We start from the raw sequence: 113,306 nt of genomic DNA, 5'->3' as shown, positions 1-113,306 counted from the left end.
AACTCGGAGCCGACGGTGCCTACTTCCGGGTCCACCACTTCGCCCGGCAGCTGGCCTCGCCCTTCCCGCTGCTCTCCGCGATCGGTGCCAGGACCTCGCGCATCGAGATCGGCACCGGCGTGATCGACATGCGCTACGAGAACCCCCTGTACATGGCCGAGGACGCCGGTGCCGCCGACCTCATCTCCGGCGGCAGGCTCCAGCTCGGCATCAGCCGCGGCTCACCGGAGCAGACCATCGACGGGTGGCGGTACTTCGGGTACGGGCCGAGCGAGGGCGACAGCGACGCCGACATGGCCCGCAAGCACACCGACGTCCTGCTGACGGTGCTCCAGGGCAAGGGCTTCGCCGAGCCCAACCCGCGTCCGATGTTCCCCAACCCGCCCGGGCTGCTGCGCGTCGAGCCGTACTCCGAGGGGCTGCGGGAGCGGATCTGGTGGGGCGCCGGTTCCAACGCCACCGCGACCTGGGCGGCCGAGCTCGGCATGAACTTGATGAGCTCGACCCTCAAGGACGACGAGGGCGGGGCGCCGTTCCATGTGCAGCAGGCGGCGCAGATCCGGGCGTTCCGCGAGGCCTGGGCCGAGGCCGGCTGGGAGCGCGAGCCGCGGGTCTCCGTGTCGCGCAGCATCTTCGCGCTCACGGACGACCGGGACCGCGCCTACTTCGGCCGCGAGGGTGACAGCAGCGACCACGTCGGGTACATCGACGCCACCACGCGGGCGATCTTCGGCCGCAGCTACGCCGCCGAGCCCGACGTCCTGGTCAAGCAGCTGGCCGAGGACGAGGCGATCGCCGAGGCCGACACGCTGCTGCTGACCGTGCCCAACCAGCTCGGCGTGGACTACAACACCCACGTACTGGAGAGCATCCTCACCCACGTCGCGCCCGCACTCGCCTGGCGCTGACCGGCACCCGCGGGGAGTCGCCGTGAGCGGGGTCCCGGTCATCGGCGGGACCGGTCGCACCGGCGCGCGCACGCCGCGGAGGTCGTCGCGCGGGGCCGAGACGTGACGTCGAATGCACGCTCGGCCCCCGCGGCGCCGGTCACCGGGGTCGCCACTGCACACGGTGCGGCCGTGAACACCGCGAATCCGACCGCCGGGCAGGAGGTGGTGGTCGCGGGCGCTGTCACCGCGCGGTGATCTGGTGCGCCGGCTGCCCGGGCGCTACCGGGACGTCGCCGCCGTGGCCACCGCGGGGGTGCGGCTGATCGTGATCGGCGGGTTCTCCCTGCTGCGTATCGCGCCGTACGGGCTCGACCGGATGCCGATCTCGCCCGCGGCCGGTCACGGCTCCCACGCCACCGGTGAGCGGACCGGGACATACCGGTTGGGCGGGGAGGTCCCCGTGTCCGACGAGCAGGGCAGGCCGGAGAGCTCTGCCGCCGAGTTCGCGCCGGTGATCTTGGCCGAGACCGGGAACCGTGCGCATCCCCGCGCGCACCCCTGGCCCCTCCCTCGTGGAGGGGCATTTTCATGTCCGCGGAGCCGGTGTGCGGGGCCCCCGGACGGCGAAGTCTCTCGTTCATCAGCCATCCGTTCGGCCTTCACTCAAATGTGGATACAGCTCGCACACAGGTCGGCGACTCTCAGTGCGCTTTGGGCGATTCTCCGCCGCGGCGGCGAAAAAACGGCTGATGGCCTGAGAAGGAGAAGGGGGTGGTCTCCATGGTTCCTTCACGATTCCTGTATGTGGTGCGAGGAGCGGGACAGAGACCAGGGCGGGGCGAACAGGCGGTCGGCTGGCGGCTCGTGGGATCCAACCATCGTGAACTGGGCCGCAGTGCCGAGTCGTTCGACGGCTACGCGGAGTGCCGGGCCGCGGTGCTGCGGCTGCGGGAGCGGATAGCGGACGCCAAGGTGCTGCTCAGCACGACGGACCTGGCCGGCGGCTGGACCTGGCGGCTGGTGATAGACGGCCGCGCGGCCGCGGTCACCGGGCGGTCCTACCAGCGCCAGCGGGACTGCCAGTACAACCTCGGGCAGTTCCTGAACGCGGTTCCGGTGGCCGAGCTGACCGAGCCCGCGCCGGCGCACAGGCTGCGCGACGCGGGGAGCGGAACGCGCGAATCGACCGGCGGACGACCGGCACTCCGCCCCGCCGCCGCTTCCCCCGCAAAGCCCACGCCGAACGGCACCGACGCCACCCCCGCACCCGGCGGCACCCCCGCGAAGCGTGCCGAGTCCGGTCCCGGTGCGGCGTCGGAGCCTGGTGAGGGCACGGGGCGTGTGCGGGATCATGCCGGGACCGGTGTGCGATGAGCGTGGTTGCGCCCGGGCTCGGGCAGTCCTCCGGGCCTGAGCCGGAGGCCCGCCCCGATGACGGGGCGAAGCGTGCGCCGCGCGGCCGGATCGAGCCCGTCGACCGTGTCTTCCGCGCGGCGCTCGGCGGCAGCGGCGCCATCGTGCTGGCGATCATGCTGCTGGTCGGTGTCTTCCTCACCTACCGCGCGGCCCAGGCGCTCGGCGTGGCGAAGTTCTCGTTCCTCACCACCTCCGCCTGGGAGCCGGACTCCCGCCACTTCGGCATCGCGGCCGTCCTCACCGGCACCGTGCTCATCGGCGTGACGGCGATCGTCCTCGCCGTACCGCTGGCGCTCGGCACCGCGCTGTACATCTCGGAGTACGCGCCGCGCAGGCTGCGGCGGACCCTGATCAGCCTGGTCGACCTGATGGCCGCCGTACCGAGCGTGGTGTTCGGACTGTGGGGCGCCTTCTTCCTCCAGGGACACGTCGTCGGGCTCTCCCGCTGGATCTCCACGTACTTCGGCTGGATCCCGGTCTTCCAGGTCGACGGTGCCGACCCGCACGACCCGCTCCAGGCCAACACCGTCTACACGTCGTCCACCTTCATCGCCGGCATCGTCGTCGCGCTCATGGTCACGCCCATCGCCTGCTCGGTGATGCGGGAGACCTTCTCGCAGGCGCCCGCCGGTGAGCGCGAGGGCGCCCTGGCGCTGGGCTCGACCCGCTGGGGCATGATCCGCGCGGTGGTCCTGCCGTACGGCCGGGGCGGTGTGATCGGCGGCACCATGCTGGGCCTCGGCCGCGCCTTCGGCGAGACGATCGCCGTCTACATGATCATCTCGCCGGTCTTCGAGGTGCAGCCGCACATCCTCCAGAACGGGGCCAACTCGGTCTCCGCGCTGATCGCGCTGCGCTACGGCTCCGCGAGCGACTTCGGCATGTCGGCCCTGATGGCCGCCGGCCTCGCGCTCTTCCTTCTGACCCTCGTCGTGAACTTCATCGCGTCCTCGATCGCCGCCCGTGGCCGGTCGGGCGCCGGAACGGAGGCCTGAGCATGACCACCGACCTCCTGAACAAGCAGGCCGGAGGGACCACCGTGCGGCCCGACCGCGACGGCCGGGACGAGACGCCCGAGGTGCGCCGCCATACGTCCTCCCTGCACACCTCCGACGTGCTCGGCCTGCTGGGCGCGGCCGTCGGCTCGCTTGCGCTGAGCGCGCTGCTGTTCGTCTGGATCGCGCCGTTCGACTCGATCCTGGGCTTCGTCGTCGTGGCGTACCTGCTGTTCGTCGGCCTGTACGCCGTGCTGGTCTCCTTCGACGAGAACGGCGTGGCGGTGCGGGACAAGGTCGCCGCCGTCCTGTGGCAGAGCCTTGCCGTGCTGCTGCTTGCCGTGCTCGTGATGGTGGTGGTGTACACGCTGTGGCGCGGCAGGTCCGCGCTGGTGCACCTCAACTTCTTCACCGAGGACATGTCGCGCACCGGCCCGCTCCAGCCGCTCGGCGAGGGCGGCGTGGTGCACGCGATCGTCGGCACCCTGGAGCAGATCTCCATCTCCCTGGCGGTCACCGTGCCGCTCGGGCTGTCGTGCGCGGTGTTCCTCAACGAAGTGCCCGGACGCTACGCGCGTTTCGTCCGGACCATCGTCGAGGCGATGACGGCGCTGCCGTCGATCGTCACAGGCCTGTTCATCTACGCCACCGTGATCCTCATCCTGGGCATCGACAAGTCCGGCTTCGCCGCCGCGCTGGCGCTCGGCGTGATGATGCTGCCCATCATCATCCGCGCCGCCGACGTGGTCATCCGCCTGGTACCGGGTTCGCTGCGCGAGGCGTCGTACGCCCTCGGCGCGAGCCGCTGGCGGACGGTGTGGACGGTGATCCTGCCCACCGCGCGCTCCGGCCTGACCACCGCCGTGATCCTGGGCACCGCACGCGGCATCGGCGAGACCTCGCCCGTGCTGCTCACCTCCGGGATCAACGCCGGGCTGAACGCCGACCCGGGCAGCGGTCCGCAGATCTCGCTGCCGCTGGCCACCTTCGATCTGGTGCGCTCGCCCCAACCGGCCTACATCGCCCGGGGATTCGGCTCCGCCGCCCTGCTGATGGCGCTCGTCCTGCTGCTGTTCGTGCTGGCGCGGGTGATCGGCGGCCGCGGACCGGGCGAGCTGACCCGCAACCAGCGGCACCGGCGCGTACAGGCATCGCGGCGCGACGTCGCACGCATGACCCGGCGCGCCCGGCTCAGGTCCGCCCCGACCGCCCCAGGTTCCGATTAACCGTCCTCGACCACCCCGGCCCGTTCCCACCACACCGACCAGGAGTCACCTGTCATGCCCGGACCGCCTCCGGCACCCCTCGCACGCCCGAGAGTGCTCACCGCTCTCCTCCTCTTGGCCGCCCTCCTGTTCGGTGCCGAGCCCGCCAGGGCCGCGACGTACGTGCCGATCTCGGGTGCCGGGTCCACCTGGAGCCAGAACGCGCTCGACCAGTGGCGGGCCAACGTCAAGCAGTACGGCATGACCGTGAACTACAACGGCACGGGCTCGTCGGACGGCCGCAACCAGTTCCGCAACGGCACCGTCGACTACGCCGTCTCCGAGATCCCGTACGGCATCAAGGACTCGGGCGTCGTCGACTCGCCGCCGTCCCGCAAGTACGCCTACATGCCGATCGTGGCCGGCGGTACGTCGTTCATGTACAACCTCACCATCGGCGGCAAGCGGGTGACCAACCTGCGGCTGTCCGGCGAGGTCATCGCCAAGATCTTCACCGGGCAGATCAAGACCTGGAACGACCCCGCCATCAAGGCCGACAACCCCGCGCTCGCCTCCGCGCTGCCCGCCCGCCGGGTCGTCCCCGTGGTGCGCTCCGACGGCTCCGGCACCACCGCGCAGTTCTCCACCTGGCTGGCCGATCAGTACCCCGCGCTGTGGGACGCCTACTGCCGCAGGGCCGGACGCAGCACCACCCCCTGTGGGACGACCTCCAACTTCCCGGTCGCCTCCGGCAGCGGCTTCGTCTCCCAGGCAGGCTCGAACGGCGTCTCCGGATACGTCGCCCAGGGCGGCAACGTCGGCACCATCACCTACGTCGAGTACTCGTACGCCGTCTACACGACCGGATTCCCGGTGGCCAAGGTGCTCAACAGGAACGGGTACTACGTCGAGCCCACCGCGAGGAACGTGGCGGTGTCGCTCACCCAGGCGGAGATCGAGGAGGACCCCTCGTCGCCGAAGTACCTGACGCAGAAGCTCCAGAAGGTCTACACGTACAACGACCCGCGCGCCTACCCGCTGTCGAGCTACAGCTACATGATCGTCCCGACCGCGCTGGAGTCGAACTTCAACGCCCAGAAGGGCAAGACCCTCGGTGCCTTCGCGTACTACTTCCTCTGCGAGGGGCAGCAGCGGGTGGACAACCTCGGCTATTCACCGCTGCCGATCAACCTGGTGCAGGCCGGACTCAAGCAGGTCCGCAGGATTCCCGGCGTGAACGTCGAGTCGATCGACATAAAGAACTGCCACAACCCGACCTTCTCCTCGGACGGCACCAACACCCTGGCCAAGACGGCCCCTTACCCGCCCGCCTGTGACAAGAAGGGCGCGACCCAGTGCGCGACCGGCACGGGCGGGGCCAAGGCCCCGACCAACGTCGGCGGTGGCAGCGGCGGCACCGGTGGCGGCGGCTCGTCCGGCGGCGGTACCGGCTCGGGCGGCGGCTCCGGCGGCGGGTCCGGTTCCGGCGGGTCCGGGGGCGGTGCCGGTTCCGGCGGCGCGGGACCGGGCAAGGCCGGCGGTTCCGGCGGTGCCTCCGGCGGCTCCGCGGCCTCCGGCGGCGCCACGATCGACCCGGAGACCGGGCAGGTCATCGGGGCGGGCGGCGCCTCGTCCGGCGGCACCGGCGACGGATCCGGCGTGGACGCCTTCGCCGTACCCGTCAACACCTCCCGGAGCATCAGCGGCGGCTCGCGGATCGCGCTGATGACCGTGGCCGGCGTGCTGCTGCTGGCGCTCACGGTCGGGCCCCCGCTGCTCACCCGCCGGCTGAAGCGGGGCACGTCGTGATCGCCGCGCTGCGCCGCTTCCTGACGACGTCCGTCGCCGTCGCCGTGGTCCTGCTGTCGGTGATCGGCACCGTGGTGCTCGTCTCGGCGCCCCGCCCCGCCGAGGCGGCCACCGGCGGATCCGCGACCACCGTCTCCGGCCAAGGCCCGTTCAAGGGCCTGAAGGTGACGGTCAGTCAGACGAGGGACCTGGTCAACCAGGTCATCAAGATCTCCTGGAAGGGCGCCGCCCCCACCGTCTCCGACACCACCTACGCCGCCGACTACCTCCAGATCATGCAGTGCTGGGGCGACGGCGCCGACGGACCGGACCCCGACCAGTGCCAGTTCGGCGGTTCCTCCGCACTGGGCGCGGGCGCCGGCAGCCAGGCCGCGGGCGCGTACACCAACACCCGGCAGCTCACCTACGGCAGCCTCAAGGACCCGGCACAGCAGCTGCCGCCGGCCTCCGACACGGGGATCTCGTACGTCCCGTTCCGCTCCGTGTCCGGTGACCGGATCACGAAGGGGAACTGGAACGAGTTCTACGACGTGAACACCACCAACGAGGTCCCCTACGCCCGCACCGGACCCGACGGCACCGGCGAGGTCTACTTCGAGACCCAGACGGGTCTTGAGGCACCCGGCCTCGGCTGCGGCGAGGTACCCGAGGGGGACTCCGGGGCGACGGCCGGGCGCAAGTGCTGGCTGGTCGTCGTGCCGCGCGGCGAGAGCGAGGTGGACGGCACTTCGTACACCGCCCAGGCCAGCGGCATGCTCCAGTCGTCGCCGCTCAGCGCGAGCAACTGGCAGCACCGGCTCGTCGTACCGCTGGGCTTCGAACCGATGGGCAGTTTCTGCCCGATCGGCTCCGCCGAGCGCAGCACCCTCGGCAACGAGATGGTCGCCGAGGCCATCACCCGCTGGCAGCCCACCCTGTGCCAGTCCGCGAACAAGACGATCTACGGGTACGCGCAGGTCACCGACGACACGGCCCGCGCCAAGCTGATCTCCGGCCAGCCCGGCCTGGTCTTCCTCGGCCGCCCGGCCACCGGCGACCAGGTTCCGTCCGGCAAACGGCCCGTCTACGCGCCCGTCGCCCTGTCCGGCCTGACCATCGGCTTCTTCATCGAGAGCCAGTCCGGCTTCAGCGCGCCCGACGCCGTCAGGGCCCGTGACGGCGTCCGGCTGACCTCGCTCAACCTCACCCCGCGACTGGTCGCCAAGCTGCTCACCGAGTCGTACCAGGACGGGAACTCGCGCTTCGCCAAGAGCACCGAGGGCAACCCCTTCAACCTGGCCCGCGACCCCGAGTTCCTCAAGTACAACCCCGACTACCAGGACCTCGACTTCGGCGGCGCCCTCGGCGACGTGCTCGTGCCCGAGGCGCTGTCCGACTCGGCGTGGCAGCTGTGGAACTGGGTCAAGAGCGACCCCGCGGCCCGCGAGTTCCTCAGCGGCACCCCCGACAACCAGGGCAGCTACGGCGATTCCGCCTTCGCGGGGATGAAGGTCAACCCGAACTACCGTGCCATGGAGCTGCCGCGGGCGGAGTTCCCGAAGAGCGACCCCTACTGTCAGCAGTTCACGGACCACCCCGACAGCCCGCTGTGCATCCAGGACAAGCACCCCTACGCCACCGACCTGCACGCCGCCGCCCGCTCCGCGGCACGCGGCGACACGCTGGCCCGCAGCACCTGGGACGCCACCACGATTCCCCCCGGCTACAAGAAGAACCCGCCGCAGGCCGCCGGCAAGCGGGCCGTCCTCGCCCTCACCGACACCGCGACCGCGGCGCGCTACGGCCTGGTGACGGCACGGCTGCAGAACGCCGCCGGCCGCTTCGTGGCCCCCGGCACGGCCGGGCTGCTCGCCGCACAGGCGGCGATGAAGCCGAGCGGGGCCGGGGGAGTGGACGAGCCCGACCCGACCACGAAGTCCGCCGCCGCCTACCCGCTCACCCTCCTCACCTACGCGGCGACCGTCCCCGAGGACCTCACCAAGCAGGAGGGCCGGGACTACGCGGCCCTGCTGCGGTACGCGGTGGGCGCGGGACAGCGGCCCGGCGTCGCCGCCGGCACCCTGCCCGAGGGCTACGCCGCGCTGCCCGGCTCGGTCCGCGCCGAGACCCGCGCCGCCGCCGACGCCATCGCCGCCCGCGCCGGCACCTCGGCCGCCGGCTCCGGCTCCGGCGGCGGAGACTCGGCGGGCGGTACGGGAACGGGATCGGGCTCCGGCAGCACCGGCGGCGGCGCGGGCGGGACCGGTGCAGGCGGCGCCGGAACAGCCGGCGGCCCCGCCGGGACGGGCCACGGGGACAACGGGTCCGGCGCCACCGGCGCCAAGGGCGCCTCCCCGGCCGCGTCCGCGAACCCGTCCGGCAGCCCGTCCACCGCGCCCGCGGCCTCGGGCGCCGCCCTGCCGGACACACCCGAGTGGGCGCTCGGCGCCGTGCGCTACGCCCTGCTGATCGCCCTGGTCACCGGCCTCGCCGCCGCGGTCTGCGGCCCCGTCCTGCCGACGGTGGTACCGCGTCTCGCGGCCGGCGTCGCGGCCTGGCGCGCCAGGGACAAGACGTCCGGCGATCCCGGGAGGTGATGCCCGACTCCGCCTCATCGACAGGTCCGCGCCAACGAACTGTCCGAAACACCGCGCCGGGCATCACCCGGCGAAAGCCTAACCCGAGAGGTATCGCACGTGAACAAGAGAATGGCAGCCGTCGCCGCCGTCGGCCTGGCCGGACTGCTGACGGGCACCATGGCCGTCACGCAGGCGTCGGCCGACCCGTCCGGCACGCCGACCTACCGTCAGCTGTCCGGCGTCGGCTCCGACACGACGCAGGACGTGATGAACGGCCTTGCCAACGCCATCACCATCAACGGCACCAAGGTGATCGGCTCCTACGACGCCACCGGTTCGGCCAACGTCACCACCAAGGACCCCGCCACCAAGCCGGGTTGCACCATGGCCCGCCCGAACGGCTCCGGCGCCGGCCGCACCGCCCTGCAGAACTCGCTGCAGGCCAACGGGGGCGCCGGTGACGGCTGCCTGGACTTCTCCCGTTCCTCCAGCCTCAACCTGGCCGCCTCCAACCCGGGCCTGACCTACGTCCCGTTCGCCGTGGACGCCGTCACCTACGCGATCACGCCCACCGGCACGGTGCCGCGCAAGCTCTCGCTGAACGACCTCAAGGCGATCTACCACTGCGACGCCAACTACGTGGGCACCGGCCCGAACTACAGCCTCTCGGTGCTCCTGCCGCAGGCCGGTTCCGGCACCCGCCAGTTCTGGGAGGCCCAGATGGGCATCACGGACGCCGACGTGGTCGCCGGTGTCTACCCCTGCATCAAGGACACCAAGAACGGCAAGTCGGTCCAGGAGCACGACGGCCGCGTCCTCGACGACAAGTCGATCGTCCCGTTCTCCATCGCCCAGTACAACTCGCAGGCCTCGCAGACCATTGCCGACCTGCGCGGACGGGCGATCCTCGGCACCATCGACGGGCTCGCGCCGACGGTCCTCAACTCCAGCTTCGGTGTGAAGCGCGACGTCTACAACGTCATCCCGACCAGCAAGATCGGTACGGCGCCGTACAGCCAGGTCTTCGTCGGCTCCAACTCCCTGATCTGCCAGCAGGCGTCTGTCATCAACACCTACGGCTTCGCGGCCAACCCGAACTGCGGCGACACCAGCAAGCAGACCCCCTGACACTGCACAGATCTCCGTAGATCCGCGCAGAGATCCTCGTAGAAGGAGAGCACGACAGTGCTGAAGAAGACATTCTCGCGAGCCCTGGCGGGCGGTCTCGCGAGCCTGGTCGCCGTGCCGGCGGGTGGCCTGATCATGGCGCCCTCCGCGGCGGCCGCCGAGATCGGCACGGCCGAGGTCACCCCGGCCACCGGCTTCGACGACTCCGGCGTCAGCCTGACCACCTCGGGCGCCTGCCCGGACACCGCCACCAACGTCATCGTGTCGGTGACCGGTCAGGGCTTCCCGGCCGAGGGGCAGGGCGTGGTCGGCAACTCGCCGATCAGCACCTACCCGACGGCGTCGAACGGCGGCATGGTCATTCCGCTGACGCAGACCATGCGCGACTACGCCAACACGGCGGGCTTCGCCACGCTGACCGGCAAGTACACCTTCACGATCACCTGCCGTACGGCGTTCAACGGCACCAGCCAGGGCGACTTCACGTCGTCGGTCTGGTTCACGTCCAACACCGAGTACCAGAACACCGACCCGGCGTCGAAGATCGACACCACCACCTCCCTCGCGGTGTCCCCGAACGCCCCGGTCGCCGCGGGCACCCCGGTGACGCTGACCGCGGCCGTCGGCCCCGCGGGTGCCGCCGGCCAGGTCCAGTTCCGTGACAACGGCCAGGCCCTGGGCAGCGCGGTCACCGTCTCCGGTGGCGAGGCCAAGCTCACCACGAGCGCCCTGGGCGCGGGCAACCACTCGCTGACCGCCGTGTTCACCCCGTCGAGCACCGCCTACAACGGCTCGACGTCCAGCGCGGTCGCCTACACCGTCGAGGCCGCCCCGGCGACCCAGACAACCACCGCCCTGGCGGTCTCCCCGTCCGGTACGGCCGAGAAGTTCAGCCCGGTGTCCATGACGGCCTCCGTGTCGCCGACCGCCGCGGCCGGTTCCGTGAAGTTCCAGGACACCGTGGGCGGCACCACCACCACGCTGGGCACCGTGCCGGTCGCCGCCGGCCAGGCGTCCTTCACCACCAGCAGCCTGCCCGAGGGCGATCACTCCTTCACGGCGGTCTTCGTCCCGGCGAACTCCGACGCGTACACCGGCTCCACCTCCGGCGCCGTCCCGTACGTCATCGGTGCGTTCAGCGGCGTCACCGCCTCCGAGGACATCACCACCACGGTCGAGTCGGGTGCGCTCGTCATCAGCGTCGACGACCCGCACGTCACGCTGCCGTCCCCGCAGCTGACCACCAACGGCGACCTGCTCACCACCGCGGGCGCGATCAACCCGGTCACGCTCACCGACACCCGTGCGGGCAACCCCGGCTGGTCCGTCAGCGGCCAGGTCACCGACTTCTCCGACGGTGGTTCGCACCAGATCAACGGCCAGAACCTCGGCTGGACCCCGAAGGTGATCGACAAGGGCGCGTCCCAGACGGTCACCGCGGGTGGCGCGGTCGCCGCTGCCAACGGTGTCGCTCCCGCCGACGGGGGCTCGGCCGGCCTCAAGCCGTCCCGCTCCCTGGCCAACGGCACCGGTCTGGGCACCGCCCACCTCGGCGCCGACCTCGCGTTCAACGTGCCGACCTCGACCGTGGCCGGCACCTACACCGCGACGCTCACCCTGACGGCCATCTGACCCGTGCGGATGACCGAGGGGGCGGCTCCTCATTTTTGAGGACCGCCCCGGGCCGGGACGGGCACCCCACCTGTCCCGGCCACCCCCGCACTCCCCAACGTCCCGCCCCGTCCCCGCTCCACCCCGCACCGGTCTCGCTCGCGCTCGAACGGACGACGTCTCATGATCACGACCTCAGCCCGCCGCATTGCCGCCGTCCTGGCCGCCTGCCTCCTCGCCGTCCTCCCGGCCACGCATGCGTCGGCCGCGGCACCCGGTGCCGGCGGAACGGGGCGTACCACGTTCGGCGTTCAGCCCTCGGCCGCCAAGAAGCCGGACACGCGGCCCAACTTCTCCTACGGCGCCACCCCCGGCGCCCGCGTCACGGATCACCTCGCTGTCTTCAACTACGGCAAGAAGCCCCTGACGTTGAGGGTGTACGCGCAGGACGCGTTCACCACCGAGGACAGTGGCTTCGACCTGTTCGCGGCCAAGCACCGGCCCACCGACGTCGGCTCCTGGATCGAGGTCGGCAAGAGCCGGGTGAAGGTACCGGCCCGCTCCCGCGTCATCGTGCCGTTCACCCTGAGCATCCCGCCGAAGGCGACCCCCGGCGACCACGTCGGCGGCATCGTCGCCTCGCTCGCGGCCACCACCACCGACAGGAAGGGCGACCGGGTCGCCGTCGACCAGCGCGTCGGCGCGCGCGTCTACCTCCGCGTGGCCGGTGAACTCACCCCCCGGCTCGCCGTCGAGGACCTGCGCACCGTCTACCACGGCACCGCCAACCCGTTCGGCACCGGCTCCGCGACCGTGACGTACACCCTGCGCAACACCGGAAACGTACGGCTCGCCGCCCACCAGACGGTCCGGGTGCGCGACGGTCTCGGCGGCACCGCGAAGACCGCGAAGCTCCGCGATGTGCCCGAACTGCTGCCGGGCGACGCGATCCATGTGAGCACGTCCGCCACCGGCGTCCGCCCCGCGTTCCGCGACACGACCACGGTCACGGTGGACCCCGAGCCGGTGCGCGGCGACATCAAGCACCGCATCCTGCCCCGCGTCACCCGCACCGCCGCCTTCACCGCCGTACCGTGGGCGCTGCTGGCCCTGGTTCTCGTGCTCGCCGCGATCGTCGCCATCGTGGTGATACGCCGCAGGCGGGGCCGTAACTCCCAGGCCGTGTCCGTCCGTTCACCACGCGCGACGTCCGGCGCCAAGCAGGCGGTCGGCCTCACGGCGGTGCTGCTGGCCACCGGCGCGCTCCTCGCGGGCACGCCGACCGACGCGCGCGCCGCCACCGGCGGCATGCTCGCCGTCACCCCCGCGAAGGGCACCGACACCGAGCCCATCACCCTCACCGCCGAGGCGCCCTGCCCCACGAAGACCGCCAACGTCATCGCCCGCGTCAAGGGGGCCGGTTTCCCGCGCGACGGACAGATCGTCGTCGGCAACGCGCCCCTCTCCACCTACGCGAAGGCGTCGGGCGGCGGCCTTGCGATCCCGCTGATCTACACGATGAAGGACTACGCGAACATCGCCGGGTTCACCGACCTGCGCGGCACCTACACCTTCACCGTCAGCTGCCTCAAGGGCGCCTTCGACCCGACGAGCCTGAAGGACTTCACGGGCTCGTTGGACTTCGAGCGGAAGAACGCGTACCGGGACGGCACCAAGGTCGCGCTGCCCAAGGCGGCGGAGGGCACCTCCGGCGGGGCCCCGGCCACCGGCGCTCCGGCCACGGGAGGCACGGCCGCCCCGGCTCCCGGACAGCAGGGACAGCCCAACGGCCTGCCCGTGCCCGCCGAGACGCCCAGCGGCTCCGCCCCGGCCGGATCCGCCCCCCTCGACGCGGCGCGCGCCGGTGCCGCCGAGGACTCGACCGGGTCCTCGCTCAACGCCTGGGCCGTGAGCGGCTTCGGCGTCTGTCTGCTGGCGCTCGTGGCCGGCGTCGCCCTCTGGGTGCGCGGCCGCCGAGCCGGGGCCGAACGGCCCGACACCGGCGAGTGAACCCCCTCGCCAGCCCGTCCTGAAACACCTTCAAGGGAGAAACACCGTGTCCTTCACACCTCACCGACCCCGGCTGTCCAGGGCGGCCACCGTCCGGGCGGGCGCGCTGATCGCGGCCTGCGGCGCGGCGGGGCTGTTCGTCTCCGCGGTGACCGTCGCCCAAGCGTCGGCCGCCGAGTCCGCCGGCGCCATGGAAGTGGCCCCCACGACCGGCGCGGACAGCGACGGGATGCATCTGACCACCTCGGGCCCCTGCCCGGACACCGCGACCAACATCATCGTCTCGGTGAAGGGCAAGGGCTTCCCGGCCGAGGGCCAGTACGTGGTGGGCAACTCGCCGATCTCCGCGTATCAGACCGCGCAGAACGGCGGCCTCCTCGTGCCGCTGTCGGAGACGATGCGGGACTACGCCAACACGGCGGGCTTCAGCACGCTCCAGGGCCGCTACGACTTCACGCTCACCTGCCGTACGGCGTTCAACGGCACCAGCCTCGCCGACTTCACGGCGCCGATCTGGTTCACCTCCAACACCGAGTACACGGCCACGGACCCGTCCGGTCCGAGCACCTCGCCGACCGCTTCGCACACCACGTCCGCGACCCCCTCGGACACCGCCGAGCCGTCGGACACCGCCATCCCCAGCGACAGTTCAGAGCCCACCGACAGCTCGGAGCCCTCCGACACCGGCGAGCCGACGGACAGCGTGTCCCCCTCGGACACCTCGGCCTCCGACGGCGGTTCCGCCGATGGTGGCGCCGGTGGCGCCGGTGGCTCCGGCGGCTCCCAGGACGTGTCGACCGAGGTCAACGGCGGTGCGTCCGGCGGCGGTTCGGGCAGTGGCAACGGTTCGCTCGCGGCCACCGGCGTCGACGCGGGTGCGCTCGGCGCCGTGTCGGCCGCGCTGGTCCTCGCGGGTGTCCTCGTCGTGCGCCGCGCCCGCGCGCGCGAGGACTTCGACGTCACCACCGACACGACGAACGTCTGAGCGGGAGGAGAGACCATGCGCTTCACGACGACACGCTTCACCAAGACACGTTTCAAGGCCGTACGCATACCGCTGGCCGCGACGCTCGTGTCCCTGCTCGCCGCAGGCTCGCTCGCGCTCGGCACCGGCGGAGCCCGCGCCGACGTCCTCGGTGCGATGGAGGTGGCCCCGGCCACCGGCACCGACACCAGCGGCATCCTGCTGACCACGTCCGGCACGTGCCCGGAACCGGCGACCAACCTCATCATCTCGGTGCGCGGCTCCGGCTTCCCCGCCGAGGGCCAGATCGTGGTGGGCAACTCGCCCATCAGCATCTACCCCAGCGCCCAGAACGGCGGCATCGCGGTCCCCCTGACGCAGACCATGCGCGACTACGCCAGCACCGCGGGCTTCACCACCCTCCAGGGCCGCTACGACTTCACGCTCACCTGCCGCATGCCGTTCGGCTCCACCACCTACGGCGACTTCACGGCGCCGATCTGGTTCACGTCCGACACCACGTACCAGTCCACCGAGCCCGTCACGGTCACGCCCACGACCACCCAGCTCACCGCGAGCCCGGGCAGCCCGGTCGTCCAGGGCACGGCGGTCAAGCTGACCGCGGCCGTCACCCCGGCCACCGCGACCGGCACCGTGAGCTTCCTCGACGGCACGACCGAGCTCGGCAACCCGGTCACGGTGTCCGGCGGCAAGGCCACCCTGACCACCAGCTCGCTGGCGGTGGGCGCCCACACCCTCAAGGCCCGGTTCACCCCGGCCGATCCGGCGGTGTACGGCGCTTCGGACTCCCGGCCGCTGCCCTACACGGTGAAGATCAAGCCTCCGGCGGTCGTCAGCGCTGCGAAGGTGACCGGTACCGTGCGCGCCGGCTCCACCGTGACCTGCGCGGCGTCGTTCAGCGGCGCGACCTCCGTGTCGTACGCCTGGCTCAAGGACAGCAAGGTGATCAGCGGCGCGACCGCGAAGACCCGCACGCTCAGCGGCACGGACTACGCGCACAAGATCGCCTGCCGGGCCACCGCCACCAACAGCACCGGCAGCACGCCCTCGACCAGCCCGGCCGTGACCGTGGCGCTCGGCCCGGCCCTGAAGGCCGTGACGAAGCCGTCGGTCGGCGGTACCCACAAGGTGGGCTACAAGCAGACCGCCAAGCCCGGGACCTGGAAGCCGTCGGCCACCTCGTACAGCTACGTCTGGAAGCGCGACGGCAAGACCATCAGCCGCGCCACCAAGTCGACGTACACCCCCGTCCGCGCGGACCGCGGTCATCGGCTCACCGTGACCGTCACCGCGAAGCGCACCGGATACGCCAAGGGCACCGCCACCTCCGCCTCGGTGAAGATCGGATGACGGCACCGGTCACCTCCCCCGCCCGGCCCGTGGCAGCCGACTCCGCGTCGGCTCCCGGGCCCGGCGGGGCGCGCCCCACCCGCCCGGTACGCCCCACCGCGGGGCCCGGACTGCGGGTGGCCAGTGCGGCGCTGAGCATCCTGGCCGCGCTGCTGCTCGGCTTCGTCGCCGATGCCGGTCTGGTCGGCAATCTGCGACACGCCCGCGACCGACAGGTCGACTACGCCACCTTCCGCTCCGACCTCGCCAACGGCGTCGCCCCGGTCGGGCAGTCCGCGGGCGGCGGCCGGGCGCCGAAGGCCGGGGAGGCCGTGGCCCTGCTGGAGATCCCGCAACTGGGGCTGCGCGAGGTCGTCCACGAGGGCACCACGGCCGACGCCCTGTCCCACGGCCCCGGCCACCGCCGGGACACGCCCCTGCCCGGCCAGTCGGGAATCAGCCTCGTCATGGCCCGCCAGGCGACGTACGGCGGGCCCTTCCGGCGCCTCGGCGAGCTGAACAGCGGCGACAAGTTCACCGTGACGACGGGTCAGGGCAAGCACATCTACCAGGTGATCGGGCCGCGCCGGGCCGGTGACCCGCAGCCGGCCGCGCCCGCCGAGGGCCACGGCCGGCTCACCCTCATCACGGCCGACGGCACCCCGTTCATGCCCCGCGGCATCCTGCGCGTGGACGCCGACCTGGTCTCGGACGTCCAGCCCACCCCGGCCCCGGCCGTCGCGGCGGGCGCCCTGCCGGAGGAGGAGAAGCCGATGGCCACCAGCGCCTCGGCCTGGCTGCCGCTCGTGCTGTGGGGCCAGGGCCTCGTCCTCGCAGCCGCCGCCCTCACCTGGGCCCGCACCCGCTGGGGCCGGCCGCACACCTGGGTCGTGGGCGTCCCGCTCCTGGGTGCGCTGGGCCTGGCCACCGCGGACCAGGCGCTGATGCTCCTGCCCAACCTGCTATGACCGCCCGCCCCGCCGCCCGAACCGCTCCACCGTCGACGAAGGACAAGCCGTGACCGACCAGACGACCCAGACCGAGACCACACTGCACCTCCCGGCCGTACCCGGGGTGAGCGGCGCGACGCTCGAGGCGCGCCGGATCTCGGCATGGTTCGGCGACCACAAGGTGCTCGACCGGGTGTCGCTGACCATGCCCGCCGGCCTGGTCACGGCCCTCATCGGCCCCTCCGGCTGCGGCAAGTCGACGTTCCTGCGCATCCTCAACCGCATGCACGAACTCGTCCCGTCCGCGTCACTGGCCGGTGAGGTCCTCGTGGACGACCAGGACATCTACGCGGCCGGGCAGCGGCTGACCGAGGCACGCCGGACGATCGGCATGGTCTTTCAGAAGCCGAACCCGTTCCCCGCGATGTCCATCTACGACAACGTCACCTCCGGACTGAAGCTCACCGGAACCCGGATGAACGGCGACGCCAAGGACGACCTGGTGGAGGAGTGCCTGGCCAAGGCGGGGCTGTGGAAAGAGGTCCGGGACCGGCTCCGCCAGCCCGGGGGCGCCCTCTCCGGCGGCCAGCAGCAGCGCCTGTGCATCGCCCGCTCCCTCGCGGTACGGCCCAAGGTCCTGCTGATGGACGAGCCGTGCTCGGCGCTGGACCCCACGTCCACGCGACGCATCGAGGAGACGATCCGGGAACTGGCCCACGAGGTCACGATCGTGATCGTCACCCACAACATGCAGCAGGCGGCCCGGGTCTCCGACCAGTGCGCCTTCTTCCTCGCCGAGCAGGGCACCCCCGGCGCCATCGTCGAACACGGGCCCACGGACACGATGTTCGCGAGCCCTTCGGATCCCCGCACCTCCGACTACGTGGAGGGCCGCTTCGGCTGACCGCCGTGCGATCCCCGGCGACGCCGGGCCCGCTGTCGATTCCGGTGATCACGTGCGGGTGTCAACCCCACCCCAGGCATGGCACCACCCACCCCGTGGACACGCATGCCAGCCGGATGGTGTGAGCACAGCACTGCGCGAATGCTGGTTGTGCAGGCAGCACAGCACACTCAGCCACCAACGGAGTCACCATGTCACGCACCCATCGGCGTTCCCTCAGCCGGTCCTTGTCGGTACTCGCCCTGCTGGCCCTGACCGCCGGGGCGGTCACCGCCTGCAGTGACAGCGATTCCACCGCCAAGGACTCGCCCTCGTCCTCGGCCGGTTCCTCCACCTCACCCGGCACGGCCCGGGCGGGGGAGGCCAAGCTGCACCTGGTCGACAACGACGGCCACCGCCTGGCCTTCTACGTCACGCAGGGCAAGGGCCCCACCATCGTGCTGGACGCGGGCGGCGGCGAGGACTCCTCCCAGTGGCACGACCTCATTCCCAAGATCCAGGAGGCCACTGGTGCGACCGTCGTCACCTATGACCGGGCCGGGATGGGCAAGAGCGATGTGGTGCCCGGCGCGTGGAGCGTGGAGAGCGCCGTCAGCGACCTCAAGGCGGGGCTGGACGAGCTGGGCGTCACCGAGAACGTGACGTTGGTGTCCCACTCCCAGGCGGGCGAGGTCGCGACCTACTTCGCCAAGGAGAACCCGAAGATGCTGTCCGGCGTGGTCCTCGTCGACGCCAGCCTGCCGCCGCTCTACACGGACGAGGAGATCACCCGCCTCGCCGCGGCGGCCCAGCCCCAGGTCGACGCCGCGAAGAAGGACCCGGACAAGCCGCAGAACCGCCAGCTCATCTCCACGGCGGAGAGCTACGTGCCGATGCACAAGGCGTACCACAAGGTCTCCTGGCCGAACTCGGTCCCGGCGACGGTCATCGTCTCCGAGAAGACCCCGTTCGACGGCTCACCCGAGGACGTCCAGCGCTGGAAGGACGCCGCCAGGACCTTCGCCGCCGACGGACCGAACCGGACGCTCGTCACCGCCGCCAACAGCTCCCACGACATCCCCAAGGACCGCCCCGACCTCATCCTCAAGGAGATCGAGACCAGGGTGACGACCCAGCGATAAGAACCGCGAACCCCGATGCGGCGAGCGCACGCGTCGGGGTTCTGTGCATCGCCCCAAGGCGCGGCCGGAGGCCTCGATGTCCTCGACGGCGCGTGCGTGGCCAAGTGCCCGATCACGACCCACGGCACGTCGAGCGGATCGTCCGGGAGGAACCGGTTGGATGCAGCGCACGGCGCTGCTCTGCGCCAAGTCAAGCGAGGCAATCGAAACGGGTATGTCCTCTGGCGGGCAAGCCAGAGTCGGGGGCCGGGAGGTCAGGAGTAGAAGCCTCGGCCGCACTCTTCGCGGCTCAATTCCCGCGCTGAAGGTCTTGGCTGACCGCACTGAGCGAGGACGAACGCGTCGATGCCCTTGGCCGAATGGTGACCGACACGGAAATACTGATGCGTCTCCGTGCCGCGGGAGTCATCGTCCTCCCCCACGCGCAGCCCGTGAGCCGCATCGTCCGGCCCACTGTCGACGACGTGATCCGCGACGGCGACACCGTGCTGCTACGGCTCGGGGAACCCGCCTCACCGTTCCCGAACCGGTCGCTGCCCTGCTGCTGAATCACATCGCGAACCGCGACAACATGAACACCGCCACCGCCACCGACCCTGCATCCCACTGGCTCTTCCTGGGCCGCCCGGGCGGGCCGGCCGTCCCGCCCGGATCACCTGTCCGCGCTCCTGAACGAGGTCGGGGTCCCGGCGGCCGAAGACCACCACCCGGCTCCGCAACGAGACCGGCGGGACATGGAGCCGATACGCCCCGGGGGATCACACAAGGTCACCAGCGGGCTGGGTTCCTCGGGGAACCGGCGACAGCTGAAAACGAGCCCACTACTATCAGGCCCCAAGTCGAGGCAGCCGTTGATGGGACGCGCCCTTGGTCGCACAAAACCGCTCGCAGTTGGCAGCCACCGGCGCGATGCTGTCATGATGCCTGCAGAGACCGCTTACCACGACGAACTCGGCGACTACTTCGCGAAGAACGCCGACACCAGCCCCTACAACGCGCACACCGACCGACCCGCGATGCTCGCACTTGCGGGGGACGTTGCCGGGCTGAAGGTTCTCGATGTCGGCTGCGGGGCCGGGCACTACGCGGCCGAACTCTTGGCGGGCGGCGCCGAGGCAGGGTCTTTGCGTGATGGGGATTGGTCCGGTTCGTGCATGACGTGACGTCATGTCGCTTGGTGAGGGCGTGAAGTAGCGCAGAACGACCACAGGTGATCATGTGGGTGTCGAGTCCAATTGATCACCGAGCGAGGCCGTGCCTGCCCCTGTATCACCTCCTATGCCCGAAGCGTTGGAGCATCTGGCCCAGGCCGATGCCCCAGCTCCGGTCGCCGACGCTGTCCGTTTGCGGGACTTCTTCGGCCTGCTGCCAGATCCCCGCGACCGCCGGGGCTGCCGCTACCCGCTTGGTGCGCTGCTGTGCGCGTCGGCCGCGAGCGTGCTGGCCGGCGCCCGCTCTCTCACCGCGATCGGCGAGTGGATCACGGACGCTCCGCAGTGGGTGCTGCGCGCATGCGGCTTTGCGGCAGATCCGCTCACCGGTGCCGTACCGGTGCCGCATCCGGCCACGGTCCGGCGCCTGCTCGCCCGACTTGACGGCGATGTACTGGATGAGGCAATCGGTGCTTTCCTCGCGGCTCGCGCCAGACAACCGGAGCACGCTGTCGGCAAGCGCCCAGCACTGCGGGCGATCGCAGTGGACGGCAAGACGCTGCGCGGCTCACGCCATGCGGGCCGGGCGGCCGTCGCGCTGCTGGCGGCGATGGAGCACACCGGCGCCGTGCTCGCCCAGCGGCAGATCGCCGACAAGAGCAACGAGATCCCCGCTTTCGCCCCATTGCTCAACACCGTAGACCTCACCGGCTTAGTGGTCACCGCCGACGCCCTGCATACCCAGCATGGCCATGCCACCTACCTGCGCGAACGTGGTGCCCACTACCTCGCGATCGTCAAGAAGAACCATCCCGCGCTATACGCCCGCGTCCGCCAGCTCCCGTGGCGGGACATCGCCCTGGACCACTACCAGCGCACTCGCGCCCACCACCGCATGGAGATCCGCAGGCTGAAGACAGCCGCGTTCACCCACCTCGACTACCCCGACGTGGCCCAGGCCCTCCAAGTCGTGCGCTGGCGACGCGAGTCGGGCACCGGCAAGCTCACCATCGCGCGTGTCTACCTGATGACCAGCCTCAAGCCCGGCGAGGCCACCGGTGAACAACTCGTGGCCTGGATCCGCGGTCACTGGAGCATCGAGAACCTCCTGCACCACGTCCGGGACCGGACCTTTCGCGAGGACGATTCCAAGGTCCGCACCGCGCACTTGCCACGCACCATGGCCAGCCTGCGGAACCTCGCCCTTGGCGGCCACCGTCAGGACGGCCGCACCAACATCGCGGCCGCCCTCCGCCACACCGCACGCGACTACGAGCGCCCCCTGACCGCGCTCGGACTCGCCGGACGAAAAGGATCAATCGGATTCGCGTGATACCCGAGTGGCAGCCTTGTCCGAAAGTTGCGGCGTCACTTCTTGCTGGGCCTTGTTGAGGATCTCTTCCAGGCGGAGTTCGCCCTCGCGGGTCTGCACACCGGCGGCAAGCAGCTTGTGGGCGGTTGCGGCAACCTCGGGGAAGGAGAGCCGGGCGGCGAGACTGCTCTCTGTAGCCAGGTCCCGTTTGGTGTAGTCGGCCGCGTCGACGGCCATCTTGACGATGCCGATGACGGTCGGGCCCAGAGCAGCGATGCGGCGCGCGAGCACGGTGACGAATGTGTCGAGTTCGTCCGCCGGAAGGGCGCGGTTGACGAGACCGTAGCGTTCGGCCAGCTCCGCGTCGGCCAGCTCGCCGCCGAGGATCAGTTCGAGTGTGCGGGCGCGGCCGATGAGGGAGGTCATGTACTGCGTGCCTCCTCCGCCTGGGTAGATGCCCATCAGAGTCTCCGGCTGCGCCTGTCCAGACGTTCCGATCGCCGCGAAACGCATGTCCAGCGCCATGGCGAACTCGTTGCCGCCGCCACGCGCGAAGCCCGCGATCTTGCCGATGGTGACCTGGGGCAGCGACCGGATCTCCTCGTTCACGGCCTGCACCACGTTGGTTCCGGTGGGCAGGTCACCGCCGGCGGACATCAGCGCCGGATCGGTGAGGAAGCGCATGTCACCGTGCGCGATGAAGAACTGCGGGTCGGCGCTCTCGAACACGATCACCTGTACCTTGTCGTCGGTACGGACCTGGGAGGCGAAGGCCATCAGCTCCTTGATGAGCTCGCCGTCGAGCAGGTTCAGAGGCGGATGATCGATTATTACGGTCGCGACGCCGTGTCGGATGTCGACGCTGATGGCAGACAGGTTCGAGTAGGTCATGGAGGTACGCTAGAACTTCACATCTATGTGAAATTCAACTGTTTGTGACGACGAACACACCGGAGACCGGATGCGGATCGGAGATCTGGCGGCGCGGACCGGGGTGAGCACCCGCTCCCTGCGCTATTACGAGGAGCAGGGCCTGCTCGACAGCAGCCGCAGCCCCGGTGGTCATCGCCACTACGGAGAGGAAGCTGTCGACCGGATCGCGTACCTGCAGCGGCTCTACGCGGCGGGTCTGTCCAGCCAGACGATCGTCAGCCTGCTTCCCTGCCTGCACTCGCCCAGCACTGCCACCTCCGACGGGGCTTTCGACCGCCTGCTCGAAGAACGCGACAAGCTCATCACGCACATCTCCGGGCTCACACGTACCCTCGAGTCCCTCAACGAGCTCATCGCCGCCAACCGTGCACACCGCCCCGCTTCCGTCACCGACCCGGACCCCGGACAACCCGACGAGACCGAGCAGGACCCCGCCCACCTGTCTCGGTGAGCGTCGACGCGTCTGTCGTATAGAACGACAGCCGAGATCGCTCGCCGCCCAGCCTTCGCACCCGGCGAGCCTCGAGTCCCGCGGCAGCAACACCACCCTGTGGAAAATGCCTTAATTCGACTTAAATCAACTCAAAAGGCAAACACGCAAAACCCTTGGGTGCCGAGGTGGTCGGAATCGACGGTAGCGCAACTCTGCTGAGTCACGCGCGGGAGCGATTGGGCGACCGGGCCGAACTGCGCATGCACGATGCGGAGAAGCCGTTGGACTTCGTCGACGATGCGTCGTTCGACGGAGTCGTGTGCGCATTGACGCTCCACCATATCGCTGACCGGCCGCGTCTCCTCGGCGAGCTACGACGCGTCCTGCGTCCGGGCGGGTGGCTGCTGGTCTCGACGACCCACCCGACGGCTGACTGGCGGAGATTCGGTGGTTCGTACTACGCCGACGACTGGGTTGACCTCCCTCTCGCCGGAGGCCCGTTGGCAATCCACTACCGACGCATGTCGCTGGAAACGTTCCTGAACGAACTGCTGGCCGGCGGATTCATGCTTGAAGGACTCATCGAGCCTCGCCCGACGTCTGTCCTGCGAGAACTCGACGAAACGGCCTACAACAAGCTCCGACAGGCTCCGTGCTTCCTTGCTGTCAGGCTCCTGCGGCCCTGACAGCACGCAAATCTCCGCTCCCCGCGAACGTGCACAGTCACTGCCCCGTCTCGCCAAGCGCTAGAACTGGCGACACTTCAATACGCGACCTCGTCAATACTGAGGCCGTTCACCGCCAGCCCTCACGGCGCTGGCGATCACTCCTGCCTGCGTCAACTTCAGCACCCACCCGCAGATTGCCGTGACGGCATGCTTGACACTAGATTTGGTGTCATGACTGCCATCACGCTGCGGATCCCCGACGCGATGGACAAGCCGCTGCGCGAAGCCGCGGCAGATGCCCCGTCGCTCAACGACTACATCCTGCGGGCCGTGCGGCGTCAGATGACGCTCGACGCGGCCCGCAAACTGGCCGCCATCGAGCCCCTGGACCTGGCGGGCGAGGGCGACGCCCTGTGATCATCCGCAAGGGCGACATCTGGGACGTCGACACCGGCAAAGGGACCCGCACCGTTCTCGTCGTCAGCCTCGACGGGCTGGCCGAGGCCTACGGCGCAGTCGTCGTGCTGGTGCTGCATGCCCCGGCGCAGCACCCCGACACGGCGATGAGCGTGCGCCTGAGCGCTCCGGTCGACGCCTCCGTCGTCGCCGTCAACCTCCTCCAGCTCTCCGCGTCCCGCTTCGACGCCGGCACGCATCACGGCAGGATCGGCCCCGAGCAGCAGGAGCAGGTCGACAACGCACTCCGCGCAGTGCTCGACCTGTGACGCTCCCGGATTACTGAAGCGGCGGCCGGCGTTCCGGGATCTGGCCGTGCCGATTTTCACGTACATGAATCAGCTAGGCAGGTTCCGGTGCTGCGCAGAGCCTTGCCGCTTTGCGGGCATCTCCCTACACTCCCGCACAGCAAGCGCTTTCTGAAGTCAGTACGGCCTGTCGTGTTCGTCGATTCGATGTTCAGTATCTGGATCAATGTTTATGGGACTGAACAGACAGGTTGGCGCCTCGACGGTCCGCCGGAACGACAACGGCACGCAGCTCGGTCTGCGTTCGACGACGAAAGGGCAAGGCGAGGATGAGACGACAACGAGCAACGCGGCTCTACGCGGCGCTGGCCACGACAGCCCTCGCGGCGACCGCCGTGACCGGCGCGGTTCTGTCGATGCCCGAGGCGGCGGCCGCGACCGGAAGCGCCACTGGCTACGCCACCCAGAACGGCGGCACCACCGGGGGCGCGGGCGGGCAGACGGTCCGGGCCACCACGGGAACCGCCATCCATCAGGCCCTGTGCAGCCGTGCCGGCAGCAGCACGCCCATCATCATCGAGGTCGAGGGCACCATCAACCACGGCAACACCACCAAGGTGTCGGGCGACAGCTGCAACACGGCCGCGGACAAGATCGAGCTCAAGGAGATCAGCAACGTCACCCTCGTCGGGGTGGGCAACGGCGCCGTCTTCGACCAACTCGGTATCCACGTCCGCGACTCCAGCAACATCATCATCCAGAACGTGACCGTCCGGAACGTCAAGAAGTCGGGCTCGCCCACCTCCAACGGCGGTGACGCCATCGGCATGGAGAGCAACGTCCGCAACGTCTGGGTGGACCACACCACGCTGGCGGCATCGGGCGGGGAGTCGGAAGGCTTCGACGGTCTCTTCGACCTGAAGAACAACACCCAGTACGTGACCCTGTCCTACAGCATCCTGCGCAACTCCGGCCGCGGCGGACTCGTCGGATCCAGCGAGAGCGACACCTCGAACGGCTATATCAGCTACCACCACAACCTGTACGAGAACATCGACTCGCGCACACCGCTGCTGCGTGGTGGCATCGCCCACATCTACAACAACCACTACGTCAGCCTCAACGAATCCGGCATCAACTCCCGCGCCGGGGCCCGCGCCAAGGTGGACAACAACTACTTCGAGGACTCCAAGGACGTCCTCGGCGCCTTCTACACCGACGCGGCCGGCTACTGGCAGGTCAGCGGCAACATCTACGACAACGTGACGTGGTCGAGCCCCGGCAGCGAGAACAACCCGGCCGGACCCGACCCGCAGTCCAACACCACCGTCAGCATCCCCTACTCCTACAGTCTCGACGCGGCCAGTTGCGTACCGAGCGTCGTGAGCGCCACGGCGGGCGCCAACAAGGGGCTGCGGGTGTCGGACGGCAGTTGCTCCCCGCAGAATCCTTCGCCGGCGCCGACCGACCCCACACCCGCACCGACCGACCCGGCGCCGTCCCAGCCCGGCGGGACCAATCTCAGCATCGGGGCGGGTTCGGACGGGTCCAGCAAGGCCTCCGGCACCAGTTACGGCAATGTCCTGGACGGTGACCCGAGCACCTACTGGTCACCGACCGGCTCGACCGGCTCCGTCTCGGTCAAGTGGGGCTCCGCCACCTCGGTGTCGGTGATCAACATCCGCGAGACATCGGGCAGCGTGGGCACCATCGGATCCTGGCGGGTCATCAACCATGACACCGGCGCCGTCCTCGCCTCCGGCAGCGGTGCGGGCGTCATCAGCTTCGCCCAGACCTCACTCCGTAAGATCACCTTCGAGATCACCGGCTCGACCGGCACCCCTCAGGTCGCCGAGTTCGAAACCTACGCCTGATACGCAGCGGCACGGCGTCCGCTGTCCGGTGGGATCGGGCACCCCGGTCCCGTCGGGCGGCGGACGCGTACACCTCGGACTCGATGCCGATCCCGCCCTCGCCTGGGCCCATCTGTTTGCTGAGAGACCTGTTTACATCGATGTAAGAGCTGTGGTGCCATAGGTGTCCGCCATCTGAAATCGCCCGCCACTGCGGGCACTTGCGCAGAGGTGAGGAACCGCTGATGCCACGTCAGTCCAGAAGCACCCTGTTGGCTGCCCTGCTCGCCCTGCTCATCGGCCTGCTCTGGGCGCCGCAGGTCCACGCGCGGGAGCCGGCGCCGGCAGTCAAGGCCGCGGGCACGTTCCGGAATCCGCTGAACACGGGGCCGGACCCCTTCATGGCGTATGCGAACGGCGCCTACCACCTCACCACCACGCAGGGTGGCAGCATCAGGATGTGGAGTTCGCCCTCGCTCGGTACGCTGCTCGACGCGGACCCGGTGACGGTGTGGACCGACACCGACTCCGAGCGCAACCAGCACATCTGGGCGGCCGAGTTCTACCGCTTCGGGAACCGCTGGTACATGTACTACACGGCCGATGACGGCGTCGACGACCATCACCGGCTGTACGTCCTGGAGTCGGAGGCCGACGATCCGGCCGGGCCCTACCACTTCAAGGCGAAGCTGACCCCGCCCAACCACGCCGACGACTTCGCCATCGACCCCGGCGTCTTCCAGCACAACGGGAAGCTCTACCTGGCGTATTCGGGGATCAACCCCTACCAGCACAACGGACTGAACATCGCCCCGATGTCGAACCCGTACACGGTCTCCGGAGACGCGGTGGCCCTGAACGCCGACGGCGGCTGCCCGGAGGTCCGCGAGGGCCCCGAGTTCCTCAACCGCAACGGCCGTACGTGGCTGACGTACTCGACCTGTGACACCGGCAAGCCCGACTACCAGCTGTGGATGCTGTCCCTGCCGAACGGCGCCGACCCGCTGACGCCCGGCAACTGGCAGCAGCACCCCGGCGCCGTCTTCTCACGCGTCGACGCCAGGGGGGTCTACGGCCCCGGCCATCACGCCTTCTTCCGGTCGCCCGACGGCACGCAGGACTGGATCGTCTACCACGCCAAGACGACGGCGAGCAACACCTACGGCAACCGTACGACCCGTGCCCAGAAGATCGGTTGGCACGCGGACGGCAGCCCGGACCTCGGCAGCCCGCTCGCCCTGGGCGCGACGCAGGACCTGCCGTCCGGCGATCCCGGCAACGGCAATTACTGGATCAATGACGACGGCCGTTCCAGCGGCGCCGGCCAGATCGCCTACCAAGGTGACTGGAACTCGGGTACGGGCTGCGGGGCCCAGTGTTTCTGGAGCGACGACCACTGGAGCGACCGGGCGGGCAACACCGCGACCTTCACCTTCACGGGCACCCGGATCGCGCTGCTGTCCGTGCGGGACACCGGCAACGGCATCGCGGCCATCAGCGTCGACGGGGGACCCGAACAGCGCGTCGACTTCTACGGGGCCCCGAGGACGGGAGAGACGCTCCAGTACCTCAGCCCGCGCCTGGCCTCCGGCACGCACACTCTGCGTATCCGGGTGACCGGGGAACACAGCGCATCGTCCACCGCGTCCTTCGTGAGTGTGGACAGGGCAGAGGTCTACACCGACTGACACCGGGCGTCCAGCCGGCGTGCGGTCCCGCCAGGTTCCCGAAAACGGCCTGGCGGGCCTGCCGGGACAATGTGAACACCCACCTGACGGCGGGTATGCGCCGCTACATCGCCGAACGGGACTGGCTCACCGTCTACCAACTCCCGCCTTACACACCGGACCTCAACGCCGTCCGGCGGGGGTTACGCCAGCTCCAGTACCGCCATGACGTCCTCGACAGCTCCCTCACCGGCACCGGACTGGCGCTCGTCCCACCATTGACGACATCACCCTTTGAAAGTCAGTACCAGTTCGGAGCGGGCTCTGCCTTGATTACCTGCCATGGTTTGAGCTCGTAGCTCTCCCAGACACCCGACGTCTTGTAGGGGTCGGCGGACACGATATCCTCGGCGTCGCTCAGGGAATCCACGTCATAGATGAACAATGCGCCACTGTCGTCCTCGTAGGGCCCACCGACGATGAGTTGTCGTTTGTCGAGCAGTTCCGCCATGTACTGGCGGTGGGCGGGCCGGACTTCCTCCACCTTTTCTGGGCTGTCGACGTACTTGGCCAGGTTGACGACCTTCACGGTGTCCTCCTCTTGCCAGCGGTTCAGGAGTCCTTCAACTGAGCGGCCGAAGCCCAAAGAGCACCGGGGTACTTCCATGTGGGATATCGGGCGACCATCCGGTCGAAGACCTCCCGGGCCGTTGTGCAGTTCGCAAGGACATCCTCGAAATCCCGGATGTACCGCCGCGTCTCCGCGATGATCTCCGTTCCGTCGGATCGCCCTTCGCTCTTGTGCCCGGCGATCACGCTGCTCGGATGCAGCGACTCGATGGTGTCCGCAGCCGCGATCCACTCGTTTCTCGAGTCCGCGTCTGATTCACGCAGCTGCAGATAGATGCCGTTGTAGATCGCGTCACCGGCTGCAACCAAGCCGATGGACGGCACGTGTAGGCACGTGGTGTCGTCGGTGTCCGTATGACCGAGCTCGATGGCCGTCAATTGTTGTCCTTCGAGTTCGATGACGTGGTCGGGGATCTCTTCGGGCATGCGAATCCTGTCTGGCATACGCCCGGGAAAGCGGGCCTTCCACAGCGCGAGTTCTGCGTCGGTAGCGTGTTGCCGCATCTGCTCCGCGACTGCCGGAATGGCCACGATCCTGGCACCAGGAAACCGATCGGTGAGAGCACCGGCCCCGAACCAGTGGTCGCCGTGCCCATGTGTCACGTAAACCGTCGTGAGACTTTTTCCCGAGGCGGCGATCCGGTCCATGAGCGTTCGTACCTGGTCGACCGTTATCGGCGCGTCGACCAGGACCGCTTCCCGCACCCCGTAGATCAGCGTCGACGAAATGGGAGGCCACACACGGTGCCGCCACCCGGGTGGAGGCTCGTCAACGAGCGTCTGCAGGGGCTCTGATGTAAAGACATCCCACGAGAGGGGTGCGGGAGGCCGGCGCACGTCATCACTTCTCGTGGCAACCGAACTACGAGTCCGAGACATTCCGATCCAGGAACGACCGCATCAGGCCCCCGATCTCGGATCCCTTCTCCTCCAGGGCGAAGTGACCTGTGTCAAGCGCGTGGAACTCCGCGTGCGGCAGGTCGTTCAGGAACATCCGCTGGTTGGACTCCGGGAACACAGTGTCGTTGGCACCCGTCGCGATCAGCGCCGGCGGCTGCTCCTTGCGGAGGAATTCCTTTGCCGCCCCAAAGACCTTCTCTTGCTTCGAGACGTCGTACAGGAGATCCAGCATGATCTCATCGACCCCGGGCCGGTCCAGCAGTGTCTGGTCGATCAGCCAGCAGTCGGGGTCCATCAGTGACGGGTCGCCGACTCCGTGCAGGTACTGGTCCCGGGTGCATTCAGGCGTGACGTAGGACCGGGCGGCATCCCGGTGTTCTGCCGACCCGTCGCGCCAGTAGGGAAGGATGTCCTCCCAGAAACCGCCTTCGTCGCCCTCCGGATACAAAGGCGCGTTCTGAAGGACGACCGCCTTGATCCGTTCCGGATGCTTGACGGCGAGGCGCCAGCCGATGGATCCACCGAAATCCATCATGTAGGGCGTGAACTCCCGTACGTTCAGGCGATCGAGCAGCTCGTCCACGATATCGGCGATGTGGTCGAAGTCGTACGAGAAGTTCTCCCGGCCGGGTGTGTCGCTGTGCCCGAACCCCGGGTAGTCGGGGGCGATGACGTGGTAGCGGTCCGCAAGCTGCGGAATCAGATTGCGGAACATCCGCGAGGACGTGGGGAATCCATGCAACAGCAGGATGACGGGGGCGTCTTCGGGCCCCGCCTCGCGGTAGAACACCTCGACTCCGTCGATGTTCTCGGTGCGGAAGTGGGTCTGCTCGCACATCGGGGTCATTGTCGACATACCCTCCTCCAATTGCATCATCAGAGAGAAGATCGTCAGCGATTGTGTGCAGCTGTCGGCCACAAGAAGTGATCATTGTGGCTGTGATTGAAGTGTCTCCTCCTTCAGTCACACAAGGGAGTCTATCTCATGTTGGATATATGGGACAAATGTCCCAAGAGGAGGTTCCGTCTTGTTCCGGTGGAGGATGAGGACGGTTTGGACGAGTGTGGTGATGCGGGTCGTCGAGCACCGCAGTTTGCGCAGCAGCCTCCAGGACTTGAGGGCGGCGATGGCCTGCTCGACGAGGGCCGGATCTTCGCATGCGACCGGTGTACCACCACCGTGAGGTCGCCCCGCGTCGTTCCGAAGTCCGCGGGCGGCTGCCCTCCCACGGCTCCGACGGCCACCATGCGCCCGTTCGGGTTGAGCCGGTCGAAGAACGACGGCAGAGCGTCACCGGCCACCATGTCGAGGATCACGTCGTAGCCCGCCGGGGCGTCGGGGCCGCCGTCGTCGGCGCGGTCCAGTACATGTGTCGCGCCCAGCCGGCGCAGGCGCTCTCCGCGCTCGGCCGACGATGTGGTCACCGCCACCGCGGAGGCGCCCTTGCTGGCCGCCAGTTGCACCGCCATGACACCGATGCTGCCCGCCGCCCCGCGCACCGGCACTGCCCCCACAACACACCCCTACCTCCCCCCGCACGCCTCACCCCGACCGAACAGGGCATGCCCTGACAGAACCTGGCGGTGGGGCGCTCGAAAATCGGTGGAGCAGCGCCGTTGTGCGCCATTACCGTGCTGCCGAACCGAGTTGTCCAGCCAAGGACGTGCCGTTGTACACCGTGTGAGACCTCCCGAGAGCTGATTCGTCGCGCGTCGCGCATGTGCGCCGCGCTGCTTCTTGCTGCGGATTTCTCACTGAAACCGGTGTACTTCTGTGCTCAACAACTGGGTGGTCGTGCCCACCTGCCTCCCGCTCGTTCTCCGACGTTGCCACGCGTGCGCGTCAGAGCGTTTCCGGGCGAACGGTAAATTTCGCGTCAACGCACACCACAAGCTCATCGACGCCTGGCTCCTCGCGCTCTGTACCGCTTGCGGGGAAACCGCAAAGCTCACGGTCCTGGAGCGGATCAATGTGCGCTCCGTGCGGTCTGAGTTGTTGGACCGGCTGCATGACAACGATCCTGGTCTCGCAGCCGAGCTGCTCCAGGATCCGGTCGTGCGGCGCCGTAATCGCATCGCCCTCGACTGGGACAACGCCTGGCGTCTGGACACCGGCGGAGCGGATCACCTGGACCGCGAGGTGATCGACGTCTCGGTCCGCTTCGCGGCGCGGATCCCTGTCCGGCCGGTGCGCCTGATCGCTGAAGGCTGCGGTCTTGCGCGGGCCGAGGTCGAGAGGCTGATCACGGAGGGGAGGCTCGTCTCGGCGGTCCGGCTGAACGACAGGCTCGCCGGCGACTTCACCTTCATGCTCAAGCGCTGACCCCTCCTCGGGACCACGGGCCTGTTCGGCGAGATCCGCCGGACAGGCCCTGGCCGTCGCCGTCCACTGGCGAAGGACCGTCACCTGGGGACGGCATCGGCCGGCACGTCGGACTCCTTCCGCGGACCGGGCGCACGGACGCGACCGCGGGGAGCGCGCCTCACCCCGTAGGGTCCCGCTCCGGCTCGGTGACGACCGTGGTCACCCCCTGGGCGCGCAGTTCCTCAAGGATGTGCGGGTCGGCGGCGTCGTCCGTGACCAGGGTCCAGTCCTCCGGGAGGGCGGTCCAGGCGTGGAAGGGGCGCCGGCCCAGCTTGGCCGCGTGCGCGAGGACGTACACCTGGTCGGCGCGGCGGGCCATCAGCTCCTTGAGCCGGGTCTGGCGCAGATCGGCCTCGCAGATGCCGTGCCGCGGCGAGATGCCGTCCGTGCCGAGGAAGACCCGGTCGAACGTCATGCGTTCCAGGGCCGCCTCGGTGAGCGGGCCGACGAAGCCCTGGCTGAGCGGCCGCAGGGTGCCGCCGAGGCATTCGACGTGGATCGTCTCCACGTCGGAGAGCGCCTGAAGCGTGGTCAGCCCGGTCGTGGCGACCATGATGTCCTTGGCCGTGCGCAGTTCATGCGCGAGCGCCCCGACCGTCGAGCCGGCGTCCAGCAGCAGCGTCTCGCCCGGCCGTACCTGCTCCGCCGCCCAGCGCGCGATGGCCTGCTTGGCCTCGAACGCCTCGCCCGTCCGCTGCCGCAGCGATGCCTCGGGGTGGGCGGACAGCGCCATCGCACCGCCGTAGGTGCGGGCGAGCCGCCCGTCACTGGTGAGCTTCGCCAGGTCACGGCGGATGGTGGACGCCGTCACGCCGAACAGCTGGGAGAGTTCGTCGACGCTCGCCAGGCCGGTGGTGGTGGCGAGCCGGACGATCCGGTCGCGCCGGTCCTTGGAGCCGATCGCAGACATCTGTTCTCTGTCCTCTGGTGTCCAGTGGTGCCCGGAGTGCCTGTGCCGTGAGCTGCCCGGGGTGTGAACGGCCTGTGGTCAACGGGCGGCCGGAGCGGTCGACATCTCGGCGGCCTGGCGCAGGGCCTCGACCATGCTACCGGCCTCGGCCCGCCCGGTCCCCGCGATGTCGAAGGCGGTGCCGTGGTCCACGGACGTGCGGATCACCGGCAGTCCGACGGTGAGATTGACCCCGGCCTCGATGCCGAGGACCTTCACCGGGCCGTGCCCCTGGTCGTGATACATCGCCACGATCAGGTCGTAGTCGCCGCGCGAGGCGAGGAAGAACGCGGTGTCGGCGGGGAGCGGGCCGCGGGCGTCGATGCCGTCGGCGCGCAGTACTTCGAGAGCCGGGACGATCTTGGTCTCCTCCTCGCCGTGGCCGAACAGGCCGTTCTCACCCGCGTGCGGGTTGATGCCGCACACACCGATGACCGGGTGGGCGACGCCGGCCCGCACCATCGCCTCATGGCCGCGGCGCACGGTGCGCTCGACGAGCCCGGGCTCGATGCGCTGCACGGCGTCGATGAGCCCGATGTGCGTGGTCACGTGGATGACCTTCACCTTGGGTGTGGACAGCATCATCGACACCTCCTCGACGCCCGTGAAGTGGGCGAGGAGTTCGGTGTGACCGGGGTAGACATGACCCGCCGCGTGCAGGGCCTCCTTGTTGAGCGGCGCCGTGCAGATGCCCTGCACCTCGCCGCGCAGCGCCAGGTCGGCGGCGACGCGTATGTAGTGGTACGCGGCGTCGCCCGCCGCGGCGGACAGCTTGCCCCAGGGCAGGTCGGCCGGGATCAGGCCGAGGTCGATGACGTTGATGCGGCCGGGCGTGAACTCGGCCTGCGCCGGGTGCTCGACGGGCACGACCGTGCACTCGACGCCCAGGATGCGGGCCGCCTCGCGCAGGCGTGCGGCGTCGCCGACGACCACGGGCCGGCAGTCGCGCAGGGTGTCGGGGTGGAGCAGCGCCGGGACGACGACCTCGGGTCCGATGCCTGCGCCGTCGCCCATGGTCACCGCGATGACCGGGAGCGCACGGTGGGTGGTGCCGGTCTGCTCGGCGAGGGAGGCGGCGGCGGGTGCTGCGTTCACGGGGTTTCTCCTAGGGGGGTGGACGGTGGGAGCGGTGCGGAGGGAGGGGCGCAACGCGCGGGCGATGCGCAGCAGGGAGTCGGCCTCGCCGAAGCTGCCGGGCCGGGTGACGACGCTCTGGCAGTCGGAGGTGCGGGAGTGCACGGCGCCGTGATGGATCTGTCCGACGGGGGTGAGGAGAGTGACGCCCAGCGCGTCGAGGACGCGACGGGCGGTCTCACCTCCGGTGAGCACGAGATCGCTGTCACGTGCGACCTCGGCGACCGCCCGGGCGAGCCCGGCGACCAAAGGGCGGCCCGAGACGGGGGCGACGGTGCCCTCGTCGGCGATGCTCACGACGGTGACGGAGCCCGGTGCGAGGCTCGCCGGAAGGCCCGTGGCCCGGTCTGCCGGAGACAGGCCGTGACTCGGGAACCGCGCCAATTCCGCTGCGGGCAGGGCGACATGGCGTGCGCCCGCGGCCACGAGTTGCGCGATCTGCGCAGCCGCTCCGGATTCGGCGGTGCCGACGACGACCAGCAGCGGTCTGAGCCCCGTACCGTCGGGGCCTGTTGACGACAGGGGGCCGGGGGCCGGTGCAGGCCCGTCGCGGTCGAGCAGCCGGGCGCTGCCGGTGAGGAGCCTGCGCCCGAGTGCCGCCGCGAGTCCGCCGGTGCCCAACATGCGGACCCGCGGCCCCAGTTCCAGCGTGGCTCCGGCTATCGCGTCGAGGTCCGCGTCCGTCTCGGCGTCGCACACCGGGTGCAGGCCGCGCGCGATCAGCTCACGCAGCCGCTCGGACAGCGCACCGCGTACGACGTCGAGGGGCACCGACGCCGTCGGTACGTCCCCCAGCGCGGCGGCGACGGACCGCGGTGCGGCCCGGGACTCCGCCCGCCAGGCGTCCGTCGTGTGCAGCGGCACTTCGCGCAGGCGGACCACGCCGTCCCGCACGGTGCGCCCGGCGACCGGAAGCGCCGGCGCGATCACCACGCCCTCGGCGCCGGCCGCGTACGCGGCGGTCTCGGCGGCCAGGTTGCCCCGCAGCAGCGAGTCGATCTTCTTGAACAGCACACAGCCGTCGGACGGGGACACCGCGGCCCGTACGGCCCGCGCCGCCGCGTCCGCAGGCAGCTGCCGGGTGTCCAGGTCGAGCACCGCGGCCTCACCCGGGGCGGGTGCCGCCGCGGCGCCGGGGCGCAGCAGGATCCGGCCGGTCAGGCGCAGTGCCATCGCGGTCTCGGCGGCGCCGGACAGATCGTCCGCGAGGGCGAGCACACGGTGTGCCGGGCTGCTGCGGCTCATGGTCCGGCCGCTGCGGCTGGTGAGGGACACGGATACCTCCTCGGGCCGGCCCGGACGGGCGGCCTCGGGCACCGATGATGACATGGCTTGCGCGATCTGCGCGAGACCTCTTGCGCGAATTACGCAACCGTGCCACCTTTTCCGGCGCGACACCTGTTCGTCACCACCGGGCCGGTTCCCCGACCGGAGCGGTACGACAGCCGGACCACCGTCAACCGGTCCGGGCGAGAACAGCCAGAGCCGGTCGCCACCCGGAACGCGAGAAGGTCGACGATGACCCCAACTCCCCACAGCGCACCCTCCGAGAGCCCCCCGCGGGGGCCCCTCAGCCGCCGCACCCTGCTGCGCTGGGGCGCCCTCGGCGGAGCGGGCATCGCCCTCGGCCCGCTGGCCGCCTGCGCGGGACCCACCGGAGCCCCCGGCCCCGGAACCCTCACCCTCGGTCTGAACCGCTCCCTGGTCAGCCTGGACAACAAGCTCAACCAGTTCGACGCGGCCGTCACCGTGCAGCGGGCGGTACGCCAGGCCCTCACCCGCATCGGTCCCCGGATGCGGCCGGAACTCGTCCTCGCCGACCGCTTCGAGATGACCGAGCCCACCGCCTGGTCGGTGCGGCTGCGCGACGGCGTCTGCTACTCGGACGGCAGCCCGGTCACCGTCGAGGACGTCGCCACGGCCCTGCGCATGTACGGCCAGGTCACCGGCTCCTTCCTGCTCGGCCTCTTCCCGGAGCTGCCCACGGTCGAGCCGACCGGCGAGCGCACCTTCCGGCTGCGCACCCAGCACCCGGTGCCCGTCCTCGACCGGCTGATGGCGAACATCCACATCACCCCGGCCGCCGCCAACCGCCCCGAGGAACTGCAGAGCGGCCTCGGCTCGGGCCCGTACCAGGTGGTGAAGGCAAACAGTGGGGCCGGCGAGTACACCCTGGGCCGTAATACGAGGTACTGGGGAACGCGCCCGCGCGTCGACACCGTCCGGGTGCGGTTCGTGCCCGAGGAGTCCAGCCGCGTCATCGCCCTGCGCAGCGGCGAGATCGACGTCGTCGACACCCTCACCCCCGACTCCGCCGACCAGCTCACCGGCCTGCCCGGCGTCACCGTGGCGGAGACCTCGGGCGTACGCATGTGCCAGCTCTTCTACAACTTCCGCAAGCCCAAGGGGCATCCGCTCGCCGACGCCCGGGTACGGGAGGCCCTCACCTACGCGATCGACGGTGAGGCGCTGATCCGGGACGTCCTCACCGACTCGGCCGAGGAGGCCGGGGGAGTCGTTCCGCTCGCCCTCGAAGGCGCGGTGCTGGCCGGCGAGTACACCTACGACCCACGCAAGGCGAAGGCGCTCCTCGCCTCGCTCGGCGCATCCGACCTGCGGATCAAAATCATCTGGGAGTCGGGGGAGTTCGCCGCCGACACCTCCGTCATGGAAGCCGTCATCGACATGCTCCAGGCCGTCGGTGTACGCGCCTCGCTCCAGCAGTTCGAGCCGGGCGGCGACATCCTGAAATGGCGTCAGGGCCGCGCCGGTGACTGGGACGTCATCGGCAACGGCTACGGCAGCCCCACCGGACAGGCCCTCACCGTGCTCCAGGGCATGTACGGCGGAACGGCCGAGAAGGACCGCACCGGCGACGCCTTCATGGGATACATCGTTCCCCGCGTCGAACGCGCGCTGTCGGCCGCCGCCATGGAGGTCGACACCACCCGGCGGAACGAGCAACTGGCCGCCGTGCAGCGGGACATCTGGGACACCTGGCCCAGCCTGTGGGCCTTCGCCCCCAAGACCCTGCTCGCCCGCCGCGACCGCGTCCACGACCTGCGGCTGCTGACCATCAACTCCTACGACCTGTCCGCCGTACGGCTGGAGGGCTGAGCCGTGCTGACCTATCTCGCCCGCCGCATCGGCCAGAGCCTGCTGACCGTCTTCCTCACCCTGACCACCGTCTTCCTGCTGGTCCGACTCGCCCCCGGCGACCCGGCCGCCGCCTACGCCGGGCCCACCGCGACCAGCGCCGATCTCGATGCCGTCCGCGCCAAGTTCGGCCTCGACGAACCGCTGGTCAACCAGTACGGGATCTTCCTGCGCGACCTGTTCACCGGCAACCTCGGCACCAGCTACTCCTTCCACTCGCCCGCCTTCGACGTGGTGATGTCCCGGATGCCGTACACGATCACCCTCGCGGTCTCGGCCATCGCCGTGACGGCGCTGGTCGCCGTGCCGCTTGGTGTCTGGATGGCCCGCCGGGCCGACACCAAGCGGGAACTGGGCGCCAACGTGCTGACCATCGCAGGCCAGTCGATGCCCGACTTCTGGACCGGCGTGATGCTGCTGACCGTGTTCGCCGTGCTGCTGCCGGTGCTGCCCGCCTCCGGGTTCACCTCCTGGAGCGGCCTTGTCCTGCCCACCGTCACCGTGGCGGTGCTCCAACTCGCCCTCGTCTCCCGGCTGGTGCGCCGTGAGATGACCACCGCACTCGCCGCCCCGTACACCACGGTGGCCCGCTCCCGCGGCGTCGCCGAACGGGCCCTGGCCTGGCGCTACGGCCTGCGGAACTCGGCCGTGCCGCTGCTCACCGCCCTCGGCACCCGCTTCGCCGCCCTCCTCAACGGCGTCGTGGTGGTCGAGGTCGTCTTCGGCTGGCCCGGCGTCGGCTCCCTCGTCGTCCGCGCCCTCGCCACCCGCGACTACCCGCTCATCCAGGCCACCGTCCTGGTCACCGCGACCCTCGCCATCCTCGTCCAACTCCTCGTCGACCTCGCCTACCCGCTGCTCGACCCGCGGGTGCGTCTCGGAAAGGCGGCCTGAGCCATGACCACCACGGTCGTCCCTGCCGAGCGGCCCAGCGCCGTCACCGCCCGTGACCTGGCCCGCGCCACCGCGACCCGGCAGCAGCGCAGCGCCCGCGTCAAACTGTGGGCCGGTGCCGTGTGCACGGCACTCGTCGTGCTTCCGGTGGCCCTCGCGGGACTGCTGCCACTGCCCGGCGCCAACGAGCAGGACCTGTCCCGCCGCCGGCTGCCACCACTGAGCGAGGGCCACCTCTTCGGCACCGACCAGCTCGGCCGCGACCTGCTCTCCCGCGTCCTGCACGGCGGCCAGGTGTCGCTGTCCGTCGGCATCCTCGCCGTCCTCGTCTCCGGAATCATCGGCATCGCCGCCGGGTCGGCGGCCGGGTTCTTCGGCGGCTGGATCGACACGCTCGTCTCCCGCTTCCTGGAAGCCCAGCTGGCGCTGCCGCTGCTGATGATGCTGCTCCTCGTGGTCGCCCTGTTCGGGCCCTCCGTCACCGTCATCACCTGCGTGATAGCGGTCGCCCAGTGGCCGGAGGTGGCCCGGCTGACCCGCTCCCTCGTGCTGGTCGAACGGGAGAAACCGTACGTCGCCGCCGCCCGCGTCCTCGGACTGCGCGGCTGGACGGTGCTCGTGCGCCACGTCATCCCCAACGTGGTCCGCCCGGCCAGCCTGGTCGTCCTGCTCCTGCTGGCACAGGCCGTACTGCTGGAGAGCGCGCTGAGTTTCCTCGGCGCCGGACCGCAGCGGCCGTTCGCGACCTGGGGGCGGATCATCTCCGACGGCCAGGCATACCTCACCACCTCCTGGTGGCTGGTCACCCTGCCCGGCCTGGTCATCGCCCTGCTGGTGGTCGGGGTCAACCTGCTGGGCGACGCACTGCGGGACCGCACCCGCCGCCGGAAGGGAGCCTGAACCATGACCGAGCACACCACACCGCTGCTCGACGTCACCGATCTGCAGGTCGAACTCATCACCGCGCGCGGCGTCGTACGCGCCGTCGACGGGGTGAGCTTCACCGTCCACCGCGGCGAGACCGTCACCCTCATCGGGGAGTCGGGCTCCGGCAAGTCCACCACCGCCATGGGCGTCCTGCGCCTGCTGCCGGACGGGCTCGCCGTGCTGTCGGGCAGCGTCCGCATCGCCGGGCGGGACGTCGTCGCCGACCCGGGCGTCGCCCACGCCGTACGCGGCCGGACGGTCTCCCTCATCCCGCAGGACCCCATGACCGCGCTCAGTCCGGTGCACACCATCGGCCGTCAACTCGGCGACGCGCTCCGGCTGCGCCACCCGGAGCTGTCCCGGACCCAGGCCCGCGCCAGGGGAGTGGAACTCCTCGCCCAAGTGCACATCACCAAGCCGGAGACCCGCTGGAAGGCCTATCCGCACCAGTTCTCCGGCGGCATGCTCCAGCGCATCCTCATCGCCATCGCCCTGGCCGGCGAACCCGAACTCCTGGTCGCCGACGAGCCGACCTCCGCGCTCGACGCCACCGTCCAGGCGAGCATCCTCGACCTGCTCATGGAGCTCCAGGAACGCACCGGCATCGGCATGCTGATGATCACCCATGACCTGGGGGTCGCGCGGCTCGTCTCCGACCGCATCCACGTCATGAAGGACGGCCGGTTCGTGGAGTCCGGCCCGGCCGAACAGATCGTCGCGCGGCCCGCCGCACCGTACACCCGTGAACTCCTCTCCGCCGTCCCCCGGTTGGGCGCCTGGGACGAGGGCGAACCCGTCAGACAGGGAGCAGCCTCATGACCGACCACCCGCGCCCGGCCGACGGCCGGACGTCTCCCGCCCCGGACGGGCCGCCCCCGGCCACCGGACACCCGCTGCTGTCCGTCGAGGACCTGGTGGTCGAGTACCCCACCGCGGACGGGCCGTTCCGCGCCGTCGACCGGGTGAGCCTCCGGCTGGCGCGCGGCGGCTGCCTCGCCGTCGTCGGGGAGTCCGGCTGCGGCAAGTCGACCCTGGCACGCGCGCTGGTACGGCTGCTGAAACCGCAGGCGGGCCGCATCGTCCTGGACGGCACCGACATCGCGAGCCTGCCCGAGCGGAGGCTGCGTCCGCTGCGGCGCCGGGTGCAGATGGTCTTCCAGGACCCGTACGGCTCCCTCGACCCGCATCTCACCGCGCAGCAGATCGTCGCCGAACCGCTGCGCCTGGCCGGGGTGTCCGACCGGGCCGAACGGGCGCGCCGCGCCGCCGAGCTGATCGACCAGGTCGGCCTGCCGTCCTCCGCTCTCGACCGCCGCCCCGCCGACTTCTCCGGCGGCCAGCGACAGCGCATCGGCATCGCCCGCGCGCTCGCCTCCCGCCCCGATGTCCTGGTCTGCGACGAGGCGACCAGCGCCCTCGACGTCTCTGTACAGGCGCAAGTTCTCACCCTGCTGAAGGAGTTGCAGGCCGAGACCGGGATCGCCTACCTCGTCATCGCGCACAACCTGGGCGTCGTACGCGAGATCAGCACCGACGTGGTGGTCATGCGGGCCGGGCGCGTCGTCGAGACCGGCAGGACCGCCGCCGTCCTCGCCTCACCCGCCGAGCCCTACACACGTGCCCTGCGCCGCGCCGCCCTCGACCCCACCGTCATCCAGGGCGTGAAACCCCGCCGGCTGGTCACCCCCGTGGCCGCTGCCCTGTCCGCCGTCGCCTCCGCAACAGAAGGAATCCCCTCGTGACCACCGGCATCGACCTGCCGAACATCCCCGTGCCGCTCTCCCGACTGGTCCTCGGCACCATGACGTTCGGCGACACCGTCGACCGCGAGGGCGCCGCGGCCATGCTCGACGCGGCCCTGGACGCGGGTCTTACCGGTGTCGACACCGCCAACGGCTACGCGGGCGGCGAGAGCGAACGCCTGCTCGGCGAACTGCTGCCGGGCCGCCGCGACCGGATCGTGCTGGCCACCAAGGCCGGCATCCCCCACCCCGACCAGGGAGAGCACGCCCCGCTGTCCGCCGCCGGACTGCGCGCCGCCCTGGAAGGCAGCCTCAAGCGGCTCGGCACCGACCACGTCGACCTCTTCTACCTCCACCAGCCCGACCGCTCGACCCCGCTCGCCGAAACCCTCGGCGCCGTCGCCGAGTTCGCCGCCGAGGGGAAGATCCGCGCACTCGGCGTCTCCAACTACGCAGCCTGGCAGATCTCCGAACTCGTCCGCACCGCCGACGACATGGGCGCTCCGCGCCCTGTTGTCGCCCAGCAGCTGCACAACCTCCTCGCCCGCCGCATGGAGGAGGAGTACGCGGAGTACGCCGCCGTCAGCGGACTGCGCACCATGGTCTACAACCCGCTCGGCGGCGGCCTGCTGACAGGACGTCACCACTTCGGTGAGACCCCCGGGCACGGCCGGTTCGGCGACTCGCGGCTGGCCGCCATGTACCGGCAGCGGTACTGGGACGAGCGGCTGTTCACGGCCGTCGAGCAACTCGCAGGCGTCGCCGACGGCGCGGGCATCCCGCTCACCGAACTCGCGCTGCGCTGGCTCCTGGACCGGCCCTCCACGGACGCACTGCTGCTCGGCGGTTCCCGGACCGCACATCTGCTCGCCAACATCGCCGCCGCCCAGGCCGGTCCGCTGCCTGCCGACGTGACCGCGGCCTGTGACGAGGTCGGCGCGCGACTGCGCGGTCCGATGCCCGCCTACAATCGCTGACCCCGTCCCCCGAACCCGTCCCGGACTCCCTGCCCAGGACCCGCGACCACGCCCCTGACCCCGTCCGGAAGGAGCCCTCTCCCATGACCGCCGCACCCGGTACGCCCGCCGCCTTCGCCGCCGCGCTGCGCGCCCGCGAACAGCTCGTCGGCTACTGGTCCGTCCTCGACTCACCGGTCTCCACCGAACGGATCGCCCGTCTCGGCTACGACTACGTCGCCCTCGACGCGCAGCACGGCCTCATCGAGTACTCGGGTGTCCTCGCCTCCCTCACCGCGATCGACACCAAGGGGTCGACGGCGGTCGGCCTGGTGCGCGTCGAGGCCAACGACCCCTCACCGATCGGCAAGGCCCTCGACGCGGGCGCGGCCGGAGTGATCGTCCCGCTCGTCGACACCGCCCAGGACGCGGCCGACGCGGTCGCCGCCGTACGCTACCCGCCGCTGGGCCGCCGCTCGTACGGGCCGATGCGCTCCGGGCTGCGGATCGGCCCCGACCCGGCCGAGGTCCATGAGCAGACCGTGGTCCTCGCGATGATCGAGACCGCGGAAGGGCTCGCCAACGTCGCCGAGATCTGCGCCACCGAGGGCCTCGACGGCGTCTACATCGGCCCTTCCGACCTGCGCATCGCGATCGGCGGCGCCACCTCCACGGATTCGGCGGTGACCCCGCAGTTCGAGGCCGCGCTGGTGACGGTGCGGGAGACGGCGGCAGCGGCGGGCATCGCGGCGGGCATCCACAACGCGGACGGCGCGAGCGCCGCCAGGCGGCTCGCCGAGGGCTTCACCTTCGCGACCGTCTCCAGCGACCTGGTCCATCTGCAGCAGGCGGCGGCAGCACATCTGGCCGCGGCACGTGCGACGGAGAGCAGCCGATGAGGACCGGCGCACAGCGGGCGGACTCCGGCAGCCCGGCGCCGGACCCGGATCGCGCGGGCGCTTCCCGTTCCGCCCCGGCGGGGGAGCGGCACGGCGGTGCGGAGCCCGGAACCGACGTGTCGCGGCCCCGCCCCGCCGATTCCGGCGCCGCCGACGGCGTCCTGCGCCCCGCCCCCGGCCGGCCCGGCCGCGCCGAAGCCCACCTGGCCGCGCCCGCCGTGCAGAACCACGCCGCCAACCTCGCCGTGCTGCCCGGCGGCGACCTCGGCTGCGTATGGTTCGCCGGCACGCTGGAAGGCGTCGCCGACATCTCGGTGTGGTTCTCCCGGCTGGCCCCGGGAGCGGACACCTGGTCCACCCCGGTGCGGCTCTCCGACGACCCCACGCGCTCCGAACAGAACCCGCTCCTCTTCGCTGCCCCGTCCGGTGAGCTGTGGCTGCTGCACACCGCCCAGCTCGGCGGCCGGCAGGAGACCGCCGAGGTCCGGCTGCGCGTCAGCAACGACGACGGCGCGACCTGGGGACCCCCGCGCACCCTCTTCGAGGGCGGCGTCTTCGTCCGCCAGCCCGTCGTCGAACTCCCCGGGAGCGGACGGCTGCTGCTGCCCGTCTTCCACTGCACCACCCCGCCGGGAACGCCCTGGACCGGTGACCGTGACACCAGCGCCGTGCTGATCAGCGACGACGGCGGGCGGACCTGGCACGAGCGGCCGGTGCCGGGCTCCACCGGACTCGTCCACATGAACATCCGCCGGCTGCCGGACGGTTCCCTGCTCGCCCTCTTCCGCAGCCGGCGCGCCGACGCCGTGCACCGCAGCACGTCGTACGACGGCGGTGAGACCTGGACCGTGCCCGAGCCGACGGAGCTGCCGAACAACAACTCCTCGGTCCAGTACGCCGTACTGGCCGACGGGCGGCTGGCGCTCACGTACAACCACAGCAGTGCGGCGGACGCCGTCGAGCGTCGTGTCTCGCTCTACGACGACATCGACGACGGGGACCTGAACGAGGGCGGGAGCGAGGGACCGGCCGCGGCGCCTTCGGGCGACGCCTTCTGGGGCGCCCCGCGGGCCCCGCTCAGCCTCGCCGTCTCCACCGACGGCGGGCACACCTGGCCGCTGCGCCACGACCTGGAGACCGGCGACGGCCACTGCCTCACCAACAACTCCCGCGACGGCCTCAACCGCGAGCTGTCCTATCCGACCCTGGCCCAGACCCCGGACGGTGCGCTGCACATCGCGTACACCCACCACCGCCGCACCATCAAGCACATCAGCCTGAGCCCGAGTTGGACGGCCCGCGCGTTCCCCGCTTGAGCGCAAGCTCCGGTCCTCGTCCTCGGCAGCCCGACATGCGGCGCCCGAATGCGCGGGCGCCGCATGCGAGGTGACGGCTCGTCAGTGCGTGTGTGAGGCCACCGCCCTGGAGGGATCGGGTTCGGCTGAGGAGTGGTGTGGCCCGGCGGTGTCCTTCACCCAGAGCGATGTGAGCCGGTAGGTCAGCAGGTAGAGGACCGCGCCCGCGCCGGCCGCCACGAACATGCTGAGGTCACCGGCGCCCGGGTGGGCCGCCGCGAACGGCCCGGTGTACAGGTCGGACTGCCAGAACGGCACGGACGCCGCGACACCGCCCGTCCACGCGACGAAGCCCCAGCCCAACACGCGGGAGCGGTCGTAGAGTTCGGGGATGCGGCGCGCGTCGGAACGGCCGCCCAGGTAGTAGTCGAGGAGCAGCACCGCGGCGAAGGGGGCGATGAAGTACGCGGTGAGATTGAGGAAGACCTTGAACTTGGCCTCGGTCCCGGACTCGCCCCACAGGCTGAGGGCGTACGCCAGCACACAGATGCCCGTGACGGCCTGGGCGCGGGTGACCGGTACCTTCAGGGTCTGGACGGAGATGGCACCGCCGTAGACGTTGAGGAAGTTCTGTGCCAGTGCCGAGAGGCCGACCGCGAGCAGGGCGGGAACGGCGAACGGGCCGGCGATCTGGTGCAGGGCGGTGATCGAGTCGGAGCTGGTCGCGCTGCCGCCGACGACCACGCCCAGGATGCCGAGCCAGCAGATGGTGACGAAGTTGCCCAGGCCGGTGTACCAGGCGGTGCGCCTGACCACCTCCGGGGTGTCCGGGAGATAGCGGGAGTAGTCCGAGGCGAAGGGCGCCCAGGCCACGAGGAAGGAAAGGAACCAGCCGCCGAGGGTGACCAGGCCGCCGGTGGAGCCGATGTATCCCGGTGCGTGGGCGTCGGCGTGGAAGACGCTTCCGCCGCGCACGACCGCAACCACGGTGATCAGCACGAACAGCGGCGTCAGGACGTAGGTCAGCACCTTCTGGAGGTAGTTGATCATGTTGTAGCCGTAGACGGCGACCACCAGCTCGACCAGTGTCAGCAGCCCTGCGCACAGCCAGAACGGCAGGTGGGTCAGCCCGGCGAACGCCTTGCCGCCGAGGATGACCGTCACGGACGCCCAGCCGATGCCGGCGAAGACGTTGATGTAGGCGACGGGCAGGAAGTTGCCGTAGAAGCCGAGCGGTCCACGGGCCTGGATCTGCTGCGGCACACCGAGTCGTACGCCCATCCGGGACATCACGGCCATGAGCAGGGAGCCCAGGGCCGCCCCGATGACGATGGCGGTGACGGCGGCCGGGAAGCTCAGTCCGAACCGGGCCGCGCTGAAGCCGAGCAGGATGATGGGAAAGTTCAGTCCGGCGGCGAACCAGACGAAGAACTGCGAACTGGGTTTGCCGTGCCGCTCGTTGTCGGGGATGTGGTCGACCCCGAAGGGCTCGACCTTGGTGACCGCGCTGCCGTAGACCGGCGCCGGGGAGACCGGGGCCGAGGGGACCGGTGGCAGGGAGTCATGGGTCATGCCGTACTCCTGACTGATCTGCGGTGAGGAGGAGTCACCACGGCAGTGGCGCCGTGTGCGAGATGTCGAAGAAGCCCCCGCCGCTGTAGACAAGCGGGGCGAGATCGTCGTGGCGGGCCGAGACCACCCGGCCGGTGAAGACCGTGTGGCTGCCCGCCTCCAGCCGCTGGCCGATCTCGACCTCCAACTGGGCGCAGGAGCCGTCGATCAGCGGGGCACCGAAGGCGCCGGGCGTCCAGGAGACCGTGGCGAACTTGTCGTCGCCCTTGCCGGCGAAGGCCTTCGCCACATCGAGCTGATCGGCCGCAAGGATGCTGATGCCGAGGTGGCTCGCCCGGTGCAGCGCGGGATGGGTGGCGGAGCTGCGCTGGACGCAGACCAGCACCATCGGCGGATCGAGCGAGATGCTCGAGAACGCGTTGACCGCCAGGCCCCTGGGGGCGCCGTCATCGTCCGTGGTCACCACCGTGACTCCGGTGATGAACTTGCGGTGCACACCGCGGACCAGGGCCGAGTCCACGGCGGCCTCCTGTGCGGTGGTGATGATCCCGAGCGCTTCGAGCAGTTGCCGGGAGTCGAAGGTCACCCACTCCTCGGCCACCGCGGACCCCTCGAAGCGGGCGAAGGTGGCGCCGGAGACCTCGACCGGCCTTCCGGTGGGCGGGACACCGAGGAAGGCGCCGGTGTGCCGGCCGGTGCTGTGCCAGCGGATCGCCAGACGCTCGCCCTGCTCGACGATCTCCTCGATCTCGGTGCGCAGGTCCGGGAATGCCTCGCGCACGGCGCGGATGGAGTCCTTGAACTGCTCGCGGCCCAGTGAAGGGGTGCCGGCGGGACCGCGGCGGCGGATGTAGGAGGGGCCCAGCAGCTCATCCAGCGCGTCCACCTGCCCCTGGTCCCAGGCGGCCCGCCAGGCGTCGCGGACCCGGGATACGCGATCTGAGGGAGTGACGGCGCGATCAACGGTGCGGCTCATAACGATCCCATCGGTCGAGCTCTTGTATGGCAGAGGACGGTAGGCAGGGGGTCTGGTGGTGTCAACACTTCGTGCAGGAGGTTCCTGATATTCCGTGGTGCCGCATCAAAGGCAGAGGTCAGTGTCGCTTCGCAGGAACGAACCTTGACGCGCCTCATTTGACGCTCCTACGCTCGCTTGCATGGCACAGTCGGAACAGAAAGGGCCAGCGATGAGGTTCTCGATCTTCCACAACCTGGGAGCTCCCGGACGGCTCGGCGAGTACGCCCAAGTCATGGATGAGGCCAGGGAGTTCGCGATTCAGGCGGAAAGCGCCGGTTTCTGGTCCACCTGGTACACGGAGCACCATTTCGGGCATGAGGCGATCGAGATCACGCCGAACCCGGTCCTCATGGGAGCCGACATCGCCGCCCGCACCGAGCGCATCCGCATCGGTCAGGCCGCGAACATCGCGACTTTCTGGCACCCCCTGCGGCTCGCCGAGGACATCGCGATGCTCGACCAGCTCTCCGGCGGCCGCGTCGAGGTCGGCCTCGGCCGCGGACTGTACGGCCGGGAGGCGCTCAACCTCAACGCGCTCGCCGACCCCCGCGACCAGGAGCAGAACCGGGCGCTCTACGACGAGACCGTGGAGATCCTGCGCAAGGCGTGGAGCGGCGAGTTCTTCTCGCACAAGGGCCGCTTCTACGAGTTCCCCGCCCCCGGAGTGCGGTGGAACCACCCGCTCTCGCCTGCCACGGACGACTACACCGCCGCAGGCGTGATCACGAAGATGCAGGTCACGCCGTTCCCGCTGCAGCGTCCGCACCCGCCGCTGTGGCAGGTGATCGACAGCCCCCGCTCGATCCAGGCCGCGGCCGCGGACGGCGTCCAGGGCATGTTCTGGCTGCCGCCGGTGTCGGCGCTCAAGGAACGCTTCGAGCTGTACCGTGCCACGGCGAGTGCGGCGTCCGGCCGCGAGTACGCGCTCGGCGAGGGCATCGGCCTGGTCCGGGACGTCTACGTCGCCGACACCATGGAGCAGGCCCGCGCCGAGTTCGAGGAGGCGCTGATGACGACGTACCGCTGGATCATGCACTGGCGCGGGCTGAGCAACATGATGGAGGCCGGCGAGCAGCTCACCGATGCGCACCAGCTGTCCTTCGACTTCCTGCACGGGCGCAACCTGCTGGTCGGCACGCCGGAGTATGTCGCCGAGAAGATCGCGGAACTGCGCGACGAACTGGGCCTCGAACATCTGCTGTTGTGGACCACGCACCCCGGGCTCCCGCACCGCAGGGCGATGCGCAGCCTGGAGCTGTTCGCGGAGAAGGTCATGCCGGAGTTCACCGCATGAGCGGCCTTGTGCGGAAGGTGGTGACCGTCGTCGACGAGGTCCTGCTGGAACTCGGCCGCCCGGTCGCCACACCGGTGCGGCGGGCCACGGCCGCGGCGGTGATCCGCAACCCGTGGGCCGGGCGCGGCTTCGTCGCCGACCTGCAGCCCGAGGTCGAGACCGTCGCCCCGGAACTGGGTCGGCTGCTGGCCGGCCGGGTGATCGAGACACTGGGCGGCGTCGACCGGATCGAGGCCTTCGGAAAGGCGGCCGTGGTCGGCCTTGACGGGGAGATCGAACACGGCGCGGCGCTGATCCACACCCCGTACTTCGGCAACGTCCTGCGGGAACTCACCGAGGGCACGTCGATCATTGTGTTCAGCGACGACCGGCTGCCCGCGGGCGAGCCACTGACCGTGCCGCTGTGGCACAAGACGGCCGCCGCGACCCGCTCCCACTACCAGACGGTCCAGATCCGGATCCCCGATGCGCCCCGCCGCGACGAGATCGTCGTGATCGCCGCCGCGTCCTGCGGGCCGCGTCCCAACGCCCGGATCGGGGACCGCCGCACCGACCCCGCCGTCCGCCTCGCCGACCTGGAGAACGCCCGATGAACGTCCGTAAGATCATCACCTGCACCGAGGACATCCACACCGAGGGAGGCCGCCCGGTCGACCCGCCGGCCCGTACGGCGGTGGTGCTCGCCGTGATCGAGAACCCCTGGGCGGGACAGGGCTTCGTCGAGGACCTCCTCCCCGGCATCGACGAGGTCGCGCCCAAGCTCGGAGAGCTGCTGGCGCCGCGCGTGGTCGAGGCGCTCGCCGCCCCGGTCGAGGCGTACGGCAAGGCCGCCATCGTGGGTCTCGACGGCGAGATCGAGCACGGCAGCGCGCTCATCCACACCCTCAAGTTCGGCGACCACTTCCGCACGGCGGCCGACGCGACCACGCTGCTCCCGGCCGTGGAGAAGCGCGCGGCGGCCGGTACGGTCTTCGACATTCCGCTCAAGCACATCACCGACGCGACCATCCGCTCGCACCACCAGACCATCGAGGTCCGGGTACCGGACGGTCCCCGCGCCGACGAGATCGTGATCGGGCTCGCGGCGGCCGCCCAGGGGCGCCCGCAGGCCCGGCTGGCCCCTCTGTCCACGGAACGATGACCGGTCCGGGCAACACCCCGGTTCAGCTGAGCCATGCCTCCTACGGCAGCGGCCCCCACCTCGTGCTGCTGCACGGGGTGGGACTGGACCGGGCGATGTGGGACCGCTGTCTGCCCGCACTGGCAGCGTCCTGCCGTGTCACCGTGGTCGACCTGCGCGGCCACGGCGGCTCGCCGCCCGCCGCGCCCGGCACGACCCTGGAGGAGCTCGCGGCCGACGTCGGGGCGCTCCTGGCGGAACCCGCGCATGTCGTGGGCTTCTCCCTGGGAGCGCTCGTCGCCCAGCAGCTGGCGCTCGTGCGGCCGGCCATGACGGCCTCACTCACCCTGGTCAGCTCGGTCGCCGGCCGGTCGCAGCAGGAGCGGGCCGCCGTGGCACTGCGCCGGGAGAAGGCGAACGAGGACTTCGCCGGCTCGGCACGCGCGGCCGTCGACAGGTGGTTCTCGCCCCAGTGGCGACAGCAGGATCCGGCGCTGGCCGAGGCGGTCCTGCACCGGCTGCTGAGCAACGACCGGGCCTCCTATCTCGCCTGCTACGACGTCTTCGCCACGGCAGACGCGACGCTGTGGCCGGCGCTGCCGCGGATCACGGCCCCCACCCTGGCGGTGACCGGCGCCGACGATCCGGGTTCGACACCGGAGATGTCCCGCCGACTGGCCTCACGCATCCCGAAGGGCCGTGCGACAGTCGTTCCCGGGGCACGCCATCTGCTGCCGCTGGAGCGTCCGGAAGCCCTCACCGAAGCGATCGTCCGGCACACCGGACCGACCGCACGGATCGCACAGGAGAGTCATCCCGCATGAGCACCCTGCCGCATCACCAGCACTACATCGCCGGCGAGTGGGTGGCCCCCGCGTCCGGCGCCTACTTCGAGAGCGTCAACCCGACCACGGGCCTGGCGTGGTACACGGCCGCCGACGGCACGGCCGCCGATGTCGAGCGCGCGGTGGCCGCCGCGCGCACGGCGTTCGAGGACGCCCGCTGGCGAGACCTCAGCCAGACCCGCCGCGGCCGCCTGCTGCGCAACCTCGCGGATCTGATCGGCGAGCACGCCGAGGAGCTGGCCCGCACCGAGACCCTCGACAACGGCAAGCTGCTGCGCGAGATGCGCGCCCAACTGGCCGGTCTGCCCGAGTACTTCCACTACTACGCCGGACTCGCCGACAAGATCCACGGCGAGGTCGTCCCCGGCATGAGCCGCGAGCTGCTCAACTACACCCTGCGCGAGCCGGTCGGCGTGGTCGGCGCCATCACCCCCTGGAACTCGCCCCTTCTCCTCACCGCCACCAAGGTCGCGCCCGCGCTCGCCGCCGGCAACACGATGGTCGTCAAGCCGTCCGAGCACACCTCGGCCTCCCTGCTGGCGCTGGCCCCGCTGTTCGAGAAGGCCGGATTCCCGCCGGGCGTGGTCAATGTGGTGACCGGCTTCGGCGCCACGGCCGGCGCCCCGCTGACCGAGCACCCGGACGTGGCCAAGGTGACCTTCACCGGCTCCACCGAGACGGGCCGCCGTATCGCCCGCACCTGCGCCGACCGCCTCGTCCGCTGCACCCTCGAACTGGGCGGAAAGTCACCGAACATCGTCTTCCCCGACGCCGATCTCGCCTCGGCGTCCATGGGCGTGATCGCGGGCGTCTTCGCGGCCGCGGGCCAGACGTGCGTGGCGGGCAGCCGGGTCCTGGTCCACCGGGACGTGTACGACGAGGTGCTGGAGCGAGTGACCGCGCGGGCCGCGACCATCCGTATCGGCGACCCGCTGGTGGCGACGACGGAGCTGGGCCCGCTGGCGCTCGCGGACCAGCTGGCCAAGGTCGAGTCCTACGTGGAGCTGGGGGTCGCCGAGGGCGGCAAGGTGGTGGCCGGCGGTGCCCGTCCCGACACCGGTGACCTCGGCGGCTGGTTCTACTCGCCCACTGTCTTCACCGGTACGGACAACTCCATGCGCATCTGCCGGGAGGAGATCTTCGGGCCGGTCGCCACCGTCCTGCCGTTCGCCTCCGAGGAGGAGGCGCTGGCCATCGCCAACGACTCGCCGTACGGTCTCGCGGCAGGCGTGTGGACCCGGGACGTCAACCGTGTCCACCGGATGGCGGCACGGCTGGAGGCGGGCACCGTGTGGGCCAACACCTACCGGTCCATGTCCCCGATGTCGCCGCGCTCGGGGTTCAAGAGCAGCGGCTCGGGCATCGAACACGGCACGGAGGCCATCCGGGAGTACACGCGGCTGAAGAGCGTGTGGGTCAACACGAGTGAGGAGCCGGTCGGCGACCCGTTCGTCCTGCGGTCGTGACCGTTCAAGACCCTTGCATGGCAGATACGCGAGTATGGGCAGGTTGACGCGGCCTTTCCGCTCTGGCTAACGTTATGTGCCATGCAAGGACCCACAGGCGCGCCCAAGCGCTTGCAGCAGAAGAGCATGCAGGCCCGGGTGGCCGAAGAGCTGCGCCAGATGATCATCAGCGGTGAGCTGCGGCCGGGCTCCGCTCTTTCCGAGATGGCACTGTCGGAGACCTTCGGCGTCAGCCGGACCCCGATCCGTGAAGCGCTCAAACAGCTGCAGATCGAGGGCCTGGTGGAGGTGCGGCCCCGGGTCGGCACGTTCGTCGCCGTGCCGTCACGGCGTGAGATCACCGAACTCTTCCAGATGAAGGAGCTGCTGGAGGGCGCCGCGGCCCGGCTGCTGGCCCTGCGCGGCCGGGTGCCGGAGGTGGACCGCCTGGAGGCCACGATGCGCGAGGCCGACGAGGCGGTCCAGGCGGGTGACACCGACCGGTACGCGGAACTGGTCCACGCGTTCCACGAGTTGATCGTCGTCGGCGCCGACAACAGCAAGCTGGAGGCGCACTACCGCACGCTCATGAACCAGTTGGCCTATGCCCGCCTGGTGCGTACGTCGCTGGCCCAGCCCGGTCGCCTGAGCGAGTCCGACCACGAACACCATCGCGTCCTCGACCTCATCCTGGCCAAGGACGGCGACGGCGCGGAACGGGTGATGCGCGAACATGTGCGCCGCAGCCATCAGGCCCTCACGGCCGGCATGGACGACCGCGAGTAGGCCGCGGGGACCGGCGTGGTCGGGTTCGCCGCCCGGCCCGGGTCTTTCAGCTGCCCGCCATGGGTTCGGGGTGCTCGTGCTCGCAGGTGTCGTCGATGCCGTAGGTGTCCCAGGCGGGGAACGGGTCGAGGGGCGGCAGGAGTTCGCCGTCGGCCATGAGGCAATCGGTCAGCGCCGCGCGCAGTGCGTCCGCGTGCAGGTGTGTGCCGATGAAGACCAGCTCCTGGCCCTCGGGGCTGTCCGTGTCGCGGGCGGCGGAGGGCTCGAAGCGTGCGACCGAGCCGGCCTGCGACCACAGGCCCGTCACCTGCGGGCGGCTGGCCAGCGTGAAGAACCCCTTGGACCGCAGGACCTGTCCATATGCGCCGCTGTCGAGTTCCCGGGTCACGAACGTCCACAGCCGGCCGGGATGGAACGGCAGGCCGGAGCGGAACACGGTCGAGGAGATCCCGTACTCTTCCGTCTCCGGCACGTGGTCGCCGTTGAGCTCCATCACCCAGCCGGGGGCCTGCTGGGCGCGTTCCAGGTCGAAGAGGCCGGTGCCCAGGACGTCGCCGGTCCTCACCCGGCCGTGGACGGCCGGGACGACGCGCGCGACGGGATTGAGGCGGGTGAGCGTCGCCCGCAGCCGGTCCGCTGACTCCTCGTCGACGAGATCGAGCTTGTTGAGCACGATGACGTCGGCGAACTCGATCTGGTCCATCAGCAGGTCGCTGACGGTGCGTTCGTCGTCCTCGTACTGATCCAGGCCGCGCGCGACGAGTTCGTCGCCGCTGTGCAGTTCGGGCAGGAAGTTCGCGGCGTCGACGACCGTGACCATGGTGTCCAGGTCGGCGATCTCGCCGAGGGTGGCGCCGTCGTCGCGGGTGAAGGCGAAGGTCGCTGCCACCGGCATGGGTTCGGAGATGCCGGACGACTCGATGAGCAGGTAGTCGAAGCGGCCCTCGCGGGCCAGCCGGTCGACCTCGTCGAGCAGGTCGTCGCGCAGGGTGCAGCAGATGCAGCCGTTGGTCAGCTCGACCAGGCGTTCCTCGGTGCGCGACAGGGCCGCCTCGCCGCCGCGCACCAGGGCGGCGTCGATGTTGACCTCGCTCATGTCATTGACGATGACCGCGACGCGCAGTCCGTCGCGGTTGCCGAGGACGTGGTTGAGGAGGGTGGTCTTGCCCGCGCCGAGGAATCCGGACAGCACGGTGACGGGCAGTCGGTCGGAAGGCATGAACGATCAGCCCTCGGGGCGCAGCAGTCCGCGCTCGTACGCCTTCACCAGCCGCTGCGGCACGAGGTACGAGACGCCGTCGACGGTGATCGGGACGAGTGTCGGTGCTGCCGCCTTCCACTGGGCGCGGCGGTGGCGGGTGTTGCTGCGGGACATCTTCCGCTTGGGAACGGCCATGGGTTCCTCCTGGATCGGTGAGCCAGCAGGACGCTACATGAAAATGAACCCCATTACGAATTGGGCGTCGGGGGTGGGCGCTCCGGGAGGAAGGTGACCTGGGGTGCGCCCGTGCGCGGATGGACGGTGACCTCGCTCGCCACCCCGTAGACCTCGGCGAGCAGCCGGGGCGTGAGGACCTCGGCGGGCGGGCCGAGGGCGGTGACCTTGCCGTGGTCCAGGACGCAGAGACGGTCGCAGTGGTACGCGGCCAGGTTGAGGTCGTGCAGGGCGACCAGGACCGTTGCGGGCAGCCGCCGCAACAGGCCGAGAACGTCCAGCTGGTGGCGGATGTCGAGGTGGTTGGTCGGCTCGTCCAGGACGAGGAGCGACGGCTGCTGGGCGAGGGCGCGGGCGATGAGCACGCGCTGGCGTTCACCGCCGGAGAGCTGGTCGAAGGGACGGTCGGTCAGCGCGGTGGCATCCACCGCGTCGAGCGCCCAGTCGATCAGCTCGGCGTCCTGAGGGGTGTCGCCGTCGAGGAGCCGCTTGTGCGGGGTGCGGCCCATCGCCACGACTTCGCGGACCGTGAGGTCGAAGTCGGCGCCTGATTCCTGGACCACCGCCGCCACGGTGCGCGCCACCTGCCGCACGGGCAGTGTCCAGGCGTCGGTGCCGTCGACACGGACCTGGCCGGTCTGTGGGCGCAGGACGCGGTAGATGGTGCGCAACAGGCTGGACTTGCCGCTGCCGTTGGGACCGACCAGCCCGATCACCTCGCCTGCGCGGGCGGTCAGGGAGACATCCTCCACCAAGCGGCGGGCGCCGGCGGTGAGCGTTACCCCGTCGACGACGAGTTCGGCCGCGGTCATGCCACTCCTCGATCCGTGCTGCGCCGGGCGTCCCGGCGCAGCAGCCACAGGAAGAACGGTCCGCCGCACAGCGCCGTGAGCACGCCGACGGGTATCTCCAGCGGCGCGGCGATCGTACGCGCGGCGATGTCGGCCCAGACGAGGAAGACCGCTCCGCCGAGCGCGGCCGTCGGCAGGACGCGGCGATGGTCCCCGCCGACGAAGAGACGCACGATGTGCGGCAGCATCAGGCCGACGAAGCCGATCGGTCCCGCCGCCGCGACGAGCACGCCGGTGACGAGCGAGAGCAGGACGAACATGCGGGCCCTGAAGCGGGCCACGTCCAGGCCCATCGTGGTCGCGGCCTCCTCACCGGCCAGCAGGAGGTTCAGGTTGCGGGCCTGCACCAGCAGGACACCGATGCCGATCACCAGGGCGGCGCTCGGCAGCCACAGCGTGCCCCAGTTGACACCGCCGAGCCCGCCGAGGGTCCAGGCGAGCACCGCGCGTGCCTCGTTGCCCCGGTCGGTGGTGAGCAGCAGCAGGTCCAGCACGGCCGTGAGCACCGCCGCGATGGCCACACCGGACAGCACCAGCCGTACCGAGGTGATCCGTCCGCCGGTGCGGGCGGTCGCGTACACCAGCAACAGCGCACCCAGAGCGCCCGCGAACGCCGCGGCCGACAGCGAGACCGGGCCGAGCAGGGTCACGCCGAACACGATCACCACCACGGCGCCGAGGGACGCGCCGGAGGAGACGCCCAGCAGGTAGGGCTCGGCGAGCGGGTTGCGGACCAGGGCCTGCATGGCGGTGCCCACCACGGCGAGCCCGGCGCCGGTCACCGCCCCGAGCAGGACGCGTGGCGCCCGCACATCCAGCACGATGGTCTCCCGGGCCCCGGACCAGTACGGCTCCGACCAGTCGGCGCCCAGCGCGTGCGTCACGATGCCCCAGACCTGGCCGGGCGGCACCTGCACCGAACCGATCGCCAGGCCCGCCGTGGCCGAGGCCAGCAGCAGGACGGCGAGGACGAGCAGGGGGGCGGCGAGCGTCGTCCGGCCCGCCGCCTCGCCGCCCCGTCGCCGGGCTGCCGGCTCGGCAAGCGGGTCCGGCGCGGGAGCCGTCACCTGAAGCTCTCGGGATGCAGCCCTCGGGCCAGGTCCTCGACCGCGTACGCCGACCTGATGCCGACCAGCGTGGCCGTGAGCGGCAGCACGACGAACCGCTTGTTCCTGACGGCGGGCACGTCGGCCAGGGCCGGCTGGGAGAGCAGGAACTCCTTCTTCTGCGCGACGCTGTCGGCACCGGCGTAGTCGTAGACGGCGATGACCTCGGGCCTGCGCTCGACGACCTGTTCCCAGGAGACATCGCCGAAGACGTCGTCGAGGTCGGCGAAGACGTTCCTGCCGCCGGCCAGCCGGATCAGTTCGGTGCCCAGGCCCTTGCCGCCCGCGGTGAAGGCGGCCTTGTCGCCGCTGTCGTACACGAAGACCGGCACCTCGGATTCGCCCTCGACGTCCGCGGCGGCTTCGGCGACGCGCCGCTGGAGGTCGGACACCAGCTTGTCGGCCCGGCCGGAGACACCGAAGATCTTTCCAACGGTACGGATCTCGTCGTAGGTGTCCTTCATCGTCACCTGCTTCTTGTCGCAGTACTCGCGATTGAGGTAGGTGTCGATGCCCGCGTCGGCGAACGCCTTGCGGGAGCGGCCCTCGCTCTCGGCGAAGGCGCTGCCGTAGCCGCCGTAGACGAGGTCCGGCTCGGCCTCCAGGACGGTCTCGAACGACGGTTCCCGCTTCGCCAGTTCCGGGATCGCCTCGAAGTCCTCCGCCAGTTCGGGGAGCACGGCCGAGTCGGGAAACGCGGTGCCGACCATGCGGTCCTTCAGGCCCAGGGCGAGCATCAGCTCCGCCGGATGCTGATGGATGGTCACGACTCGGGAAGGGGGTTTGTCGTACGTCGTCTTCACACCGCAGTTGTCGACGGTGACGGGGAAACCCTCGGCCGGCGCCGCCGCGGCCTTCGGGTCCTCGGCGGTCTGCTGCGCCGAACCGCAGCCGGTGGTCAGCAGGGCCGCCGCCAGCGCGACGGCCGCGACGCGCAGGGCGGGGCGCCGGCGGGCAAGGGTGAACAGTGGGGGACGGGACACGCCGTCGTACACGTGAAGCCTCCTGGGGAGTCCGCGCTCCTCGGAACGGGCCCGCGACAGGCCAGTGTCCTGACTCCCGGATCGACGTTCCCCCGCCTTCCCACGCTGTGCGCAGTGGCATGCAGAAGGGGTGCACTCCCCGGTCACAGTGGCGGGACCGTGCCGGATTCGCACCGGCTTCCTGTCTCCCGTCGCGGTGATGACCCGGTGATCTTACGTGCCACGGAGCCGTGACCAAAAGGCCGCGGCAACCGGCACCCCGTGACGCGGCACCACCCGCGCCGGCCGCAGGACGCCGCCGTGCGTGCCGCGAGGCCGTCGCACGGTCGGCCGATCCGAGCGGCTCTCACCTGCCGTGCGACGGCCCTGCAAGGGGCGGGTTCTCAGGGAATGAGGATCGCCCGCCCCCGGATGCGGCCGTCGGCGAGGTCGTCCAGGGCGTCCTGGAAGCGGTCCAGCGGGTACTTCGTGGTGTGCAGGCGTACGCGTCCCTGCGCGGCCAGGACCATCAGTTCGCACAGGTCGTTGTACGACCCGACCAGGTTGCCGATGAAGTTGATCTCGGTGGAGATGATGTCGATGGTGGGGATGTCGATGTTCTCGCCGTATCCGACCACGTGGTAGTCGCCCGCGCGGCGCAGCATGGCGACACCGTCCCTGGTCGCGCCGCCCTCGCCGACGAAGTCGATGACGGTCTCGGCTCCCTGGCCGCCGGTCGACTCCAGTACTTCCTCGACGTGCTGACCGCCGGCGACCACGCCGTGGTCGGCCCCGATGGCGAGGGCGAGCTGCACGGCGTCGGGATTGCGGTCGACGACGATCAGCTCGGCGGCCGTCATCGCCTTCAGCACCTGGATGCCGATGTGCCCGAGTCCGCCCGCGCCGATCACCACGCACCGGTCGCCGGGCCGGAGCTTCCGGGCGGCCTTGGCGGCGGCGTGATACGCGGTTAGGCCGGCGTCGGCCAGCGCGGCGACATCCGCGGGTTCGAGGGAATCGCCGATCCGGACGACACTGCGGGCGGACGTCCTGAGGTACTCCGCGTAGCCGCCGGCGGTGTCGATGCCGGGGAACGCGGACTGCTCGCAGTGCACATCGTCGCCGGACCGGCAGGGCCGGCAGAGACCACAGGTGATCAGCGGATGGACGATCACCTTGTCGCCCTCGGCGACGTTGGTGACGGCGCTGCCGACCGCGTGTACCCAGCCCGCGTTCTCGTGCCCGATGGTGTAGGGCAGCGTCACGCCGGACTTCTCGGCCCACTGCCCTTCGAGGATATGGAGGTCGGTGCGGCACACCCCCGCCCCGCCGATCCTGACGATCACGTCGTGCGGACCGGTGACCTCGGGGGCGGCCACCTCGGCCATCCGGAGCGGCTTGCCGTAGCCGACGACCTGGACTGCCTTCATACGGGATTCACCTCCACTGCTGTCGTGCGGGGTGCCGCGGGGCCGGTGGCGGGGTGCCGTGCGCCGGGGCCCGTGTCGTGGGCGCGCGGCGCCTGGTCCGCGGCGGACTCGGGGTAGCGGGTGCGCAGCAGACCGCGGCAGAAGTGCGCGTTGCCGTCGATGGAGATCCGGACCGAGCGGGCGAAACGCAGCCGGACCGGCGTCTCCTCCTGGGGATACGGGTTGCCGTCGTCGTCCACCAGCACCTCGGCCGTCGGGGCGATGCCGAGTCCGAGGGCCTGGCGGCGCCGCCGCAGCGCCCAGGTCGTCGGTGTCTCGGGGAGGTCGGCCAGGGTGACTCCGTGCAGCGCCTCCTCGGTGAGGTCCGGGTCCGCCCGGAGCAGGGCGGTCAGCGCGCGCTCCATCGCGGCGGCGTGCGCCTTGCGCCGGAAGGTGAGACGCAGCGCTTCGAGGCCCTTCTCCGCCTCGTCGCCGAACGTGCCGCGATAGCCGGCGTCCGCGGCCAGGCCGCGATTGATCAGCTCGGAGTCGTGGTGGTCGTCCAGCACCACGGTGACATGGTGGGCCTGCGGAAGCGCCATCAGCGCGTCCTTGGCGTCGGAGGCCATCAGATACGCGAAGTTCGGCGAGCAGAAGGACGTCGGGAGCCGCAGGTGCACCGTCAGCGCGCCGTCGGCCGCCGCCTCCACGGAGCGGACGAAGCCGAGGTCGGTGATCGGTTCGTCCAGCTCCGGATCGTGGACGGCGTGCAACGCCGCGCGCGCCGCCTGTTCGAGGGGGCTGCCGGACATGTCAGGCCACCGTCGCTTCGGCAAGGCCCAGACCGGCCGGAACCTCGATGCCGTACATGGCCGCCGCGTTCAGCCCGAGGATCTTCTTCTTCTGGGCCACGGTGACCGGCGCGTACTCGTCCTGCATGTCCTCTGGGATCTGGAAGTCGACGAATCGCTCCACCAGCCACTTGGGAGTCCACAGCGCGTAGTCGCTGGAGAACTGGATGCGGTCCTCGTCCAGCCAGTAGAGCAGTTCACCGATGATCTGGGCGAAGTAGCGGGGCCGGGTGTGAATGAAGGGCATCGCGACGGCGAGGCCGGCGTGTACGTTCGGCTCCTGCGTCGCGATCCAGCAGAAGTCCTCGAGCCGGGGCAGCCCGCAGTGCTCGACGACGAAGTTCAGTCCCGTGAATTCCGTCGCCGCCTTGTCGACATCCGCGACGTCGAACGCGTCGCGGTCCAGCGGCCGGATCGTCGGCCCCTTGTGGACGTGGATGTTCTTGATCCCGAGCTCCTGGCAGGTCTCGAAGTAGCGATACGTCCACGGGTCGTCCAGCTTGTATCCGCGGGAACCGCCGTGCCACTCGGCGGTGTACAGCTTGACGCCCTTCAGGTGGAAACGTTCGGCGTCCCGGCGCAGCCGGTCGAGCCCCGCCTGCTCGAAGCGGGGGTCCCAGCAGTGGTTGTAGGTGAGCTTGTCGGGATACCGCTCGGCGAGTGCGAAGGCCTCTTCGGTCTGCCCGAACCCGTTCCGGTAGAAGGCGCTCAGCAGGGCGGGCTGGAAGATGGCATGGTCGACGTGCCCGTCGACGAAGAGATCCCTCATCAGACGCTCGGCGCCGTAGTAGAGGTATTCCTCGTACGTCCACAGCTCCGATTCCGGGCTCAGATTGCGGTGGTAGTCGTAGAAGCAGTCGATGAACTGCTTTCCCTGCGCATTCAGTTGGTTCTCCGGGCGGGCGTCCCAGAGCGCGACATGCGCATCGACGATGAAGTACTCTTCGCCGTCCTTCACATACATGCGAACTCCCCGATGATCCGCTGTGGTCAGGAGAACTGAATACCGCCGTCGATCATGACCGACTGCCCGGTCATGTAGTCGGAGTCCGGCGAGGCGAGATAGGAGACGAAGGCGGCGACGTCCGCGGGCTCCTCGACCCGGCCGAGGGCGATGGCCTCCGCGTACTTCTTGATGGCCCGGCCCTTGTCCAGCCCCTCGGCCTCGGCCAGTTTCTCGTCGATCAGGTCCCACATGGCGGTGCCGACGATGCCGGGGCAGTACGCGTTGACCGTGATGCCGTACTTGGCCCACTCCATGGCTGCGGCCTGCGTCAGACCGCGCACGCCCCACTTGGAGGCGGAGTACGGGCCGAGCAGCGCGAAGGGGCGGTAGGCGACGATCGAGGCGGCACCGATGATCTTGCCGCCGGTGCCCTGGGCGATCATCTGGCGCGCCGCGGCCTGGTAGGAGAGGAAGACGCCGCGCAGGTTCACGGCCATGATCTGCTCGAACTCCTCAAGCCCGGTGTCCAGCAGCGAGGTCACGCGGGCTATGCCGGCGTTGGCGACGAAGACGTCGACCTGGCCGAAGTGCCCGGCCACGTCGCGTACCAGCGCGTCGGTCTGCTCCTTGCTGGTCACGTCCGTGTCCACGGCGAGGGCCCGGCGGCCCTGCTTCTCGACGGCGGCCACCACCTGGTCGAGTTCCTCGCGCATGGCCGGCAGGTCGGCGACGGCGACGTCGAGACCGTCCTTGGCCAGCCGCTCGGCGATACCGCGGCCGATACCGCGGGCCGCTCCGGTGACGATCGCGATGCGGGTAGTCATGAGGGCTCCTCCACTGGGTTCCGGTCGGTTCTTCTCGTAGGTTGCGCTCGGCCGAGGCGGACTGCATCCGCTGTGCGGGCCGGGCCTGCCCCTCAGGGGCGGCCGGGCTTGCCCATCAGAGTGCGGCCGCCCGGGGCCGTCGACTTTTTCAATGTGGAACACACGGCGCAGTGCCCTCGCCGCGGCAGGTCATCGATCAGTGATCTCGCCGGTGTTGTCAGAGATCTTGCGCCCACGTCCTGCGTTTGTAATATGGCCGAAACACTCCTGTCGGAGGCGCCATTTCCCATGGACAGCAAAGTGCGGGAGCGAAACATCGCGCGGGCGCGCCTGAAGTTCCTGGAGAGCGCGGAATCGCCGCCGCCGCTTGTGCCCGAGAATATCCGCGACTCCTGGCAGCGATCGAAGTACCTGGGAGTCGCCATCAGTGAAGTGGTCGTTCCCTACCAGCCGGACTACGACCGGGAGAGCCGCCTGGTGCGGGCCGCGGCGCCGGTACTGGACCGGCTTGAGCAGACACTGGCAGGTTCGGATGCCTGCGTGATCGTGACCGACCGAAACGGCTGGGTGCGTGATCGCCGGGTGGGGGAGCTGCAACTGTCGGCCCATCTGGACCGGGTCCATCTGGCCCCGGGGTTCAGCTACGCCGAGCGATTCGTCGGCACCAACGGTATCGGGGTGGCCCTGGAGGAGCGCCGGTCCTCCGTGGTGCTGGGCACCGAGCACTTCAACGAGCGCCTGCAACGGGTCTCCTGCGCCGCCTCCCCGATCCGCAATCCGATCAGCGGGCGGGTGGCGGGCGCGCTCAACCTGACCTGCTGGAACGGCCCGGTCAGCGCGCTGATGGCCGCCCTGGCCCGGGAGGCCGCCGGTGACGTCGAGCGGGTGTTGTACGAGTTGAGCACCTCGTCCGAGCGCGCCCTGCTGGAAGCGTTCCGGTATGCGACGCACTACGGCGACCGGCCTGTGCTCTGCCTCGGCCAGGATCTGCTGCTCGCCAACTCCGCCGCCGCGGTCCGGCTCACCGGCGACGACCACCGGCTGCTGCGCGAGGCCGCCGCCGAACTGGGCCATGCGCCCCGCACCCGCCGCAGGGTGCGGCTCACCGGCGGTCAGTCCGTCCTGGTGCGCTGCCGGCAAGTGGACAGCCCGGCGGGTATCGCCGGCTATCTGCTGGATCTGGTCTTCGAGGACGCTCCGGAAGACGACGCCCCGCCCCGCGCGGGCCACCCCGGCGGCCAGGGACGCGGACGAGAACGCGGCCACGGGCCCGGTGCGACCGTCGGCGGCAGGCCCTGTCCGCTGCCCGGGCTGGTCGGGGCCGATCCGGCGTGGAACACCGTGTCCCACATCGCCGCGCACTGCGCCCGCGCCCGGGTGCCGCTGCTCGTCTACGGCGAGGCGGGGACGGGCAAGTCCGCGCTGGCCCGCGCCGCACACGCCGTGACCGGTGCGGCCACGGCGCCGGTGGTCGTCGACGCCGCGGACCCGCGGTACGGCGCCGAGGCCCCCGGCGCGGCAGACCCCTCGGGTCCGGGCGACGCACCAGGTCGGGGCGGCGTCTCCGGCCCGGGGGACGCGGCCGGTGCGGGCGGCTTGGCGCACACCCTGCGCGCCGCGCCCACCGGCCCCGGACGGGCTCTGGTGCTGCGGCACCTCGACGCCGTGGCACCCGCGGACGCGCCGGCCGTCGCCGAGGCACTGGCCATCGCCGCGGCGACGGGAACCTGGGTCGTGGCGACACTGGGCCGGGCCTCCAGGATCCCGGACACACTGCTGCGCTGCTTCACGGAGGCGGTGACCGTGCCACCGCTGCGGCACCGCCTCGCCGACCTCCCGGCGCTGGTCGAGTCCCTGCTGCGGCGCACCGGCGCGGGCGTGGAGTGTGCGCCCGATGTGCTGCCCCTGCTGCGCAGGCAGGACTGGCCGGGCAACATACGGCAGTTGGAGGCCGTCCTGCGCAAGGCCGCCACGGGCCGCCGCACCTACCGCATCGAAGCCCGCGATCTGCCCCCGTCCCTGCACTCCGCGGGTCATCGCTCACTGAGCGCCTGGGAGGCCGCGGAGCGCGACACCCTGGTCGAGGCTCTGCTGGCGGCCGACGGCAACAAACTGCTGGCGGCGCAGCGGCTCGGCATCTCCCGGACGACGATCTACCGCAAGATGCGGGCCTACGGCATCACGCTGCCCCCACGCCCCTGACCTGCACGGGCCGGAGCACCGTATCGGGGTGCTCCGGCCCGCCTGGGGCGTGGTGTCAGCTGTCGAGGACCTGGAAGGTGAACTGTTGCGGTCCGGAGGAGACCGTGGTTCCGGTGGAGCTGAGGACCCCGGTGACGTCGAAGGTCACGGTGTAGGTGCCCGGCGCGTCGAAGCCCCAGTTGGCGTGGGTGTGGGAGCCCGCGTTGACGCCGAGTGTGTCGGGCAGGCCGTCGCCGCTGTCGAACAGCACGGTGGGTGTGGCGCCGGACGCGGTGTAGACGCTGAATCCGGCGGGACCGCTGACGCCGGTGAGGTGGAACGACACGCGGTTGTTCTGGAAGACCCCGGTGGGGACCTCCGTGGTGTTCCAGCCTGCCCACAGCAGGCCGGAGGTCTGGCTCTGCGGGAGGATCCAGGCGGTGCCGCCGGTGCCGAGGAAGGACCACGCGGGGGTGGTGGGAACGTTGGTGTGCTTGGCGGCAAGCGGCACCCGGAAGGTGACGTCGTCGGGGGAGCGCTCCACGTCCGTGGAACCCGTGCCGTCCAGGACGTTCACCGTCAGTGCGCCGCCTGCGTAGTCGACGTCGATCACGTCGACGTGGCCGCTGGTCAGAATCGTGGCGGCCTGAGCAGGCGAGGCCACAAGGCCCAGGAGCGCGGCTGCGGCGGCGAGCGGCCCCAGGAGTCTGAGGGGGGTACGCATGGATGCTGCTCCTTCTAGTTCAGGACATTGAAGGTGTAGGTCGCGGTGCGGGAATGCACGGACTGGCCGTCGGCGGCGAGGTGGCCGCAGAGCTTGACACGGATCTTGTAGGTACCGGCCCGGGTGAAGGCCCAGTTCGCGTGGGAGTGGTCACCGGCGTGCAGCGTGACGGTGTCGGGCAGGCCGTCGCCGCTGTTGACCAGGATCGTCTCCGGGGAGCCGAAGACGTCGTCGGTGTAGACGGCGAGCTTGCCCGGGCCCTGCAAGGACAGGAACTTGACGTCGACGGTGTCGTTCTGAAGCACGCCGGACGCGAGTTCCTCGGCACCGAAGCCGGCCCACAGCAGGTCCGGGTTCTGGGCCTCCGGGAGCACCCAGACCGGGCTGCCGGCCTTGCCGAGGAAGGCGTACGCGGGGTCGCTGGGAACGGTGGTCTCGGCGGCGGGAAGCGCCTGCAGCCGGACGTCCTCGGGGGCGTACTCGACCTCCACGCCCGAACTCCCGTCGTGGACCGCGAGTTCGAGTTCCCCGTCCACGTAGCCGACGCCGATCACATCGACGTGGCCCTTGCTCAGTACGACCTGGTCGGCCGCCTGCACCGGTGCTCCGGCGATCAGCGTCCCGGCCACGACACCTGCCGTTATCAGCAGGCGAACAGGATGGCGCACGGAAGTCTCCTCTCCAGTGGTCCCTCGTGGACCACGATGGACGAGATGATAATCATTTTCAAAAACTTCCCGCAAGGGTGTGGAGGGTCAACCCCGGTGTCGATGACTCGGGTTGGGCCGCATGCCCGGCCCGGGGGTGGCAGAGGCTATTGAAAATGATTACCATCCTGCCTAGTGTGTGCCGCAGTCCCACGTGAGGAGTTCCCTCCTCCGTGGACGCCGCCCGCCTGAAGCGGTGCGGCCTCGTGAGCAGATGAGGGGCGATGAGAGCGACTACGCGGTCCGCGTACGTGATGGGGGTGCTGGCTCTGACCGCGGCCGGGGTTGTCTCAGTGGCACCGGCCGGTCACGGCAGCACTGTGACGTATGCCGCTCCCGCGGCGTATGCGGCGGAGACGGCGACGAGTGAGGTGGCCGACGAGCGCATCGTGATCGACACGGGGCATGTCGACGCCATCGCGCCACGCTTGGTGGACGGCGAGTTCCGCACCTTGTTCAAGGACAGCAGGACCAGCGACGTCGTCTGGCGCGAGCCGAACTCGGTGATCATGCATCTGACGTCCCGAGGCAAGCAGACGGTGCCGGATCCGGCGGACGGGCTGTCCTTCATCGGTGACGCAGGCGACACCTTCTACGCCATTCCCCAGACGCAGGACCCCGAGGTGCTGTGGGCCGGCTGGAGCACCGAGGCGTTCCAGAACACCGACATCCAGGGGAACTTCACCCTCGCATTGGACAAGGTGGAGGGTCCGGGCGGACTGCTGATCTTCGAGTGGTCCCCCTTCGGCGAGCCGATGATGCGATTCGACACCCGCGACGGCCTCCCCGACGCCTACGAGGTGCCGGCTCGCACCCACGAGCACGCCAACTGGGTCTTCACCGAGGAGGGCGTCTACCGCATGACGTTCACCTTCAAGGCCCAGCTCAGCTCCGGTGCGGAGGTCTCCGACAGCCAGGTCTTCACCATGGCCGTGGGTGACGTCGACCCCGACGAGGTTCCCCTGCCCGGAGACGAGGACCCAGGTGGGTCCACGGACGGTGGCGCGACCGGGGGTGGGTCCACGGACGGTGGTGCCACAGGGGGCGGATCTACGGACGGTGGGGCTACTGATGGCGGTTCCACCGATGGTGGATCAACCGGTGGCGGTGCCACGGATGGTGGGTCTGCAGACGGCGGTGCCACGGGCGGTGGGTCTACCGGCGGTGGATCAACGGGCGGCGGTTCCACAGGTGGTGGTTCCGTAGATGGTGGTTCCGTGGGTGGCGGGTCCACGGACGGGGGTTCCACGGACGGGGGTTCCACGAGTGGTGGTTCCGCGGACGAACCCTCCGGGACCACTGGCGGGGCTTCCGTGAAGGGCGGGACGTCGGGCAAGGAGCTGGCGGCCACCGGGGCCGGGACGGCTGTCCCGCTGGGCCTGACCGGAGCGGCCCTGCTGGCAGCGGGCGCGGGTACCACGGTGTATCTGCACCGCCGCAAGGCACGCGGGGCGTCCGGGCCGACCGGGGACGCCTCTGCCTGACCCGGAGGGGAGAAGACGGCCGCCCGGGTTCGCGCGTGGCCCTGCTGAACCCGGGCGGTCCCACCGCCTTCCGGCCCATCAAGACGAGACCTGTGCGAGCTGCGCCGGGCGCGCGGTGTCGCTGGACGAGGAGAACTCAACCCCATGGCATCAGCCAGGAATTCGCGCGGGGCAGCGGCCGGGGCACTCGGATCGGTCGTGCTGGCCGCCACACTGTCTCCGGCAGCTTTCGCCGGCACGTCCGACGACGGGACAAGGGCGCTGCCCGGCCCGGCGCCGCAGGTGGTGGTGGCCCTCGATGCCGACGCGTTGTCGCTGAGGCTGAAGAACGGTACGGGCACCCGGACTTCGCCGGCCAATGAGCCTGCGGTGGACCTCGAACTGGGATCGGACACCGAGACCGTCGTACCGGCGGGGGAGGAGTACGCCTTCCTCGGCCGGCCCGGTGACCCGATATGGGTGCTGGACGGAGCCGCGACCGGACTGGGGACCACCCCGACAGGTCCGCAGTGGGACACCACCGGTGTATCCGCGGACCAACTCGCCGACGGCGACGTGGAATGGGCGTTCACCGATATCGAAGGGCCCGGCGACGCCGTGGTGTTCGCGCCGCCGGGGGAAGCCACGACCGACGCGGCCACCACGGCTCCGCACGTCCTGTTCGACAGCGCCGATGGATTCCCCGACGCACAGCCGCTGCCGGCCGCCGGCACGGGCGAAGTCGCCTGGGCCTTCACCCGGCCCGGCACCTACCGCCTCACCTCGCAGGCCACGGCACACCTGGCGAACGGCAGGACCACGACGGCCACCCAGCAGTGGACGGTCCGGGTCGCGACGGACACCGCATCGCAGCCTCCCGTCTCCACTGCGCCGTCGCCCGCCCCGACAGCGGCTGAGCACAGCGGCGAGAGCTCCGAGAACGTCCGCAAGAGCGACGGCCGGTCCTCCTCCGCGGCGGCTCGGTCCGCCACCAGCACGGGAATTGCCACGCAGCGGGTCGTCATCGACGACGGACACGTCGATGCGATAGCGGGGAAGATGGTCGACGGGAAGCTGCGGGCCCTGTTCAAGGACAGCCGTGACCCCGGCGACATCATCTGGCGGGAGCCCTCGTCGGTGGTCGTCCATGTCAGGCCGCAGGCCAAGGAGAAGGTGCCGAGCAGCAGCGGCTACGCCTTCCTCGGCGAGCCCGGCAGCGACTTCTGGCTGATCCCCCAGGTCCAGAAGCAGGGCGTGGTGTGGGCCGGATGGAACACCGAGGCGCTCGGCAGCGGTGACCTCAAGGGTCCCATCGACATGAAGCTGACGAAGGTCAGCGGACCGGGACCGCTTGCCGTCTGGGAGACCGCAGGCCTGGGCGGGGCGCAGGTCCTGTACAACAGCGCCGACGGTCTTCCCGACTCCCGGAAGGTCAGCCTCGGCGTCCACGCGCACGCCAACTGGGGCTTCGGCAAGCAGGGCGTCTACAAGCTGACGTTCCAGCTCAGCGGCACGCTGCCGACGGGCACGACCACCACGGACACCCGCACCTACACCTTCGCCGTCGGTGACGTCGATGTCTCCGGGGTCACTCCAGGGGGTGGCAGCGGTGACGGAGGCTCCAGCGCAGGAACAGGCGGATCGACCGGCGGAGTCGACAAGGGCGGATCATCGAACGGGTCGGCCTCCAACGGTTCCGGCTCGTCAGGCTCCGGCAGCGGCTCCGGTGGCAGCCTTGCCCACACCGGCAGTGGCCCGGCCCAGGCCCTCGCGCTCGGGGCCGGAGCGCTTGTGCTCGGCGGCGCCGCCGCCGTCGGTGTGAGCGGCGCGGCCCGTCGGCGCACCGCTGCCGCCGCGTCGCGCGGCGACTTTCAGTCATGAACGGGTGCCCGCCCTCACACAGGGTGGCGGGCACTCTTCCCGGGCGGCGCCGGCCTCCTCCCCTTACCGGCGCCGCCCCCTGCCCAGGGAGTCCGTTACTCATGCGCTTGCCCCGCCCGACGATCCGGGCACTCGCCGCCACGGCGGTCCTCGGTGTCACCCTGACCGGCTGCACGGGACACGCCCGGCCCGCGGCCGACGCCGACAATCCCGACGCGGCCGTGCGCGTGGTGACCACCACCGAGATTCTCGCCGACCTCGTGCGACAGGTCGGCGGCAACCGTGTTCAGGTCGACTCGATCGTGCCGCCCGGTGGCGACCCGCATTCCTACGAGCCCACTCCCAAGGACGCCGACGCCGTCTCCAAGGCCGACGTCACCTTCACCAACCACCTGCTCCTCGAAGAACACGCGCTGATCAAGACCATCGACTCCAACGCCCGTGAGGGAACCCCCAATGTCTCCCTCGCCGAGGCATCGGAAACCTACGGCGCGAATGTCATCCCCCTGGTCGAGAACATCGGCCTCGATGTGATCTGGCTGGGCCTGCGTGTCCGAGGGGAGGGTGAAGACCGCGGCGCGACCCGCTCCTCGGACGTACTGCTGTCGGCCACCGAGGTGCGGGGCCCCGGCGATCTGGTGGCCTACCTGACCGAGTCCCTGGGCCGGCCGGCCATCTACTTCAACTCCGCCGACGGCTTCACCGCACACGACACCACCAGCCTGCCGCCTGCCGCGCACACCCACCTGAACTGGGCGTTCACCGAACCCGGGGTGTACAAGCTCACCCTGGAAGCCAAGCTGAAGAACCCCGGGGGCACACCCCAGCCGATCGGCAAGGGCACCTTCACCTTCGCGGTCGGCGTCGACCCGCACACCGTGGCAGGCCCGAAGGACACCATCCTGGACGACGGCCACACCGACCTCACCGTCAATATCGACAACGGCCGGATGTCCGCTTTCACCGACCTGCGCACCGACGGCAAGGAACAAGAGGAGATACCTCCCGGTGACGTCGTCATCGACGTCCCCAACCGCGCCCTGGACAAGGTCCCCTCCGGCGAGCAGTTCGCCTTCCTCGGCCGGCCGGGCGCGGAGATCTACCAGTTGCCCCAGGCCGTCCTGGGCAAGCATGTGCACGGCGAGATCGACCCGCACCTGTGGCAGGACGTGCAGAACACCAAGGCGTATGTGCAACTGATCCGGGACACCCTGAAGAAACAGGACGCCAAGGGCGCCGCGGCCTACGACACGAACACCCGAAAATACGAGGGCCGACTCGACAGCCTCGACGGCTATGTCCGCGACCGGATCGCCGAGATCCCGGCGGACCGGCGGCAGTTGATCACCACTCATGACGCGTTCGGATATCTCGCCGACGCCTACGGCATGACCGTCGCCGGCTTCGTCGTCCCCAACCCCGCCCAGGAGCCAAGCGCGGGAGACGTCGAGAAGCTCTCCCGCACGATCAAGAACCTCGGCGTCCCGGCCGTGTTCATGGAACCCAACCTGGTCCAGCGCGCCACCGTGCTCACCCAGGTCGCCAAGGACCAGCACGTCAAGGTGTGCATGCTCTACGGCGACGCCTTCGACGAGCACACCCGGCACTACACCGACATGATGCGGCACAACGCGGACGAGCTCCTTTCGTGCCTCGGAGGCGGCAAGCAGTGAACAGCACCCGATACCGACTCCGTACCGCCGCGCTGCTCCTGGCCGGCGCCCTGCTGGCCGCCGCCGGCCCGCTGGGAGCTGCCCCGGCCCAGGCCGAATCCCCGACGCCGGGCGCCGAGTCCGACGCGGCCGCGGAGACCGGCCGGGGCCGCACCGTCATCGGCGACGGCCATATCGACCTGGGGCCGCGCTTCGACCACGGCCGGTGGACCGTGCAGATCCGTGACGACACCGGCAAGCCCGCCATGTGGCGCACCACCGACGATGTCGTCCTGCACGTCAACGACATGGCGAAGGTCGAAGTGCCCGAGGACAAGTCGTTCGCCTTCCTGGGGACGCCGGGCGACCAGGTCTGGCTGCTGCCCCAGGTACAGCACGAGGGCGTTCTCTGGCCGGGCTGGAACAGCCAGGAACCCAGGGTCGCCGCCACCGTCGACCGCGAAGTGACCTGGCAGCTCACCGGCGTACAGGGCCCGGGCGACTTCATCCTGTTCCTCAACGGCAGCTTCGGCACGCCCAGCGTCGTCTTCGACGGGCGCAAGAAGCTCCCCCAGGAGACAGGCATCGAGGTCAACAGCCACGTCCACGGCAACTGGGCCTTCACCCGACCCGGCACCTACCTGCTGCAGATCCGGATGAGCGCGCAGACCAAGGACGGCGCCAGCCACACCGACACCCGAACCCTCAGGTTCTCCGTCGGCCCGCAGGATCCGCGCAAGGCGTTCGCCGCCAGGACCCCCGCCGTCCCCACCGCGGACACGCCGGAATCCCCGTCCGGCACCGCCTCCCACGACCTGCTGTGGTGGGGACTCGGTGCCGCGGCAGCCGTGACCGTACTGGCCGCGGTCGTCATCCGGCGCCGCGGCCCCCGCCGGGAGCACACCATGCAGCACGGGGCAACCGAAGGGGACGCGACATGACCGACACCCCCATCCTGGACGTGCGGTCCCTCGCGGTGGAACTGGGCGGACGCCTGGCCCTGAACGGCGTCGACCTGACCGTGCGCACCGGCGAACTGGTCGGCCTGATCGGGCCCAACGGAGCAGGCAAGACCACCCTGCTGCGCACCGTCCTGGGCCTGCTCACCCCCCACAGCGGTGTCGTCCACCTCCAGGGGCAGCCCGCCGACCGCGCCCGCGGGACCGTCGGCTACGTCCCCCAACGCCACGAGTTCGCCTGGGACTTCCCCCTGTCGGTGGAGAAGGCCGTACTCACCGGCCGTACCCACACCATCGGCTGGCTGCGCCGCCCCCATGCCACCGACCGCGAAGCGGTCCACGACGCACTCGAACGCGTCGCGATGACCGATCTGCGGCACCGGCCCATCGGGGAACTCTCCGGCGGTCAGCGCCAGCGTGTCCTGGTGGCCCGCGCACTGGCTCTGCGCCCCCGACTGCTGCTGCTCGACGAGCCGTTCACCGGTCTGGACGTGCCCACCCAGGAACTGCTCACGGCCCTGTTCCGGCAACTCCGACGAGAGGACAAGGCGTTGCTGATGACGACCCACGACCTGCCGGCGGCCGCGGACATGGCCGGCAGACTGTGCCTGCTGAACCAGACCGTGATCGCCGACGGTCCGCCCGACACCCTGCGGGACCCGGCGGTGTGGCTGCGCGCGTTCGGGGTGACCCGGTCCGACCAATTGCTGACATCCCTGGGGGTGACCCGATGAGCGCGGTCCTGGACTTTCTCACCGCCCCGTGGGAACACCTGTTCATGCGGCGGGCCTTCGCGGTCGCCGTCATGTGCGGCATCGTCTCCGGCGTGATCGGCGCCCACGTCGTCCTGCGCGGCATGGCCTTCATCGGCGACGCGGTCTCCCACTCGGTCTTCCCCGGCGTGGCCGTCGCCTTCGTCCTCCACTTCAACCTGGTCCTCGGCGGCGCCGTCGCCGGCCTGCTCACCGCGCTGGCGGTCGCGGTGTTCTCGCAGAACCGACGCCTGAAGGAGGACAGCGTCATCGGCGTGTTCTTCGCCGCCGCCTTCGGCCTGGGCATCGTCATCCTCAGCACGGCCCCCGGCTACAGCGGATCCCTGGAGTCCTTCCTGTTCGGGCAGATCCTGGGCATCAGCGACAGCGATGTCGTCACCGTCGCGGTGATGGGCCTGCTGCTGCTCCTGGTGGCCGGGGCCGTGCACAAGGAACTGGTCACCGTCAGCCTGGACCGCGAGACGGCGAGGGCCGCGGGCCTGCCCGTCTTCGCCCTGGACATCGTGCTGTACGCGCTCGTCACGGTCACCGTGGTGATCTCCTTGCAGGCGGTCGGCAACATCCTCGTCCTGGCCCTGCTCATCACTCCCGCAGCCTGTGCGCGACTGCTGACCGACCGCATCGGCGCCATGATGGTCCTCGCTCCCGCGATCGGCGCGGGAGCGGCGACGGTGGGCCTGTACCTGTCCTACGCCTACAACCTTGCCGCCGGCGGCCTGATCGTGCTGGTCGTGACGGCCGTTTTCATCCTGTGCTGGCTCCTCGCCCCACGCCACGGTCTGCTGGCCACCAGACGCCGCCGACGTGACCCGGACGGTGCGGCCGCTCGTCGGCGGGCGTCCGAGCCCCGGCCCACGGTGGACGGGATGCCGACGGAGACGACCACGGCGCCTTGACCGCGGCGTACGTACCGACTGCCGTGGTGGGTGAGCCTTCGTAGCCCTCGTGGCCGCGGGTCCGGATCGGTTCACTGGCCGGCGGCGCGCAGGCGTGGCCCGACCTCGTGCAGGACGGCGCGCGTGAGGTCGGGCTCGCGTTGCTGTTGCGGCATGCGGTCCCTCTCACCCCTGGCCTGGGCGGACCGGGCCGCTCACGGCTTGTCCGGGAGCCTGCGGATGTGCGGGACGTGGTCCTCGCGGCTGCCGGACCGACCGTCGGGCCCCGGCAGTCCGAGCGAGTCGGTCAGCCGGACTTCAGCAGTAGTTCGGTGAGTTCTTCCGGCGCGGTGACCATGCAGTCATGGCCGCTTCGCAACTCCCAGACCTGCGACGGAGTGCCGTTGGGCTGTACCGGGGGAACGGGGCGGCGAGTGACGCCCGGCGCTGTGCTGCCGACACAGTGGATGTGCGTCCGGGGAATGGTGTCCATGGCCGGGTTGTCCAGCCGCACAGGCTGCTGGAAGCAGCGGACCGACTCGTCGGAGAGCATCGTGCGCAGCCACGCCATGTCCGCCGGGTCGGTCACCCCGAACAGGCCCATGGGCGCCGGTCCCTCCGGCATGGGCGGGATGCGCCAGGGCGCGTCGGAGGCGGCGGCCGCGTCGATCAGGTGCTGGGTCAGGGGCATGACGTCGAGCACGGTCTCACCGTCGGCAGGGACCATCGCGTCGACGTACACCAGCCCCGCGATCCGGTCGGGGACCTGGTTGGCCACGGCGGATATGACCATCCCGGCGTAGCTGTGCCCGACCAGTGTCACGTCGGTGAGATCGTCCTCGACGAGGACGGCGACGACGTCGGCGACATGGGTGTCGAGGCCGACGTCCGGACCGAGCAGGTGCTCCTTCTCGCCGTGGCCGGTCAGCGAGGAGGCGAACACCCGATGCCCCGCCAGGGTCAGCAAGGGGACCACCCGGTCCCAGGCGCGCCCGCTGTGCCAGGCACCGTGGACAAGAACGTAGGTTTTCGCATGCGGCGTAGTCATGGAAAAGACGCTAGTGAGCCGATAGGTACCTCTTGGTAACCTTCGGCTCATGCATGACTCAGCGGGAAGCGTCTTCCTCGCCGACTGCCCCGCTCGGCTGGCCATCGAGATCATCACCAACAAGTGGGCGGTCGTCGTCCTGTTCGCGCTCAGCCGTGGGCCGTGCCGACACGGTGAACTCGTCGATCTCGTCGGCGGCATCTCGCGCAAGGTGCTCACCCAGACGCTGCGCAGGCTCCAGGGCTACGGCCTGGTCGAGCGCCACGCCTACGCCGAAGCGCCCCCGCGGGTCGAGTACAGCCTGACCGACCTCGGCCTGACCCTCGTCGAGCCCATCGCCGTCCTGACGGACTGGGCGAGGTCGTACGGCGGCGCCATCGTCGACTTCCAGGAGGCGGCGGAAGAGGAGCTCGCGTCCGGCAGTTGACCCGTGACCGGCACCCGCTTCGACGGCGACCGGCGGGACCTTGCCGTCGTGCGGCGTCCCGCGCCCGGTCACGCCCCGTCATCCGCGCAGAAAATACAGCACGGTCATGACGACGGCGGTGGCGAGGATGACGCCCCGCAGCAGCCAGGCGGGCAGACGGCGGGCCAAGTGGGCGCCCGCGAAGCCGCCGACCACCGCCCCGACCAGGGTGACGGTGAGGAGAAGCGGGGCACTGAGCGCGTCCGAGGCCACGAGGAACAGCACACTCGCGCTGAGATACATGGCCGCGAGCTGGGCGATCCGCATCGGGTTGCTGTCCGCGGCGTCGAGTCCGAGGCCGATGCTCCAGAGGGCCAGCATCATGATGCCTACGGCACCGCCGAAGTATCCGCCGTACACCGAGAGGAAGAACTGTCCGATCAGGACGGCCCGGGAACTCATACCGGCCGACCGGCCGCGCAGCGTGCTCAACACCCGGGTGATACGGCGCCCGGCGGCGAGGACGACCGTGGCCAGGGCGAGCAGCCACGGCACCGCGGCGTCGAACGACGAGGCCGGCAGCGCGAGCAGCAGGCCGGCACCGACTCCGCCGCCGGCCACACTGATCGCGGTCAGCGCCTGGGTCGACGTCGCCCCGATCGGGGTGAGTTCACGCCGGTACACCCACGCACTGACCACAGCCCCCGGTACGAGGGCGACCCGCGACAACGCGTTCGCCGTCACCGGTGGCAGGCCGAACGCCACGAGAGCGGGCAGCGCCACGAACGTGCCCCCACCCCCCATGGCGTTCAGCACTCCAGCGGCGATGCCGGCGAGCAGGACAGGCAACAACTCGGACATCCGCCGAGCATCGCCCCGCGACGCGTGGGTCCACAATGCGTCATCGGCGCACCCAGCCTAAGCCTGAGCCTTAGGCTGGGACGGTGCGCTATGACCTGGACGACTTGCGGCTCTTCCTCCACATCGTGACGGAGGGGTCGATCACGGCGGGCGCTCACCGGATGCATCTGAGCCTGCCCTCGGCCAGCGCCAGGGTGCGTTCGCTGGAGCACCACGCCGGTGTGCCCTTGCTGATCCGCGGACGACGAGGTGTGCGGCCCACACCGGCGGGAACGACGCTGGCCCGCCACGCCCGCGACGTGCTGGCCCAGACCGCACGGCTCGAAAGCGCCGTCGCGAGCTACACCCGGTCCCCGGCCGCTCCCCTCACCCTGCTGGCCGGCGGCTCCGCGATGCATCGGCTCGTGCCACAGGCCCTGGTCTCGTTCCTCCGCGCGCACCCTGACGTCGACGTGACGGTGCGTGAGAGCCGCACCCCGGAAACGGTGCGCCTGCTCGGCGACGGCGAGGCGGATCTGGGAGTCGTCCTCGACGACGAGGCCCGCGACTGCGGTCTGCGCATGGAGCCCCTCGGCGACGACTCCCTCGTCGTGATCGGCCAGGCCGGAGGAATCACCGCCGGGCGGACCTCGCTTGCCTACCGCGAGGTCGCCGAGCACCCGCTCGTCGGCCTCGACGCCGGCTCCTCGCTGCGCCGCTGGATCGAGAAACACCTCGGACCGCACGCTCCGGTGGCGCGTTACCGCACCACCGTCGCCGACCTCGGTGTCCTCGTCGCCCTCGCTGCCGCAGGCGTGGGGCTCGCCGTGGTGCCGCGTCGCGCCATCGACCCCCACCAGCCACTCGCCGTGTGCGAACTGGCGGATCCCTGGGCCCGCCGTCACCATCTGCTGGCCTGGGGTGTCAAGGACCGCGTCTCGTCGACGGCCACCGCGGCGCTCGCCGAACACCTGCGCAACGCGGCGCTGTCGGAGCCCTCCTCCCGCACCGCACACCCGGACCCCATGGACCGGCGTCCCTGAGCTCGGCCGCTCCTCGTGGCGGTGCGCGCGCACCCTGGTCAGGGCAGGATCGCGTCGACGTATCCGCCGTCGACGCGGAGCGCGCCGCCCGTGGTGGCCGATGCCAGATCGGAACTCAGATAGACCACCATGTGGGCGATCTCCCTGGGCTCGATGAGGCGTTGCAGCAGCGACTGCGGCCGGTGCTGCTTCATGAACGTGCGCTGCGCCTCGTCCCACGGCAGGTCGCGGTCGACGAGCTGGTAGACGAAGTTCTCCACACCCTCGGTGTGCGTGGGGCCGGCGATCACACAGTTCACGGTGACGCCGGTGCCGGCGGCCTGCTTGGCGAAGCCGCGGCCGACGGCGAGCAGCGCGGTCTTGGACATGCCGTAGTGGATCATCTCGGCGGGGATCACCACCGCCGAGTCGCTCGCGATGTACTGGATGCGTCCCCAGCCTCGTTCGCTCATCCCCGGCAGGTACATGCGGGTGAGGCGGACCGCGGCCAGCACGTTCACCTCGAAGTAGCGGCGCCATTCGTCATCGGTGATGTCCAGCGGGTCCTTGGCGCCGAAGATCCCGAGGTTGTTCACGAGGATGTCCACCTCCGGCAGGACCGCCCTGACGCGCTCGGCCCCCTCCGCCGCGGCCACATCGGCGGCCACGGGCACGAACTCCCCATCGGGGACGTCTCCTTCAAGGCGCTCGACGGCGGCCTGGACCTTGCCCGGCTCCCGGCCGTTGACCCCCACTCGCGCGCCGGCCCGAGCGAGTTCCGTCGCGATCGCGGCGCCGATGCCCTGGGTGGAGCCGGTGACCAGAGCGGTCCGCCCGGTCAGGTCGATCTGCATGCCGTTCCCTTTCGCCGCGCGGACGCCCGCCCTGGTGAGAGGTGACAGTGGAACGCTCGCCGTGACGGACCGCCGCCCACCCGCCTCCGGCCGCCATCATCGTGGACCCTTTCCTCCATCGGTCACAGACACGCGGGAGCACGAGAGCGAGGGGGCGACCGCGGTGAGCCCGGCGAAGTCGGCCATGACCAGCATCTGGTGCTCGAAGTACTCCTGCCGTTCCTCGATCAGGTCGTCGAGCCGTCCGAAGACCTCGAAGCTGACCAGGCCGAACAGCTGGATCCACAGGGTGAACGCGGTGGCGATCACCATCTCGGGTGCCGGTTCGGTGCCGGCGGGTTTCGGCCGGGGGCTCTGGTCCAGCAGCCGGTGCAGCTCCGCGTGGATCGCCGGGGGCAGCGGCCGGGGCGGGGCCGCGGGGCGCAGCCCGCGCTCGGCGCCGTCGAACAGGATGCCGATCAGGGTCATCACGACTTCCGATGCCGGTACCAGCGTCTCCTGCGGGGCCGTGTAGCTCGGTACCGGGCTGCCGTAGATCAGGGCGTATTCGGCGGGGTGGGCACGGGCCCAGGAGCGCACGCCGTGGCCGAGCGACAGCAGCCGGGCCGGCAGATCGTCGCGGGGTACGGCGGCTTCCGCGGCCTTCGCGGACGCGGCGAGCGCTGTGTAGGCGTCCGTGATCAGCGTGGTCAGCAACGCATCACGGTTGGGGAAGTAGCGATAGAGCGCCGAGGGGACCAGTCCGGCGTCCCGTGCCACGGCTCGCAGGGACAGATTCGCTCCGTCCGTGGCCAGGTGCCGTTTGGCGATCGTGCGGATCTCCTCGACGGTCTCTGCGCGGACCCGGGCCCGCAGTGATGGCACCGACATGACGGCATTCTCGCACAGCGAGGAGAACGGTGGTCCGCAGCGAGAACAGTGTTCTTGACAGATGGGTCGAGGACGGCTGAGATGAAGACAGAGAACACTGTTCTCGAAAGAGAACGCCGTACACACACTCGGGGTCACTCATGTCTCTGCATGTCATCGTGGGCGCCGGACCGGTGGGAACCGCCACCGCGCGCCTGCTCGCCGACCAAGGGGAACGGGTCCGCGTGGTCACGCGGCGCGGTACCGGCCCCGACCACCCGGCCGTCGAGCGGGTGGCCGCCGACGCGACCGACGCACCGGCGCTCGCCCGGCTCTGCACGGGGGCGACCGTGCTCTACAACTGCGCAGGCGTGGCCTACCACCGGTGGCCCATCGACTGGCCCCCGCTGGCAGCCGCCTTCCTCGAAGCGGCCCGCACCAGCGGCAGCGTGCTGGTGGCCGCGGGCAACCTCTACGGCTACGGTCCGGTGACCGGCGCCATGACGGAGCAGCATCCGCTGCTGGCGACCGGCACGAAGGGCCGGGTCCGGGCCCGGATGTGGGCCGACGCGCTCGCCGCGCACAAGGCGGGCCACCTTCGCACCGCCGAGGTCCGCTCCTCGGACTATCTGGGGGCCGGCATCCAGTCGCTGCTCACCATGGCTGTCCTGCCCAAGGTGCTGGCGGGAGCACGGGCCCGCGTCCCCGCGGACCTGGACGCGCCGCACAGCTGGACCTATGTGGGCGATGTCGCGCGCACCCTGGTCGCCGTCGCGGCGGACGAAAGCGCGTGGGGCCGCGCCTGGCACGTACCGTCCACCGCACCGGTCTCCCTGCGCGACATCACCACCCGCGCCTGCGCACTGGCCGACGCGCCCCCGCCGCGGTTGTCCACCATGCCCGCGGCCGTGCTCTGGCTCGGCGGGCTCGGCAACCCGATGGTCCGCGAACTCCGCGAGACCCAATACCAGTTCCGCAGGCCGTTCGTGATGGATTCCTCCGCCGCGACCGAGGCCTTCGGGATAGCGCCCACCTCGCTCGACGCGTCGCTGAAGGAGACCATCGCCACCTGGCCTGCGGAAGGCCGGTGAGACGCACGGCCATCGGGCACGGCCGAACGCAGATCCCGCACATACTGGGGCCATGGGTGTGCAGCCGAGTCGGGGCGGGGGTGAGACGGACGTCCTGGGGATCGACGCCTGCGGCAAGCAGGGGTGGGTGGGGATCCGGCTCACGGGCGGCGCGTACGCGGAGAGCCTGGTGGCCGTATCCCTCGCCGCGCTGATCGAGCGTGCCGGTGCGGTGGACACGATCGGGGTGGACATGCCACTGGGGCTGGTCGAGAAGGGCTGGCGTGCCGCCGACCTCGCGGCCAGATCGCTGCTCGGGACACGACGCAGCAGCGTTTTCCTCATAGCGCCAAGGCTCGCGTGGCAGGAGCCTGACTATGCGGCGGCCGCACACCGGTGCCAAGAGCTCACGGGGAATCGGCTGAGCCGGCAGGCGTGGGCGCTGGCACCGAAACTCCTTGAGGCTCGGGCATGCTGGCTTGCCGATGAGCGCGTCCACGAGGTGCATCCCGAGGTGTCCTTCTGTGCCTTGGCCGGCGGGGTGCCTGCGCCGTACGCCAAGAAGACGTGGCGCGGCCAGAACATGCGCCGCGCGTTGCTGGCCGAGGCCGGAGTCGTACTCCCGGACGGGCTCGGAGAGGCCGATCAGATCGCCGCCGATGATGTGCTCGACGCCGCTGCCGCGGCCTGGTCGGCGCATCGGATCGCGCTCGGGATAGCGGAGCGGGTTCCCCCGCGGCCCGAGCCGGACGCAGCGGGCCGCCTCATCGAGATTCGATACTGACCACTGCCGTAGGCACCCGGCCGTCGTCGCCGGCGCCGTGCGCAACCTCCGTGGGAACGGTGCCGAGTCCGCTCGGGGTGGGGGCGATGTGCAGGCGTATCAGTGTGGTGGGCGTGGCGATGGAGGGCAGGAGGTACTGCAGGAGCGTTGCGGCGCGTTCTTCGATGTCGTTGTTGTCGGCTTCCTGATGGGCGTAGAGCTGTACGCCGTGGAAGGCGCTGACGAGCATCTCGGCGACGGGGCGTGGTTCGACGTGGGGGAGGGTTTCGCCGCGCTGGTGGGCCTCGGTGAGGATGGCGGTCAGCAGGTTGACCCACAGGGGCAGAGCGCTTCCGTAGTGTTTGCGGCCGGTGGGGTCGGCGGAGAGCCGGGCGCCGGCCCGGAGAACGGGGTCGTGCACGAGACGGCGGGCGACCGTCATGGTGAGGTCGACCATCTCCTGGAGTTTGATGTCCTGCGGGGGAGGGGGCTGCTCGGTCTGGATTTCCAGGACGCCTTTGGCCAGGGCTTCTTTGGAGTCGAAGTGGAAGTAGAGCGCGCCTTTGGTGACCCCGGCGGTCTTGAGGATGTCCGCCACGGTGGCTGCGGCGTATCCGTGCTCGGCGAAGACCTTCGCGGCTGCCTCCAGCACTGTCCGGCGGGTCTTGATCGCTCGTTCTTGCTGGGCCATCTTTGACCTCCCGTCCACCGTGCTCCGAGGGGAGCAGCGCATGAAAAAACCGTCCGGATCGTACCGGACGGAACGGTCAGCCGGCTGAAGAATCGCTGCGGGGCCACAGGCTGCCGTCGACGGCCTCGGTGTCGACCGTACGCAGCAGCCGCTCGTCGATGGCGTCGAGTGAATCGACGACGTGGCGGACCCCGGTCTCGTGCATCAGCTGCCGCTGGAAGCTGTGCTCGTAGCTCGTGGGGTGTCCGATGAACGCTGCTCCGAGGGCTCGGGCGGCCTCGGCGACGCGGGCCACATCGTCGATGAAGAGCGCCTGATGGCAGGCGAGTTGGAAGATATCCTCGGTGATCTCCCGGATGCCGGGGCGGAACTGGTCGGTGCACACATAGCCGGGGCCGTCGAAGTAGCCGGCGCAGGAGGCGAGGTGACGGTCGAAGTGGGGGCGGCCGAGCCCGCCGTAGCACACCAGGAGCGCTCCGGTGGCGCGCAGCCGGTCGAGCAGTGCGCGGGAGCCTTCCTGTACCTGTACCGGGTGATCCTTGAGGTATTCCTTGCGCCGGCGGAAGTACGCCTCGACGGTCTCCTCGGGCGTGGTCCCGGGGACGGCCAGCGCCGCGGCGGCCTGGAGCTGGGGCTGGGACAGCAGCGCCCGTTCGTCCTCGGCGGTGTAGGTGCCGCGGAGGTCGGTCACGAACTGGTGGATGACGGGGCTGAAGGTGTCGTTCAGCAGTACTCCGTCGATATTGACCGCGATGAGACGTATGTGCCGCAGAGTGATCGCAACCGCCTAGGTCGAGCCGCGCGGACCTGCCGGACGGCATCTGATGGTGTCGGTGTTCGCGTGAGGTGCGGTGATCAGAGGCGGGAGCCGCCGCTGGCGTCGATGCACTGGCCGGTGATCCAGCGGGATCGGTCGGAGGCGAGGAAGACGACGATGTCGGCGATGTCGGCCGGATGACCGATCCGGTTGAAGGCGGACAACGCGGCGAGTTGCGCGGCCGCTTCGGGAGTGGTCCGTTTCCTTGCGTTCATGTCGGTCTCGATGAATCCGGGGCTGACTGCGTTGACGGTGATGCGACGTGGTCCGAGTTCTTTGGCCAGCGCGAGGGTGAAGGTGTTCAGGGCGCCTTTGGCCATGGCGTAGGCGACGGATTCGGGGTAGGCGATGCGGGTGACGGCCGAGGAGATGTTGATGATCCGGCCGCCGTCGCGGAGGTTCTTCAGGCCTCGTTGGACGAGGAAGAAAGGGGAGCGGGTGTTCACGGCGAAGAGCCGGTCGAAGAGTTCGGGTGTCACGTCCTGGACGCGGCCGGGACCGCTGACGCCGGCGTTGTTGACGAGAATGTCGAGGTCGGGACCGGCTCCCCGGTCGGCCAGCGTGTCCTCCAGGCGGGCGTACAGGGCCTCGGCGTCGCCCGGTACCCCCAGCTCGGATCGGACGCCGAAGGCCTGCCCGCCGTCCTCGGCGATCAGTTCCAGCGTCTCGCGGGCGGCGGTCTCGTTACGGTGGTAGTGGACCGCGACGAGGGCCCCGTCGCGGGCCAGTCCGCGGGCGACCGCTCTGCCTATGCCGCGGCCGGCGCCGGTCACGAGCGCCGTTCTGCCGGTGAGTTCACCCATGTGTCACACCCCTCTCGGGCGGTCGTGGCGTCGGCACGGCCGCGGTGAGCAGGCCCATCGCCGGGCCGGGTGTCCGTCGGCCCGGTGGTCGTAGGCTCAGGAGGGCCGACCGGTGGGCGTGGGCACGGTCACGGTCGAGCTGTAGACCGTCTCCTGTCCTTGGTATCCGGTCACGCGTATCGACTCGTGCCCGTCCGACTCCCCGCCCGGAACACGCTGTGCCACGAGGAAACAGGGTGCGTCCAGCTCCACGTAGCGCAGGAAGTCGGTCTCGATGCTCAGCGGCAGCGAGACCCGGCCCAACGTGGCGGTCGTCGCCTGTCTGGCGGCTTCGATGAGGGCCATGCCCGGCGCGTGGTCGACGGGGTGGTCGAAGAGGACGGGGTGACGGATGTCCAGCCGCAGCTGGAAGCGGTGGGCTTCGTCGGTGGGGGACAGGACGACGTCCATCGGGAGCAGCCTGCCCACGAGGTGCGGGGGCAGCGGAGTCGTGAGCGGCAGGGGGCGGCAGTCGAGGTCGCGGCGCCGGCCGCGCAGGCGCTGGTAGACGGCGGGGGAGGCGCAGGTGAAGGCGGCGCTTCCGGTGGCCACCGCGCGGCCGTCGCGGCGGAGAACGGTTTCCAGCCGGCCGGATGTGAGGCGGCCACGGTGCTGCCTGGTGTCGGAGAAGACCATGTGGAGGTCGATGCCGGCCGGTGCGCTGCCGATGAGAAGCCGGGCGGGTAATACGCTGACCCTGAGCTTGGACAGCAGGAAGTGGTGGTCCAGGGGCACGCCGAACTCGGTGTGGCACAGCAGAATTCCGGCCTGCCGGATCGTTTCGGCCGCGATCAGTGGATCGTGGCAGCCCTGGACGGCGGTGAAGAAGCTGTGACCGCGGGGCCATTGGGCGGCCACGGTGAAATGCCCGTCGGCGTCGCGTTTCCAGTCGGTGAGCATGACCTCGGCGATGCTCGCACGGTGGACATACTCTTTGGGGACGGTGGTGGTCAGCGACGGGTGGCCGGAATATCCGTTTCCCATGGGTGCCGCCGTCTCGCTCCGGGCCAGTGGCGCGCTGCGTATGGAGTGGGTGGCGCGGTATGTGCTCGCGGACATGGCTCTCCCCCCTGAGCAGTGCTGGTGCGAAGTCAAGAGGTGGGTTCCCTCGGGCAGTCCGAAGATACATACCGTCCGGTTTAATCTCCAGGGCTATGGGTTGTTTCGGGCCGTGCCGGAGATGGGCGAGCGGCGTCAGCTGATCAATGTCGTCCACCGGCTCCTCGGCTCGCCGGCCGATGCCGAGGACGTCGTACAGGAGACGTACGTCCGCTGGTGTTCCATGCCTCCGGAACAGCGGGAAGGCAGCGAATCTCCCGGCGGCCGGCTGACGAAGGCCGCCGGTCGGAGCTGCCTGGACCTGGTCGCTCGGCGCGGGCGCGGCGGGAGACGTACGTGGGCACATGGATCCCGGAGCCCTTGCCCGGTACCGCGGAATGGCCCACCGGCCGATCGGGCGTCTTCCGCCACCCCTTCGCCGAAGTGGCCGAGATCGTCAGCCGTACCCCGGCGGCCTGTCGCCAACTGGCTTACTCGGCCCGCCGCCGTATTTGTGGCGCGCAGGCTCCGGCGCGGTCGGCATGGTCGCCCTTCTGCGCCCCGACAAGCTGCGGCCGTGGCGGGGGTCACTCCGCCTGCGGTGGCGAATCCGGTGCTCCGGTGAGGTTCTTGGCCAGCCGGATGAAAGCGTTGTATCTGTCCTTGCTGATGGACGCCTTGTCGCGGGAGCGATGTGGGTAGACGCTCAGGGTGCCCCGGCGCAGCCACCACCCGTTGTCGGCGTGTTCGAGGGTGTCGGCGAGAACCCGTTCCGTCAGGAGCGGCAGGGCCTGCGCGGAATGCCAGCTGTAGATCCGGTAGGTGCGGTCGAACCTCGCGTCGCCCGTGCCGGGCCCGAACCCCCAGCGGACACCGTGGCCTTTGAGGAAGTTGCCGAGAGGCGTGCGGGGCCGTAGGCAGATGTTCGGCAGGCCCGGGGTGACATGGGTGGGCCGCAAGTGGACGCCGACGTGGGCGACCGGGGTCGTTCCCCCGCCCGCACTCAGCGAATAGCCTCGCACGGCCACCACCCAGATATCGACATCTCGCACCTTTCGGTGCATGCGTGACCAGACGCCCTTCTCGCGGCTCTCCTTGCGGACCTCGGCAGGCAGCCCGGGCGCGTCCTTGGCGAACGTCTGCCATGTGTTCTCGTCCATTTCCCCCACTTACCCGGCGGCCCGCACAACTACCAGCCCCTGGACGGCCGGAGTGTCCGCGGCGGAGAACGCCGACGGGGCGGCGTACGCCGACGCGGTGTCGGGGTACGCCGCCCTGGTGCGGGGCGAACTGCCGGTCCCTACCTCGGGTCGCGGTCGAACAGCGACCTGGACCAGACGTAGCCGAGCGCGGCCAGTCCCACGCACCAGGCCACGGCCAGCCACCCGTTGTGGCCGATCTCGGTGCCGAGCAGCAGCCCCCGCAGGGTCTCGATGGCCGGGGTGAACGGCTGGTACTCGGCGATCGGCTGGAACCAGCCCGGCATCGCGTCGACCGGTACGAAGGCGCTGGAGAGGAGCGGCAGGACCATCAGCGGCAGGGCGTTGTTGCTGGCCGCCTCGGCGTTCGGGCTGGACAGGCCCATCCCGACCGCGATCCAGGTGAGCGCAAGGGAGACGAGCACCAGCAGCCCGACGGCCAGGAGCCACTCCAGGGCGGTGGCGTCCGTGGCCCGGAACCCGATCGCCACGGCGACGGCCCCGACGAGGACCACGCTCATCACACACTGCAGCACACTGCCGACGACATGTCCGATGAGCACGGCACCGCGGTGGATCGCCATCGTGCGGAAGCGGGCGACGATGCCCTCGGTCATGTCCGTGGCGACGGACACCGCGCTGCCGATCGTGGTGCCGCCGATGGTCAGCATCAGGATGCCCGGGACGAGATACGCGAGGTAGTCGGACCGGTCCGCCCCGCCGTGCCCGATGCCGGCGCTCATCACATCGCCGAAGATGTAGACGAAGAGCAGGAGCAGCATGACCGGCGTGAGCAGCAGATTCAGCGTCATGGACGGGTAGCGCCGCGCGTGCAGCAGGTTGCGGCGCAGCATCGTGGACGAGTCGCGCACGGCGAGGGAGAGGGAGCTCATCGGACATCTTCCTTGGACTGGGTGGGCTGGGTGGACTGGGCGGGCCGGCTCGGCACGGTGGAGGCGGTCAGGGCGAAGAACACGTCGTCGAGGTCCGAGGTGTGCACGGTCAGCTCGTCCGCCTCGACGCCGGCGGAGTCCAGCCGGTCGAGGAGGGAGCGCAGCTCGCGCTGGCTGCCGTCGCTGGGGATCCGCAGTGCCAGCGCCTCGTCGTCCCGGGTGGTCTCGCGCAGCGCGACGGCGGCGCTCCGGTACGCGGACGGGTCGGTGAAGCGGAGCCGGATGTGTCCGCCGGGGATGAGCCGCTTCAGCTCCTCGGCGGTGCCCTCGGCGGCGATCCTGCCGTCGTTGAGGACGGCGATGCGGTCGGCGAGTTCGTCGGCCTCGTCCAGGTACTGGGTGGTGAGGAAGACGGTGACGCCGTCGGAGACGAGCTCGCGGATGATCTGCCACATGGTGTGCCGGGAGCGCGGGTCGAGGCCGGTGGTGGGCTCGTCGAGGAAGATGATCCGTGGGTTGCCGACGAGGGTCATGGCGATGTCGAGGCGGCGCTTCATGCCGCCGGAGTAGCTCTGGGCGGGCTTCCTCGCGGCGTCGACGAGGTCGAACCGCTCCAGCAGTTCGGCGGTGACCCGCCGTCCCGAGCGCTTGGAGAGATGGTGCAGGTCCGCCATGAGGAGCATGTTCTCCTCGCCGGTGATCAGCCCGTCGACGGCGGAGAACTGTCCGGTGACGCCGATCGCGGCGCGCACCCCGCCCGGTGACGTGGCGATGTCGTGGCCCGCGACCTGGGCCTGCCCGCCGTCGGCGGTGCTGAGCGTGGACAGGATCTGCACGGCGGTGGTCTTGCCTGCGCCGTTGGGTCCGAGCAGCGCGAACACGGACCCGGCCGGGATACGCAGATCGATGCCGTCGAGGACGGTCTTGTCGCCGTACGACTTGCGCAGACCGACGGCGGAGATGGCGGCCGGCGAGGGGTGACCGTCGCCTCGCATGGGCGTGGGCATGACAGATGAAGGCATGGAGCCCTCCGTTCGAAGGCTGAAGTGGGTGGGGATGGGGGCCGGTTGAGGATGTGACACTCAGGCCTTGGCGCGGCGGACGTCGATGTTGCCGTGCCGGGTGCGGGCGCGGACCTTGACGGTGTCCTCGGTCTCCTCCGGGGTCCCGGACGCGGTGAGCGTGTTGCGCACCTGGCCGGAGCCCGAGCCGACGTCGAGCCAGGCGGCCGTGCCTGCGCGGATGCCGATCTCGATGGCGCCGTAGGAGGTCTCCAACTGGACGGTCCCACGGGCCACTTCACCCGCGCGCAGGGTGCCGTGGGCGGTGGTGGCGGTCACCGAGTCCTCGGCGCGCGCGATGTCGATGTCGCCGTTGGCGCCGCTCACCCGCAGCTCGCCGGTCGCGGCGCCGACGGTCGTGGTGCCGTGCGAGTTCTTCAGGACGGCGGGGCCGTCGACGAGGCCGACGCGCAGGCTGCCGGAGCTGGTGGTGATCTCGGCCGCCCCCTCGATCCGTTCCACGGTGATCGAGCCGTGGGAGGCGGTCAGCGTCAGCGGGCCGGTCGTGTCGAGGCGGACGTCGCCGGACGAGGTCTTCACGCGGACCTCGCCGAGCCGGCCCTCGCCGAGCACCTGGGCCCAGGAGCCGGTCATGTCGACGCGCGAGCCCGTGGGGAGTTCGACCGTCACGTCGACGGTGCCGGTGCGGCCGAACAGATTGGGCTTGGGCGTCCTGACGGTCAGCGCGCCGCTCGCGTAGGTGACCTCGGTCTGGTCGGCCGTCCGTACGTCCTGGTCCTTCTTCGGGTCGCGGGGTTGCACCGCGACGACGGTGTCGCGGCGGTCGCCCGCGGTGAACCGGATGGAACCGGCGGACACGTGGGCGGTCACCGAAATCGGTTCGGGAGTGTCGAAAGAAGGCATGGCTGTCCCGTCCTCCTGGGTCTTCAGGACGTCCCCGCTGGTGGGACGTGGTGTGAGTGAAGTGGTGCGGGTGGGGTGCGGTCAGCGCACCCAGCCCGTGAAGCTCTGTCCGACGGTCTGGGTCTTCTCGGTCGTACGCGGCCGGGTGCCGCCGTCGACCGCGGCCGACACGGCGCGCACCAGCCAGGCGTTGACCGACAGGCCCTCGCGGGTCGCGGCCTCCTCGGCGCGGGCCTTGAGGTGGGCCGGCAGCCGCAGATTGACGCGGGCGGTGCCGCCCTCGTCGCCGTCGGCCGGGGCCGGGGTCCTGAACGGTTCGACGGGCGCGGCCGGCTGTGCGGGGGCGCCGCCGTCGGTGGGCGGCGGTGTCACCACGAAGTCGGGGTCGAGCCCGCGCAGCCGTACGTCGACCGAGCCGGGGGCGAGGTCACGGGTGATCTCGTCCATCGCGGCGGAGAGCACGTTGAGCATGGTCAGCCGGGTCGCCGACTCCAGGGGAGCGGTGAGCCTCTCGGCGAGCTCGCGGGCTTCGTCGCCACCGGCTTCGGCGGCCACCGCGAGTTCGCGGCGGAGGGCGTCGACATACGGGGTGAGGTCCATGGCGTCATCATGGCATCACAATGGCGCCATACGCAAGCCTATATGGCGCCTCGCGTTCGAGCTGACCTTCTGAGCTGCGGAAACGCAAAGGGTGCGGCCTGGTCGGCTGAGCCGCCACGCGTGCTCATGCGCCCTTTGAAGGATGAAGCGGCACCCGACGGCACCAGATGGCACCAAGTGGCACCACTCGGCACCATGTGACACCACGCGACGGCACAAGAAGGCGACCCGGTGACCGGTTCGGATCGTAATTCTGTTGCCGTGCCGAGTGTGGGGCCGCAGGATGTCAGCGCTGATCACAGGTGATCTATTGAGGACGACGAGTGACTGAGAACGACGAGCAGCGCCAGATTCTGACGAATGCGCATGGTGTGCCGGTCCTGAGCTATCTGCGCGGTGTGCGCGAGGGGCACCCGTGGGCTGACCTGGCCGAAGTGGTCGGACCCGACCCGGTGGACACCATCGTCTCCGGCATGTCCGGATGGGCGGTGTCGGGATCCGTGGAGCTCGGTGCGGAGCTGCTGCGCCGTGGTGCCCGGGTGATGCGACACGCTCATGAGATGCGGAGGGACCTGATCGCGTCTCCGCCGCCGGCCGACTGGTCCTCACGTGACCTCGGAAACGGGCTTCGCACGGCTCCCTGCGACCGCGCTGGCGAGGCAATTTTCCCGGCGTGGCGCGCCGCCTTCCCTGTCGGCCACCCTGACCACTACCAGGGCAGCGACGAAAGGGCGTTGAACGAACGTCTGGCACCTCTGCTGGCGGGCTCCGTCCTCGGCCCGGTCCTTCGGTGCAGTGCCTTGGTGGTGGACGATACGGACCGCGTCGTCGCCGGGGCGATCGTCACCGACCGCGATGGCCTGCCATGGATCGCGGACGTGTTCCGTCAACCCGGGGCACGGTACGCGGGCCTGGGCGCCGAACTGCTTCGGCGGGTACTCGGCGCGGCCGCGGCGGACGGGCTGACCGAAGTCGCCCTTGCCGTGAGCGACGCGAATCCCGCGCGCCGTGTCTATGAGGGGCTCGGCTTCCGACTCACCAACACATCGCTGACGGTCGTCGTGCCGTAGGTCCACGCCCGACGTGCTCCCGCACTCCCGCGGCCCGGCGGAACGGGTCAGCCGATACCGGGCTGCGGGGCCTGGGGCCGGGGGTGGAGCTGCTCGACGCGGTCGCGCCTGGTGTACATGTCCCAGTACTGCTCGGCGAGCTCGTCCGGATCCACCAGCGGACCCGTCTCGGGCAAGCCGTTGTCCGCCACGTTCGCCGCAGCCAGCTCACCCATCTCACTGCGGGCGATGAACGCGGCGATGGACAGGGTGCCGGCGTAGATGCCGGCCTCGGCCACCTCGCCGTTGAGCGAGAACAACCAGTTGCGGGCGGCCGCCATGAGCGGGCCGACACCGCTGAGGAAGGGCCGGGGGTGACCGGCCGAGGCGCCGGTGGTCATCAGGAAGGCGCCGTCGCCGCGTTCGATCCACTCCGGCAGCACGGCACGGGCCACCTCCACCGGGGTGAGCAGCAGCAGCGGGCTGTCCTTCCGCAGGGTGCCGGCGTCCAGCTTCGCGGCCGGGACGAAGGCCTGCTCGGCGCTGATCGGCCCGTACTCGACGACGTCGATGCGGCCGAAGCGGTCACGGACGGCGTCGATGACGGCCGGAACGTCGTCCGGCTCGGAGAGGTCGGCGGTGAAGCCGGCCACGTCGATACCTTCCGCTTTCAGCTCCTCGACGAGCGCGTCGAGGCGGTCCTTGCGGCGGGCGACGAGGGCCACACCGAAGCCCTCGCGGGCGAAGCGGCGGGCGACGGAGGCGCCGAGGCCCTTACCGGCGCCGAAGACAGCGATCACCTTGGACATGGGAGTGTCTCCTCAGACTGTTCGGGGGTGTCGTGCGGTTTTCCGGCGGATCGGTGGCCGGTCCCACTGATCCGGGGTGCCGCCTTCTCGGTGCCGGCCTCGGCGGCCGCAGGGGGCTGGTGGGGCCGGTGACCGGCTTGTGTGAGGGCGACGGTCCGGTCGGTGTGGGAGCGCGGACGACCGGCGGCGGTGGATGTCAGTCGCGCTCGGGGACGGCGCAGCCGTCGGGGCCGCAGACCTGGAGGTCACCGCCGGTGGCGAGCGTGACCGGGTGGGTCTCGTCCCAGGCCTTGCGCAGCAGCTCAAGCAGGGTGTCGCTGTCCTGCGCGCCGGGGACGCCGTAGCGGCCGTCGATGATGATGAACGGGGCGCCGCGCGCGCCCAGACGCTGTGCCCGGCGGGCGTCGTCCTGCACCTGCTGCCGGTAACGGCGCTGGTCGAGGGCCTGGCGGGTCTCCTTACGGTCCAGGCCGAGCTCGCCGGCGAGCCTCAGCAGGTCGTCCAGGGAGAAGACGGGTTCGCCCTGGCCGAAGTAGGTGCGGAAGATCGCGTCCCAGGCCTCGCGGTTCTTTCCTTCGGCGGAGGCATGGGCGAGGAACTCGTGCGCCAGGTCGGTGTTGCCGACCTCGTTGTCCAGCACCCGGTAGGGGGTCAGGCCCTCGTTCCCGGCCATCGTCTCGATCCGCCGGGTCGACGCCTCGGCCCGGCTGCCGCCGACGCCGTGCTGACGCAGCAGCGCCTCGCGGACGGAGAAGACGCGCCCCTCGGGGAAGTTGCCGCTGAGCGGGAACGAGTGGTGGATCACCTGCACGTGATCGCCGTGCTCGAACCGTTCGACGGCCCGCTCCAGGCGGTGGTTGCCCAGTCCGCACCAGGGGCAGGTGATCTCGGACCACATGTCCACCTTCATCGCGCACTCCAATTCTTACGACTTGTGCGTAACGCCATGGTGGACCAGTATGGAAGTCGCTACAAAAGGCACATCGGTGTGCGTGCCGGAGAGGAATGTGCGCCATGGAGACGGCTGTCGGAGCGGAGACGGCGGGGGCTGCGGCGATCGGGCCGTGCGCGGCCATCCCCGCCGAGCACATGGCGTTCGTCCGGCAGGTCCTGGACCGCGTCGGCGACAAATGGAGCCTGCTGCTGATCGCCGTCCTGGAGTCCGGCCCGCTGCGCTACACCGACCTGCAGCGGCAGATCCCCGGAATCTCCCAGCGCATGCTCACCCTCACGCTGCGTCAGCTCCACCAGGACGGCCTGATCACCCGTACCGCCTATGCCGAGGTGCCCCCGCGCGTCGAGTACACCCTCACCCCCCTGGGCCGGGGCCTCCATGACATCGTCACGTCCCTGGTCGGCTGGGCCACCGACCACCACGACGAGATCCGTGCCAACCGCGAGCGCGCCGCCGCGGCCGGATCCTGACAGCTCTGGAGCGTGGTGTTTCACGGATGGCCGCAAGGCGATCCGGTGCCGCTCGATTCCCTCGCCGAGGCGGGCGTCACCCGCGTCTTCACCGCCGACACCCCTCGCTCGCCAGGCTGCTCGGGGCCGCGGGGTTGCCCCGGACGGCCGGCCGGGGCAACTCACAGCGGCAGTACAACAGTTGGTGCTTATTCGAGGCCGAAGGCCCGCTCGACGGTCTGGTCGATGCGGTTGCCCGACGCGTCGGTGGCCTGGGTCCGCAGGGTCACCTGGCCCGAGGTCGCCGAGGCGCGGGGAAGCCGCAGGGTGCCGGTGAACTCACCCGTTTCCTGGGACGTGTTGAGCTTGACGGGGGTCCAGCTGGCGCCGTCGTCGTAGGAGGCCCAGGTCTTCACCTCGGTGATCGTGCCCTCGGTGTACGGCGGCAGCGTGGCGCGGACGGTGATGGGCTGCTGCTTGCCCGCCTTGACCCGGTTGCGCAGGTTGACGTCGATGTCGTAGGCCAGCGTGGGCATGGGGATACGGGAGGAGACTCCAGTCTTGGCGATCTTGATGGTCCACTCGGTCGTGGCCGACGAGGAGAACTCCCAGCCAGGCGCGTCGCGGTCGATCTTCTGGACCGCCCGGTAGGTGCCCGGTTCGAGACCGACGTAGAAGGTCTTGTAGAAGTAGTCGTCCGTGCGGCCGATTTCCTTGTCCCCGCGGTAGAGGACCACGGACATGTTGTCGTTCCAGCCCGGCGTCGGCTGGTGCGAGGGCTCGCTGTCGGGGAACGGCATGGCACCGATGGAGAGGTAGTCGCCGACGGCCGACGAGTAGCCCTGGTCCATCCAGGTGGCGCCGCGGGTGGGATTGGCCACCTGCTTGAACCAGTCGACTCCGCGCCGCTCTCCCGCAGTGAAGCTGTGCCAGCCCCGGTCGAAGATGGCTATGCCGTTGGAACCGGCGATGTCGGCGCCCGTCCAGTAGCGGGTGGCGGGGCCGGCGGTGACGTACTCCTCATGTGTGGCGCCCAGCCGGATCGGCACGGTGGTGGAGGCGTAGAAGTACTGTCCGGTACGCCCGGATGCCTGCAGCAGGTTTCCTTCCTGCTGGGCGTGGGCGTAGTAGTTGGCGTCGACGCGTGCCGTGTTGGTCGAGTCGGTGACGAACTTCAGGCCGCTCTGCGGGATCGACTGGACCGAGTGGACGAGGTCGTACTGGAAGGGGCTGAAAGGAGTGCCCTTCAGTTCGATGCGGACGTCGCCCTTCGCGGCCTGTGCGGCGAGTTGCTTGCCTTGCTCACCGTAGAGCGCGAAGGCAGGCGCCGCGGTGGAGCCGGCCGGGGCGACGAGACGGCCGGGGGTGTCGTTCGCGACCGCCACGGCGGCCGCACCATGCCGGGCCGCGGTGTCGATCTGCGCGGAGATCGGTACGTCGGCGTCACGGGTGACCAGGACGATCTTGTTGCGTGCGTTGATCTTCCGGTACTCCGCGGGCGTTCCGGTCCCGGCGTCGACGGCCTTGAGCGTGCGATGGCCGCTGAACCGCTTGGCTCCGTCCAACCGGGTCGGGGTCAGCGTGAGAGGCTTGCGGGTCTTCGCCTTCGCGGTCAGTACGGGGGCCGTGAGCGAGGAGTTGAGGACGAACTCACTGCTCTTGTCGCCGGGGGACGGAAGCGTCGAGATGGTCTTGATGTCCGCGGAGAGCAGGGTCATGAAGTCCACACCGCGCGGGACGTAGGTGAACGCGCCGCCGCGCCATTCGGTGGTGCGGCCGGTGTCCACCGCGACTTCGGTGGCCTCGCGGGCATCGAGAGTGATGGTGACATCGCGGTCGACGGTCACCGACGAGTCGAAGGCCGCGGTCGCTGCCTCGATCCAGGAGCGTGAGGCGTCGGGCGTGAAGATGTTCGTGTACATCATGTACTCGCCCGGTTCCACCCGCAGTCGGGCGACACCCTGGGCGTTGAACGTCGAGGACGTCTTGGACAGCAGCCCGGTCGCGCTGAACAGGTGTGCCTGGCTGGGGCCGCCGGCCGCGACGCCGTCGGCGCCGATGCCCTTGACGGTGACCTCGAACAATTTCTTCTCCATCAGGAAGGAGAAGGGAAAGAGCACGGCGGTGCCGTCCTCTGCCGTGGCCGACACCCGGCCGGTGTAGTGCGTGTCCCTTGCCAGCAGGTTCGGGTCGACGCTGATCGTGACGTCGGCGGAGGTGCCCGCCGGCACGGTGACCGAGGTGTGCGACACGGTCAGCGCGTCGTCCGGCAGCTGGTGCCCTGCGGCATCGACGCCGTCGTCCTCGATGGTGAACGTCCGGTCGGAGTCGGACGAGTTGTGCAGGGTGACCGCACGCTCGACCGGCTTGTAGTCGCCGGCCTCGGCGTAGCGGATCGCCCCGAGGTTCAGGGCCGCGGGCGTGCCGTACGCCTGCTGGGACACCGCCCGGGTGAGGTCGACGCGTCCCACGCCGCCCTCGGCGACCTGGTACTCGCCCGCCTTGGCCGTGGTGACCAGGGCGGCCTTGAGGTCGTGGGCGGACCATGTGGGGTGCTGCTGCTTGAGGATCGCCGCGGCACCGGCGACGTGCGGGGTGGCCATCGAGGTGCCGCTCGCGGTGGTGTACAGGTCGTCGGCGGGGGTGCCTATGCCGGTGCCCGCCGCCCGGGCGGCCAGGATGTTCACGCCCGGGGCCGAGATCTCGGGCTTGACCGCGAAGTCGCCGCTGCGCGGCCCACGGGTGGAGAACCCGGCGAGCGCGTCCGCCTTGTCCACGGCGCCGACGGTGAGTGCCTCGCTCGCGGACGCGGGGCTGCCGATGGCCCGACGGCCGGCGTTGCCCGCGGCGACCACGAACAGGGAGCCGGTCTCCTCGGTGAGCTCGTCGATGGAGGCGCTGAGGGGGCCGCTGCCGTCGTCAGGGGCGTCGCTGCCCAGACTCATACTGACCACGTCGGCGCCGTTCCGGGACGCCCACTCCATACCGGCGATGATCGAGCTGAACGTGCCGGTGCCGTCGTCGTCGAGGACCTTGCCCACCATCAGATCGGTGCCGGGCGCGACCCCCTTGTGCCCGTTGCCCGCGCCGCTGCCGCCGACGGTCGCGGCGACATGTGTGCCGTGGCCGTGGTGGTCGACGGCGTCCGCGCTCTCGGTGAAGTTCTTGATCTGGGAGATCCGCCCGCCGAGGTCGGGGTGGGTGGCGTCAACACCGGTGTCCAGGACGGCGACGGTGGCGCCCTTGCCGTCGAAGCCCGCCTTCCAGGCATCGGGGGCACCGATCTGGGGGACCGACGCGGCCAGGTCCACCGAGACCTTGCCGTCGAGCCAGATCCGGTCGATCCCGCGCGCACGCAGGTCGTCCGCGCTGTCGTAGGTGTGCCAGAAACTCTCCGTCCTGCTCTTGGCCACGGTGACCGCCAGCGCGTTGATGCTCTTGAGGGCGCGGCCCCCTTGCGCCTGCGCGGGCTTCGCCGGTGCCTCGGCGCCGTCCTGGTTGTCGAGGATGAGGGGAACCGGCCCGGACGTGCCGTACCCGTTGCTGGTCAGCGTGTCGATGTTGAACAACTCGCGGTCTATATGGCCGCTGTTGACGCCCGCCTGGGCGGCAGCCGGGACGGCATAGGTACGGTCGTTCTCCTCGTAGAGCGACACGATGCCCTGCGAGGGCCCGGAGCCGTTCGCGCTGATCGCCGTTCTCCCGTCGATGCTGCGCACGGTGAGGACGTCACCCGTGATCAGCGTGACCTGGGTCGGCTTCGCGCTTTCCTGCGGGATGGAGTCGGGCCTGGCCGACTGGCCGGCCGGTCCGGGTCCGGCGGCGGCCGGCCCGGCCACGACCATGCCTGCGACTGCCACAGCGGCGGCCGTGAACACGGCAGCCGCGCGGAGCCTCCTGGGGTCTCTCATAGAGATTTCCTCCTTCGGCCCGGGCCGGCACTGGACGCCCCCGCCCGGTTACCGGAGGATGCTTGCCCAAGTGTCCTGTCCATGACTAGGAAGTGACTCGTCACCAAGCGGATTCTGTCCGCAACAGGAAAGAGGCCCGATGCCGCGCGAGTTGTCAGCACTGTCCGGCCTCGGGATGCCGGACGGCACGGAGGCGATCTACCTCGCCCTCCTCGACCGCGGGACCGCCACCACGGCGGAACTCGCCCGCGACACCGGGCGCACACCCGAGTCGGCCACAGCACTGCTCGACTGGCTGCGCGCACACGGCCTGGTGCTGCGCGCCAACGTCCTGGCGACGGCCGGTGACTCCGGAGCCGGATGGAGCGCCGCCGACCCCGACTCCGCCCTGCGCGCACTGATCCTCAAGCACGAAACGGAACTGCTCCAGATCCGTGGCTCACTGCCACGCCTGCACGAGCACTACCGCCACTCCCGGCGGACCGACCTCGGCGACAACTCCGTGGAACAACTGCATACGTGGGAGGACATCGGTCACCGCTACCACCAACTCCTGCGTGACGCCCACACGGAGATCCTCATCTGGGACACCGCTCCGTACGTCGTCGGCACCGGCGGCATGGAAAAGGTCGCGCTCTCACGCGGGGTGACGTTCCGTCAACTCTGTGACCCCGACGGACTGACAGCCGAAGTGAGTGCGGAGCGTGCGTCGATCAGCGGACTCCGGGCCCGCATCCACCCCGACCTGCCCTTCAGAGGGGCGATCGCGGACCGGAGCGCTGCCGTGATCACGCTCGACCATGAACCGCAGAACGCCAAGGCCCTGTTCGTACGTTCCTCCCCGCTCCTCGACGGCCTGGTGATGCTGTTCGAGACCAGCTGGAGCCGGGCCACGCCCATAGGCGGCGACCCCACCGGACTGAACGAGGAGGAACGGAAAGTCATGACCTTGCTCGCCGCCGGCATGAAGGACGAGGCGATCGCCCGGCAACTCGGCATCACCACCCGAACCGTGCGCCGTCGCGTACAACACCTGCTGACCGCCCTCCAGGCGAGAAGCCGCTTCCACGCAGGCGTGGAAGCCACCCGACGCGGCTGGGTGTGATCAAGCCCCGCCCCCACCAGGTGGCCGACGAGGGTCCCGGGCTCGCCGCGGAGGACGCGGAGCATGTCGTCGAGCGGTTCTGTCGCGCCGACCGGTCCAGTGGTACGGGGCCGGCCGTCGCCGCGACCATTGCCGAGGCCCACGGCGGCTGCCGGCGCGGCCTGGTCGGTCCCGCGGGTCAGAAGGGGTACTGGGGGAGTTCGCCGCGGACGGTGACCCACTGCTGTTCGGTGAACGCATCGAGGTTGGCCGCGGTTCCGCCGTGCCGGGAGCCGTTGCCCGAGTCGCCGACGCCGCCGAAGGGGATGGTGGCCTCGTCGTTGACGGTCTGGTCGTTGATGTGGACCAGTCCGCTGGGCACCCGGTCGGCGAGCGCGAGTCCCTTGGTCACATCCCGGGTCAGTATGCCGAGGGAGAGCCCGTACCCGGTCCCGGCGGCCAACCGCGCGGCCTCGTCGAGGTCATGGAACGCCACCACGGGGGCGACCGGCCCGAAGATCTCCTCCTGGTAGGCGGGAGCGGACTGCGGGACGTCGGTGAGCACGGTCGGCCGGTAGAACAGCTCCTCGTAGCGGCCACCCGCCGCGACCCGGGCGCCGGCCTCGGCGCTGGCGGTCACGATGCGGTGCACGTTGTCGCGCTGACCGGCGTCGATGAGCGGTCCGACCGCCACGTTCTCGCCCGCCGGGTCGCCGACCGGGAGCGCCTCGGCGTGCTCGGCGAGCAGGACGGCGTACTCCTCGGCGAGGGAGGCGTGCACCAGATGGCGGCTGCTGGCCATGCAGATCTGGCCGGCGTGCACGAAGGAGCCGTAGGAGCCCACGGAGACGGCCCTCTCCAGGTCCACGTCGTCCATCACCACGAGTGCGGAGTTCCCGCCGAGCTCCAGGTGGACGCGCTTGAGGCGGCGGGCCGCCGCGGTGGCGACGGCGCGGCCCGCCCGGGTGGAGCCGGTGAACGCGATCACCGGAATCCGGGGGTGCTCCACGAGGGCCGCACCCACGTCCGCGCCGCCCGGCAGCACATGCAGCAGCCCGGTGGGCAGCCCGGCCTCTTCGAAGATCCTCGCGAACACGACACCGCCGCAGATCGCGGTGCGCGGATCCGGCTTGAGGACGACGGCATTGCCCAGCGCGAGCGCGGGCGCGATCGCCCGTACGGCGAGAATGACCGGCGCGTTGAAGGGTGCGATCACGCCCACGACACCGACCGGCAGCCTGCGGGCGAACGACAGCCTCTCCTGGCCGGAGCGCAGCAGCTCACCGTAGGGAGCCGCGGCCAGCCCAGCGGCCTCGTGGCACTCCTCGGCCCCGCCGCCGAGCGCTTGGAACGAGGCGAACGGCCGGATCGCTCCCGACTCGCGCATCACCCAGGTCTCGATCTCCCGGCTGTGCTCCTCGAAGAGACGCGCTGCCCGGCGCAGCACAGCCGCCCGCTCCGAGTAGGGCAGCGCGGCCCATGCGCGCTGGGGCTGCCCCGCCCGTTCGACGGCCTCGTCCACGTCGGCGGGGGTGGCCGACCCCACCCGGCCGAGTGTCTCGCCGGTGGCCGGCTCGATCGCCGGGTAGTCCTCGCCCGAGCCGTGCATCCATGCGCCGGAGAAGACCCGGCCCTCCCACACGCGGCTGTCGAGAAGTGTCATGACATCCCGTCTCTGCGTCCTCTTGGGTCAGGCAGATGTCTCGCTGAGGGGGACATTCGTCCCTGGCGGCAGCCGCCGTCAAGGCCCGCGGCTCAAGTTCTCCGGGTGCGGGCAGGGGTCTGGACGACTGTGCAGGCCGGCAAAGCGGACGTAAGCTACTCGCAAACGGCCCCCACCCGGGGGGTGCACATGTACCGCTCCCACAACCTCGTGAGGCCGCTTGAGCGTGTGACGGCCTCCTACATCTCCCCGCGGCCACGGCCGGCGCGCAAGGTCCCCGTCACGCAGAGTGCCGACCAGCTCGCCGCCTGGGTGGCCCTGAGCCTCGATGAGCCCGAGGCCCTCAAGAACCTCCAGGACGCGGCGGCCGAACTGCGTGACATTCCTCGGCTGGCCGCGGTGCTTCCGCGGGTCGCCGGGACGGCGATGGCGCTGATGGGCGCCGAGTTCGGAAACATCCAGTTCGTGTTCCCGGAGGACGACTCGCTGATCCTGGTCACCCAGTCCGGCTTCGGCCACGAGTTCCTCGACCACTTCGCGGTCGTTCATGACAACCGCTCCGTGTGCGGACGGGCCGCCTGGCAAGGCGCACAGACAGTGGCGGCCGACGTCCGCGACGACCCTGTCTTCACACCGCACCAGAAGATCTTCCGTGCCGCGGGTGTTCGCTCGGTCCAGTCCACGCCGCTGGTCGATCACGCCGGGCAGCTGATCGGGATGATCTCGACTCATATGTCACAGCCCGGCCGGCCGTCCGAACGCGATCTCCGGGTCATGGAGCTCTACGGGCAGCTCGCGGGAGAGGCCATCGCACGGCACCTGGCCGGCCACGGTACCGACGGCCGTCCGGTGGCCCTGTACGACGGCACCCCCCTCGACCGGCACAGGGCACTCCGTGAGAACGCCGGAGCCACACGGGGCGCGACGCACTGGGCGTACCGGGTGGACGAGCCGTACGGTTCCGGGGGCTGCCGCAGCTTTGGCGTTCACCCCAACCAGTGGCGCGGCAGGATCACCACGGACAGCCCGGACCAGGACGCCGGGTACGCCGCCTCCCTCGTCGCCCGCGAACTGATCGCCGACTGGGACATCCGTGGCGTCCGCGGCGTGGGGCTCGTGCACGTGCACGTCTGGCGTGGTTGGGAGGGCTCGGCCCGGAACGCGGCCTTCACCTTGGAGTTCCAGCCGGACATCGACGGAGTACGGCTCCCGGCAGCCGACCCCGAGTAGGGGCTGCGGGGGCCGGGGAGAGAACGGGGTTGTTCCGGTCGGCGTCGGCGCGGTGATCGTGGCTCGGGGGACAGCGTGAGGTGATCATGGACCGTTACCCGCCCATCGCCGACCACGGCCTCGTCGGCGACCTGCAGACCGCTGCTCTGGTCTCGTCCCAGGGGGTCGTCGACTGGTTCGCGGCGCCCCGGTTCGACTCGCCCAGTGTGTTCGCCGCCCTGCTCGACCACGACCGCGGCGGCTACTTCCTGTTCGCGCCGGAAGAGCAGAACACCACCTGCAAGCAGCTCTACTACCCCGACACCGCAGTGCTGGTGACGCGGTTCATGTCGCCGGACGGGGTCGGTGAGATCTTCGACTGCATGCCGCCGGACCGCGCCGGCACCCCCACCGCCAGGCATGTGCTCATGCGCGGCGCACGGGCGGTGCGCGGCACGGTGCGGTTCACTTTGGAGTGCTGCCCACGGTTCGACTACGGCCGGGCCGCCCACCGGCTGGAGGTGCGGGACGGTACCGCCACGTTCCGGGCGCCGAACGTCACCGCCCATCTGCAGAGCACCTTCCCCCTCCGACCGGACGGCAGGGACGTGCGGGGTGCGGTGACCCTGCGGCCGGGTGAGGTGGCCGCGGCGGTGTTCACCGTCGACGGGCCCGCCGGCGACACCCCGCTGCCGCCCACCCCGGAGCGGGTGATGGAACGGTTCTGGGACGTGGTGGACTTCTGGCAGCGCTGGGTGCGCTCCTCCCGGTACCGCGGCCGGTGGCCGGGTGTGGTGCACCGTTCGGCCATCACACTCAAGCTGCTCACCTACGCGCCCACAGGCGCCCCCGTCGCCGCCGCCACCATGGGCCTGCCCGAGCAGATAGGCGGTGAACGCAACTGGGACTACCGCTACACCTGGGTCCGCGACGGCTCCCTGTCCGTGCGCGCCCTGCTCGACCTGGGGTTCGCCGAGGAGGCGGCGCAGTTCACGCACTGGCTGGGCGACCGTCTGCAGGCCCGGGAAGGCGCCGACGGTGAGCCGCTGCAGATCATGTACCGCGTCGACGGGGACCCCGAGTTGCCGGAGGAGGTTCTTCCGCACTTGGAGGGCTATCGCGGTTCGTATCCGGTGCGGGCTGGGAACGCGGCGGCCGATCAGCTGCAGCTGGACATCTATGGGGAGGCGCTCTACGCCCTGTCGGAGGGACGTGAGATCGCCGTGGGCGGCAGCTACCACGGCTGGAAGAACCTCGCCCGGACGCTGGACTGGCTCGCCGATTCCTGGGACCGCCCGGACGAGGGTGTCTGGGAGACCCGTGGCGGGCGCCAGGACTTCACCTTCAGCCGGGTGATGGCGTGGGTGGCCTTCGACCGGGGGCTGCGCCTGGCGACCGAGCACAGCCGTCCCGCCGATGCCCCGCGTTGGACGGCGGCTCGCGACACGATCCTCGAACAGGTGATGGAGCGGGCCTGGAACGAGAAGGAGCAGGCCCTCGTCCAGCATTACGGAAGCGACGTCCTCGACGCCTCGCTGCTGCTCATCCCGCGCGTCGGATTTTTGGCGCCCAGGACGGTGAGCTGGCTGTCGACACTGGATGCGATGGAGCGCACGCTCGTGTCGGACAGCCTCGTCTACCGCTACGATCCCACGGCATCCCCGGACGGTCTGCACGGTTCCGAAGGCACCTTCAGCCTCTGCACCTTCCTCTATGTGGACGCTCTCGCTCGGGCCGGACGGATCCGTCCGGCACGCTATGCCTTCGAGAAGATGCAGACCTATGCCAACCACGTCGGACTGTTCGCCGAGGAGATCGGCCCCAGTGGCGAGCAGTTGGGCAACTTCCCGCAGGCTTTCACCCATCTGTCGCTGATCATGGCCGCCACGACTCTGGACGACGCCCTCGACCGGCAGCGTGACTGAGCACCACCGTGATACGGGCGCGCGGGCTCTCAGGCGGCCAGGACACTGACGCCGTCACCGAGGAGCTTGAGGCCGAGCACGAAGAAGAGGGCGGCCAGGACAGCGACGTTGTGCTGTGCCGCCCAGTCTCGCCAGCTGCCGAGGATGTTCTTGGCGCGTTCGTCCATGAGCAGGTAGACGGCAAGTGGTGCGAGCACGCCGAGCGAGGCGATGACCACGAAGGTCGCGAGTGCTCCGATCTGCTGTGGCACGGGGAGTCCGGCGGAGCTGATCGAGGCGGCCGCGGCAAGGGTCAGCGGCGTGTTCTTGAGATTGGCCGCCGAGAACAGCAGCCCCAGGCCGAGGATCTTGACGGGGGTGAATCGGTCGATCGCCGCCATCCACTTCGGGAGCTGCGCCTGGGAAGGATCCCTGGGGCGGCGCTGCCACTGGCGTGCGCCGAAGAGGGCGAGGAGCGCGCCCAGGGCGAGTTTGAGGGCTCCGACCCAGGTGGCTGGGTGTTTGTGGGTGGAGGCCCCACCCGTGCCGCCGACGGCCAGCATGATCGCGCCGAGCGCTGCGAGTCCCAGGACCCAGCCGAAGGCGAACAGCGGTCCGTTGAGGCGCCCCCGGGGGGTGGCCAGGATGAGGATGAGCGCCACGATCGGGAGCGGGCTGATGGCGACACCGGCGGCCAGGCCCAGCACATCACCGACAGCGTGTCCCACCGCGGCCTCCGGGGAGAGACGGATGATCCGGAGCGGACTGCCCATGCCGGCCGAAGCGAATCCGGCATGCCCGGCCCTGCCATGGGCGCAGCCCTTTCCCTCATCGTGGGGGTCGTCGGCCCCGGCAGCCACCGCCCGACGGCGAACAGGTGACCCGACCAATGCGGCCTGTGGCTCGGTCTCACCAGGGGCGCCCGTCATGAGCAGCCTGGTCAGCCCGACGCTGGGTCGAGCACGAGCATCAGCCGCTGACCCGGGCAACCGCTGCACCCCGACGCCCTTGAGGCCTGGCGCTGACCCACGGTCGCCGCCCGCGGCATCCCGTCGGCTGAACCCGGGCGAATGAGAGCGCACCCGCGCCCGGTGGTGGGCGCCGGTTGCGCCCACCACCGCTGTGAAGGTCTCGCGCCCCGTGCGACCCGGCAGAAGCCGAACTCAGCGCCCCGTACCGTCGGACGAGGACGACGACCGTGCCGGGGCGGCTGCCGTTTTGGTTGTGGTGGGGTGTGAGTGGTGGCGGCCGATCGGCAGGACGAGGGGTTTGCCGGAGAGGGGGTCCTCGATGACGCGGCTCTCCATGCCGTACAGCGCCCGGACGGTGTCCTCGGTCATCACCTCCTCGGGCGTTCCCGCTGCGTGGAGCCGCCCGGAAGCCAGGGCGATCAGCTGGTCCGCGTAGCGTGCGGCGAGGTTGAGGTCGTGCAGGACCATGATGATCGTGGTGCCGCGGGTCCGGTTCAGATCGGTCAGCAGGTCGAGGACCTCGACCTGGTGGCTGATGTCGAGGAACGTGGTGGGCTCGTCGAGCAGCAGCAGGTCCGTCTGCTGGGCGAGTGCCATGGCGATCCAGACCCGCTGGCGCTGGCCGCCGGAGAGTTCGTCGACGGCCCGGTCCATCAGCTCGCTCGTCTGCGTGGCCTCCAGCGCGGCGGCGACCGCGGTGTCGTCCTGCGTCGTCCAGCGGGAGAAGGCGCGCTGGTGGGGGTGGCGGCCCCGGCCGACCAGGTCCAGCACCGTGATGCCCTCGGGGGTGACCGGTGACTGCGGCAACAGGCCCAGAGTACGGGCGAGTTCCTTGGCCGGCGTGCGATGCACCTCCTTGCCGTCGAGGACGACCCGGCCCGAGCGCGGCGCGAGCAGCCGGGACATCGAGCGCAGCAAGGTCGACTTGCCGCAGGCGTTCGCTCCGACGATCACGGTGATTCTGCCGGCCGCGAGCGTGAGATCCAGGCCCTCGATGACCGTACGGTCGCCGTAGCCGAGCGTGAGGTCCTCGGTGGCGAGGGTGTGGGACGCGGTCACAGTGAGCCTCCGGCCCGGTTGGTGCGGACGATCAGGTAGACGAGATAGGGCGCGCCGAGGACACCGGTGACGATGCCCACGGGGTAACGGGTGGCGAAGGCGTACTGGCCCGTGAAGTCGGCGACCAGCACGAGCAGCGAACCGACCAGACCGGCGGGCACCAGCAGGGACCCGCCGATTCCCACCAGCCGGGCGGCGATCGGCCCGGAGAGGAACGCGACGAAGGCGATCGGCCCCGCGGCGGCCGTCGCGAACGCGATCAGCCCGACGGCGGCGACGATCACCGTGACGCGGGTGCGTTCGACCCGGACGCCGAGCGCGGACGCCGTGTCGTCGCCCAGTTGCAGCGCGGTGAGGTTGCGGGCCTGCGTCAGCAGGACCGGACCGAGCACGAGCACGGCGAGGACGGTGGGTACGGTCTCGTCCCACGTGGTGCCGTTGAGGCTGCCCGTGAGCCAGCGCATCGCCTCCTGGAGGTCCCATTCGCCGGCCTGCGACAGGACGTACGAGGTGACGCTGTCCAGCAGGGCGGAAATGCCGATGCCGATCAGGATGAGCCGGGTGCCCGCGACCCCGTCGCGGAACGCGAGGGTGTACACCAGCAGTGCCACCCCCAGCGCCGCGGCGATCGCCAGGATCGACACCTCGGTCTCGCCGAGCGACAGCGTGACGATGGCGATGGCCGCCGCGGCACTCGCCCCGGAACTGATGCCGATGATGTCGGGGCTGGCGAGCGGGTTGCGGAGCATCGTCTGGAAGGTGACACCGGCGATGCCGAAGCTGAACCCGGCGGTCAGCGCGAGCACCGCCCGCGGCAGCCGGAGCCTGCCGACGGTGAAGGACGCGCCCGGCACGTCCTCTCCCATGATCACGCGCAGTACGTCGCGGGCGGGATAGAAGGTGTGTCCGGCCATCAGGGTCGTGACGAACGCGGCCACGACGAGCAGCAGCAGCGTCAGGACGATCAGCCGCCGCCGGTACGAACGGCGGACCCTGCTGCGGGCAACGGTCCGCACCGTGGACGGGCCGGTGACGGCAGGAGCGCTCACAGGGATCTGACCTTCTGTCGGCGGACGATGTGGATGAAGAAGGGGGCTCCGATCAGCGCGGTCACGATCCCCACCTCGATCTCGGAGGGACGTGCCACGACCCGGCCCACCACGTCCGCGGCCGTCAGCAGCGTGGCACCGCTCAGCGCGGAGAACGGCAGCAGCCAACGGTGATCGACGCCGACCAACAGCCGGCAGGCGTGCGGGACGACGAGACCGACGAAACCGATCGGCCCGGCGACGGCGGTGGACGCCCCGCAGAGCACGACCGCCCCGAGCGAGGCCATGGCCCGGACGAGGGCCACCCGCTCGCCGAGCCCGGCGGCCAGTTCGTCGCCCAGCGCGAGCGAGTTGAGCGCACGGGCGGAGGCCAGGCAGATCAGGAAGCCGACGGCGAGAAACGGCAGGACGCCGCCGAGCTGCGCGTAGGAGGCGCCCCCGACGCCGCCGATCTGCCACAGCCGGAAGGTGTCGGAGATGTCGTTGCGCGGCAGCACCACGGCGCTGACCAGCGAGGCGATCGCGGCCGAGATGGCGGCACCGGCCAGGGCCAGCTTCAGCGGGGTGGCTCCGCCGCGCCCGAGCGAGCCGACGGCGTACACGAACCCGGCGGTCAGCGCCGCACCCAGCATGGCCACCCAGATGTAGCCGGACGCCGACGCGAGGCCGAAGTAGGCGACGGCGGTGACCACGGCGAGCGAGGCGCCCATGTTGACGCCGAGGATGCCGGGATCGGCCAGGGGGTTGCGGGTCACGCCCTGCATGACCGCGCCGGCCAGCCCGAGAGCGGCGCCGACGACGATGGCCAGGAGCGAGCGGGGGATACGTTTGGCGACCGCCGCCTCCTCCAACGTGTGGTCCGCGCCGCCGAGCGCCGACCACACGTCGGACCAGGCGACGGCACGGGATCCGAACGCGAGCGAGCACATCATGACCACGACCAGGACGGCGGTGAGCACGAGGAGCCAGGTGACGCGCACGCGCGCCGGACGCCTGACCAGGACGGCGTCCGGCGCGCGCGAGGTGTCGGTGAGGGTCACTTGACCTTGTCCGCGGCCTTGGCGAGCGCTGCCACATAGTCGTCCAGGACGTACGGGATGGACAACGGGGTCGGGTTCGCGGCGGTCGCCAGCGGGGTGCTGCCGGGCAGCAGGTAGATGGAGTCCTGCTTGACGGCGGACAGCTTCGAGGTGAGCGGGTCGTTCTTGAGCGCCTTCAGCAGTTCGCCCTTGTCGTCGCCGTACCCGGTGATGATGTCGACGTCGTTGAAGTCGTCGATGCGCTCGGCGCTCTTGGTGAGCACGAACTTCTTCGTCGACTTGGACGGACCGGAGACGCTGGCGGGGATCTCCATGCCGAGGTCGGTGAAGAACTGGGTCCGGGTGTCGTGGGTGGTGTAGAAACCGACCTGGCTGACGTCCTTGGACGAGACGTGCGTCATGAACATCGCCGACTTCCCCTTCAACTGGGGGTACTTGGCGACGGTCTTGCTGATCTGCCCTTCGAGGTCACCGATCAACTCGTCGCCCTCGTCGGCCAGTCCGATGGCCTTGCTGTTGAGGCGGATGATGTCGCGCCACGGGGTCGCCCAGGCGGCTTCCGGGTAGGCCACGACGGGCGCGATCTCGCTGAGGGTCTCGTAGTCCTGCTCGGTCAGCCCGGAGTACGAGGCGAGGATGACGTCCGGCTCGGTGTCGGCGACGGCCTCGAAGTCGATTCCGTCGGTCTCGTCGAACAGGACGGGTGTCTTGGCGCCGAGTTCCTTGAGGCGGTCCTCGGTCCAGGGCAGCACTCCGTCACCGTCGTCGTCGCCGAAGTTGGCCTTGGCCATGCCGACGGGGACGACACCGAGGGCGAGCGGCACCTCGTCGTTGGCCCAGTTCACCGTGGCCACGCGCTTGGGCTTGGCGGGGATGACGGTGGTCCCGAGCGCGTGCTTGATCGTCACGGGGAACTGGCTGGAGCTGTCGGAGCCGGCCTTGGCGGCGTTGCCGCCGTCCTTGTCGTCGGACTCACCGCCGCAGGCGGTGAGTCCGAGCAGAAGGGACGCCGCGAGGGCGAGTGCACGAAGGCGTGGGGTTGTCATCGACCCGTGGTCCACTTTCGGTTGGGGGTGCCGTGGCTCGCACGTCCGGACCGTGGCACGGGTCGTGGAGCAGGGCACCACACTTGCGCAGGCAAGTTAGGTAAGGCTTGCCTGCATAGAGTATGGACGACAGGTGTTCGCATCAATCGAGCCTTTGCGACAGCTCTTGTAGCGATCGGGACATCACTGGGTGCCGCTGAGCGCCGGCCCGCCCCGGAACACAGTCAGTGCGCCCGGAACCTGCCCGGTGTCATCCCGGTCGTCCGCCGGAAGGCCGCCCCGAAGGCGCTCGCCGACCGGTAGCCGACCGCTTCCGCCACGATGTCGACCTCGAATCCCTGGATGAGCAGCTGGACCGCGTGCTGGGCGCGCACCGCGGCGACCCAGCGCGCGAAACTGGTTCCCGCCTCGGCCCGGAACGCCCGGGTCAGCGTGCGCGGACTGCACCCGAGCGAGGACGCCCAGCCGGTCAGCGTCCGCTGGTTGGCGGGGTCGGCCCGGACCGCGCTCACGATCGGGCGCAGCAGCTCGGACGTGGGCAACTGCACCAGCAACGCCCGCTCCGACGGCCGCAGCACATCGAGGACCATCGCCTCCGTGACGGCCCGGGACTCCGGCGACAGACCCGTCTCCCCGAGCCGCTCCAGGAGCAGCTGGAGCAGCGGAGTGATCTCCACGGCCACCGGTACGTCGGGCAGCGCGGACGTGGTGCCGTACCGGAAGAAGTGGGCGCGGAAGGACGTGCCCGCGATCGCGGAGGCGGAATGCAACTGCCCCGCGGGCATCCACAGCCCCAGCGTGGGTGTGATGCACCACACCTGGGAGCCCACCACCGCCGTGGACGCACCGTGCTCGTTCCAGAGCAGCTCGTGCCACGGGTGCGAGTGTTCGTTCCACTCCGTGTCCTCGGCGACGACCTCCTCGTACCCCTTGATCACGAAGGAGACGTCCATCTCGCCCGCGGCGAGGGCCGGCAGGTTTCTGGTGACGCGCATGCGCTCAGGCTAGCTTCACCGAGGTGTGGGCCCGATCGCTACAAAAGGTGTCCCGGATAATTGATTGCGGCACGGGTGTGCGCACCATACAGTCCACCCAGGTAAGTGAGCCTTGCCTAACTGTCCGTCGGAACTGTGGAACTCGGCCGTTGAACGTGATCTCGAAGCTTGCCGCGCTGCTGCCCGACCTCTCGCCGTGGCGTTCCTCCCGTGACTTCCGCCTCCTGTGGGGACAAGGGCTGATCACGTATTTCGGCAGCGTCATGGCAATGGTCGCGCTGCCGCTCCAGATCAAGGATCTGACCGGGTCGCCGCTCGCGGTGGGCGCCATGGGCGCCGTCGAACTGGTGCCGCTCGTGGTGTTCGGGCTGTACGGCGGGGCCCTCGCGGACGCCGTGGATCGGGGCAAGGTCATCGTCCTGACCGAAGCGGGGCTGGGGCTGCTGGCGGTCGTCCTGCTGGTGAACTCGATGCTGCCGGAGCCGTTGCTGTGGCCGCTGTATGTGGTGGCGGCGGGCGTGGCGGCGCTGGCGGGACTCCAACGGCCCGCGCTGGACTCGCTGCTGGCCCGGATCGTCCCGCACGACCAACTGGCCGCGGCTGCCGCACTGAACGCGTTGCGCTGGCAGGCCGGTGCCATCGCCGGTCCCGCGCTGGCGGGACTGGTCGTGGCCTACGCGGGCAACGTCCCCGCCTACGCCACCACGGTGGTCTGCTTCGTCCTGTCGGTGCTGATGTGCCTTCGGCTCTCACCCGTGCCACCCGTCGACAACGCGGCCAAGCCCTCCCTGCGCGGTATCGCCGAAGGGGCGCGTTACGCCTGGTCGAGGCCGGTGCTGCTGGGCACGTACGCGGTGGACCTGGCGGCCATGTTCTTCGCCTTCCCGAACACGATCTTCCCCTTCCTCGCCCAAGAGCTCGACGCCGACTGGTCCCTGGGCCTGATGTACGCCGCCGGATCGGTCGGCTCCCTGGTGGTGAGCCTGACCAGCGGCTGGGTGTCCCGCACCCGACGCCACGGCCTGCTGGTGGTCTTCGGCGCCACCGGATGGGGACTGGCCATCGCGGCGGCCGGCTGGACAGCGAACGTCTGGCTGGTGCTGCTGTGCCTGGCCCTGGCCGGTGCGGGGGACATGCTGAGCGGACTGGGCCGTTCGACCATCTGGAACCAGACCATCCCCGACGAACTGCGCGGCCGGCTCGCCGGGATCGAGGTTCTCTCCTACAGCATCGGCCCCCAGCTCGGCCAGGTCCGCGCGGGCGCGATGGCCGGCTGGAGCGGCGTCCGCCCGGCCATCTGGACCGGCGGCCTCGCCTGCGTCGCCTCGGTGGGCCTGCTCGCCGCGACCCTGCCCAAACTCCTCACGTACGACGCTCACACCGACGAGGACGCCCGCCGCCGCGCCGCCCACCACACGGCGCCCGGTACGTAGACCACGGCGGACACCAGCCCAAGGGAGCGGGTGAATCGCGCACAGGCGTCATTGAGATGGGCCAGCGCACCGATGACGCGCTCGGCGATGTCCTTCGCGCAGCGCGGATCCCGCTCACCGACGTCGCCAGCGCACTGGCCCTCGCCGAGTCCCGAACCGGGGTACTGCCGCACCGCGCACAGGTACCGCACGCCTACGGGAAACCGATCATGATGGCCAAGCCTCCGTTCAGCCCAGGTTCGGCGTGCAGTTCGGCTCCGTGGGCCACAGCGATGGACCGGACGATGGACAGGCCCAGGCCATGGCCGGTGGTGTCGACACGGTCCTGGCCGAGACGGCGGAAGGGCTCGAACAGTTCGCCGACGCGGTCGGCGTCGATGACACGCCCCGTGTTCGTCACCGTGAGGACGCGGCCCTCCAACGACACATCCACCCGTCCGGCGGGCCGGTTGTACTGAATCGCGTTGTGGACGAGGTTGGAGACAAGATGGCTGATCAGGACCGGGTCGCCGGTCAGCTGAACCTGGCCCCGGATGCGGGTGTGCAGGCTCAGGCCCTTCTCCGCTGCGGCCGCGCGCAGTTCCGCCGCCGCGGTGGTGGTCAGCTCGGCCAGGTCGATGCGTTCCGTGTGCTCCAGCCCGCGGTCGCTGCGCGCGAGCAGGAGGAGCGAGGCGATGAGCTGTTCGGCATGGCGGTTGGTGGACAGCAGATCGTCGCGTACCTCGGTCAGGTGCTGGGGAAGCGGGTCGGCCAGACCGACCTGGATGGTGGCGCGTTGGGCGGCGAGCGGAGTACGCAGTTCATGGGAGGCGTTGGCCACGAACCGGCGTTGGCTGTCGAAAGCGCGCTGGAGGCGGTCCAGCATGGAGTCGAAGGTCCCGGCGAGGCGGTGCAGTTCGTCGTCCGGGCCGGTGAGGGCGAGGCGTTCGTCGAGGTTGGTCTCGCTGATCCGGAGAGCCGTGTCGGTCATCGCGGTCACGGGGCGCAGTGCCCGGCCCGCCAGCCACCAGCCCGTCAGACCGGCCAGCACGGCCGTCACGATCAGGCCGACGCCCGACCACAGCAGCATCTGCTGCAGAGCGGCTTGCTGAACCTCCCGGGCCGTCGACTCCACGATGCGGACAGCGACCCCCTCGGAGACGAGCGGGAGGGACGGCTTGGCACCGGTCACCCCCCAATCCCCGGGATGAGGGCCGGCGGGCGACGGGTTCCCGATCCCCGGCCCGTCGAGGGGCATGACCTCGATGTCAGCCGTCTTCTGGGCGGTCCCGTACCGCGCAAGCGTGACGACGAACGCCATGAGCGCGATCCCGGCCAGCAAGAAGAGACATCCGAACGCGAGTGCCAGCCGGGTTCGGAACGGGAGCAGGGCGAAGCAGCGGCTCGGGTTCACGGCGTGAGGCGGTAACCGCAGCCGACGTCAGCGGTGATGGTGTCGGGGCCGCCCAGTTTGGCCCGCAGCCGACTGACTGTGGCGCGGACAGCGGTGGTGCGGGGATCGAGGTGCTCGTCCCAGACGGCCCGCACCAAGTCGCGATGGGCCACTGGTTCGCCGCATGCTTCGAGGAGCATCCGCAGTACGGCGAACTCCTTGGGGGTGAGGTCGGTCGGACGGCCGTTCACCGACACCTCTCGCCGGGCGAAGTCGAGTTGGATGCCTTCGTGCCGCAGCACCAACGGCGGCGGCTTGGGCGACCGGCGGTACAGGGTCCGGATCCGCGCCACCAGCTCGGCGAAGTCGAACGGCTTCGCCAGGTAGTCGTCGGCACCGAGTTCCTCGAGCCCGTAGACCTTGTCGGCGATCTCCCCGGCCGCGGTCAGCATCAGGATCCGGGGCGAGTCATCGCGTCCCCGGAGCCGCCGGCACACTTCGTCGCCGCTCATGACGGGCAGGTCGCGGTCCAGAACGAGTACGTCGTAGCCGGTCACCAGGCACATCTGCGCCACCTCGTCACCCGACACAGCGAGGTCCACCGCCATCGCCGCGCGACGCAGACCGTTCGCGATCGCACGTGCCAACACCCGGTGGTCCTCGGCTACCAAAACCCTCATGCCCCTATTGGATCAGCCGGCCGATTACAGCCGTATAAGCGCGTGAGCAGCTCGCGCCACGAGGCGGCTTTAACTCCCTGTGACGTCCTTATCCGGCTGCACGGCCTGGCTTGATCTTCTGGCGCTCATGAACTTCGTCAAACGAGCTGCGTACAGTCTCGCCGCCCGCAAGGGCAGGACGGCGATCCTGCTCGCGGTCTTCTTCGTGCTGTGCACACTGGTGCTCGGTGGCTTTCTGTTGCAGGGGGCGACCGACCGGCAGGAGGCCGAGGCACAGCGCCGAATCGGCGTCGACGCCACGGTGCACGGCGATGCGCTCACCCCCGACGCGGCCGTGAAGCTGGGAACCTCGCCCCTGGTCGAGCGGTACAACCCGGTGCTGCGCGGGATCCTGCGGGCACCGCTGCTGAGACTGGTGGAGCCGAACGCGGTACGCCCCCCGAGCGCGAAACCCGGCCCGTACGGGCCAGGGGTGGCCGGCATCCGGGAGTCGGAGATGCTGCTGGACTTCGCCACCGGCCGGACGAAGCTCGTTGCGGGCCGGCCGATCACCACGGCGGAGGCGGGGCGCAAGGTGGTGCTCATCGAGGAGCGTCTCGCGAAGAAGAACGGCCTGGCACCCGGCGACCGCCTGACACTCGCCTCCCCGGACGGTACGAAGAAGCGGTCGTACGAGGTCCGGGGCATCTTCCGGGACCCGGCCCCGGTGCCGTCCGGCTGGCTGGACCCCGCCGAGCTGGCCCCCAATCAGATCTACGCCCCGCTCGACGCCATCGGCGGTCTGGGCCTGGGGGATCGGCTGCAGGCGGTGGTCCTCAAGATCTCATCGCCGGAGCGGGCCAAAGCCCTGCACGCCGAGGCCAGGAAGGTCATCGGTGCGGCGGGCTTTCGCTTCGACGTCAACGACAAGGCGTACCGCGACCAGGTGCGGCCACTGCAGCGGGTCGGCGGCTTCGCGGGCGCCCTCGTGTGGCTGATGGCGGTGGCCGGAACGGTGATTCTCGGTCTGATCGTCACCTTGACGATCAGGGAGCGGCGGGACGAGCTGGGCACGCTTCTCGCCTTGGGTGAGAAGAAGTGGAAGCTGCTCGGTCAGCACATCACGGAGGTGGTCGTGGTGGCCATGGTGGCACTGGCGGCCTCCGCGGCAACCGCGCTGGTGCTGGCCCAGCCGGTGGGCGAGCAACTGCTGGACACGGCCTCGGCGACCGGGGAACTGCCGCCGCCGGACATGCGGTTGGAGCAGACCCCCATGAGCATGACCGCCGGTTTGCTCCTGGGGATCGCGCTGGTGTCCACCGTGCTCCCCGGCCTCGCAATCCTGCGCTTGCACCCGCGTTCCATCCTCGCGCGCCACGACTGACGACCCTTCAGAACAGCGAACAGAAATGGGGGCGGTTCAACTGTGAACTTCCTAAAACGTGCTGGGCTGAGCCTGTTGGCTCACCGGATCAGGACGCTGGTGATGCTGGCGACCTTTGTGGCCATCTCGACCATGGTGCTGGGCGGTGTCCTGATCGAGGGCGGTACCGCTCGGGCCGAAGACGCCGCCGCACGCCGGATCGGTGCCGACGTCACTCTGGGCGTGGACATGGACAGTCTGGTCGCCGGCGGGCAGATGCAGGCCCCGCAGATCAGCGCCGACATCATTGACAAGATCGGCACGTCACCCCTGGTCGAAGCCTATAACTACGACTCCTTCAACGGGGCGCGGCTGCGAGGCGGTACCCGGCTCACAGGGAAGTCGATGGACCCGTCCATCGAGGGCTACACCCTGGCGATGGGAGTCCGTGACTCGCGCCTCATGCCGGACTTCAGCAGCGGCAAGTGGCAGCTGCTGGCCGGCAGGCCGCTCACCGACGCCGATCGGAACAGCAACGGCATCCTGATCGAGGAGCGGCTGGCAAGGAAGAACGACCTCACTCCCGGTGACAAGATCACGTTGGCCGACAATGACGGCAAGCGCACCGCCGAGTTCACCGTCCGGGGCGTCTACCGCGACCCGTCCGACCAGCCCGACCCCGAGTACATGCAGTTTCCCGGCGACCGGTTGATCGTCACGGCGTCCGCACTGAGCGCCCTCGACGGTGCTACCGGCCCTGTCGAGCTGCGCGGCGCCACCTTCAAGCTCAAGGATCCCGCCTCCTTCAAGGAGTTCGAGGCCCACGCGCAGAAGCAGGCCGGTGCCGCCCTCGAGGGCTTCACCCTCGATATCAACGACAAGGCCCTGAAGCAGATGACAGGCCCGCTGGCAGCGGTGTCCTCCGCCGCCACCGTCGCCATGTGGCTGATCGGCCTCGCCGGCGCCGCCATCCTGGCCCTGCTCATCGCCCTCGCGGTCAAGCAGCGTCGGCGCGAGTACGGCGTGCTGCTGGCCATGGGGGAGCGGCGATGGAAGCTGATCGCGCAGCAGGCTGCCGAGATCGTCGCCGTCGCCGCCCTGGCCATCGGCCTCAGCTCGCTGGTCGCCGAGCCGCTCACCCAGCGCGCCGGAGCCGCCCTGCTCAACAGCGAAGCCGCCGACGCCAAGCGCAAGCTCGACGCCTGGGAGCCTCCGCCGCCCGGCTCCACCGGCCTGGACCAGGGCTACGACCCGGACGACCAGCCGGTCGAAGGAGCCGACCCCATCGACGAGATCACCGTCCGGCTCGACAACGGCGCACTGGCGACCGTGGCCGGCACCGGCCTCGTCATCGCCCTGCTCGCCACCGCCGTCCCCGGCGCCTCGGTCCTGCGTTTCAACCCCAGGACCATCCTCACGAAAGGCACGTGACCGCTATGACTTCCACGCCTGTGCTCCGGCTCTCCGGTCTTACCCACACCTACACCGGAGGGCGTCGCAGGACCACCGTGCTCAAGGACATCACCTACGAGTTCCAGCGCGGCGCTTTCTATGCCGTGGTCGGCCCCTCCGGCAGCGGCAAGACCACCCTGCTGTCCCTCTCGAGCGGTCTGGACACGCCCACCAAGGGCGTCGTCGCCTTCGACGGTACCGATCTCAGGGAGATCGGCCTGGACCGCTACCGCAACAAGCACGCGGCGACCGTCTTCCAGCAGTACAACCTGCTCACGTATATGACCGCAGCTCAGAACATCACCACCGCCATGGAGATCACCGGCGTCAGAACCCGGCGCAAGAAGGACCGCGCGCTCGAACTCCTCGACCGCGTGGGCCTCGACCGACACCAGGCCACCCGCAACGTGCTGCAGCTCTCCGGCGGCCAGCAGCAACGTGTCGCCATCGCCCGGGCCCTGGCCTGTGACGTCGACATCCTCTTCGCGGACGAGCCCACCGGCAACCTCGACGAGGACACCGCGAAAGGCATCATCGACATCTTCCAGGAGCTCGCCCATGACGAGCACAAGTGCGTGATCGTCGTCACGCACTCCCAGCACCTGGCTGACCAGGCCGACCAGATCCTCAACCTGCGCAAGGGCCGCATGACCGGTGCACCGCGGAGCTGATCCGGCCGACGGCAGGCTCAGGCGGCCACACAGCTGTCGGTACGGACGCGAGGGCGAAGGGCGGGTTGATCTGCACAGGGAACACCTGCGGCAGCAGGATGAACGACCGGTGCGGATGTACGGTCGAAGGTGTGGACAGTGGCACCGTGCAGCAGGCCGCAGCGAAGGGTTCGAAGCCGTGGGCGCGGGTGTTCGCGGTGGTGTACGACCCGTTCCTGTGGGTGGGCGAGAAGGTCAGCCTCGGCGCCCTTCGACAGGACCTGATCGGCCGTGCCTGCGGGCGGACCGTGGAGCTCGGCAGCGGTACCGGGCTGAATCTGCGCTATTACCCCAGCGACGTCGACGAACTGATCCTCACTGAACCCGGTGCCGCGATGCGCGCTCGATTGGCGCGGCGGTTGCGTCGTAATCCGCGTCGGGTGCGTGTGCTCGACGCGACGGCGGAGCGGCTGCCGTTCACGAGCGAAACGGTGGACACGGTCGTCTCAACGCTCGTGTTGTGCACGGTCGATGCCCCCGATCAGGCATTGCGAGAAATCGGGCGTGTGTTGCGCCCTGGTGGCCGGCTGTTGTTCCTTGAGCACGTCCGTTCTCGATCGCCGCGACTCGCCTCTTGGCAAGACCGTCTCGCCGGGCCCTGGCGTCGGTTCGCGGAGGGCTGCCACTGCAATCGAGCCACCGATGAACTGATCCGCGCGTGTGGGCTGGACCTCGAATGCGCGGTGGAGGCGTCCTGGCGTGGAATGCCTCCGATTGTTTGGCCCCTGATCATTGGCGTGGCTACGAAGAGAGACGGCCGAGAATGGGTTGACGGCTGCTGAACAGGACCTATTCGGAGTCGAAAAGGCGGCATAGCGCGTGAGCTTGCCCGATCTCATCTTTTTTGCGTCGCCGATGTGGGTGGTTCGGTCAGTGAGGCGATGCACGTGGTGAGCAGGCGGCGCATCTGGTTTTGTTCGCTGGCGTCCAGGTTGGCCAGCATGTTCTGCTCGACGCGGCGGACCGCGGCGCTGGCCGTCTCGAGTTGGCGGCGTCCGAGGTCGGTCAGTTCGGTGGGCAGGGCCCTGCCCACGGGTGCCCGTGCCGGGCGGATGACGAGTCCCTGGCGTTCGAGGGCCTGCAGGAGCACATTCATCGACTGCCGGGTG

General features: G+C 70.2%; 103 protein-coding genes, 4 pseudogenes and 1 riboswitch (1 of these 108 running past the window's edge). Of the genes and pseudogenes, 60 read left to right on the top strand and 47 right to left on the bottom strand.

Annotated features, from left to right (window positions below):
* The 17 genes from CTZ28_RS29385 to CTZ28_RS29300 form a co-directional block, all read left to right on the top strand.
* A protein-coding gene (locus CTZ28_RS29385; protein ID WP_121892740.1) for an LLM class flavin-dependent oxidoreductase crosses the window boundary here: on the top strand, positions 1-908 show its 3' portion. Its footprint begins 115 nt before the window's first position; the window shows 908 of its 1,023 coding nt (coding positions 116-1,023); its start codon lies beyond the left edge, outside the window; it ends in the stop codon at positions 906-908.
* A gap of 846 nt (positions 909-1,754) precedes the next feature.
* A complete protein-coding gene (locus CTZ28_RS29380) occupies positions 1,755-2,264 on the top strand; it encodes a hypothetical protein (RefSeq protein WP_121892739.1) in 510 nt (169 codons plus the stop codon).
* Entirely contained in the window at positions 2,261-3,301 is a 1,041-nt protein-coding gene (pstC, locus tag CTZ28_RS29375; RefSeq protein WP_121892738.1) for a phosphate ABC transporter permease subunit PstC, read from the top strand. Before CTZ28_RS29380 ends, pstC begins: the two co-directional genes overlap by 4 nt.
* Positions 3,302-3,303: 2 nt before the next feature.
* Positions 3,304-4,527 (top strand): phosphate ABC transporter permease PstA, encoded by a 1,224-nt coding sequence (gene pstA / locus CTZ28_RS29370; RefSeq protein ID WP_121892737.1) that lies wholly within the window; start codon positions 3,304-3,306, stop codon positions 4,525-4,527.
* 54 nt (positions 4,528-4,581) lie between these two features.
* The gene (gene pstS / locus CTZ28_RS29365; RefSeq protein ID WP_121892736.1) at positions 4,582-6,315 is read left to right on the top strand and encodes a phosphate ABC transporter substrate-binding protein PstS; all 1,734 of its coding nucleotides are present in this window, start codon (positions 4,582-4,584) and stop codon (positions 6,313-6,315) included.
* Positions 6,312-8,891, top strand: a complete 2,580-nt coding sequence (locus CTZ28_RS29360; RefSeq protein WP_121892735.1) for a hypothetical protein — start codon at positions 6,312-6,314, stop codon at positions 8,889-8,891. The genes pstS and CTZ28_RS29360 overlap by 4 nt, the downstream gene beginning before the upstream one ends.
* A gap of 99 nt (positions 8,892-8,990) precedes the next feature.
* Positions 8,991-10,001 (top strand): substrate-binding domain-containing protein, encoded by a 1,011-nt coding sequence (locus CTZ28_RS29355; RefSeq protein WP_220795441.1) that lies wholly within the window; start codon positions 8,991-8,993, stop codon positions 9,999-10,001.
* Between the two features lie 57 nt (positions 10,002-10,058).
* On the top strand, positions 10,059-11,633 hold the full coding sequence (locus tag CTZ28_RS29350; RefSeq protein WP_121892734.1) for an Ig-like domain-containing protein: 1,575 nt from the start codon (positions 10,059-10,061) through the stop codon (positions 11,631-11,633).
* Positions 11,634-11,795: 162 nt separating this feature from the next.
* Entirely contained in the window at positions 11,796-13,622 is a 1,827-nt protein-coding gene (locus CTZ28_RS29345; protein ID WP_121892733.1) for a WxL protein peptidoglycan domain-containing protein, read from the top strand.
* A gap of 46 nt (positions 13,623-13,668) precedes the next feature.
* Positions 13,669-14,607 (top strand): hypothetical protein, encoded by a 939-nt coding sequence (locus CTZ28_RS29340; protein WP_121892732.1) that lies wholly within the window; start codon positions 13,669-13,671, stop codon positions 14,605-14,607.
* Positions 14,608-14,622: 15 nt separating this feature from the next.
* Positions 14,623-15,957, top strand: coding sequence for an Ig-like domain-containing protein (locus tag CTZ28_RS29335; RefSeq protein ID WP_121892731.1), 1,335 nt, complete (start codon positions 14,623-14,625; stop codon positions 15,955-15,957).
* Positions 15,954-16,904 carry a sortase gene (locus tag CTZ28_RS29330; protein ID WP_121892730.1) on the top strand — a complete coding sequence of 317 codons (951 nt, stop codon included), beginning with the start codon at positions 15,954-15,956 and terminating at the stop codon, positions 16,902-16,904. Before CTZ28_RS29335 ends, CTZ28_RS29330 begins: the two co-directional genes overlap by 4 nt.
* Positions 16,905-17,010: 106 nt before the next feature.
* Positions 17,011-17,790, top strand: a complete 780-nt coding sequence (locus CTZ28_RS29325) for a phosphate ABC transporter ATP-binding protein (RefSeq protein WP_259471868.1) — start codon at positions 17,011-17,013, stop codon at positions 17,788-17,790.
* 191 nt (positions 17,791-17,981) lie between these two features.
* A complete protein-coding gene (locus tag CTZ28_RS29320; RefSeq protein WP_121892728.1) occupies positions 17,982-18,911 on the top strand; it encodes an alpha/beta fold hydrolase in 930 nt (309 codons plus the stop codon).
* A gap of 383 nt (positions 18,912-19,294) precedes the next feature.
* Positions 19,295-19,459, top strand: coding sequence for a hypothetical protein (locus tag CTZ28_RS47275; RefSeq protein ID WP_183154650.1), 165 nt, complete (start codon positions 19,295-19,297; stop codon positions 19,457-19,459).
* A 369-nt stretch (positions 19,460-19,828) separates the two neighbouring features.
* On the top strand, positions 19,829-20,074 hold the full coding sequence (locus tag CTZ28_RS29305) for a class I SAM-dependent methyltransferase (protein ID WP_220795433.1): 246 nt from the start codon (positions 19,829-19,831) through the stop codon (positions 20,072-20,074).
* A 127-nt stretch (positions 20,075-20,201) separates the two neighbouring features.
* Entirely contained in the window at positions 20,202-21,395 is a 1,194-nt protein-coding gene (locus CTZ28_RS29300; RefSeq protein WP_259471862.1) for an ISAs1 family transposase, read from the top strand.
* On the opposite strand, the gene CTZ28_RS29295 is transcribed toward CTZ28_RS29300, so the two are convergent.
* Positions 21,378-22,265, bottom strand: coding sequence for an enoyl-CoA hydratase/isomerase family protein (locus CTZ28_RS29295; protein ID WP_121892725.1), 888 nt, complete (start codon positions 22,263-22,265; stop codon positions 21,378-21,380). The two genes, CTZ28_RS29300 and CTZ28_RS29295, sit on opposite strands and share 18 nt — an antisense overlap.
* 70 nt (positions 22,266-22,335) lie before the next feature.
* Between CTZ28_RS29295 and CTZ28_RS29290 the strand changes: the two genes are divergently transcribed.
* The 6 genes from CTZ28_RS29290 (at position 22,336) to CTZ28_RS29265 (ending at position 27,653) form a co-directional block, all read left to right on the top strand.
* Positions 22,336-22,758 (top strand): MerR family transcriptional regulator, encoded by a 423-nt coding sequence (locus tag CTZ28_RS29290; RefSeq protein WP_121892724.1) that lies wholly within the window; start codon positions 22,336-22,338, stop codon positions 22,756-22,758.
* Between the two features lie 155 nt (positions 22,759-22,913).
* Complete coding sequence (locus CTZ28_RS29285; protein ID WP_183154649.1) at positions 22,914-23,426, top strand: class I SAM-dependent methyltransferase; 513 nt, start codon at positions 22,914-22,916, stop codon at positions 23,424-23,426.
* Between the two features lie 213 nt (positions 23,427-23,639).
* The gene (locus tag CTZ28_RS29280; RefSeq protein ID WP_121892722.1) at positions 23,640-23,825 is read left to right on the top strand and encodes a hypothetical protein; all 186 of its coding nucleotides are present in this window, start codon (positions 23,640-23,642) and stop codon (positions 23,823-23,825) included.
* Positions 23,822-24,133, top strand: a complete 312-nt coding sequence (locus CTZ28_RS29275) for a type II toxin-antitoxin system PemK/MazF family toxin (protein WP_183154648.1) — start codon at positions 23,822-23,824, stop codon at positions 24,131-24,133. The genes CTZ28_RS29280 and CTZ28_RS29275 overlap by 4 nt, the downstream gene beginning before the upstream one ends.
* 308 nt (positions 24,134-24,441) lie before the next feature.
* Entirely contained in the window at positions 24,442-25,986 is a 1,545-nt protein-coding gene (locus CTZ28_RS29270) for a pectate lyase family protein (RefSeq protein WP_121892721.1), read from the top strand.
* 224 nt (positions 25,987-26,210) lie between these two features.
* A complete protein-coding gene (locus CTZ28_RS29265) occupies positions 26,211-27,653 on the top strand; it encodes a family 43 glycosylhydrolase (protein WP_121892720.1) in 1,443 nt (480 codons plus the stop codon).
* Between the two features lie 280 nt (positions 27,654-27,933).
* Here CTZ28_RS29265 and CTZ28_RS29255 read toward each other — a convergent pair whose 3' ends face one another.
* From CTZ28_RS29255 to CTZ28_RS29235, 5 genes and pseudogenes are all read right to left on the bottom strand, one after another.
* A complete protein-coding gene (locus CTZ28_RS29255) occupies positions 27,934-28,221 on the bottom strand; it encodes a YciI family protein (protein WP_183154647.1) in 288 nt (95 codons plus the stop codon).
* A gap of 23 nt (positions 28,222-28,244) precedes the next feature.
* Entirely contained in the window at positions 28,245-29,141 is an 897-nt protein-coding gene (locus CTZ28_RS29250; RefSeq protein WP_121892719.1) for an MBL fold metallo-hydrolase, read from the bottom strand.
* Positions 29,125-30,081, bottom strand: coding sequence for an alpha/beta fold hydrolase (locus tag CTZ28_RS29245; protein WP_121892718.1), 957 nt, complete (start codon positions 30,079-30,081; stop codon positions 29,125-29,127). The genes CTZ28_RS29250 and CTZ28_RS29245 overlap by 17 nt, the downstream gene beginning before the upstream one ends.
* Before the next feature lie 45 nt (positions 30,082-30,126).
* Positions 30,127-30,335 (bottom strand): annotated as a pseudogene (locus CTZ28_RS29240) (hypothetical protein); the annotation flags it as partial.
* A 24-nt stretch (positions 30,336-30,359) separates the two neighbouring features.
* Positions 30,360-30,671 (bottom strand): annotated as a pseudogene (locus CTZ28_RS29235) (zinc-binding dehydrogenase); the annotation flags it as partial.
* 265 nt (positions 30,672-30,936) lie between these two features.
* Between CTZ28_RS29235 and CTZ28_RS29230 the strand changes: the two are divergent.
* Positions 30,937-31,485, top strand: a complete 549-nt coding sequence (locus CTZ28_RS29230; protein ID WP_121892717.1) for a DUF1062 domain-containing protein — start codon at positions 30,937-30,939, stop codon at positions 31,483-31,485.
* Positions 31,486-31,645: 160 nt separating this feature from the next.
* On the opposite strand, the gene CTZ28_RS29225 is transcribed toward CTZ28_RS29230, so the two are convergent.
* Both CTZ28_RS29225 and pdxA read right to left on the bottom strand, forming a co-directional pair.
* Entirely contained in the window at positions 31,646-32,437 is a 792-nt protein-coding gene (locus tag CTZ28_RS29225; RefSeq protein WP_121892716.1) for a DeoR/GlpR family DNA-binding transcription regulator, read from the bottom strand.
* Between the two features lie 78 nt (positions 32,438-32,515).
* Complete coding sequence (pdxA, locus tag CTZ28_RS48720; RefSeq protein WP_259471861.1) at positions 32,516-34,885, bottom strand: 4-hydroxythreonine-4-phosphate dehydrogenase PdxA; 2,370 nt, start codon at positions 34,883-34,885, stop codon at positions 32,516-32,518.
* A 243-nt stretch (positions 34,886-35,128) separates the two neighbouring features.
* Here pdxA and CTZ28_RS29215 point away from each other — a divergent pair, with 243 nt between their 5' ends.
* From CTZ28_RS29215 to CTZ28_RS29180, 8 genes are all read left to right on the top strand, one after another.
* A complete protein-coding gene (locus CTZ28_RS29215) occupies positions 35,129-36,727 on the top strand; it encodes an ABC transporter substrate-binding protein (protein WP_121892715.1) in 1,599 nt (532 codons plus the stop codon).
* Positions 36,728-36,730: 3 nt separating this feature from the next.
* Positions 36,731-37,660, top strand: coding sequence for an ABC transporter permease (locus CTZ28_RS29210; protein ID WP_121892714.1), 930 nt, complete (start codon positions 36,731-36,733; stop codon positions 37,658-37,660).
* 3 nt (positions 37,661-37,663) lie between these two features.
* A complete protein-coding gene (locus CTZ28_RS29205) occupies positions 37,664-38,560 on the top strand; it encodes an ABC transporter permease (protein ID WP_121892713.1) in 897 nt (298 codons plus the stop codon).
* Positions 38,561-38,563: 3 nt separating this feature from the next.
* Positions 38,564-39,406: an ABC transporter ATP-binding protein gene (locus tag CTZ28_RS29200; RefSeq protein WP_121892712.1), complete on the top strand. Its 843-nt coding sequence runs from the start codon at positions 38,564-38,566 to the stop codon at positions 39,404-39,406.
* The gene (locus CTZ28_RS29195) at positions 39,403-40,329 is read left to right on the top strand and encodes an ATP-binding cassette domain-containing protein (protein WP_121892711.1); all 927 of its coding nucleotides are present in this window, start codon (positions 39,403-39,405) and stop codon (positions 40,327-40,329) included. Before CTZ28_RS29200 ends, CTZ28_RS29195 begins: the two co-directional genes overlap by 4 nt.
* Positions 40,326-41,306 (top strand): aldo/keto reductase, encoded by a 981-nt coding sequence (locus CTZ28_RS29190; protein WP_121892710.1) that lies wholly within the window; start codon positions 40,326-40,328, stop codon positions 41,304-41,306. The genes CTZ28_RS29195 and CTZ28_RS29190 overlap by 4 nt, the downstream gene beginning before the upstream one ends.
* A gap of 83 nt (positions 41,307-41,389) precedes the next feature.
* The gene (locus CTZ28_RS29185; protein WP_121892709.1) at positions 41,390-42,184 is read left to right on the top strand and encodes an HpcH/HpaI aldolase family protein; all 795 of its coding nucleotides are present in this window, start codon (positions 41,390-41,392) and stop codon (positions 42,182-42,184) included.
* Positions 42,181-43,500, top strand: a complete 1,320-nt coding sequence (locus tag CTZ28_RS29180; protein ID WP_121892708.1) for a sialidase family protein — start codon at positions 42,181-42,183, stop codon at positions 43,498-43,500. The genes CTZ28_RS29185 and CTZ28_RS29180 overlap by 4 nt, the downstream gene beginning before the upstream one ends.
* A gap of 81 nt (positions 43,501-43,581) precedes the next feature.
* On the opposite strand, the gene CTZ28_RS29175 is transcribed toward CTZ28_RS29180, so the two are convergent.
* Positions 43,582-45,051, bottom strand: coding sequence for a purine-cytosine permease family protein (locus CTZ28_RS29175; RefSeq protein WP_121892707.1), 1,470 nt, complete (start codon positions 45,049-45,051; stop codon positions 43,582-43,584).
* Positions 45,052-45,085: 34 nt separating this feature from the next.
* Entirely contained in the window at positions 45,086-46,027 is a 942-nt protein-coding gene (locus CTZ28_RS29170; RefSeq protein ID WP_121892706.1) for a flavin reductase, read from the bottom strand.
* A gap of 211 nt (positions 46,028-46,238) precedes the next feature.
* Between CTZ28_RS29170 and CTZ28_RS29165 the strand changes: the two genes are divergently transcribed.
* The 6 genes from CTZ28_RS29165 (at position 46,239) to CTZ28_RS29140 (ending at position 51,559) form a co-directional block, all read left to right on the top strand.
* On the top strand, positions 46,239-47,363 hold the full coding sequence (locus CTZ28_RS29165) for an LLM class flavin-dependent oxidoreductase (RefSeq protein WP_121892705.1): 1,125 nt from the start codon (positions 46,239-46,241) through the stop codon (positions 47,361-47,363).
* A complete protein-coding gene (locus CTZ28_RS29160; protein ID WP_121892704.1) occupies positions 47,360-47,956 on the top strand; it encodes an amino acid synthesis family protein in 597 nt (198 codons plus the stop codon). Before CTZ28_RS29165 ends, CTZ28_RS29160 begins: the two co-directional genes overlap by 4 nt.
* Entirely contained in the window at positions 47,953-48,504 is a 552-nt protein-coding gene (locus CTZ28_RS29155; protein WP_121892703.1) for an amino acid synthesis family protein, read from the top strand. Before CTZ28_RS29160 ends, CTZ28_RS29155 begins: the two co-directional genes overlap by 4 nt.
* Positions 48,501-49,307, top strand: a complete 807-nt coding sequence (locus CTZ28_RS29150) for an alpha/beta fold hydrolase (protein WP_121892702.1) — start codon at positions 48,501-48,503, stop codon at positions 49,305-49,307. Before CTZ28_RS29155 ends, CTZ28_RS29150 begins: the two co-directional genes overlap by 4 nt.
* Positions 49,304-50,794: an aldehyde dehydrogenase gene (locus CTZ28_RS29145; RefSeq protein ID WP_121892701.1), complete on the top strand. Its 1,491-nt coding sequence runs from the start codon at positions 49,304-49,306 to the stop codon at positions 50,792-50,794. The genes CTZ28_RS29150 and CTZ28_RS29145 overlap by 4 nt, the downstream gene beginning before the upstream one ends.
* 81 nt (positions 50,795-50,875) lie before the next feature.
* Positions 50,876-51,559: a GntR family transcriptional regulator gene (locus tag CTZ28_RS29140; RefSeq protein WP_121892700.1), complete on the top strand. Its 684-nt coding sequence runs from the start codon at positions 50,876-50,878 to the stop codon at positions 51,557-51,559.
* Positions 51,560-51,605: 46 nt separating this feature from the next.
* Here the strand turns inward: CTZ28_RS29140 and CTZ28_RS29135 are convergent, their stop codons facing one another.
* From CTZ28_RS29135 to CTZ28_RS29095, 9 genes are all read right to left on the bottom strand, one after another.
* Positions 51,606-52,778 (bottom strand): GTP-binding protein, encoded by a 1,173-nt coding sequence (locus CTZ28_RS29135; protein ID WP_121892699.1) that lies wholly within the window; start codon positions 52,776-52,778, stop codon positions 51,606-51,608.
* Between the two features lie 6 nt (positions 52,779-52,784).
* Positions 52,785-52,955 carry a 50S ribosomal protein L32 gene (gene rpmF / locus CTZ28_RS29130; protein ID WP_121892698.1) on the bottom strand — a complete coding sequence of 57 codons (171 nt, stop codon included), beginning with the start codon at positions 52,953-52,955 and terminating at the stop codon, positions 52,785-52,787.
* A 53-nt stretch (positions 52,956-53,008) separates the two neighbouring features.
* Complete coding sequence (locus tag CTZ28_RS29125; protein ID WP_121892697.1) at positions 53,009-53,806, bottom strand: ABC transporter ATP-binding protein; 798 nt, start codon at positions 53,804-53,806, stop codon at positions 53,009-53,011.
* Complete coding sequence (locus CTZ28_RS29120; RefSeq protein ID WP_259471858.1) at positions 53,803-54,912, bottom strand: FecCD family ABC transporter permease; 1,110 nt, start codon at positions 54,910-54,912, stop codon at positions 53,803-53,805. Before CTZ28_RS29120 ends, CTZ28_RS29125 begins: the two co-directional genes overlap by 4 nt.
* Positions 54,909-55,946: an ABC transporter substrate-binding protein gene (locus CTZ28_RS29115; protein ID WP_121892696.1), complete on the bottom strand. Its 1,038-nt coding sequence runs from the start codon at positions 55,944-55,946 to the stop codon at positions 54,909-54,911. The genes CTZ28_RS29120 and CTZ28_RS29115 overlap by 4 nt, the downstream gene beginning before the upstream one ends.
* A 30-nt stretch (positions 55,947-55,976) precedes the next feature.
* A riboswitch (cobalamin riboswitch) is annotated at positions 55,977-56,155 on the bottom strand.
* A gap of 162 nt (positions 56,156-56,317) precedes the next feature.
* Positions 56,318-57,343 carry an NAD(P)-dependent alcohol dehydrogenase gene (locus tag CTZ28_RS29110; protein ID WP_121892695.1) on the bottom strand — a complete coding sequence of 342 codons (1,026 nt, stop codon included), beginning with the start codon at positions 57,341-57,343 and terminating at the stop codon, positions 56,318-56,320.
* Positions 57,340-58,134: a metal-sulfur cluster assembly factor gene (locus tag CTZ28_RS29105; RefSeq protein ID WP_121892694.1), complete on the bottom strand. Its 795-nt coding sequence runs from the start codon at positions 58,132-58,134 to the stop codon at positions 57,340-57,342. The genes CTZ28_RS29110 and CTZ28_RS29105 overlap by 4 nt, the downstream gene beginning before the upstream one ends.
* Before the next feature lies 1 nt (position 58,135).
* Positions 58,136-59,137, bottom strand: coding sequence for an amidohydrolase family protein (locus CTZ28_RS29100; protein ID WP_121892693.1), 1,002 nt, complete (start codon positions 59,135-59,137; stop codon positions 58,136-58,138).
* A 26-nt stretch (positions 59,138-59,163) separates the two neighbouring features.
* Positions 59,164-59,943 (bottom strand): acetoin reductase, encoded by a 780-nt coding sequence (locus tag CTZ28_RS29095; protein ID WP_121892692.1) that lies wholly within the window; start codon positions 59,941-59,943, stop codon positions 59,164-59,166.
* Between the two features lie 288 nt (positions 59,944-60,231).
* Here CTZ28_RS29095 and CTZ28_RS29090 point away from each other — a divergent pair, with 288 nt between their 5' ends.
* Positions 60,232-62,145, top strand: coding sequence for a sigma-54-dependent Fis family transcriptional regulator (locus tag CTZ28_RS29090; RefSeq protein WP_121892691.1), 1,914 nt, complete (start codon positions 60,232-60,234; stop codon positions 62,143-62,145).
* Positions 62,146-62,200: 55 nt separating this feature from the next.
* On the opposite strand, the gene CTZ28_RS29085 is transcribed toward CTZ28_RS29090, so the two are convergent.
* Both CTZ28_RS29085 and CTZ28_RS29080 read right to left on the bottom strand, forming a co-directional pair.
* A complete protein-coding gene (locus CTZ28_RS29085) occupies positions 62,201-62,848 on the bottom strand; it encodes a choice-of-anchor M domain-containing protein (protein WP_121892690.1) in 648 nt (215 codons plus the stop codon).
* 14 nt (positions 62,849-62,862) lie between these two features.
* Positions 62,863-63,516 (bottom strand): choice-of-anchor M domain-containing protein, encoded by a 654-nt coding sequence (locus CTZ28_RS29080; RefSeq protein WP_121892689.1) that lies wholly within the window; start codon positions 63,514-63,516, stop codon positions 62,863-62,865.
* Positions 63,517-63,779: 263 nt separating this feature from the next.
* Between CTZ28_RS29080 and CTZ28_RS29075 the strand changes: the two genes are divergently transcribed.
* From CTZ28_RS29075 to CTZ28_RS29050, 6 genes are all read left to right on the top strand, one after another.
* The gene (locus CTZ28_RS29075; protein WP_121892688.1) at positions 63,780-65,039 is read left to right on the top strand and encodes a choice-of-anchor M domain-containing protein; all 1,260 of its coding nucleotides are present in this window, start codon (positions 63,780-63,782) and stop codon (positions 65,037-65,039) included.
* A gap of 144 nt (positions 65,040-65,183) precedes the next feature.
* Positions 65,184-66,899: a choice-of-anchor M domain-containing protein gene (locus CTZ28_RS29070; RefSeq protein WP_310887631.1), complete on the top strand. Its 1,716-nt coding sequence runs from the start codon at positions 65,184-65,186 to the stop codon at positions 66,897-66,899.
* A 101-nt stretch (positions 66,900-67,000) separates the two neighbouring features.
* Entirely contained in the window at positions 67,001-68,572 is a 1,572-nt protein-coding gene (locus tag CTZ28_RS29065; RefSeq protein WP_121892686.1) for an anchored repeat ABC transporter, substrate-binding protein, read from the top strand.
* Positions 68,569-69,492: a TIGR03773 family transporter-associated surface protein gene (locus CTZ28_RS29060; protein WP_121892685.1), complete on the top strand. Its 924-nt coding sequence runs from the start codon at positions 68,569-68,571 to the stop codon at positions 69,490-69,492. Before CTZ28_RS29065 ends, CTZ28_RS29060 begins: the two co-directional genes overlap by 4 nt.
* Complete coding sequence (locus CTZ28_RS29055; protein ID WP_121892684.1) at positions 69,489-70,244, top strand: anchored repeat-type ABC transporter ATP-binding subunit; 756 nt, start codon at positions 69,489-69,491, stop codon at positions 70,242-70,244. The genes CTZ28_RS29060 and CTZ28_RS29055 overlap by 4 nt, the downstream gene beginning before the upstream one ends.
* Positions 70,241-71,179, top strand: coding sequence for an anchored repeat-type ABC transporter permease subunit (locus CTZ28_RS29050; protein ID WP_121892683.1), 939 nt, complete (start codon positions 70,241-70,243; stop codon positions 71,177-71,179). Before CTZ28_RS29055 ends, CTZ28_RS29050 begins: the two co-directional genes overlap by 4 nt.
* A 286-nt stretch (positions 71,180-71,465) precedes the next feature.
* On the opposite strand, the gene CTZ28_RS29045 is transcribed toward CTZ28_RS29050, so the two are convergent.
* Positions 71,466-72,206 (bottom strand): alpha/beta fold hydrolase, encoded by a 741-nt coding sequence (locus CTZ28_RS29045; protein WP_121892682.1) that lies wholly within the window; start codon positions 72,204-72,206, stop codon positions 71,466-71,468.
* A 49-nt stretch (positions 72,207-72,255) separates the two neighbouring features.
* On the opposite strand from CTZ28_RS29045, the gene CTZ28_RS29040 reads away from it, so the two are divergent.
* On the top strand, positions 72,256-72,633 hold the full coding sequence (locus tag CTZ28_RS29040) for a winged helix-turn-helix transcriptional regulator (protein WP_121892681.1): 378 nt from the start codon (positions 72,256-72,258) through the stop codon (positions 72,631-72,633).
* 78 nt (positions 72,634-72,711) lie between these two features.
* Here the strand turns inward: CTZ28_RS29040 and CTZ28_RS29035 are convergent, their stop codons facing one another.
* Positions 72,712-73,473 carry a sulfite exporter TauE/SafE family protein gene (locus CTZ28_RS29035; protein ID WP_121892680.1) on the bottom strand — a complete coding sequence of 254 codons (762 nt, stop codon included), beginning with the start codon at positions 73,471-73,473 and terminating at the stop codon, positions 72,712-72,714.
* 83 nt (positions 73,474-73,556) lie between these two features.
* On the opposite strand from CTZ28_RS29035, the gene CTZ28_RS29030 reads away from it, so the two are divergent.
* Positions 73,557-74,495, top strand: a complete 939-nt coding sequence (locus CTZ28_RS29030; RefSeq protein WP_121892679.1) for a LysR family transcriptional regulator — start codon at positions 73,557-73,559, stop codon at positions 74,493-74,495.
* A gap of 38 nt (positions 74,496-74,533) precedes the next feature.
* Here CTZ28_RS29030 and CTZ28_RS29025 read toward each other — a convergent pair whose 3' ends face one another.
* Both CTZ28_RS29025 and CTZ28_RS29020 read right to left on the bottom strand, forming a co-directional pair.
* Entirely contained in the window at positions 74,534-75,328 is a 795-nt protein-coding gene (locus tag CTZ28_RS29025; RefSeq protein ID WP_121892678.1) for an SDR family NAD(P)-dependent oxidoreductase, read from the bottom strand.
* A 96-nt stretch (positions 75,329-75,424) separates the two neighbouring features.
* Positions 75,425-76,198 (bottom strand): TetR/AcrR family transcriptional regulator, encoded by a 774-nt coding sequence (locus CTZ28_RS29020; RefSeq protein WP_121892677.1) that lies wholly within the window; start codon positions 76,196-76,198, stop codon positions 75,425-75,427.
* 140 nt (positions 76,199-76,338) lie between these two features.
* Here CTZ28_RS29020 and CTZ28_RS29015 point away from each other — a divergent pair, with 140 nt between their 5' ends.
* Positions 76,339-77,268, top strand: a complete 930-nt coding sequence (locus CTZ28_RS29015; protein ID WP_121892676.1) for an NAD-dependent epimerase/dehydratase family protein — start codon at positions 76,339-76,341, stop codon at positions 77,266-77,268.
* A gap of 52 nt (positions 77,269-77,320) precedes the next feature.
* Positions 77,321-78,031 carry a DUF429 domain-containing protein gene (locus CTZ28_RS29010; protein ID WP_121892675.1) on the top strand — a complete coding sequence of 237 codons (711 nt, stop codon included), beginning with the start codon at positions 77,321-77,323 and terminating at the stop codon, positions 78,029-78,031.
* On the opposite strand, the gene CTZ28_RS29005 is transcribed toward CTZ28_RS29010, so the two are convergent.
* The 4 genes from CTZ28_RS29005 to CTZ28_RS28990 all read right to left on the bottom strand — a co-directional run bounded on the left by CTZ28_RS29005 (position 78,012) and on the right by CTZ28_RS28990 (position 81,419).
* Positions 78,012-78,701, bottom strand: coding sequence for a ScbR family autoregulator-binding transcription factor (locus CTZ28_RS29005; RefSeq protein ID WP_183154646.1), 690 nt, complete (start codon positions 78,699-78,701; stop codon positions 78,012-78,014). The two genes, CTZ28_RS29010 and CTZ28_RS29005, sit on opposite strands and share 20 nt — an antisense overlap.
* Positions 78,702-78,777: 76 nt before the next feature.
* Positions 78,778-79,392 carry an HAD family phosphatase gene (locus tag CTZ28_RS29000; RefSeq protein ID WP_310887630.1) on the bottom strand — a complete coding sequence of 205 codons (615 nt, stop codon included), beginning with the start codon at positions 79,390-79,392 and terminating at the stop codon, positions 78,778-78,780.
* Positions 79,393-79,556: 164 nt separating this feature from the next.
* Entirely contained in the window at positions 79,557-80,321 is a 765-nt protein-coding gene (locus CTZ28_RS28995; RefSeq protein WP_121892672.1) for an SDR family NAD(P)-dependent oxidoreductase, read from the bottom strand.
* A gap of 96 nt (positions 80,322-80,417) precedes the next feature.
* The gene (locus tag CTZ28_RS28990; RefSeq protein ID WP_121892671.1) at positions 80,418-81,419 is read right to left on the bottom strand and encodes a ScbA/BarX family gamma-butyrolactone biosynthesis protein; all 1,002 of its coding nucleotides are present in this window, start codon (positions 81,417-81,419) and stop codon (positions 80,418-80,420) included.
* Positions 81,420-81,540: 121 nt separating this feature from the next.
* On the opposite strand from CTZ28_RS28990, the pseudogene CTZ28_RS28985 reads away from it, so the two are divergent.
* Positions 81,541-81,932 (top strand): annotated as a pseudogene (locus CTZ28_RS28985) (sigma factor); the annotation flags it as partial.
* A gap of 53 nt (positions 81,933-81,985) precedes the next feature.
* Here CTZ28_RS28985 and CTZ28_RS28980 read toward each other — a convergent pair.
* The 5 genes from CTZ28_RS28980 to CTZ28_RS28960 form a co-directional block, all read right to left on the bottom strand.
* Positions 81,986-82,558: a hypothetical protein gene (locus CTZ28_RS28980; RefSeq protein ID WP_121892670.1), complete on the bottom strand. Its 573-nt coding sequence runs from the start codon at positions 82,556-82,558 to the stop codon at positions 81,986-81,988.
* Positions 82,559-82,698: 140 nt separating this feature from the next.
* Positions 82,699-83,490 carry an ABC transporter permease gene (locus tag CTZ28_RS28975; protein WP_121892669.1) on the bottom strand — a complete coding sequence of 264 codons (792 nt, stop codon included), beginning with the start codon at positions 83,488-83,490 and terminating at the stop codon, positions 82,699-82,701.
* Positions 83,487-84,512: an ATP-binding cassette domain-containing protein gene (locus CTZ28_RS28970; RefSeq protein WP_183154645.1), complete on the bottom strand. Its 1,026-nt coding sequence runs from the start codon at positions 84,510-84,512 to the stop codon at positions 83,487-83,489. The genes CTZ28_RS28975 and CTZ28_RS28970 overlap by 4 nt, the downstream gene beginning before the upstream one ends.
* A gap of 60 nt (positions 84,513-84,572) precedes the next feature.
* Positions 84,573-85,415, bottom strand: a complete 843-nt coding sequence (locus CTZ28_RS28965; RefSeq protein WP_121892667.1) for a DUF4097 family beta strand repeat-containing protein — start codon at positions 85,413-85,415, stop codon at positions 84,573-84,575.
* Positions 85,416-85,496: 81 nt separating this feature from the next.
* Positions 85,497-86,015: a toxin-antitoxin system HicB family antitoxin gene (locus CTZ28_RS28960; protein WP_121892666.1), complete on the bottom strand. Its 519-nt coding sequence runs from the start codon at positions 86,013-86,015 to the stop codon at positions 85,497-85,499.
* A gap of 323 nt (positions 86,016-86,338) precedes the next feature.
* Here CTZ28_RS28960 and CTZ28_RS28955 point away from each other — a divergent pair, with 323 nt between their 5' ends.
* On the top strand, positions 86,339-87,085 hold the full coding sequence (locus tag CTZ28_RS28955; RefSeq protein WP_121892665.1) for a GNAT family N-acetyltransferase: 747 nt from the start codon (positions 86,339-86,341) through the stop codon (positions 87,083-87,085).
* A 47-nt stretch (positions 87,086-87,132) separates the two neighbouring features.
* Here CTZ28_RS28955 and CTZ28_RS28950 read toward each other — a convergent pair whose 3' ends face one another.
* Both CTZ28_RS28950 and CTZ28_RS28945 read right to left on the bottom strand, forming a co-directional pair.
* Complete coding sequence (locus tag CTZ28_RS28950; protein ID WP_121892664.1) at positions 87,133-87,873, bottom strand: SDR family NAD(P)-dependent oxidoreductase; 741 nt, start codon at positions 87,871-87,873, stop codon at positions 87,133-87,135.
* Between the two features lie 196 nt (positions 87,874-88,069).
* Entirely contained in the window at positions 88,070-88,783 is a 714-nt protein-coding gene (locus tag CTZ28_RS28945; RefSeq protein ID WP_121892663.1) for a DsbA family oxidoreductase, read from the bottom strand.
* A 104-nt stretch (positions 88,784-88,887) separates the two neighbouring features.
* Here CTZ28_RS28945 and CTZ28_RS28940 point away from each other — a divergent pair, with 104 nt between their 5' ends.
* On the top strand, positions 88,888-89,298 hold the full coding sequence (locus CTZ28_RS28940; protein WP_220795430.1) for a winged helix-turn-helix transcriptional regulator: 411 nt from the start codon (positions 88,888-88,890) through the stop codon (positions 89,296-89,298).
* A 188-nt stretch (positions 89,299-89,486) separates the two neighbouring features.
* On the opposite strand, the gene CTZ28_RS28935 is transcribed toward CTZ28_RS28940, so the two are convergent.
* Entirely contained in the window at positions 89,487-93,188 is a 3,702-nt protein-coding gene (locus CTZ28_RS28935; RefSeq protein ID WP_147481211.1) for a S8 family serine peptidase, read from the bottom strand.
* A gap of 139 nt (positions 93,189-93,327) precedes the next feature.
* On the opposite strand from CTZ28_RS28935, the gene CTZ28_RS28930 reads away from it, so the two are divergent.
* Positions 93,328-94,293: a helix-turn-helix transcriptional regulator gene (locus CTZ28_RS28930; protein ID WP_121892660.1), complete on the top strand. Its 966-nt coding sequence runs from the start codon at positions 93,328-93,330 to the stop codon at positions 94,291-94,293.
* Positions 94,294-94,471: 178 nt separating this feature from the next.
* Here the strand turns inward: CTZ28_RS28930 and CTZ28_RS28920 are convergent, their stop codons facing one another.
* The gene (locus CTZ28_RS28920; protein WP_121892659.1) at positions 94,472-95,935 is read right to left on the bottom strand and encodes an aldehyde dehydrogenase family protein; all 1,464 of its coding nucleotides are present in this window, start codon (positions 95,933-95,935) and stop codon (positions 94,472-94,474) included.
* Positions 95,936-96,163: 228 nt separating this feature from the next.
* Between CTZ28_RS28920 and CTZ28_RS28915 the strand changes: the two genes are divergently transcribed.
* Positions 96,164-97,165 carry a GAF domain-containing protein gene (locus CTZ28_RS28915; RefSeq protein WP_183154644.1) on the top strand — a complete coding sequence of 334 codons (1,002 nt, stop codon included), beginning with the start codon at positions 96,164-96,166 and terminating at the stop codon, positions 97,163-97,165.
* Between the two features lie 86 nt (positions 97,166-97,251).
* Positions 97,252-99,069 carry a glycoside hydrolase family 15 protein gene (locus tag CTZ28_RS28910; protein ID WP_121892657.1) on the top strand — a complete coding sequence of 606 codons (1,818 nt, stop codon included), beginning with the start codon at positions 97,252-97,254 and terminating at the stop codon, positions 99,067-99,069.
* A gap of 29 nt (positions 99,070-99,098) precedes the next feature.
* Here the strand turns inward: CTZ28_RS28910 and CTZ28_RS28905 are convergent, their stop codons facing one another.
* The 6 genes from CTZ28_RS28905 to CTZ28_RS28880 form a co-directional block, all read right to left on the bottom strand.
* The gene (locus tag CTZ28_RS28905; protein WP_259471857.1) at positions 99,099-99,821 is read right to left on the bottom strand and encodes a GAP family protein; all 723 of its coding nucleotides are present in this window, start codon (positions 99,819-99,821) and stop codon (positions 99,099-99,101) included.
* Positions 99,822-100,211: 390 nt separating this feature from the next.
* On the bottom strand, positions 100,212-101,078 hold the full coding sequence (locus tag CTZ28_RS28900; RefSeq protein ID WP_121892656.1) for an ABC transporter ATP-binding protein: 867 nt from the start codon (positions 101,076-101,078) through the stop codon (positions 100,212-100,214).
* Positions 101,075-102,127, bottom strand: coding sequence for a FecCD family ABC transporter permease (locus tag CTZ28_RS28895; protein ID WP_121892655.1), 1,053 nt, complete (start codon positions 102,125-102,127; stop codon positions 101,075-101,077). Before CTZ28_RS28895 ends, CTZ28_RS28900 begins: the two co-directional genes overlap by 4 nt.
* Positions 102,124-103,167, bottom strand: a complete 1,044-nt coding sequence (locus tag CTZ28_RS28890; protein ID WP_121892654.1) for a FecCD family ABC transporter permease — start codon at positions 103,165-103,167, stop codon at positions 102,124-102,126. Before CTZ28_RS28890 ends, CTZ28_RS28895 begins: the two co-directional genes overlap by 4 nt.
* Positions 103,164-104,213, bottom strand: coding sequence for an iron-siderophore ABC transporter substrate-binding protein (locus CTZ28_RS28885; RefSeq protein WP_121892653.1), 1,050 nt, complete (start codon positions 104,211-104,213; stop codon positions 103,164-103,166). Before CTZ28_RS28885 ends, CTZ28_RS28890 begins: the two co-directional genes overlap by 4 nt.
* Before the next feature lie 224 nt (positions 104,214-104,437).
* Positions 104,438-105,208: a helix-turn-helix transcriptional regulator gene (locus CTZ28_RS28880; protein WP_121892652.1), complete on the bottom strand. Its 771-nt coding sequence runs from the start codon at positions 105,206-105,208 to the stop codon at positions 104,438-104,440.
* A gap of 155 nt (positions 105,209-105,363) precedes the next feature.
* Between CTZ28_RS28880 and CTZ28_RS28875 the strand changes: the two genes are divergently transcribed.
* On the top strand, positions 105,364-106,641 hold the full coding sequence (locus CTZ28_RS28875) for an MFS transporter (RefSeq protein ID WP_121892795.1): 1,278 nt from the start codon (positions 105,364-105,366) through the stop codon (positions 106,639-106,641).
* A gap of 193 nt (positions 106,642-106,834) precedes the next feature.
* Here CTZ28_RS28875 and CTZ28_RS28865 read toward each other — a convergent pair whose 3' ends face one another.
* Both CTZ28_RS28865 and CTZ28_RS28860 read right to left on the bottom strand, forming a co-directional pair.
* A complete protein-coding gene (locus CTZ28_RS28865) occupies positions 106,835-108,034 on the bottom strand; it encodes a sensor histidine kinase (protein WP_259471856.1) in 1,200 nt (399 codons plus the stop codon).
* Positions 108,031-108,693 carry a response regulator transcription factor gene (locus CTZ28_RS28860; protein ID WP_121892650.1) on the bottom strand — a complete coding sequence of 221 codons (663 nt, stop codon included), beginning with the start codon at positions 108,691-108,693 and terminating at the stop codon, positions 108,031-108,033. Before CTZ28_RS28860 ends, CTZ28_RS28865 begins: the two co-directional genes overlap by 4 nt.
* Before the next feature lie 127 nt (positions 108,694-108,820).
* Between CTZ28_RS28860 and CTZ28_RS28855 the strand changes: the two genes are divergently transcribed.
* The 4 genes from CTZ28_RS28855 to CTZ28_RS28840 all read left to right on the top strand — a co-directional run bounded on the left by CTZ28_RS28855 (position 108,821) and on the right by CTZ28_RS28840 (position 112,979).
* The gene (locus CTZ28_RS28855) at positions 108,821-110,056 is read left to right on the top strand and encodes an ABC transporter permease (RefSeq protein ID WP_121892649.1); all 1,236 of its coding nucleotides are present in this window, start codon (positions 108,821-108,823) and stop codon (positions 110,054-110,056) included.
* A gap of 102 nt (positions 110,057-110,158) precedes the next feature.
* Complete coding sequence (locus CTZ28_RS28850) at positions 110,159-111,466, top strand: ABC transporter permease (protein WP_259471855.1); 1,308 nt, start codon at positions 110,159-110,161, stop codon at positions 111,464-111,466.
* Between the two features lie 5 nt (positions 111,467-111,471).
* A complete protein-coding gene (locus CTZ28_RS28845) occupies positions 111,472-112,158 on the top strand; it encodes an ABC transporter ATP-binding protein (protein ID WP_121892647.1) in 687 nt (228 codons plus the stop codon).
* Between the two features lie 131 nt (positions 112,159-112,289).
* Positions 112,290-112,979: a class I SAM-dependent methyltransferase gene (locus CTZ28_RS28840; RefSeq protein ID WP_220795429.1), complete on the top strand. Its 690-nt coding sequence runs from the start codon at positions 112,290-112,292 to the stop codon at positions 112,977-112,979.
* A 53-nt stretch (positions 112,980-113,032) separates the two neighbouring features.
* On the opposite strand, the pseudogene CTZ28_RS28835 reads toward CTZ28_RS28840, so the two are convergent.
* Positions 113,033-113,306 (bottom strand): annotated as a pseudogene (locus tag CTZ28_RS28835) (MarR family transcriptional regulator); the annotation flags it as partial.

It is taken from the genome of Streptomyces shenzhenensis (assembly GCF_003688995.1).
GTDB lineage: Bacteria > Actinomycetota > Actinomycetes > Streptomycetales > Streptomycetaceae > Streptomyces > Streptomyces shenzhenensis_A.
This window is presented reverse-complemented; position numbering and strand designations above follow the sequence as displayed.

Excerpts from the sequence above, each read along its gene's own strand:
- pstA (WP_121892737.1), top strand. The coding sequence starts at position 3,304 with ATGACCACCGACCTCCTGAACAAGCAGGCCGGAGGGACCACCGTGCGG.
- CTZ28_RS29065 (WP_121892686.1), top strand. The coding sequence starts at position 67,001 with ATGCGCTTGCCCCGCCCGACGATCCGGGCACTCGCCGCCACGGCGGTC.
- CTZ28_RS29185 (WP_121892709.1), top strand. The coding sequence starts at position 41,390 with ATGACCGCCGCACCCGGTACGCCCGCCGCCTTCGCCGCCGCGCTGCGC.
- pstC (WP_121892738.1), top strand. The coding sequence starts at position 2,261 with ATGAGCGTGGTTGCGCCCGGGCTCGGGCAGTCCTCCGGGCCTGAGCCG.
- CTZ28_RS29175 (WP_121892707.1), bottom strand. The coding sequence starts at position 45,051 with ATGACCCATGACTCCCTGCCACCGGTCCCCTCGGCCCCGGTCTCCCCG.
- rpmF (WP_121892698.1), bottom strand. The coding sequence starts at position 52,955 with ATGGCCGTTCCCAAGCGGAAGATGTCCCGCAGCAACACCCGCCACCGC.
- CTZ28_RS29225 (WP_121892716.1), bottom strand. The coding sequence starts at position 32,437 with ATGTCTGCGATCGGCTCCAAGGACCGGCGCGACCGGATCGTCCGGCTC.
- CTZ28_RS28990 (WP_121892671.1), bottom strand. The coding sequence starts at position 81,419 with ATGTCCGCGAGCACATACCGCGCCACCCACTCCATACGCAGCGCGCCA.
- CTZ28_RS28910 (WP_121892657.1), top strand. The coding sequence starts at position 97,252 with ATGGACCGTTACCCGCCCATCGCCGACCACGGCCTCGTCGGCGACCTG.
- CTZ28_RS28880 (WP_121892652.1), bottom strand. The coding sequence starts at position 105,208 with ATGCGCGTCACCAGAAACCTGCCGGCCCTCGCCGCGGGCGAGATGGAC.
- CTZ28_RS29100 (WP_121892693.1), bottom strand. The coding sequence starts at position 59,137 with ATGTATGTGAAGGACGGCGAAGAGTACTTCATCGTCGATGCGCATGTC.
- CTZ28_RS29070 (WP_310887631.1), top strand. The coding sequence starts at position 65,184 with ATGGCATCAGCCAGGAATTCGCGCGGGGCAGCGGCCGGGGCACTCGGA.
- CTZ28_RS29095 (WP_121892692.1), bottom strand. The coding sequence starts at position 59,943 with ATGACTACCCGCATCGCGATCGTCACCGGAGCGGCCCGCGGTATCGGC.
- CTZ28_RS28860 (WP_121892650.1), bottom strand. The coding sequence starts at position 108,693 with ATGAGGGTTTTGGTAGCCGAGGACCACCGGGTGTTGGCACGTGCGATC.
- CTZ28_RS29170 (WP_121892706.1), bottom strand. The coding sequence starts at position 46,027 with ATGAGCCGCACCGTTGATCGCGCCGTCACTCCCTCAGATCGCGTATCC.
- CTZ28_RS29020 (WP_121892677.1), bottom strand. The coding sequence starts at position 76,198 with ATGTCGGTGCCATCACTGCGGGCCCGGGTCCGCGCAGAGACCGTCGAG.
- CTZ28_RS28885 (WP_121892653.1), bottom strand. The coding sequence starts at position 104,213 with ATGACAACCCCACGCCTTCGTGCACTCGCCCTCGCGGCGTCCCTTCTG.
- CTZ28_RS28970 (WP_183154645.1), bottom strand. The coding sequence starts at position 84,512 with ATGCCTTCATCTGTCATGCCCACGCCCATGCGAGGCGACGGTCACCCC.
- CTZ28_RS29025 (WP_121892678.1), bottom strand. The coding sequence starts at position 75,328 with ATGCAGATCGACCTGACCGGGCGGACCGCTCTGGTCACCGGCTCCACC.
- CTZ28_RS28930 (WP_121892660.1), top strand. The coding sequence starts at position 93,328 with ATGCCGCGCGAGTTGTCAGCACTGTCCGGCCTCGGGATGCCGGACGGC.
- CTZ28_RS29345 (WP_121892733.1), top strand. The coding sequence starts at position 11,796 with ATGATCACGACCTCAGCCCGCCGCATTGCCGCCGTCCTGGCCGCCTGC.
- CTZ28_RS29040 (WP_121892681.1), top strand. The coding sequence starts at position 72,256 with ATGCATGACTCAGCGGGAAGCGTCTTCCTCGCCGACTGCCCCGCTCGG.
- CTZ28_RS28960 (WP_121892666.1), bottom strand. The coding sequence starts at position 86,015 with ATGGACCTCACCCCGTATGTCGACGCCCTCCGCCGCGAACTCGCGGTG.
- CTZ28_RS29265 (WP_121892720.1), top strand. The coding sequence starts at position 26,211 with ATGCCACGTCAGTCCAGAAGCACCCTGTTGGCTGCCCTGCTCGCCCTG.
- CTZ28_RS29250 (WP_121892719.1), bottom strand. The coding sequence starts at position 29,141 with ATGTCTCGGACTCGTAGTTCGGTTGCCACGAGAAGTGATGACGTGCGC.
- CTZ28_RS28965 (WP_121892667.1), bottom strand. The coding sequence starts at position 85,415 with ATGCCTTCTTTCGACACTCCCGAACCGATTTCGGTGACCGCCCACGTG.
- CTZ28_RS29290 (WP_121892724.1), top strand. The coding sequence starts at position 22,336 with ATGCGGATCGGAGATCTGGCGGCGCGGACCGGGGTGAGCACCCGCTCC.
- CTZ28_RS28945 (WP_121892663.1), bottom strand. The coding sequence starts at position 88,783 with ATGAAGGTGGACATGTGGTCCGAGATCACCTGCCCCTGGTGCGGACTG.
- CTZ28_RS29125 (WP_121892697.1), bottom strand. The coding sequence starts at position 53,806 with ATGACCGCGGCCGAACTCGTCGTCGACGGGGTAACGCTCACCGCCGGC.
- CTZ28_RS29135 (WP_121892699.1), bottom strand. The coding sequence starts at position 52,778 with ATGCCTTCCGACCGACTGCCCGTCACCGTGCTGTCCGGATTCCTCGGC.
- CTZ28_RS28950 (WP_121892664.1), bottom strand. The coding sequence starts at position 87,873 with ATGTCCAAGGTGATCGCTGTCTTCGGCGCCGGTAAGGGCCTCGGCGCC.
- CTZ28_RS29110 (WP_121892695.1), bottom strand. The coding sequence starts at position 57,343 with ATGAAGGCAGTCCAGGTCGTCGGCTACGGCAAGCCGCTCCGGATGGCC.
- CTZ28_RS29165 (WP_121892705.1), top strand. The coding sequence starts at position 46,239 with ATGAGGTTCTCGATCTTCCACAACCTGGGAGCTCCCGGACGGCTCGGC.
- CTZ28_RS29105 (WP_121892694.1), bottom strand. The coding sequence starts at position 58,134 with ATGTCCGGCAGCCCCCTCGAACAGGCGGCGCGCGCGGCGTTGCACGCC.
- CTZ28_RS47275 (WP_183154650.1), top strand. The coding sequence starts at position 19,295 with ATGCGTCTCCGTGCCGCGGGAGTCATCGTCCTCCCCCACGCGCAGCCC.
- CTZ28_RS29335 (WP_121892731.1), top strand. The coding sequence starts at position 14,623 with ATGCGCTTCACGACGACACGCTTCACCAAGACACGTTTCAAGGCCGTA.
- CTZ28_RS29045 (WP_121892682.1), bottom strand. The coding sequence starts at position 72,206 with ATGACTACGCCGCATGCGAAAACCTACGTTCTTGTCCACGGTGCCTGG.
- CTZ28_RS28935 (WP_147481211.1), bottom strand. The coding sequence starts at position 93,188 with ATGAGAGACCCCAGGAGGCTCCGCGCGGCTGCCGTGTTCACGGCCGCC.
- CTZ28_RS29280 (WP_121892722.1), top strand. The coding sequence starts at position 23,640 with ATGACTGCCATCACGCTGCGGATCCCCGACGCGATGGACAAGCCGCTG.
- CTZ28_RS29155 (WP_121892703.1), top strand. The coding sequence starts at position 47,953 with ATGAACGTCCGTAAGATCATCACCTGCACCGAGGACATCCACACCGAG.
- CTZ28_RS29010 (WP_121892675.1), top strand. The coding sequence starts at position 77,321 with ATGGGTGTGCAGCCGAGTCGGGGCGGGGGTGAGACGGACGTCCTGGGG.
- CTZ28_RS29005 (WP_183154646.1), bottom strand. The coding sequence starts at position 78,701 with ATGGCCCAGCAAGAACGAGCGATCAAGACCCGCCGGACAGTGCTGGAG.
- CTZ28_RS29160 (WP_121892704.1), top strand. The coding sequence starts at position 47,360 with ATGAGCGGCCTTGTGCGGAAGGTGGTGACCGTCGTCGACGAGGTCCTG.
- CTZ28_RS29145 (WP_121892701.1), top strand. The coding sequence starts at position 49,304 with ATGAGCACCCTGCCGCATCACCAGCACTACATCGCCGGCGAGTGGGTG.
- CTZ28_RS29320 (WP_121892728.1), top strand. The coding sequence starts at position 17,982 with ATGTCACGCACCCATCGGCGTTCCCTCAGCCGGTCCTTGTCGGTACTC.
- CTZ28_RS28905 (WP_259471857.1), bottom strand. The coding sequence starts at position 99,821 with ATGGGCAGTCCGCTCCGGATCATCCGTCTCTCCCCGGAGGCCGCGGTG.
- CTZ28_RS29035 (WP_121892680.1), bottom strand. The coding sequence starts at position 73,473 with ATGTCCGAGTTGTTGCCTGTCCTGCTCGCCGGCATCGCCGCTGGAGTG.
- CTZ28_RS29180 (WP_121892708.1), top strand. The coding sequence starts at position 42,181 with ATGAGGACCGGCGCACAGCGGGCGGACTCCGGCAGCCCGGCGCCGGAC.
- pstS (WP_121892736.1), top strand. The coding sequence starts at position 4,582 with ATGCCCGGACCGCCTCCGGCACCCCTCGCACGCCCGAGAGTGCTCACC.
- CTZ28_RS28850 (WP_259471855.1), top strand. The coding sequence starts at position 110,159 with ATGCTGGCGACCTTTGTGGCCATCTCGACCATGGTGCTGGGCGGTGTC.
- CTZ28_RS28855 (WP_121892649.1), top strand. The coding sequence starts at position 108,821 with ATGAACTTCGTCAAACGAGCTGCGTACAGTCTCGCCGCCCGCAAGGGC.
- CTZ28_RS29200 (WP_121892712.1), top strand. The coding sequence starts at position 38,564 with ATGACCGAGCACACCACACCGCTGCTCGACGTCACCGATCTGCAGGTC.
- CTZ28_RS29090 (WP_121892691.1), top strand. The coding sequence starts at position 60,232 with ATGGACAGCAAAGTGCGGGAGCGAAACATCGCGCGGGCGCGCCTGAAG.
- CTZ28_RS29140 (WP_121892700.1), top strand. The coding sequence starts at position 50,876 with ATGCAAGGACCCACAGGCGCGCCCAAGCGCTTGCAGCAGAAGAGCATG.
- CTZ28_RS28940 (WP_220795430.1), top strand. The coding sequence starts at position 88,888 with ATGGAGACGGCTGTCGGAGCGGAGACGGCGGGGGCTGCGGCGATCGGG.
- CTZ28_RS29015 (WP_121892676.1), top strand. The coding sequence starts at position 76,339 with ATGTCTCTGCATGTCATCGTGGGCGCCGGACCGGTGGGAACCGCCACC.
- CTZ28_RS29270 (WP_121892721.1), top strand. The coding sequence starts at position 24,442 with ATGAGACGACAACGAGCAACGCGGCTCTACGCGGCGCTGGCCACGACA.
- CTZ28_RS29295 (WP_121892725.1), bottom strand. The coding sequence starts at position 22,265 with ATGACCTACTCGAACCTGTCTGCCATCAGCGTCGACATCCGACACGGC.
- CTZ28_RS29075 (WP_121892688.1), top strand. The coding sequence starts at position 63,780 with ATGAGAGCGACTACGCGGTCCGCGTACGTGATGGGGGTGCTGGCTCTG.
- CTZ28_RS29215 (WP_121892715.1), top strand. The coding sequence starts at position 35,129 with ATGACCCCAACTCCCCACAGCGCACCCTCCGAGAGCCCCCCGCGGGGG.
- CTZ28_RS29150 (WP_121892702.1), top strand. The coding sequence starts at position 48,501 with ATGACCGGTCCGGGCAACACCCCGGTTCAGCTGAGCCATGCCTCCTAC.
- CTZ28_RS28975 (WP_121892669.1), bottom strand. The coding sequence starts at position 83,490 with ATGAGCTCCCTCTCCCTCGCCGTGCGCGACTCGTCCACGATGCTGCGC.
- CTZ28_RS28845 (WP_121892647.1), top strand. The coding sequence starts at position 111,472 with ATGACTTCCACGCCTGTGCTCCGGCTCTCCGGTCTTACCCACACCTAC.
- CTZ28_RS29085 (WP_121892690.1), bottom strand. The coding sequence starts at position 62,848 with ATGCGTACCCCCCTCAGACTCCTGGGGCCGCTCGCCGCCGCAGCCGCG.
- CTZ28_RS28980 (WP_121892670.1), bottom strand. The coding sequence starts at position 82,558 with ATGGACGAGAACACATGGCAGACGTTCGCCAAGGACGCGCCCGGGCTG.
- CTZ28_RS29195 (WP_121892711.1), top strand. The coding sequence starts at position 39,403 with ATGACCGACCACCCGCGCCCGGCCGACGGCCGGACGTCTCCCGCCCCG.
- CTZ28_RS29050 (WP_121892683.1), top strand. The coding sequence starts at position 70,241 with ATGAGCGCGGTCCTGGACTTTCTCACCGCCCCGTGGGAACACCTGTTC.
- CTZ28_RS29305 (WP_220795433.1), top strand. The coding sequence starts at position 19,829 with ATGATGCCTGCAGAGACCGCTTACCACGACGAACTCGGCGACTACTTC.
- CTZ28_RS29055 (WP_121892684.1), top strand. The coding sequence starts at position 69,489 with ATGACCGACACCCCCATCCTGGACGTGCGGTCCCTCGCGGTGGAACTG.
- CTZ28_RS28920 (WP_121892659.1), bottom strand. The coding sequence starts at position 95,935 with ATGACACTTCTCGACAGCCGCGTGTGGGAGGGCCGGGTCTTCTCCGGC.
- CTZ28_RS29330 (WP_121892730.1), top strand. The coding sequence starts at position 15,954 with ATGACGGCACCGGTCACCTCCCCCGCCCGGCCCGTGGCAGCCGACTCC.
- CTZ28_RS28995 (WP_121892672.1), bottom strand. The coding sequence starts at position 80,321 with ATGGGTGAACTCACCGGCAGAACGGCGCTCGTGACCGGCGCCGGCCGC.
- CTZ28_RS29205 (WP_121892713.1), top strand. The coding sequence starts at position 37,664 with ATGACCACCACGGTCGTCCCTGCCGAGCGGCCCAGCGCCGTCACCGCC.